Origin of the sequence: Flavobacterium psychrotrophum (assembly GCF_003403075.1) — a bacterium.
Taxonomy (GTDB): Bacteria; Bacteroidota; Bacteroidia; order Flavobacteriales; family Flavobacteriaceae; genus Flavobacterium; species Flavobacterium psychrotrophum.
On sequence record NZ_CP031557.1, the window covers coordinates 4,670,453 to 4,785,795 of the forward strand.

Consider the following 115,343-nt stretch of genomic DNA (forward strand, 5'->3'; position numbering starts at 1 on the left):
GCATACCCAGCGCAGGCGACTGGATAATGCGCCCGGAGTTAAGCACCGCCCACCTGGGTATTGCAGACCGCGACCTTGCTTATGAGCAGCGTGTGCAGTTACAGCCACATGTGGTGTACCTGGCGGCAAGCAGCGACCTGAAAGTAGGGGTAACCCGAAAAACGCAGGTGCCTACCCGATGGATAGACCAGGGTGCGAGTTATGCCACCCCTCTTATTGAGGTGCCTAACCGCTATCTTGCAGGTATTACTGAGGTAGCGCTTAAAAATTATTTTTCTGATAAGATTAACTGGAAAAAAATGTTGGTTAATGATGTAGCGCCTATTGACCTGCTAGCGCGCCGTAACGAAACCAAGGCACTGCTGCCCGATGAAGTGCGTGATTATTTTGATGCCACTGCAGAAAAACTTTACACGTTAGATTACCCTGTTTTAGAATATCCTAAAAAAATAAATAGCCTCAACCTGGGTACTACGCCTAATTATAGTGGTAAGCTGGCCGGTATAAAAGGGCAGTACCTTATTTTTGAAGATGGCACGGTACTCAATGTACGGTCTTATGAGGGTTTTGTAGTAGAAATAAATATATAAAAAAACGGAGGCCTTTTTAGAGCCTCCGTTTTTTTATGATGATTAAGCCAGATTATTGCTTAACAAATTTAAGTGTCTTAGACTGGTTTCCTTTGCTAACTTTTACAAAGTAGATGCCTGTGCTGTAGCCCGAAGTATTTACAGTAAGATTTGCAGTGCCTTTTACAGCAATAGTGCTTACCTGCTGGCCAAGGCTGTTGTAAACGGTAAAGCTATCCGGCAGGTCGCCGTTAGCTATTGCTATGTTAACAACACTTGTAGCCGGGTTAGGGTACAGGTTAATGCCGTTTAAATAATCAAAATCTTGTATACCTGCCGGTGTTTGGCATACTGTAGATGTTTTTAATTCTTTTCTGCGCACGGCATTATTCATAACCGCTATCATCCTGTTTTTTTGATTTTGGGTAAATATGCTCATACATTGGTCATCTGTATATTCCATGTAATTTTCTATCATATCGTTACCCGGGCTGTTAGGGCAGGAATTTGTAGTCGTACAGCCATAGTTATAACGCTTAGTGGCTGGTGTATCTGGGCAATAGTCTTTATTAGAGTCTGTGGCGTTTACAATACATGACTGGAAATCATCACCACATACGTGCAATAATCCAAGGCAGTGGCCAATTTCGTGTGTGGCAGTACGTCCAAACTGATAAGGATTTTGACTTACGCTGCCGCCATAATTTCCTTGCGGATAAATGGCAGACGAACCAAAGTACTTATATCCTATAACTACACCATCGGTAGTAGAGCCACCATTAGGGCTTACGCCTGCTACACCAGATCCTGTTGGAAATTGTGCATAGCCTAACAAATCTGAGTTATTGCCAAAATCAACAGTCCAGATATTAAAATATTTCGTAGGGCTCCATATCGTAGCGGGTTTTACATCTCTATCAATATCGTCTGTAGACGGATAATTTGCAGTAGAAAGATTTACGCGGTCTATACCATTTGTAGCGCTGCCGGTAGGTGTTACCTTTGCCATGCAAAATTCTATTTCAACGTCGGCACCTACTGCGCTGGTATTGTACCCGGGGGTATCAAGCATTCTCCTGTAGTCCTGGTTAAGTACCGTAATTTGCGATAGTATTTGTGCATCAGAAATATTTTCATTGCGGCCTATAGCATCGCCATTGTGTATAACGTGCACCACAACAGGTATAGTAATTATAGCATTTACAGATTTCCCTGCCAGCCTCTTAGCCTGTACCTCGGCAACTTTAGGAGCCAGCCATGCTTCAAACTGTGCGCGGGTTTCGCGTTTAGGGTCTTGTTCCTGCAGGTATTCTTCATATTCTGTAGTAGCACAGCGTACCAGCCCATTTTCAGGATTTACGCTTTTTACAGTCCTTCCAAATGCCTTGGGTAACTGCTGCGCCTGTAATGCCATGCTAAAAGAGAAAATTGTTATAAAAACAGCTCTCATTGTAATTTTGTTCATCTTGTTATCAAGTTCAGGTAAAAATGTTAAAAAAGTGACGCAAGGTATTTAAATTCAGTCCAACAGGAAATATTTTTATGTTAAATTTTTAACATAAAAATATTTATTGAGTTGAATTTCAGTAAGATTGTTTTTGTGGCGTAACTTTTTTTAAAAGTACCTGGCTACACTATCTTTATAGGTATCTCCTACAGGAATTACAAAATCTTCTATCTGTATGGTTTTATTGTAAAGGCTTTTTACCTTTTGAAGCGGTATGATATAAGAGCGGTGCACCCTTAAAAAATCTGGTTGAGGCAGCTTTTCTAAAATTGCTTTCATAGACATACGTGCAGTAATGGCCGTTTTACCCTTAATGTGTATGCGTATATAATCATCCAGCCCTTCAATAAGCAGGATATCGTCAAAACTAAGGCGGTGCAGTTTATAATCTGCCCGTATAAGGAGGTAATTATCTGTGCCTTTGCCTTCACTGCGCACGCGTTGTTCTTTTACAGCCTTATCTGTAGCGGCTAAAAAACGTTCAAAAGAGAAAGGCTTTAGCAAATAATCTATAGCATTTACATTAAAGCCCTCTACGGCATATTCGCTATAGGCAGTAGTAAAAATAACCATGGTTTCTGGGCTGAGCATTTTGTAAAAATCCAGGCCGTTTTTTCCGGGCATTTGTATGTCCAGAAACAGCAGGTCTACTGGGTTTTTTTCGATATATGCAAGTGCCTCATCTGTTTTTGTAAAGCTTTTTGTAAGCTCCAGATAATCTACCTGCCCGCAAAAATGCGACACTACTTTTAGTGCCAGTGGCTCATCGTCTATTGCTATTGCTTTAATCATACAAGTGTTATGGTAAGTTGTACTTCAAACGTTTCGGGAGTATCAAAGATAGATAAATTGTGCTTGTCAGGATACAGGTATTGCAGCCTCATTCGTGTATTTTCTAAGCCGTGGCCGCTTTTTTCATCATAAGGAAGCGTAATGTTTACCTTGTTGTTTTTTACCCGTAGTGACAGGTGCTTTTCAGAAATTGCCAGATGCACTTCAATAGCCGATTTTTCTTCGGGGTTTAGCCCATACTTAAAGGCATTCTCTATAAAGGGTATCAATAATAAAGGCGATATGTATTTACCCCCTGTATCACCTTTAGTTGTAAAGTTTAGGCAGGTATTATCATCCATGCGAAGCTTTTGCAGGCTAATGTAATTCTGGATGTATTTTATTTCGTTTTCCAGTGCTACGTGTTCCCTGTCGCTCTCGGTTACCACATAGCGCATCATGCCACTAAGTTTGAGTATGGCCTCGGGTGCAGCTTCACTTTTTTCCAGGGCAAGCGCATAGAGGCTGTTTAGGGTATTAAACAAAAAATGCGGGTTTATTTGTGCCCTGAGATAACTTACCTGTGTTTTTAATTTTTCGCTCTCTATATCGCTTAGCCGCTGGTTTACGCGTAATAAAAATGATAAAGAAAATACAAGTAATACCTGTAACAACGACCCGCCAAATGCAAAGTGCATGAACGGAAACGGGCCACCGTTCCTGGGGTTAAAACCAGAGCCGGGCGGTGGCATGGGCATATCATCTTCCAGAGGGGTGCGGCCATGATAGCCTTTAAAGGGAATAAGGTAATGTGGCAGGTAAGCAATGATGCAAAAGCAAATTACAATGCTTATAACAAAGTAGAAATATTTTTTTGAAAAGTAAAACCTTGGAATGATGTACAGGTAGTTTACATAAAAAAAGCAAAGCAGCAGTACAAATTTAAAAAACGTTTGCCTAAAGGGGGCAAGCTTCATAAGTTCGGTATTGGTGTTAAAGTCAGGCGACGATAACACCGGGATGCTTATAAAGAGCAGGCAGCCCAAAATATGTAGTATGTAGTTTTGCGATTTTTTTGACATAAAAACTAGATAATATACAAAACTACTTAATATTAATAGAGTATTTGGGGTAATTGCGGTAAAGTATGCTTTTAAGGCGGTTAAATTTGTAAGCTTGTTTTAGTACTATGTGCTTAATTATCTTAAATTTGAAAACATTTTTTTTGTCAGAAATTGAAAAACACATATTACATCCTCTTTTTGCTCTTTTATATTTCGGGTTTTGCCCAAAAGGAAGCCAGTAACTGGTACTTTGGTATTAACGCGGGTTTGCATTTTAATGATGACGGCAGCGTAAGTGCGCTTGCAGGAGGAGAAATGCAAACCAATGAAGGTTGCAGTTCTATAAGTGATGCAGCTGGCAACCTGCTTTTTTATACCGATGGGCGTACCGTATGGGACAGAAACCACACAATAATGCCTAATGCTGATTATTTTGGCGGCACTGGCCTGCTGGGCGACCCCTCAAGTACACAATCGGCCATTATCGTACCTAAAAAGGGTGATCCTAATATTTATTATATTTTTACGGTAGACGAGCCTCATCATGTTAACGCATCGGTGTATCCTAACCGTTATTCAGGTCCTTATCAGGAAGGAACATCTGAAAATGGTGAAACGCAAAGCACACCCACAGCTGATGATGGGCTTAATAACGGGCTTAATTATAGTATTGTAGATTTATCTGTTACAAGCCCTGCCGGTAATATAGGCGATGTTACAACCCGAAATGTGCATTTATATACTTATGACCCTCTTATAACAGATGAGGCTAAGTACAAATGTTCTGAAAAAATTACTGCTGTAAAAAACAATAATGGTACAGGTTTTTGGGTAATAACCCAGTTTATAGATAAGTTTTATGCCTTTGAGGTTACTGCGGCCGGGGTAAATACTACGCCTGTTGTTAGCAGATTAAACCCGGTAGTGCCTGTTAGTGGCTACAGGCGTAATGCTGTAGGTTGCATAAAGGCATCGCCAAATGGTAATTATATTGCCATTGCCCATCAGCAGATAGGTAACCTGACCGGTCAATTTTCGGATGGTGGTAATGTGTACCTGTATGATTTTGATAAGGCCACGGGTATTTTATCTAATCCTCTAGCCATTATACAAGATGTAGCGGCATATGGAGTGGAGTTTTCTCCGAAAGAGAAAAAGTTATACGTTTCTTACCAGCAAATGGCAGGCGGCGGAGGACGTGAAGGCACCGTAATGCAGTACGATCTTTTAAATCCGGACATCCCTAATTCTGGTGTAGCAGTAGCAACAGGAAGATCTTCTACAACCTTGCAGCTTGGCCCTAACGGAAAAATATATAAAGCAATTAATGGCGGTACATCTCTGGATGTTATTAATAACCCCGAAGAAGATGGTGTAGCCTGCGGATATGCGCTTGCTACTGTACGGCTGCCTATAGATTCTAATAGTGTTTTTGGGCTGCCGCCCTTTATTACGTCATTATTTTCTGCCAGTATTGTTGCAGACCAGGTTTGCCTGGGGCAGCCTACAACATTTAAACTTCATGTAAATGGCGGATTTGACAGTATATCGTGGAACCTGGGCGACGGAAGCCCGGCTGTGTCGGTTAACGAACCAGTGCATACTTATGGCACTGCCGGTAATTATACCGTAACTGCTACGATTATTCATAATGCCGAAACAGAAGTTGTAACGCAGCAGGTAACCGTTACACCGGTGCCGGTGGCAAACGCCATTACCGATATAGTAATGTGCGATACTGACGCTAACCCGGCCGACGGCTTTGCAAGCTTTATACTAAGCAATGCCAAGCCTTCAATTTTAGGAACCCAGGGGCTAACCGGTTTTACAGTATCATACTACCTGACACAGGCCGATGCCGATGTTAACCGTGCGCCGCTTAATCCTAATGCTTATACAAATGTTAGTAACCCGCAAGCCATATTTGCACGGGTAATTAATAATGCTAATCCGCAATGTTTTGCTACCACCTCTTTTCAGTTAAAGGTTGTTGACGGGCCTTCGATTACAAATAAAGAATTTTTTGTTTGTGATGATGCTCAGGATGGCGACGATACAAACGGCAGGGCAACATTTAATCTTTCGGATATCGCTGCGCAAATGGTTTCTCAAAGTGGCTTTACAGTGGCGTGGTATGGCACACTTGCTAATGCTCAGGCAGGAATCAGTCCTTTGCCTCAAAATTTTTATAGCGGTACTGCTACGGTTTTTGCCAGCGTAAAGAGCGCTGCGGCGGCAGCCTGTAATTTTATTGAAGAAGTAAAGCTGAATGTTAGGTTACTGCCGCCAAATGTACAGAATACAGTACTTGCACAATGCGATGCGGGTATCAGTCCGGATGGCCTTACGGTATTTAACCTAACGCAGGCTAACCTACAGTTTACGGGTGGCGATGCACGTTACAGCGTGGTATATTATAGCGATATGACAGGTGCTCAGTCGGGCACGGGGGCGCTGGGTACGGTATATAGAAACACTACGCCTTTTAACCAAACCATTGTCGCAAAACTACAAGATGTAGCTACCGGCTGTTTCCGTTTACTACCGCTGGATTTGCAGGTTACTGTAAATGCGCTTACTCCTGTAAACCTTGGGCAGTGCGATGATAGTATCGAAGATGGCTATACACAATTTAATCTTGCTGATGCAGGATTTGGCCGTGGAGTAGACCCTGCAACCTATTATGCTACCGAAAATGATGCGCTTTTAGAGCAAAATGCAATAAGTTCAAACTTTACGAATACCACAGCTGGTGCACAAACAGTTTTTGCACGTGTAGAGAGTAATAACAGTTGCCTGGGTATAGGGCAGATAAACCTTAATGTATGGCCGCTTCCTAAAATTGTGGCCCAGGATACAGCTACGGTATGCCTTAATACCCGTGTTGATGTTACCTTATCTGCCGGTATAAGCGGTAGTCAATATTCTTATGTATGGTCTACCGGTGCTACAACCCGAGCCATCTTAGTTAACCAGCCGGGTAATTATACCGTTACCGTTACAGATAATTCGCATCCGCAATTGTGCAGTAAAGAACGTGTAATAACCGTTACTGCGGGTAACGTGGCAAAAATAACCGATGTAGTGGTAGCTGATTTAAGCGATAATAATACGGTAACCGTAGTGGCAGTGCCTGTTGGTGGTGCGCCGTCGGCCTATCTATACAGCCTTGATGCTCCAAATGGACCCTGGCAGGACAGCCCGTACTTTGAACACGTGCGCGAGGGCCTGCATACAGTATATGTTTACGAAACTAATGGTTGTGGTATTGTAAGCGAACGGGTAGGGGTACTGTCTATACCGGGCTATTTTACGCCAAATGCCGATGGTAAAAATGACTACTGGCGCATACCGGGGCTAAGTGGAGAAAACTATGTGGGCAGTAAAATTTTTATATACGACCGCTATGGTAAATTGCTAACATCAATTTTGCCGGATGGCGCTGGGTGGGATGGTACATTTAACGGTAACCCGCTACCTGCAACAGATTACTGGTATGTAATATCGTTAACCGATGGGCGCACCATAAAAGGGCATTTTAGCTTGTTGAGGTAAAGAGATACGATTTTGCATATATGGCTTCTTTTATAGAAGCCTTTTTTATTTATATAGGCAAAGGTTTTGTGATGCTATATTTTTACGATATATCGTAAAAATAAAAAAGCTCCTGATTTCTCAAAAGCTTTTTTTGTGCGGGTGAAAGGACTCGAACCTTCACACCGTGAGGCACCAGATCCTAAGTCTGGCGTGTCTACCAATTTCACCACACCCGCAGGCTGACTTAAAAACAAGTAGTTGTTTCAGTAAGTGGGTGCAAATATACAACTGTTTTTAATATTTGCAAGAAAAAAATAAGCTGCTTGCGTTTATTTGTTCAGATATATATAGGGTCGTATTTAACGGGTTGTATCTTAAGTTTTTATATTTAAGATGTTTGGAAATTGTAATATCATAGTGAAAAATCGTAATGTTTCAATTAAGTGGTTATATTTGAGTGTGTTACCGTATTGTTTTTTGTTTTTAAAAACCTAAATTAGTCCTGCATCAACGAATGTGATATGAAGTACCAGGTAATAATTTAACATCATCCCACTATGAAAAAAGTAATTGTTTTGGCATCTGTGTCCTTTGCAAGTGGTATTCTCTTTGTGAATATTTATAATTCTTTGGTTAATGCAGTTGCGGTTGAAAGTAATATTCCGGCATCGGTAATAGCTACAAGAGAATACTTCAAGACTGTAAATCCCGGCGATTTTTTTAAAATATTCTCTCCGCTTACACAGGTGTTGGCTCTGTTGGCGCTAATTGTGTTTTGGAGAAGGTCATCACAGGTGCGGTTATTTTTAGGACTGGCATTATTCTGCTATTTCTCGGCAGATGTATTTACGTTTATTTACTTTCACCCAAGAAACGATATAATGTTTGTTTCCCAAAAGATACCCGATACCGAAACGCTTAAGAGGTTAGCGGCAGAATGGAGTTCGATGAACTGGGTTAGGTCGCTTATCGTGTTTTTAGGTATTGTATTTTCATTTCTGGGTATTGATAAAATTTACAAGGCCAATCAAAGTGTTTGATTATGAAATTTACGATATATCGTAAAAATAAAAAAGCTCCTGATTTCTCAAGAGCTTTTGTTGTGCGGGTGAAAGGACTCGAACCTTCACACCGTGAGGCACCAGATCCTAAGTCTGGCGTGTCTACCAATTTCACCACACCCGCAGGTTTGATAATGACTGACAGTTTGTTTCAGTATTACGGGTGCAAATATACGTTGCTTTTTCAAACTTGCAAGTAAATTGAACAAAAAATAATTATTATTTTTTCAGTAAATTTGGCTTCCAATCGTATATATCTAATAATAAATGGATAACATAAAAAATTATGTCGGTCAAAATAAAGACCGGTTTATAAACGAACTTATAGAATTGCTTAAAATACCATCGGTTAGTGCTGATAGCGCCTACAGCCAGGATGTGGTTAACACTGCTGATGCTGTGTTGGCCAGCCTTAAAGCTGCCGGCTGCGACCATGTAGAACTTTGCGAAACGCCGGGCTACCCTATAGTATATGGCGAAAAAAACATCAACCCGGCACTGCCTACCATATTAGTATATGGCCATTATGATGTGCAGCCTGCCGATCCTATAAACCTGTGGACATCGCCACCGTTTGAACCTGTTATTAAAAAAACAGAACTGCACCCTGATGGAGCCATCTTTGCCCGTGGCGCATGCGATGATAAAGGCCAGATGTACATGCATGTAAAAGCCCTTGAATATATGGTGCAGAATGGCAACCTGCCCTGCAACGTTAAGTTTATGATTGAAGGTGAAGAAGAGGTGGGTTCGCCAAGCCTTGCATGGTTTGTAGAACGCAACCAGGCAAAGCTTAAAAACGACGTGATCCTGATATCTGACACCGGTATGATAAGTAACACCCAGCCTTCTATAACTACCGGCCTGCGCGGCCTTAGCTATGTAGAGGTTGAGGTTACCGGCCCTAACCGCGACCTGCATTCAGGCTTATACGGTGGTGCTGTGGCTAACCCTATAAACATACTGGCAAAGATGATTGCCGGCCTGCACGACGAAAACAACCACATTACCATACCGGGTTTCTACGATAAAGTTGAAGAACTGAGCCGTGAGGAGCGCGACGAAATGGCAAAAGCACCTTTCTCTCTTGATGCTTACAAAAAGGCACTGGATATTGAAGATGTTTATGGTGAGGCAACTTATACTACTAACGAGCGGAACTCCATTCGCCCTACGCTTGACGTAAACGGTATTTGGGGTGGCTACACCGGAGAAGGTGCCAAGACGGTTATTGCCAGTAAGGCGTTTGCCAAAATATCTATGCGCCTGGTGCCTGCACAAGACTGGAGCGAAATAACCGAATTGTTTACCAAACATTTTACCGCTATAGCACCTAAGGGGGTAACGGTAAAAGTTACTCCGCATCACGGTGGGCAGGCTTATGTAACGCCTATAGACAGTATAGGCTACCAGGCTGCTGCTAAAGCGTATGAAGAGAGCTTTGGCATTAAGCCAATACCGGTGCGCAGTGGTGGCAGTATACCAATAGTGGCGTTGTTTGAAAAAGAGCTGAAAAGTAAAACCATCATGATGGGCTTTGGGCTGGACAGCGATGCAATACACTCGCCTAACGAGCACTTTGGTATTTTTAATTACCTGAAAGGAATTGAAACAATACCATTGTTCTATAAATATTTTACTGAGCTTTCTAAATAGTTATTGATTGCTGGTTTCTCGACAAGATAGCCATAAGATACCGCAGAGATTCCCTGAGACACCCCAGAGTCTCGCAGAAAAAAAGAGGTAACACCCTCGGTGTAAGAACACAGAGCGTTTGTATGCTGTCTCCGCACAACTCTGTGATCTCGCTCTGTAAGCGCAATCTCAATTTGCTCTGAGAATCTCCGGGCTTACTCTGGGTATCTCTGCGGTATGGCTTTTAAGTGAAGCTCCTGACAACTGGCAGCCATCAACTGCTAACCAATAAAAAAATCTGCTCTATGAAGGCAGATTTTTTTATACCCGTTCCAACCCTTTTTTAACCACCTGCATCTTTATAAGAAATGAACCTTAAAACCATTATCATGAAAAAGATGCTCAGCCTTTTGCTTTTAGTTGTATCATTGTATACACAGGCACAAACTATAAACGCAACCAACGATGTTACACAGCCGAAGTGGATAAAAACCGTTTCGCATGAAGGTATGGGGTATTTAAATGCCAACGGCGATGTGTTGCTGAACCCGGTGTATGAGGAGCTACGCCCTTTTGGCGAATTAAAGCCTGAAGTAGCTATAATTGTACAGGATGGCAAAAGCGGACTGATAAACCGCAACGGAGAAATTATTGCCGAGCCTGACTACGACAGTATAACCACAGCCGATGCATTTAATAAAGACTGGCTGATGGTAAGCATTGATGAAGAATTTGGGATGATAAACCTTCATGGTAAAATAGTGGTGCCTATAGTATACGATGAACTTATTCCGGCAGAGCAGGTGCTAATGCCCGAAGTTATAGAATATAACATAAATGATAAAGTGATACGCTCTAAGTAAATGACCGAAGCCCAGCTTATTTCCGGCTGCCAGCAGCAGGATCGCAAAACCCAGCACCAGGTGTACAGCACATTTGGCGCTAAGGTATTGGGTATATGTAAACGGTATATGAAAGACAGGGAAAGGGCAGAAGAAATGGCAATGAACACTTTTCTTACGGTGTTTCAAAAAATAGGGCAGTATAAAAGTGAGGGAAGTTTTGAGGGCTGGATATTGCGCATTGCCGTAAACTGTTGCCTGATGGAATTGCGTAAAAAGACAAATTTCACGAATGAGGTTACACCCGAAAATATAGCATTGCCGGATAATTCTGCTACAGATACTATAGTACTGGAAGGCGACATTGAGCAAATGCTGAAAATACTGCCTGAAGGTGCACGTATTGTATTTAACCTGTATGCAATAGAGGGTTACAAACACACAGAAATAGCCCAAGAGTTGGGTATAAGCGAAGGTACCAGCAAGAGCCAGCTAAATTATGCCCGTGAAAAGTTAAAGAAAGCCTTTTTTAGTACCCACTCCCCTAAAACACAAAGCCATGGATAATAACCAGGTCGACAAATATTTTAAAGAAAACAGCCACCGGTTTGACGAACAGCCGGGTGCCGACCTATGGGCTAAAATTGAAGCTGGTCTGGATGTTGCTCCTGTGGCAACTAAGACTACGGGCAAAGGCAGATTGTTTACAGGCAAGGGATTACTGTTGTTAGTGTCAGGGATAGTACTGATAGGAGTGTTGGTTGTGTTTTTTATGCCGACCAAACTCGATATAGAGATTAATAAAAACCTGCCGGAGGTGCAGCCGCAGGAAACCGTAGTGGCAGTTCAGGATACGGTAAGTACAGTAAAAGATACCCTTAAAGAGCATTGTGTAATAACAGGTCCTGAAAAAGCAATGAAGAGCGAGGTAGACGTTTTAGAGGCAGCTCCTGTTACCGAAACAGATTCTATTATTATGACCAATGTTACTGTTGCGAACCAAAAGCCTGTGCAAACAGTAGCGCCTCTGCAGCGCAAAATAAGGGTAAGCGTACAGGAAAGTGCAAAGCGCACGGTTATTACTATTCGCGAAAAAATATCGCAGCAAAAATTTGATAGTATAACAGCTGCAAGCCTTGAACAGTATAAACATAAAGCAGGTATGCAGCTTATTATAAAGAGCGTGCAGGGGTATGTATACCGTTATACGTTTCCGGCAGCCGAAAAACTTTTAGTTAGGGGTAGCGTAGCAGACACGATAAAACCACGTATAAATAATCCCAAAATGCAACTTGAGGCAGTGTTAATACGTAAGCCTGTTGGCGAAAGCCTGGCAACAGATAGTGTATCCTTCACGCCAAAATATGATTCTGTTACTGATACATATTATGTGCAGTATGGCAGGCAGGACGTCGTACGTCAGGAGCCGGTACATATTACACAACTCACGGTACAGCCAGAATTTCCCGGTGGTGTTACTGAGCTTCTTAGCTTTATAAACAAAACATTCAGATATCCGCAGATAGGCAAAGAGTTAAATGCCAAAGTGCATGTTTCCTTTATTATAGAAACAGACGGTAGTATTTCAAACATCAAAGTTTTAAAAGATCCCGGCTATGGCCTGGGGGCCGAGGCGGTACGCGTACTTAAACAGCTTACTACAAAATGGAAGCCGGGAGAGGTAAAAGGTAAAGCAGTGCGTACAGCATACTTTATGCCGATAACCGTAAAAATAAAATAAGCATCAAGTTTCATTATAACAAATGGCTGTCTTATAAGTACTTTGATAAACATTTTTGTCATCCTGACGAAGGAAGGATCTCATGTAAATCAGCCAATTGAGATTCTTCATTCTGCTGCGCTACATTCAGAATGACACTTTTTATACAGCCTTATTTTTTAGTTGTATTGGTCTATTACTTATAAGTAACCGTGGTATATCCAAATCCGATATTAAAATCAGGATATTTTTTTACCTGGTGCAGTGCCGGTTCGTTTATAGTTTGCCAACCACCCTCTTTGTAGTTTGGGTCTTTATAAAATGTAGTAGTACCTTTAGGTGCCGGTGTAAGCGGGAAGTTAGGCTGGCACCATTCCATCCATTTCTTTTCTTTCCCATTGTCGTCTTTATCTTTATAAACAATAAAGTCTCTGTCGTGGTTCAGGTTACCCGCTGCATCACATCTGCCAAGTATTGTAAGCTGTACAAAAACACCTTCTTGTGGTAGGGCAGCTTCATTGTTTAGCTTTATATCAAAACGCTTATTGTTTTCTTCATTATTTACAATTGCAGTCTGCTCAAGGCCTTCAATTTTATCTCCGGGTTTACCATTATCATTGGCCAGTAACTCAATTTTTACAAGTGTGTGGTATTCAATTCGTTCAAAAGTACCCGGTCTTCCTTCTGCTTCAAAAGCAATTTTTATAAGTGGCAGCGTTATTGCATACAGTGCCGAATTTTCTTTTTCAGGTGTTACAAGAAATGCGTATTCCATGCCAATGCTTGACATAAACATGGCACTGTTTTTTTGGTGTGTTACTGGTTTTACAACATTTTCCTTGCGCTTTCCGGTACGGTTTATTTGCACTTCGCTTAAGGTTACAGGCTTTAAGGTGGTCTCAGTAACTGTATTCTGGGCAATGTCATGGTGCTGCTGAGCAAAGCCGGCTGTGCCTAAAAGTAGTAGTATAGCAAGTTGTTTCATAAGTATTGGATTGATTTATAATGATAAAGATAAAAATTTTGTTAAATGTTTCAAAAAAAATATCTGTACATATTGCTGTGTGAATTTTTATTCTACATTTGTAGAAACAATTCTAATTTTGTAGAACAAATGCAACTTACCAAAACAGAAGAACAGTTAATGCAAATTTTATGGAAGCAGGAAAAAGCTTTTATGAAAGATCTTATAGATGCCTTTCCAGACCCCAAACCAGCTGCAACCACCGTGGCTACATTATTAAAGCGCATGACCGAAAAAGGCTTTGTAGGGTATAAGGAGTATGGCAAGAGCCGTGAGTATTTTCCTAAGGTAGATAAGTCAGCTTATTTTTCTAAACAGGTAAATGTAATGATAAAAAGTTTCTTTAATAATTCGGCTTCTCAATTTGCTTCTTTCTTTACCAAAGAGGCTGATATGAGCAAAACCGAGCTCGAAGAACTCCGTAAAATTATTGACACAGAAATTCAAAAGAAAAAGCAATGACAGCCTTTTTATTAAAATCTGCACTTACCATGGCTATTTTGCTGGCGGTATATCATGTTTTTTTATCGAAAGAAAAAATGCACCGTTTTAAACGTTTTTACCTTCTTGGTGCATTAATGTTGTCTTTATGTGTGCCGTTTATAACTATTCCGGTTTATGTTGAGGTAGTGCAGCAACTTCCTGTAGAAACACCAATGGTTATAAATATGCCCAATGGTACACCGGGAGCCGAGGCTTTTGTTACTGCAGTTCCTCAGGAACCTGCGGTAGATTACTGGCCCTATTTGTTTATTTCTGTTTATTTATTAATAACATTAATTCTGGGCGCCAGGTTTATCTCAAACATAGCAAGGTTATACAGTCTTAAAAAATATAATTCGGTACAACCTTATAAAGATGCTACGCTAGTATTACTAGATATACCTGTGCAGCCCCATTCATTTTTGAGTACCATTTATCTTAACCGCCTTGAATATGAATCCGGTCAAATAACCCCAGAGGTTTTTACCCATGAGCTTACCCATGTAAGGCAAAAACATACGCTTGATATTCTGTTTGTTGAAGTGCTTAAAACGCTGTTTTGGTTTAATCCGCTTTTGTATATGTACAAGCATGCCATACAGCTAAACCATGAGTTTCTGGCCGATGAACGAACCATAAACCAATTTTGTAATATACCAACCTACCAAAAAATGCTGCTGGACAAGGCGATGCCTTATACGCCTTATGCCCTGGCCAGCAGCATTAATTTTAATGTAACTAAAAAACGTTTTATTATGATGACCAAAACCACCACCAAGACCAAAGGCCTTATTTTAAAACTGGCCGTATTGCCTATTATTGGCGGTACAATTTATGCACTAAGTACTAAAACTGTGGCGCAGCAGGTGCCTGCAAAAGGTAAAACGGCTGTAGAAGCATTAGCATCGGCTAGCCTTAAAGATTCTGCCGACTATAAAAAGAAACGCGATGCTTATTACAGCGGTGTAAAAGTACTCATAGACGACCAGGCTGATAATGTGTATATTGATAAGCCGTTTGAGGAATTAACCGAAAAAGAGAAAACACGCTTTTATTTTAATGTTCCAGACGGATACCCGATGAATTATCTTTCCGGAGCTGATTATAAAAAGCTGCAGGACAAAAAAGGATATTATGTTGAGGTAGACGGAAACCCGATTGATAATGCTGATTTAAAGAAGCATACGGCAGAAGAGTTTGTATATCATACTGTTATTATAAAAGCAAAAGAATCGCTAACAAAAGAGCGTCCGCAGATATTTGAATATTACCTGTATACATTGCCCTACTATAACAAGCATTTTAAAAATAGGGAGCTTACACATTATCCTGATACCATTTATAAAATAAGTATTCTTAAGGTATATAAAGATGATAAGGTTGTGGCTGCGGCAAAGCCTAAAAAATTTAGCAGTGTAAATGCTGCCATGAAATATCTTAATGAAAAAGAAGCATATAATTATACCGATGTTGATAAAATGCCACAATACCCGGGAGGTATACAGAAATTTAAAGGGCTTATAGCTGATAATTTTAAAATGCCTGCATCGGCTAACAAAGAGATATCGGTGTATTACCTTAATGTAGTTATCAGCAAGGATGGTACGCTAAGCCACGCTAAGGTGCTTAATGCCGATGATGCTGGTACTAACGACGAAATACTAAGGATACTTAAAATGTCGGCCAAATGGAAGCCCGGAATTTTAAAGGGCAAACCGGTAACTACAAGTTATACGTTACCTGTACAAATTAACTAAAAGCTTACTGCCATGGTAACATTTCTTTTAAAATCAACAATTGCAATGGCTGTGCTGTTTGGTATTTACCACTTGTTCCTGGAAAAAGAAAAAATGCACCGCTTTAACCGCTTTTATCTTTTAGGGGCGTTAGTGTTTTCGCTCATATTACCCTTTGTAAGCATACAAGATATGCCTGGTTTATATAGTGCAGAGCTGCCGGAATTGATTCTGACAGATAAAGCAGATGCGGAAACAGGCCATACAGCTGGTTGGTACATTGCTGTTGTTGCGGTCTATGCTTTGGTCGCGTTACTGTTTTTGGTGCGTTTTATATCAGGGATACGGGCGTTTTACAAAACATCATACATTAATAAGGTAGTAAAAAAGTATAGGTACATATTTGTGCTTGTTGATGGTTTACCACTGCCTTATACATTTGCTAATATGGTGTTTGTAAACCGTAGTGAGTATGAACATAATGCCATACCAGAGCAACTATTTATACACGAGTTGGCTCATGCCAGGCAGTGGCATACGCTTGATGTTGTATTTATTGAAATATTAAAAATGGTATTTTGGTTTAACCCGTTGCTCTACTTTTATAAAAGAGCGATGCAGCTAAATCATGAGTTTCTTGCAGACCAGGCCGTTGTGCAGCAAGGTAACGATACCCTACAATACTTGGAGTTATTGCTCGAAAAAGCATCTTATAAAACCAATGTGAAATTAGCCCACAATCTGAATTTTTTAATAACCAAAAAAAGACTCGACATGATTACAAAAACTTCAAATCCGATTAAAAAAATCATTAAACAGATGGCTGTACTGCCGCTTGCTATAGCAATGATATTTGTTTCCTGCGCTGATGACAATACTGATACAAAGAGTACTGAGGTGCAAAAAATAGCCAAAGATAATACTGAGCAAAATGGTGAAGTTTACAATTTAGATGCGTTGCAAAAGCAACCTGAGTTTCCCGGCGGGATATCATCATTCATGGGTACGATACAAAAATCTTTTGCAATGCCGGAGATTGACAAAGATCTTACTGCAAAAATATATTTATCATTTGTAATAGAAACAAATGGTGAAATTACCAATATAAAAGTGATTAAAGATCCGGGTTACGGCTTGGGTGAAGAGGCTGCACGGGCGCTTAGTTCAATAGAAAAGAAATGGCAGCCTGGAGAGTTAAATGGTGTACCCGTACGTACTTCTTTTACTCTGCCCATTACTATAAACATAAAAAATTAATTTGAGCGTAGTTTATTTAATATTAGAATCCGTCTTAGTTAAGGCGGATTTTCCTGTTAAAAAGCTGTTATCTAATATGTTAACTGGATGATTGTTTTTTGTTAAATTTTGTTAAAAATATATAATTATAGTAATATTGTTTTTGTTATTAAATTATATATTTGCGTTTTAACAATAATAAACCAATCAATGAAGAACTTTACTAAGAAGCTGGTGCTAATGTTAACCATCTCGGTTTTATTTACCAGCTGTGCATCAATTTTAAATGGTAAGTATCAAAAGGTTAAGGTACATACACCATCTGCCGATTCAAAAGTATATGTTAATGACGAATTACAGGGTACTGGTAAAACGGTTATTACAAAAATGAAGCGTGATGTAAGCGTTAAGCAGATAAAGATAGAAAGAGAAGGCTATAAGCCAGCCTACGTTATTCATTACCAGAATAGGAAATCTGCACTTCACATCTTGTCGTGGGTACCTTTTGGGATACTTTTTTATCCTCCGTTTCTTGATTATGGACCTAAATCATTTAACTACCCTAAAGAAGTAAGCGGTGGTAAGGATATGATGGAAATTCATAAAAGAGCAGAGAACGAAAAATATGTATACCTTAAAAATACAGCATTTGATGTAAAAAAAGAGGATATTAAATTTACGGCTATTAAGCACAAAAACCAAAAGAAGAAAAACGATAAATATAAGAAAAAGACAAATTCTGAAGAAGATATTAAGTTTGACAACTCTATATTTAGCGAAGCAGTTTCTGAGGTTCTTAAAAAAAATAATTACAGCGATACAACTAACACTATTTTTAAGAGTAATACAAACTCGCTTAATATAAGCGCGAAAGTTAAAAAACTTCAGATTGATAATGTTTACTCGGTTTCTGCTAAGAATCTTATGCAGTTTCTAATCTCAAAACTTGAAATTGAATGGGAAATGTATGATGTTTATGGCCAGTCTAAATACAAGCATACATTTAAATCAGAGTCTGGAGAGTTTGCTATTGATTTTAAAGGACGTGACTTTGCAATGAAATCGAGTATGGAAGATGCCATATCTTCTTCATTCTATGCGTTTATGGACTCTAACGAGGTACAGAAATTTATTAAGCAGCAGGAAGCAAAAGAGGTAAAATTTGAGTCACTTAAGCTTGTTAAACCGGCTCTGGTAACCTCTATAGAAGATGCTATGGATGCAACAGTTACAATTAAGGTTAAAGAGGGGCATGGTAGTGGTTGTTTTGTATCTACAGACGGTTACATAGTTACTAATTTCCATGTGGTGGCTGCTTCAGATAAAATTACTGTAATTACTAAAGATGGTAAAGAGTATCCGGCTAAAATAATACGCCAAAACGAGTATTCAGACCTGGCTCTTATAAAAATAGAGGCTACCAGTAAATATGCGTTTACGCTTCCGGCAGATAAAAATTATAAAATAGGTGAAGACATATTTGCTATCGGAACTCCAAAATCTGTAGAACTTGGCCAGTCATTGACTAAAGGTATAATATCAGGTTTCCGTACTTTTGAAAAAAATAACATGATACAAACAGATGCAAGTGTAAACGGTGGTAACAGCGGCGGTGCGCTTGTTAATAAAAGTGGTACTTTCCTGGGGGTTGTAAATGCTAAGGTTTATGGCTTAGGTGTAGAAGGCCTTGGTTTTTCTATTCCGGCAGAAACTATTGCTAAAGATCTTAATATCGGATATTAGTTAATTGTCAGATTATCCTGAGTAACAAAAAGAAATAAAAAAGATCCGCTCCTGTTAAGGGGCGGATTTTTTTTTAAGCCAAAACATATCAGCCGGTTACAACAATCGTACTAAAAAACACGTTATCTTTGCAGTAATCAATCGTGCCCTCATCAGGCATTAATAATTATCATCATCAAAAACGAAGTGAATCATGTTGAAACAATTTTTTATCACCTGCTCCGGGGCCGATAAGCAGCTTATCTACTCCTGTTCTAACGGAGAACAAAACAAGTATGCCGGTATAGGCGCCACCGTTTTCTTTACTGCATTGCTCGCCTGGATAGCATCTTCCTATGCGCTGTATACCGTGTTTGACAATGTATATACAGCCACCTTTTTCGGGTTGGTTTGGGGCTTGCTTATTTTTAACCTCGACCGTTTTATAGTATCAACCATCCGCAAGCGCGATAGGTTTAGTTCAGAGCTTTTGCAGGCTACACCGCGCATTATACTGGCAGTTATTATTGCCATTGTAATTTCTAAGCCGCTTGAAATAAAGATATTCGAGAAAGAAATTAATGCCCAACTGCTTAAGGAAAAGAATGAAATGGCCATTGCCAATAAAAAGCAGGTAGCTACTTTCTTTAAAACAGATCTTGACAAAAATAAAGCCCAAACCGATAGCCTGCGTAGTGAGATAAACAAAAAGGATAAAGAGGTTAAGTCGCTTTATAACTCCTATATTACCGAAGCCGAAGGTTCTGCCGGTACTAAGAAAATGGGTAAAGGCCCTATTTATAAAGAAAAGCGCGATAAGCACGATGCTGCCCTTAAAGAGCTCGATAGCCTTAAGAAACGTAACGAAGCCAAAATAGCTGAAAATGAAAAAGCAGGTAAAACCCTGCAAACTGACCTTGATAAAAAGGTAGCCGATACACAACCGGTTATTGAAGGTTTTGACGGACTTATGGCCCGCATAAATGCGCTGAACAAGCTGCCGTTTTTACCATCGCTGTTTATTATGCTGCTTTTCTTAGCCATAGAAACATCGCCTATTATTGCCAAGCTGCTTTCGCCAAAAGGGGAGTATGATTTTAAGCTTGAGGATAATGAGGCTGCGGTACGCACTAACCTGGCACAAAATACCCACCAGCGAGAACTGCTGCAAAGCACCGATGCCGGTATTTATGATGATGTATATGCCGAGATACGCAACGATCGCGGACTTTATGACTACAAGAAAAAGAAAGCCATCGAAATGCTGGAGTTGCAAGCCGACCGTTTTAGCGAAAAGCAAAAAGGGGTAATGTAATGCAAATCGAAGATTTGCGACTAAAAAATGTTTAGGGTTTAGAGTTTGTTGTTCAGGTTGTTTACAGAACTACAAACTCTAAACCATGAACAACAAACTATTGAGCAGATTCATTCTTATTTGCCAGCTGCCCGCAGGCGGCATCAATATCCTTACCACGGCTGCGGCGCACTTTTGCCACAATATCATTACGCTCTAAGGCGCGAATGTAGGCATCTATTGTTTCGGCGTCAGCCTGCTGAAACTCGCCGTCATCAATAGGGTTATATTCGATAAGGTTTACTTTGCAGGGCACATATTTGCAAAATTTTACAAAAGCATCAATATCTACCTTACGGTCGTTAATGCCTTTCCATACCACGTACTCATAAGTAACGCGGCTTTTAGTTTTGCTATACCAGTACTCTAAAGATTCGCGCAGGTCTTTCAGCGGAAAGTTTTCGCTAAACGGCATGATCTTGCTGCGCACTTCATCAATAGCAGAGTGCAGTGATACTGCAAGCTTAAATTTCACCTCGTCATCGGCCAGTTTCTTTATCATCTTTGGTAACCCTGATGTAGAAACCGTAATACGCTTGGCGCTCATGCCAAGCCCTTCCGGAGAGGTAATTTTTTCTATCGCCTTTAATACATTATTATAGTTCATAAGCGGTTCGCCCATGCCCATAAATACAATATTACTCAGCGGGCGGTTATGGTACAGGCGGCTTTCTGCATCTATGGCAGCTACCTGGTCATAAATTTCGTCGGGGTTAAGGTTGCGCATGCGCTTAAGGCGTGCAGTGGCACAAAAGTTACAGTCAAGGCTGCAACCCACCTGGCTCGATACACAGGCTGTTGTGCGGGTTTCGGTAGGTATAAGCACGCTTTCTACCACCAGGCCATCGTGCAGGCGTACCGCATTTTTTACAGTACCATCGGTACTTTGCTGCATCTCATCTACATGAATGTGGTTAATTACAAAATTATCCTCCAGCATCTGGCGGGTAGTTTTGCCGATACTAGTCATGTCTTCAAATTTATGCGCACGCTTTTGCCACAACCACTCATATACCTGGTTGCCACGGAAAGCCTTGTCTCCATTTGCTACAAAAAAATCGCGTAACTGGTCTTTTGTAAGCGCCCTAATATCTCTTTTCTCCGTTTGCATGGCGCAAAGGTAGTAAGTATTTAGCAAACATTATAATACCGTGTTGCTTTCGCCCATGCAAACGGATTATAAAAAAATAAGCCACGAATTACGCTAATTTCACAGACTTGTGTAATTGGAGAAATTCGTGGCGAAAATTCTAATAAATGTTATGTACTTCCTATGGTCGATAACACGGAAATTCTCTGTGTAACAGCTATAAGGCTACTTACTGCTTAAGCAATTTAAATACAGCAGTTTTACCGTTGGTGTCTGCAATCTTTAAAAGATAAATGCCTGTAGCATTACCGCTAAGGTTAATAGAGGCGTTTGTGCCGTTTATGCTTCCGTGGCCTACTTCCTGCCCAAGCGCATTGTAAATGCTGTAAGCGGGTGCCATGCCAGATGTATTGTTTATCTTAAAAATACCTGCTGATGGGTTAGGGTAAACGCTTATTGCGTTTTGCAATTCGTGTCCTGCTGTAGCTAAAGCATTCTTTAGCGTAAAGGTAACCGCATCTGAAGACCCAAAGCTGCCTCCGCGGGCTATTTCAGTGCCATTTGCGGTAGTAAGCCTGTAACTTCCGTTACCGTATGAACAGCATATACCATCATTTTCTTCATCATATATGGTAAAAGTGTAGCAGCCTTCGTTAGTAAGGTTAAAGGTTTCTGTAACGGTTTCAAAACCGGTATAACCTTCTCCATTGTATAATACTGTGCCTGTACCATCGGTAAGTTCCCAACTTGTTTCATTGCCATAACCATCTGTAGTAAGGGTAAAGTTAACATTGGTTACTTCATATTCTAATGCAACAAATGCTTGCGAGGCTGTGTTGTCTGCGGTATGTTCATCTGCAACCCCGTTAGGGTTAACAATTGTTACTGTAAAGTCGTTGTTGCCTACTTCTGTACCTACGCTGGTAAGGTTCACAATTTCGCTTTGCCCTGTGGCAAGGTTACCATTCCAGTAAATCACATTTCCCGGGGTATTGCCATTTACTGTGTAATGAATTTCTGCAATGGTAAGATTGTTTGTGCCCTTATTGGTAAGTCGTATTTGAGGCGCAAAATAACCTTCACATACTTCAAGGCGCAAATCTGTAATAGTAACTTTTGCATCAACGGCATATAACTGTGCCGGTGGGTAGTAATCTAACGTAAGCGCGCCTGTATTGGCAGGATCCAGCCAGTCGCTTAATCTTGTTGCTGCGGTAGTGCCGTTATCCCACGATTTGTCGAAACGCCCGTAAGCATCAAATTCGCCATTGTCACTGGTACCATCACAAGCAGAGTTTCCTCCGTACAGCTGGCCGCGCAGGCGGCCGTTATTGTCGTATAGGGGCGAGCCCGATGACCCACCTTCGGTAACGCCAAGGTCCCAGTCTTCGATTCTCCAAAAGTAATCTTCTGTAGCAAGCGGGCCAAAATCGCGACACGCTTTCATAATATCGCCCGCAGGGTGGTGTATACCAAAAACTGACTCCGGTGCTTCCGGTGTCCTGTCCCAGCCTGCATATATAAGATCCCAGGCAGATGGTATGTTTGCAGTTATTTGCAGTAAACAAAAATCGCTGTCAGCCTTACGTGCCTTTAATGTTGCACCACTTGTAGTCTGGTAAAAGTTTGGGGTATTGCTGGTGCTGTTTTCTGTACCGGCACATACCGGGTTAGGGCTAATCCAGTTAAAACGGAATGCCCATTGCGATGGGTTGCTGTAGCAGTGGTTAGCCGTTAAAAAGTATGGTGTGCCGTCATTAGCCGTGTTGTTTACAAGGCTTCCGGTACAAAAACCTGAATTATCTGTTATAATAAGCGCAACGGCTTTTTTATTAATGTCTTTAAGGCCATCGATATCGTCCATATAACAATCTACATCATAGTTACAGGCGCCTGATGTATTAAGGCCGTCATCCGGAGATTTTGTAAAGCCTTCATCCTGGGTGCGGTATCCGTGTACTACTTTGAATATTTCAAGTTTCCCTTGTCCGGCAACGGCTTTAGGCTCATAATATTCTATCCAGATGTCCTGGCCTTTTACCAGCCATGTACCCAGTACATGTTCAGGGTTGTTTTGTTTATCATCATAAGCACCCAGCAAGTCAGTATGCGCATTGTTATACAGGTACACATTAGCGCCCTGCGGCATATAGAAATCGCTGAATAAGAAGTTCATGGTTTTGGCTCCCGCCGATGTAAAGCGTATACGCCATATTCTGTCGCCATTAGGTAAATCTGTCCAGCTACCGGCATTGGCAAGGTTGTAGTCTACTAAAAATTCTTTACCAAAACGCCACGGCTTGTTTTTTCCTATGTCGTTTATGGCATCTTCAGCCTGAAGGGTTTTCAGGTCAAAAGCCGGCATTTCAATGGCAGCCGGTTTTTCTGCACCATTTAATTTCCAGCTTAATGGTTTGCCCTCATTGCTTACCTGCGCAAGCAGGCTAAAGGCAGAAAATAAAGTTATAAGCGTAATTTTATACTTCATGGGTTACTTTTTATGGCGGTAAAAGTAGTTTTTTTTGTTATAAATAAGTAAAGCTTATTGTGATATTGTTAAATAAAGGATTGTGTTGGATAAGATTGATAACCCCGTTCTTTATTACCTTTGCAAAAATATTTTTACGATGCACACCCTTTTTGAAGAATTTGAAGACTACGCAGCACGCCATAGTGCCGATGAACCTGAATTACTACAGGAACTTGACCGCGAAACCTACCAAAAAACATTGCAGCCGCGCATGATAAGCGGGCATTTTCAGGGGCGTGTGCTGAGCATGATAAGCAAGCTTGCCAACCCAAAGCATATTTTAGAGATAGGTACCTTTACCGGTTATGCTACGCTATGCCTTGCCGAAGGATTACAGGCAGGAGGGAGCATTGATACGCTTGATAATAATGAGGAACTGTTTAGCCTGCAAAAAAAATATTTTGATAAAAGCCAGTGGGCAGGGCAGATAACGCAGCATTTAGGAAATGCGCTGGATATTATCCCTACGCTGGATAAGAAGTTTGACCTTGTGTTTATAGATGCCGATAAGCCTAATTATCCTAATTACTGGAATGTGGTAGTACCCATGATGAACAAAGGCGGTATTATACTTTCTGACAACGTATTGTGGAGCGGAAAAGTGCTCGAGCCCTTAAAGCCAAACGATAAAAGCACCCGTATTTTATTAGAATACAATAAAATGGTAAAGGAAGACGTACGTACAGAAACCGTTTTACTACCTATTAGAGACGGGCTCACTGTTAGTAGGGTTGTCTAAATTTTCATGCTGAGGGAAGTAACGATCCCTTAAGTACACATAAAGCTTTAGGATAAGCCAGCCGGTAAACAGCCCGTAAAGGTAACCGCACAATATGTCGCCGGGGTAGTGCAGCCCAAGGTAAATGCGGCTGTATGCAAATATCAGCGGCCATAAAAAGAAAAAGCCAATATGCTTAAGGTAAGGATGCAATACTCGATACGTAAAAAATGCCACTGCCATAGAGTTGCTGGCATGACCTGATATAAAACTGAACGAATGCCTTTTTTGAACCGCCCTTATAATGCCTGCAATTTCAGGGTTATTACCGGGGCGTAAGCGTTGCACTGTATTTTTAATAAGGTTTGTAGTTTGGTCTGTAAATAATACAAGCAAAGCTATTAACCCTACTACCATTAGGGCATGTTTATAGCCAAGGCGTTTAAAAGCAAGGTAAAGCACCAATGCAAAAACAGGTATCCAGCTTATTTGTTTTGTAATTATGCCCCATACAGGATCCCAGGTTTCAGATCCAAAGCCGTTAAGCCATACAAAAAGTTCGCGGTCTAGTGCGCTTAGTTTTTCAAGCATATTATTTAATACGTTTTATAGGGCCGGACATATCTTCGATATCTTCTTTTACCTTGTCGATCTCATTCTTTATTTCATTGGTGGTGTCAGAATTGCCTATCTCGGTAAACGATTTTTTAATACCGTCTATATCGGCACTTTTATGAATCTCGCTTTTAATATCGTTAGTGGCATTTTTAAGCTGCTGCATACCTTTGCCCAGTGTGCGTGCAATTTCAGGAATTTTATCGCTCCCAAAAAGCATTAGCGCCACAAGGACAATTAAAAACATTTCGCCGCCTCCTATTCCAAACATAATCAAAAAATTTAATACACAAAGTTAATTATAAATACGTGTTAATGGCAGATTAGGATGTTGTTTTAATGTTTTTTTAAGCGTGTTGGAGTTTAAAATAAGAAGCCCATCCGTATTAAAGGATGGGCTTAAATTATTTTCGGGTAAAAAAGATTACTGTTTTACCACCTTTTGGGTTAGCGTTCCTGAAGCTGTTTGCGCCGAAACAAAGTACACACCGCAGTTTAAGTGGGCTATGTTAATATCGTTTCCTTTAGCACTAAGCACATTTCTGCCGGCGGCATCAGTAATGATAACATCAGTAATATCTGTATTGCCGGTAAAGTGTAGTACATTATTAACAGGGTTTGGCGCTATGCTGATTTTTAAGGCAGTAAAGTTTTCTGACGACAATGTCAAGTCATAATAGCTTTCTATAGACTGCTGCGTTTCATTTACGCCCAATGTTGCGCTGTTTACTGTTGCTGTAAGTGTCCTGAATACAGGGCCGGTAGTAAGACCTTCGTTATAGTAGCTATACATTACCTGATGTAGCGTAGCCAATGGTATAGGTATACCCGCTAAGTACAGGTTAAGGTCCTGCTCTATTTTAAGGCGTGTTACTGATATTACAATTGGCATACCTGCCGAAAAGTAGGTTATAATGCCATAAGCATCTACAGATGTTGTAGCATCGCCGGAAAAAGTACCTGTTATGGCTGTATCGTTTAGGTTACCGGAAAAAGTACCCGCAACGGTATCATCTGTTGCAGTTGCTCCAAAAGATTTAGGGAACGTACCCAGGTTAAGGTTATTGGTGCTGTAATTTAACAGCATTCCTGATGCGGTAGCTGCCGTAACACCTACCTGCCCGTTTACAGCATTGGCAAGGAAAAACTGTGTGGTGGCAAAATCGCCTGTGGTTTCTACCACAGATGTTGTTCCCGGGTATGCTGTTGACTGTTCTGTTGTTGCAGCAAGAACAGATGTATGGGAGTTACCATAATTGCTAAGGCCGGGAAAAGTCCATGAGGCATCTGCGCCTGTAGGCGTTTCATTTATTGCAGGGTCAGATTCTGCAAGGTAATAGTCTGTAACGCCGGTGCTAACCGTGTAAAATGAGTTTACCGTTTGTGCAGATGCGCCTACGGCTGCCAGTAATAAGGCCGAAAGTAATGTTTTTTTCATATTAGGTTTTTTTCAAAAGTAGCGATAAATCGCTTAGTATCATATGAAAAACAAAACCCTGTTGCCTGATTTAATAAAATGGCAACAGGGTTTTGTGTATTTTGGTAAAAACGTAGTTATTTCTTTTGTTCGAGCTGGTCAAATTTATTGCTGACAGCAGCACGCGGCCATACATTGTTAGTTACATCAATATCGGCAGTTTTTAATTTAGGGTCAATCGTTATTTTTTTAACCACTTTATCTGTAGCAAATACACGGCTAACCGACTGGTGGTTTTTGCGCCATATTTGCACAGGGAAGGTGTGCAGCTCTGTACTGCCATCTTCAAAGGTAAGCTCTGCAAGTATTGGCATTAGCATACCTCCCGGTTTATCAAAAGTTACTTCATAAAAGTATTTTGGCTGCTTTAACTTTGCTTTTTCTTCCGGGGTAAATTTCTCATCAAGGTATTCCTGAAGCAATTTTACATCGGTAGATTTTAATGGCTTTTTAAGGTCTTTGTTAAAGTCAGGGCCATCTGCTACCATGTAAAGAAACGGGCCTTTCTCCTGCCCGAAGCGGCCTTTTTGTATGCTCACATCCTTCACGTCTTTAGGCTGCTGCTCTGTAACGTAATATTGTTTTACATCGGCTATGGCAATGTCTACATAATCGGTGCTGTAAAACCATCCCCTCCAAAACCAGTCGAGGTCTACTGCTGAGGCATCTTCCATGGTACGGAAAAAATCTTCGGGTGTAGGGTGCTTAAATTTCCAACGGTTGGCGTATGTTTTAAAAGCATGGTCAAAAAGGTCGTGACCCATAATTACCTCGCGCAGTATATTAAGCCCCGCAGCAGGCTTGGCGTAGGCATTATTACCAAACTGGTGAATGCTTTCGCTGTTGGTCATTATAGGTTCCAGAAATTTCTGGTCACCACTCATATACGGAACAATCTTATCGGCAGGGCCACGGCGCGAGGGGTAATTTACCTCATATTCCTGTTCGGCTAAATACTCCATAAAGGTGTTAAGCCCCTCATCCATCCAGCTCCACTGGCGCTCATCAGAGTTAACGATCATAGGAAAAAAGTTGTGCCCCACCTCATGGATGATAACACTGGCATTGCCGTACTTTATCTGGTCGCTTACATAGCCGTTCTCATCCGGGCGGCCGTAGTTCCAGCATATCATAGGGTACTCCATGCCCTGATCTGCCGCAGAAACCGATATAGCCTTAGGGTAAGGATAATCAAAGGTGTACTTGCTGTAACTTTTTAAGGTATGTGCTACTATACGGGTACTGTTGTCGCCCCACATAGGGTTAGCCTCTTTAGGGTATAGCGAAAGCGCCATAACGGTTTTGCCGCCAAGCTGTACCGCCATACCATCATATATAAACTTGCGTGACGACGAAAAGCCAAAGTCGCGCACGTTAACGGCCTTAAACTTCCAGGTCTTCTTTTTGTCGCTAAAGCCTTTTTCGGTAGCTGTAGCTTCCTCTTGGGTAACAATAACTACGGGCTTATCAAAAGTTTTGGTAGCAAGCTCGTAGCGTTTTATCTGATCTGCAGTAAACAGGTCTTTGCGGTTTTGCAGTTCGCCGGTACCGTCTAAAACGTGGTCTGCCGGGGTGGTAATGTTTACGTCAAAATTGCCAAAAGGCAAGGCAAATTCTCCCGAACCCCAAAACTGCATATTCTGCCAGCCCTCTACATCATTATACACCGCCATACGCGGGTAAAACTGTGCTATAACATACAGGTTGTTACCGTCTTTATCAAAGTGCTCGTAACCGCTGCGGCCACCTACCACCTGGTAGTTGTTAATGTTATACCACCACTTAATGCTGAATGAAAGTTTTTCGCCATGCTTAAGCGGGGTTGGCAGGTCAATGCGCATCATGGTTTGGTTCACGGTGTACTGCATCGGCTTACCATTGGCATCTTTAACATAGTCGAGTTTAAAGCCACCGTCAAACTCCTGCTCCATAAACTCGCGGGCAAACCCATTTGCCTTGTAAGCAGGGTTTACCTTTTGGCGGTCAATGAGCTTAGAGGGGCTATCTGCCGCGTGCTGGTTCTGGTCCAGCTGTACCCAAAGGTATTCCAACGGGTCGGGCGAATTATTGGTATAAGTGATGGTCTCGGTACCATAAAGCTTGGTGTTTTTATCATCCAGCTCTATGTCCATTTTATAATCTGCCTGCTGTTGGTAATAGGCAGGCCCCGGTGCTCCCGATGCGGTACGGAACATATTGGGTGTAGCCAAAAGGTCGTACATCTGGCTGAACTTATTGTTATCGGTATGGCCCGGCTCACGTGGGGTAGCGGGTTTGTCTTGCGCAGTGGCAGCAAGGGCAGTAAGCAGCGATAGGCTGTAAATAACGTTTTTCATAATCAAAAAGTTATGGTGCCCGAAGGCGTATCGTAAGTAAGCAACAGGCTTTTTCGGTCTGTGCCTACTTTGGCATTTATCATGTTTTGTTGTGTACGGAACATTTCAAACAGCAGGGTGTTGCGTACTTCTATTGTTTCGATCTTTTTAGGGGCGGGTACGGTAAGGTAGCACACCAGCTGGTCGTCTTCTATTTCTTTAGCAAGAAAGGTAATAACAGCAGCTTTGCCGTTTATCTTCAGGCTCATTTTATCGGCCAAGTATTGTTTGATGGTCGCTGTAGTTTCGGGCAGTTCTTTGGGTGTGCCCAGGTAAAACTGTTTGCCGTATTTGGTGTCCAGCGTTTTTTCGAAGTCGTCTATAAAAATGCGGCCTGTTATCTGCAACTCCTTTTTCTTTGCAGCATATTCGATCTGGAATACGGACACGTAGTATTTGTGCACGCCTGCTGAGGTAAGCGTGGCTGCAATTAGTAGTAGTGTAAAGGTGCTGAATAGCTTTTTCATAGATGGCTAAAGTACAAACTTCATTGAAATTAAAGCGTATAGAGGTGTTGAATGTATCTAATAGCTATAGATATTTAGTTGCTCCGGGACTTTTACTTACTCCAAATGCAAGACGCATGCAATGCGTCTCTACCCATGCACCGCCCCACTCTTTCCGTAACTCTGGATCAATTCACCTTCAAACTCCAGCCATTCTGCCCAGCGTTTGTCTACGTTTACACCTTCGCCATATTTACGGGCAAAACCTAAAAACGTAGTATAGTGTGTAGCCTCAGATATCATAAGCTCGTGGTAAAACTTGGCCAGTTCTTTATCTTTTATATTTTGAGACAATACCCTGAAACGTTCGCAACTGCGGGCTTCGATCATGGCGGCAAACAGCATACGGTCTATAAAGGCCTCCATGCGGCTACAATTCTTTTTAGCAAACTTAGACAGTTGGCCTACATAGTCGTCCCTGCGTTCACGCCCTAACGTGTAACCACGCTTTTTGATAATTTCGACCACCATATTAAAATGTTCCATCTCCTCAACGGCAATCTCTGCCATTTTCTGAATCAGGTCTATATGCTCGGGATTATTCGTAATAATATATAGTGCGTTGGCTGCTGCTTTTTGTTCGCACCAGGCATGGTCAGTAAGAATTTCTTCGAGGTTCGATTCGGCAATATTGGCCCAGCGCGGGTCGGTCAAGAGTTTTAGTCCAAGCATAACAAATAAATTATTGTGGGTAAAAATAGGGAATTTATAGCCATTTTTACATCGGTTTTGTCATTCCGACGGTAGGAGAAATCTCAGATTAAGTGTAAGATTCTTCATTCCGCTGCGCTACATTCAGAATGACATACAGTGCGTTCTTACTCAGGTTGGGTGAATCCAATCTGTTTTACACCCTAGTTCCCAGTTCCTCCATCACCCTGACAAAATCAGTTACAATAGCATCCCTGTTTTGCAACACACCCTGTTTACTAATCCATTTACCCGAAACAATAGTGCCCAGTATATCGCTAACATCAGCCGCATATACAAAGGTGTTGCACAGGTTTTTTTCAGAAGCCGTTGCAATAAGTGGCGATGCAGCATTTATAACCACCGCATCAAACGGCTGGCCTTCGCTAAAGAATGTGCCATCAGTTGCACCCATAGCCCTGCGGCCTGCCTGCCACGCCATTTTTATGGCATTAAAGCCACTGTCTCCGCTATCAGGAGTAACAAAACTGGTACGCTTGTGCGAAATCAGTCGTTGGCCGTAATCAAGTATGCGCAGTTCTTCCAACGGGTTTAGTCCCACATGGCTGTCGGTACCAATGCTCCAGTTGCCACCGGCATTTTTATAGTCCTCAAAACGGAACAGCCCGTCGCCCAGGTTGCCCTCTGTACTGGGGCATAATACCACATGGGCACCGCTTTTCGCAATGCCGTTTACTTCGCTATCATCAAGGTGAGTGGCATGTACCAGATGATAGTTCGCATCAACCGGGCAGTTGTCTAACAACCATTGCACGGGGCGCTTGCCATGAAAAGCTACACAGTCTTCAATTTCTTTTAACTGTTCTGACACGTGTATGTGGAACGGCCTGCTGCCATCGAGCGCGTTGCAGACTGCAACTACATCTTCCGGCTTTACTGCCCGTAGCGAGTGTATACCGATGCCTACGTTAGCGTTATCAAAGGCCTTTGCTGCTTCTATGCTACTGTCAAGCAGTGTGTAATAATCTTTTATGGTGTGCGAAATAAAACGCTTTTGCCGCTCTACGGGTTCCTGCCCAAAACCGCCCTGCTGGTAAAACATCGGCACAAGCGTAATGCGGATTCCTGCCTTTTGTGCAGCGGCCATAAGGCGGGTACCCATTTCGGCAAGGTTAGGGTAGGGGCTGCCATCTTTATCGTGGTGCAGGTAATGAAATTCTGCCACCGCAGTATAACCGTGGCGTGCCATTTCGCTGTAGAGCATGGTAGCAACCGCTTCCATCTGATTTGGTGAAAGTGTAAGTGCCAGGCCATACATGGCATTTCGCCAGCTCCAGAAATCGTCCTGTGCTCCGGTGTTGGTATGCAGTTCTGCAAGCCCCGCCATAGCATACTGAAAGGCGTGCGAATGTGCATTTTGGAAACCCGGCAGTGCATAGCCGTTTATATATTCGCCTTCTGGCGTTTCAGTTTGTTTTATTGAGGTAATGTTACCCAAATCATCCAGAGATACAACAGCATTCGTTATCCAGCCGTTCTCGGTTAGCAGGCCTTTAAAAGTATAGGTAGCGCCCATTATGGTTGCAGGGTTTTAATCAGTTGGGTAAATACGGCTTTTAACACCTCGCGCATCTGCGCAGCATTTTGCTCGTTATATTCGGTTTCGCCGGCATCCATATAGTTGGTTTTTGCCATTTCAAGCTGTAAGGCGTGCACATCACTTTCGGGTTTGCCAAAGTAGCGTGTTATCTGCCCGCCCTTAAACGGCGTGTTGTGCTTAGCTTCATAACCGCTATCTTTAAGGATGTTCCACGCAGCATCAATAACGGCTGTAGAAGCCGATTTGCCATCGTTATCACCCAGGATTAGTTGCGGGAAAGCTTCCTCTTGTATGCCCGGTACCACACGGCGAATGGAATGCGCATCAAACAACAGCACTGTTCCAAATTCCTGTTTTGTGTTTTCTATGAGTTCTTCCAGTTTTTCATGGTACGGAATGTAATATTTCTGTACGCGTTCTGCTATTTCTACCTCATCGGGTGCCGCCTGTTTATAAAGTGGCTCGCCGTTAAAGTTAGTAGATGGTACAAGCCCTGTAATTACACGACCGTCGTTATACAGCGGCTTACTTTCGGGGTCGCGGTTAAGGTCTACCACCCAGCGGCAATAGTTGGCCTTGATCAGGGTAATACCCATTGCAGGTGCAAAGTCGTACAGGCGGTCAATAAACCAGTCGGCATCATCGGGGCGTTCTGCTATTTCGGGTTTTAGGCGTGATGCTATTTCCGGCGGAAAGTAGGTGCCGGAATGTGGGGAGCTTATGATAATGGGCACTTTTGGCACCGTAGGCAATGTTATATCGTAAATTTCCATAAAGGGATCTGGTTTTTTGCTTTATAACAAAGATAAGGTTTTCGGGATATAAAACCGGTATCAGTCATTGCGGAGAGAAACGACGAATCAATCTTATTGTTGCAACTTAGTACAATTATTAGTCTGATTTTGAGATTCCTCCTATCGTCGGAATGACAGTATGCTTCGGTATTCGCTCACGATAATTACTGCTTCTCCTTTAGATAAGCTTCCGCCTGCGTTACAAGATAATCGGTTAGTTCAAATTCTTTTTTAGGTTCCAGCAGGGGGCGGGTTTCAATGCCTTTATCGCAATACACCAGGAACTTTCCTATCTCATCATGCGGAATGTGCAGTGTCTCTGTAAAAAAGTAATAGGTGAAACGGCCACTTACCACATCATTAAATGTTTTGGTGTTTTTACTGTCGTATATTTCGCCTTTACTGTTTGCCTTCTTCTTTTTCTTAAAGATCATTTTGCCAATGGCTATAAAATCTACACCCTGTAGCTGGCTCTCCGTTACGGGGAGTGCACCGTTAACGGGCTGTTTACTTATTGGGTAGGTGTATTTCAGGTCGCGCTCGCTGGCGTGAGGGTTTAGTGCTACCACCTTTTTCTTTTTAGCATCATAACCAAGGTCACCAGTAAGGGGAGTGATAATTACCTCTTCAAGGTTGATGACGTTAGTATCCATCTTAAGGTTAAGTGGGTTTTCTTTTAACTGGTTTTCTTTCAGCACAAGATATTGCGACCTAAAGGTAATGCTGTTAAAAAACAGCGTATCGCCCTGTCGGGCATAAATGGTAAAATATCCGTTTACATCGGTCACGGCATTAATGTGCGATGAAAGGTTTTGCACCGACACATCATTTACCTGTAGCGAATCGGCAATAATATGCCCGCGCAGTATTTCGCGTGGTTTTTTTTGCTGGGCCAGCCCAATAAAGGGAACCAATAGTAGTATGAGGTAAAATATTTTAGTTTTCATGGGTTGCAGGTTGTATGTCAGCAGGTGGTTCGGGGTTTTCTTTTTGAAGGGCCAGGTATTTCTCGGCCAATAGCATTAAACGCAGGCGTACCATGTCGTTATTTTTTGCGCGTAATGCCTCGGCACATTCAGGGTCTTCTACAGCATAAAATATAAAGCCGTTTACCAAGTCTTCCGGAATGTGCAGTTTTGCGGTTATCTGCTCGGGTGTATAAATGTTGTTCAGCTTATCAATGTTAAACTCCTTGCGTTCTGTAGCCAGGTTTTTCTTAAGCATTTTAGTCCGCCCGCTAATGGCATTAATTATGGGGTCCAACGGAAAAGAAATACCTCCCATAAGCAGGAACATGAATGATGGCTTAAACTCGCTTGCAGTCTTAAGGCGGCGTTCTGCCACAGTAAGCTGTTTTTGGCCTTTAGGTACGAGCCCAAGCGATTCCGGACTTATTTTATTAATAACTACCTCTTTTAGGTCGGTGCCTTTAGGCTCTACTTCCAGCAGGTAAGGCTTTTGGTTGAATGATGACTCGCTTAGTTCAAACTCCCGCACCTCTATTATCTTACCGTAAATAACAATGCGGTCGCCTGCGCGGGCGGGCAGGGTAAAATCGCCATAAGCGCTGGTTTTTGTTTCTGCACCCGTGTATTTGTTTATGACAAAAACATTAGGCACTACGGCATCACCTGCAATAACACGGCCCTGCAACGGCTTGCGCTGTTGCGCGAAAGCTGCTGTAACGGTAAGTAAAAACAAAAGTACATAGTGTTTCATCGTTCCTGTTGCAGTTTCATGTATTCATCTGCCAGTTCTATAAGCAGCAGTTTTATTTCATATTTGTTAGTATGTACCACATTAGCTACGCGTTTATCTTCTACAACATAAAACAGAAACCCTCTTGCCATTTCCTCCGGAATACCAAATGCTTTAAGTTCGCTGTCATTTACTATAGCCTCAATTTCATTAACAAGGTCTTCTTTGTGCATAGCATCTGTAGCCATGCGAAATACCCAAAGTCTGCCCATAAGTGCATTCATTAAATACTCCAGCCCTTCTCCGCCGCTGTTGCGCATATAGGCGCGTTCTCTTTCGGTCACTATTTTTTGCCCTTTTGGAACAAGCCCAAGCGACTCAGGGTTTATATGGTTGATAACAACTTCGTGCAAGTTGGTGGTTTTGGGTTCAGCTTCTAAAACATACGGATGCTGTGTAAATGATGCTTCGCCCAGTACAAACTCGCGTGTTTCTACATTACTGCCATATATTACAATGCGGTCACCCGCTTTAGATTCAAGCTGAAACCTGCCGCTGCCATCTGTTTTTATTTCGGCGCCGGTACGTTTATTAATAACAAAAATGCCTGTAACTATAGCTTCACCGGCAATTACTTTACCGTCTAATGTTTTCTTTTCCTGCGCTTCGGCTACCGAGGCAATAATAAGCAATAGCAGCCAGAAGTTACATTTCATCTTCTATAAGCTTTATATAGTCTGATGCAAGGTTTGTTAATAATGATTTCAACCGCTTTTTGTTGTTACATTTTATAAACGTGCGGCAGTCAGTATCTTCGCATGCATAGGTTATAAAACCGTCTACATAATCTATAGGTATCCCAAAGTTTGCATTGATTTCTTTTGGTGTGTATATTGCTTTAAGATTATCTGCGGCCTGTATTTTTTCAGATGTCCTTGTATTTTCTTTTATGGTTCTGCTTTTGCCGTTAAGCCGGTTAATTAAACCGTCGCCGGATAGTTCAAGTCCCTGATTTTTTCTTACAACACGGTTAGCTCTTTCTCTTCTTTCGGCAACCGAATATTCTTTTTGGCCTGCCTCTATCAACCCAAGTTTTTCTGCATCCAGTTTTTTGCGTTCAACTATTACTTCGTCAAGTTCACCGGCTTTTGGTTCTACTTCAAGCACATAGGGTTGCGTTGCGAAGGATTTGTCAGAAAGTACAAAATCGTGTACTTCGGTTCGGTCGCTATACACGGTAAGGCGCTCACCTGGTTTTGCTTCAATGGTAAAAAGCCCGTTTTCAGACGTTTTTGTTTCGGTACCGGTATGCTTGTTAATAACAAAAATACCAGATGCCGGTACATTGCCCACGATTACCTTACCATTTAATGTTTTTTTATTCTGTGCTAAAGTTATTGTTGTAAAGAGCAACAGAAATATTATTAGCCTACTTTTCATCTTCAATAGCCTTTAAGTATTGCGGAGCGAGGCTTTGTAGTTGCGGTTTTACCAGCTTACGGCTGTTAGATTGTATTGCGTCAAAACAATCAGCATCTTCAATTACATAGTAGAGAAACCCCTCTACATAATCTGCAGGAATGGCAAATAAATCTGTAATTTCTTCGGGTGTGTACAAAATGCGCAGCTTATCAAGTGCACCCATTTTTTCTTCGGTCTTTATATTTTGCTTTATTATCCTGCTGCGCCCGTTAAGCTTATTGCTAAACGCGTCTATAGACAGGTTTAGTCCTTGGTTAGCAGTTACAGTACGGTTGGCGCGTTTTCTGCGTTGCGCTACGGTATATTGTTTTTGCCCCTGTTCTACAAGCCCCATGGCCTCAGGGTCTAACCTGCCGCCTTCTACCACAACTTCTTTCAGTTCGTTGGCCTTAAGTTCTACTTCTAATATATATGGCTGTTCTTCAAAAGATTTATCAGACAGCGAAAATTCCCGCACCTCAACGCGGTCGCTGTATACTGTCAGCCGGTCTCCGGCACGGGCATCAATGGTAAACAAGCCGTTTTCGCCCGATTTGGTTTCTTTACCCGTATCTTTATTAATTACAAAAATACCCGGCAGTGGAGCATCCGGGGTTATAACTTTTCCCTGAAAAGCATGCCTTCTTTGGGCAAATACAGAGAGGGAACAAAATAACAGGAGGTATAAAAGCTTATTCATTGCTGGTTTGTAGTTTTTTATATTTATCGGCATTCTCCATAAGCAGGAGCTTTACCAAAGCATCATTTTTAGATTTTATAGCATCGGCTACCCGTGGGTCTTCTATGGCGTAGAATAAAAATCCGCGTGCCAGTTCCGGCTCTACGCCCAGGCCCGCCAGTTCATCATTGGTAAACAACCCGTCGATGCTTTCCATCAGGGCTTCCTTACGTTCTGTTTCTACCGCTTTTTTTAGCATGGCCATGCGCCCGCTTAGCAGGTTTATAAGCTGGTCCAGCCCCATGCCGCTGCGTGCAGTTTTCAGCCTGCGCTCTGCCGGGGTATATACTTTCTGGCCTTTGGGTACCAGCCCTCGTTTGGCGGCACTAATGTCGGTTATTACAACTTCATCCAGTTCGGTGGCTTTTGGGTCGACTTCCAGGGTATAAGGTGTTTGGCTAAAAGCATTTTCATTAACAGCAAACTCACGGGTTTCTACACCTGTGCTATATATGGCCAGCTTATCGCCAATGCGTGCCGGGATGCTAAAACTTCCGTCGGTGCCAGATTTTACTTCGGCACCTGTAGCCTTGTTAATTACAAATACACCCATTGCGGGGTTGCCGCCTGCTACAACGCGGCCTGCAAGAGCGCGACGTTCCTGGCTAAAACCCAGCAGGCTGATAAATAATGACAGTATGGTAAGGAGTGGTTTCATTCGGCCTGCAATTTAGTGTATTTATCTGCGAGTTCTACCAGCAATAACCTTACCATTTCGGTATTTCCGGCCTTCACGGAATCAGCAAGGCGGATATCTTCTACGATATAAAAAATAAAACCGCGCGCAGTTTGTGCCGGGAGGCCAAAGCTTACCAGCTCATCATCGGTAAAGAGGTTGTTTATCTGTTCAGCCATTAGCTGTTGGCGCTCAATCTGTAGTTCTTTGCGCACACGTTGGGTACGTCCGTTTATGGCATTAATAAGCGGATCGAGCGGCATAGAACCTCCCAGTAGGCCAAGCAGCATTGTGGGTTTAAATTCGCCGGTAGTGTAGAGCTTGCGCTCCATTTGTGTGTTTTTCTTTTGGTTTTTAGGCACCAGCCCCAGCGATTCAGACGTTATGCCTGTTACGACCACCTCATCAAGATCGGTTCCTATGAGGTCTATTTCTATGGTATAGGGGTTTTGGCTGAATGAATCTGCAGTAATGGCAAATTCGCGTACCTGGGTGGTATTGCTGTAAGCAGTAATACGGTCGCCAATTTTTGCCGGGATTGTAAAGGCACCGTCTGAGGCCGATTTTACTTCAGTCCCCGTATTTTTGTTGATGATAAATATGTTTTGTGCCGGGTTGCCTGCGGCAATAACACGGCCTTGCAGGTTTTTACGCTCCTGCGTGTAGCCCCTTACGGTAACGGTTAAAAATAATAGTATGGCGAGCCATTTATTTATCATTGATTAATTGCGTCCGGTATTTATCAGCCATCCCTGCCATCAGGAACCTTGCCATCTCCGTGTTCTTTTCAGCAACGGCTTTTGCAAAGTATTTATTTTCTACAACATAAAAAATAAAGCCCTGAACGTAGTCTAATGGTATTTTTAGCTTAGAAATAATGTCTTCCTCACTATAAAGATAGGCAATTTTTTGCATCAGGGTTTCCTTTTTCTCGGTTTCTGCAGCCTGTTTTAGTATAGCAGTACGTCCGCTAAAGGCATTAATCAGCGGGTCCAGCCCCAGCGGATTCATCCTGAATGTACTTGCTGTAGCCAGTTTACGTTCTGCCGGGGTGTATTTCTTTTGTCCGACAGGTACCAGGCCTAAAGATTCAGAATTTATGTGGCTATAGTCTACAATTATAAGTTCGCTAAGCTCGTGCTGTAATGGCGCCAGTGGCACCAGCAGCAGGCCGTTAAGGTCTTCTGCTTTTAGCACAACGTTTTTTGCGGTAAACTGTACCGCCGAAAATATAAGTGTATCGTTAGCGCCTGCATAGATTGTAAAGTAGCCGCCACGCCCGGTGGTAACAGATTTTTCTGTTGTTTTATTGATGACGTAAATACCGTCAAGGCTGTCAAAGTCAGATACCACTTTACCATTTAGCGTACAGCGGTCTTGTGCCACAGCTACAGCGGTAAAACTTAAAAAAAAGGCTATAAAACTTTTAAACAGCATATTCATATCAGTCATTGTATTGCGGTAATTAAGGCAGGCATTAAAAACTTTGTAACTTTACCTTTTATTACATTAGTTAAACGGATGAAAAAATTAATTATTGCCAGCACCTCTACACTACACGGAGGCAGTTATTTAGAGTACTTATTGCCAGCGCTGCAACAGCACTTTTCCGGTTGCGGATCGCTTATATTTATACCTTATGCACGGCCGGGTGGTATGAGCCACGACGATTATACCGCACGCGCAGCAGCATTTTTTACAAAATTAAATATTACAGTTAAAGGAATACACGAATTTGAAGATCCTGCGGCGGCGTTAACCGACGCTCAAGCCGTGTTTACCGGAGGCGGCAATACCTTCCTGCTGGTTTCTCAGCTTTATAAGAACGGTGTAATGACGGCTTTGCAGGATGCTATAAGCAGAGGTGTGCCGTATCTGGGCAGTAGCGCGGGCAGTAACATTTGCGGGCTTACCATGCAAACTACTAACGATATGCCCATCATTTATCCGCCGAGTTTCCGTACGCTGGGGGCGGTACCGTTTAACCTGAACCCGCACTACCTCGACCCGCAGGAGGGAAGCACCCATATGGGCGAAACCCGCGAAACCCGTATTAAAGAGTTTCACCAGTTTAATACCCAGCCGGTATTAGGGCTTAGGGAAGGTAGCTGGCTGGACGTTAGTGGCAACACAGTACTGCTTAAAGGCGATTTACCGGCGCGGTTATTCCGCCACGGCAAAGAACCGGAAGAGCTTGAAGCCGGTACAGATATCAGTTGGCTAAAATAATTTAAATTTTATTTATTTGTAATTCAGTTAATTGTAAAATAATTTCATTTTTTTTAAATCTTCATGCAACCCTTTTTTAAGTGTGAGCGTCTTACCCTATATACAACCAATTTAATAAACGAGTTTTGAAAGTAATTGCCTTACATCGCGACGAAAAAGAGCTGATAAGCCAGGCCGCCGAAAACAACCGGCACGCCCAGCAGCAGATCTACACTAAGCATTCGCCAAAGATGCTGGGTATTTGCAGGCAGTATATTAAAGACCTGCACCTGGCAGAAGATGTAATGATAACAGCTTTTATGAAGGTGTTTGGAAGCCTGAAAAATTTTGAGCACAAAGGCAGTTTTGAAGGATGGATTCGCCGGATAATGGTAAACGAGTGCATAAGCTATCTTAGGGTTCAGAAAAAAACAGGGTATTTAGAAGATGAGTTTTATGTGGAAGATACCCACAATAATATAGAAAGCGGGCTGAGTGTAGATGACATTCAGAGTCTTATAGACAGCCTGCCGGATGGCTACAAAATGGTGTTTAACCTGTACTGTATAGAAGGGTACAAGCACCAGGAAATAGCACAAATGCTTGGGATAAGCGAAGGTACAAGCAAAAGCCAGCTGAGCCACGCCAGGAAGATGTTGCAGGAGCAGATTAACAAACAAAAGAATTACGTAAATGGAACCGAATAAAATAGAACAGGAATTTAAGCAGCAGCTGGAGCAGCGCAGCATAGCACCATCGCCTATGGCGTGGGACAGGCTGGATGCCATGCTTACTGTAGCCGAACAAAAGGCGGCGCCTAAAAAAAAGGCAAATCTTGGTTGGATGTATATGGCTGCCTGTTTCCTGGTGTTGCTAAGCGGTGGAATGTTCTTCTTTAATAAGGAAACCAAACCACAGGGCACTGTAAACGGTAACAGTGTTGTAGAAAAAAGCACTCAGGCTACGCAAACTGAAACGCAGCCTACTCAAATAATACCGGTTGCATCACAACAAAGCCAGATTGCAGAAACGGTTAAGAGTGTAAAACCTGCCAAAAAAGTAAAAAATACAGTAAACGAGCAAAAATTCTTCCCGTTACCTGATCAAAAAATGCAGGAAGCAGTAGCACAAACTACTGTAAAAGAAGAAAGCCCTGTTGTAGAGCCGGTATCGTCTAAAATAAAAGTAGATGCCAATGCCCTGCTGGCAAGTGTAGAACATAATGCTTCAAAAAATAATGTTGCTCAAAACATTCCTGCCGTAACCAGGCCAAACATAAAGCGTTCTAAAATAGAAGTTAATGCAAACACCCTGCTTACATCGGTAGAAGGCGAACTTGACCAGAGTTTTAGGGGTAAGGTTATTAATTCTCTTCAAAAAAACTACAATACCGTAAAAACGGCTGTTGCCACGCGCAACCTTCAATAGAAACATCATCAATTACATAAATTTAAATCAAAGAACATGAAAACTATTACTTTTTATGTAGTGGCACTGCTATGCCTTGTTGCTACCAAAATGAATGCACAATCTTTCTCTGACAGGGCCGGAGATATATCTAATAACATTGAGAGGATAACAAAGCGTCAAAAAGATTCGCTTAAGATAGAAGTAGATGCTGTAAACCTGCAACTTGAAAAAAATGAAATAACTGCCGCTGAGGCAGATGCCCGTAAAAAAGAATATGCAGAAAAAAGAGCTAAAAATATTGAAGACCAGGTAAGTGTGGAGGAGCAAAAACTGGCCGATCTTGTAAAAGATAAAGTTGACGGTAATATTAAAGACAGTACCCAAAAAATAACCATAAGATGGGGTGGCAACAGAAAGAACATTAAAAAAGATGTTTTAAAATACCGCCGTACCACATCACAGTTTGTATACGCCATAGGGGTTAACCGCGCGCTGACCGATGGTAAGGCTGACGACAGCTACAAATGGCGTTCAGATTTTTATGAAGTAGGCGTTAGCTGGAATACCCGCCTGGCAAAAAACAACAACCTGCTGCATGCTAAATACGGACTTTCTTTACAATATAATAACCTGCGTGCCGCCGATGATAAAATATTTGCAGTAGACGGTAACAAAACCATACTGGTTGATGCCGGAAGGAATATAGATGTTGCCCGCCTGCGCTATGTAAACCTGGTAGTGCCTGCACACCTAGAGTTTGACTTTACCAAAAAGAAAACAGAAGGCGATAAAACATACTTTCCTACGCACAAAAGTTTCAGGGTAGGGCTTGGTGGTTATGCCGGTGTAAACGTAAAAGAAAAACAAATTGTAAAATATACCAATGCCGATGGCAATGATGTAAAAGACAAGACCAAAGGCGATTACAACGTGAGCGACTTTGTATATGGTGTAAGTGCTTATGTGAGCTATGGAGAAATAGGCCTTTATGCAAAATATGATTTGCAGCCTATTTTTGCAAATAACGATATTGACCAGAATAATTTAAGTCTTGGCATAAGATTTGATTTCAATTAATAGTTAAGGGTTAGTTTTGTACTTTGAAAAGGTGTCCTCAGGTGAGTGGGGGACACCTTTTTTCGTTTTAATATATCGTTAAGCCGCAGCAACGAATTTTGAATTTTCGTAATTTTGGGCGAAAATTATAATAATGTCCCATAGCCATTCGCACAGCCACGGCCACGACCATTCGCATCATGTATCTGCCAAAAATATAAAGGCTGCTTTTTTCCTGAACCTTGGGTTTACGGTTCTCGAAATTATAGGTGGTTTTTATGTAAATAGCGTCTCTATACTTTCGGATGCGCTGCACGATATGGGCGACAGTCTTTCGCTTGGACTATCCTGGTACCTTCACAACAAATCAAAACAGGGGGCAGATGCAAAGTTTACCTTTGGCTACAGCCGTTTCAGTTTGTTAGGCGCACTTATAAATAGTGTCATACTAATGGTAGGTTCGTGCTTTGTAATATACGAGGCTGTAAATCGCTTTATCCACCCCGAACCTGCCGATGCGCAGGGTATGCTGTATTTTGCCATATTGGGCATTGCAGTAAACGGCTATGCTGCTTACAGGCTAATGGGAGGCACGTCTATGAACGAGCGCGTGGTAAGCTGGCACCTTATAGAAGATGTTTTGGGTTGGGTTGCCGTGTTTATCGTGTCTATAGTTATGATGTTTACCGATGCCCCGTGGCTCGATCCGGTATTGTCGCTGGGTATAACGCTCTTTATACTGTATAATGTTATAGGCCGCTTAAAGGAGACCTTAATTATTCTACTGCAGGGTTCTCCCGCTGATATTGATGCCGAAGAAATTAAGAATGAAATACTGCAAATACCGAATGTTACAGGCATGCACCATGTAAACATCTGGTCGCTGGAAGGTGAGCACCATGTTTATACAGCACATATAAAAACCAGAGGCATAGATACCTTTGCTGAGGTTATAGCCATAAAGCGAAGCGTAAAGGACATCCTGAAAAAACATCCGTTTACGTACTACACCATAGAGATAGAAATGGAAGACGAGGCTTGCGAATTCCAACCACATCTGCACGATAATGATTAAGACTTGATAGGACATTTAGTGTAGGTCTATTTTTTTCCGATACTTATGGCCTGAAAATTGCCTGCTATGTATCAGGAAAAACTTTTTTCTATCTTTACGTTATGGAAACCAACAAAAAAGGTGCTGTTTATGCGCTTGCCCTCGGCCTGCCCGCAGGGCTCATTTGCTGTTCGTTATTTCTTTCCCTTGCTAATTATTTTCCGTTTAGCCTGTTGCTTAAGGTAAGCAGTTTCCGGGTGTTTTGGCATCCGGCATCATGGGTAGCGGTAGTTGCCGTACTTGGCGCATCATTATGGTACTGTGGGCTACACATACCAAAATGGCTACAAAAGCATGATGTACTGCGCACCAGCTTTATATTTACCCTGCGTGTTAATATCCGTTTACTTGTAGGAATGGTGGTCATTTATTTTGGCGGAATAGGCTTCAGGATGTTTACCGGGCATAAGCCTTTGCTTGCAGCCATACCTTATGGCATCATGGCAATTGCGGGATTACTGGCTTTGGGTACGCTGATTGCTACCATAACAATAAGCCTTGCCATAGTGCAGCTTACTAAAAACAAGCTTAAAATTACGCCGGGAGTGTAACTACTCTGTATCCCTTCCGTGAAACGCTGTGTGGTGTGCGACATATATCAATATTTAAAGTAGCACTTTTAGCTCGAGAGCCCAAAGCTGTGGCGGAGCAGTTTCCATAATGCTCTGTGTTCTTACACCCAAGGTGTCAAACTCTTTTCTCAGGGAAACTCCGGGTGTCTTTGGGAAACTCTGCGGTACAAGTACAAAATCCAAAAAATATATAAGGCTCAAAATATCCTTCCAACTTTGTAACTTTGCACCACTATAACTAACAACATACAACAACACAATGCAAAAAAAGATAGTACTACTGGGTTCTGGCGAGCTGGGCAAAGAATTTGTAATTGCCGCGCAGCGCCTGGGCCAAACCGTTATTGCCGTAGATAGCTATGAAAATGCACCTGCCATGCAGGTAGCCCATGGTTTTGAGGTAATAAACATGCTAGACGGCGCTGCCCTTGATGCCGTTATAGCCAAACATAATCCTGATTTTATTGTACCTGAAATAGAGGCAATACGTACCGAGCGTTTTTATGATTACGAAAAACAAGGTATTAATGTAGTGCCAAGCGCTAAGGCGGCAAACTTTACAATGAACCGTAAGGCCATACGCGATCTTGCTGCGAAAGACCTTGGCCTGCGCACCGCAAACTACCGTTACGCAACATCGGCAACTGAGTTAGAGCTGGCGGTTGCAGCTGTAGGTATGCCCTGCGTGGTAAAACCTTTGATGTCATCTTCAGGCAAGGGGCAGAGTACTATAAAAACAGGCAGCGATATAGAAAAAGCATGGAACTATGCTGTAGAAGGCAGCCGTGGCGATGTGGTTGAGGTAATTGTAGAAGCTTTTGTAAACTTTAACAGCGAAATTACCCTGCTAACCGTAACCCAAAATAATAACCCTACGCTTTTTTGCGCGCCTATAGGCCACAGGCAGGAGCGTGGCGACTATCAGGAAAGCTGGCAGCCTGCCCATGTAAGCGATAAAGACATTGCCGAAGCACAGGATATGGCGCGTAAGGTTACCGAAGCCCTGGGTGGTGCAGGCCTTTTTGGGGTAGAGTTTTTCCTTACGGATGAGGGTGTGTATTTTAGTGAGCTTTCTCCGCGTCCGCACGATACGGGTATGGTAACCCTTGCCGGTACGCAAAACTTTAGTGAGTTTGAGCTGCACCTGCGTGCAATATTAAGCCTTCCTATAGCTGAAATTACGTTAGAAAAAGCCGGGGCAAGTGCCGTTATTCTGGCATCGGGCACGGGTACACCTGTATTTACCGGCGTTGAAGATATAGCTGCTTTACCTAAAACAGATTTCAGGTTATTTGGTAAGCCTACCACAAGGCCGTATCGCCGTATGGGTGTGGCGCTGGTAAGTGATACGCTTAATACTCCAATAGAAGACATTATTGAAAATGCCAAGGCCGCAGCGGCACTGGTTACGGTTTCAGAAAAATAAAAGTTATTAAATCCCTAATGATGGGGATGCAAAATAATCGCCTAAAAAATTGTTATCTAACAACAAAAAACTATTTTTACAGAGAATTTAACAACCTTAAAGTATATGAAAAAGATTATTGCAGTTTTTGCATTCCTTGCACTTGCTATGGTAGTATCATGCAGCGGCGGTAATGGCCCTGAAGATGTTGCTAAGAAATTTCTTGATGCCACTAATACCGGCGAATTTGGCGAGGCTAAAAAATATGCCGACGAAAAAACAGGCCAGATGCTGGGTATGGTAGAAGGAATGATGCCACCGGACAAAAAAGCGGAAATGAAAAAGAAAGCCCCAACGGTTGAAATTATTTCATCTGAAGAGCAGGATTCAATTGCTACGGTAAAATATAAACTTAAAGGTGAAGGCCAGGGAGACGAAGAAAAAACGTTGTCTCTTAAGAAAGAAAAAGGTGACTGGAAAGTAACCATCAATAAAGAAGATAAAAACAAAGAAGGTGCACCGGGCGCTGTACCGCCACCACCGGCTCCTACAGAAGCTACTGACACTATTACTGCTCCGGTAGCAGATACTGCTGTAGCTCCGGCTCAGTAAGCATACACTTTTTTCTAAAATATATAAAACCACTGCCTATGAAAAAGACATTCTTGATCCTGGCAGTGGTTTTTTGTTTGGGTTTCAGTTCTTATAAAACCTTTTTTTATTTTGACCGGCAGGCTGAGATAGAAGCAGTTGAGACAAATAAAGCAGTAACACGCCTTACGCTGCATGATCTTAAAAGCATTCGCGAAGGCGATTTTATACTACGCCGTGGCTTTGGCTTTTTTAGCGATTATGTAGCAAATTCACTCAATCCTTCTAAACAAATTGATGTAACCCATGCGGGTGTTATTGTAAAACGGAATGGCAACTGGTGTGTAATACACTCGCTATCATCTGATGTTACTGATATTGATGGTGTGCAGCTACAAACACTGGATGCGTTTTTAAGCTATTCTGTCCCGGGAAAAATTATAGTCGTGCGAACGAAAGACAGCGATATAGCCTTTGGCCAAAAGGTTGCTGCGCAGGCAGAAGTGTATCTTAAAATGCAGGTCCCGTTTGACCATAGTGGGGTAATAGATAACGATGAGAAGTTATTTTGTACCGAGATGATATGGAAGATACTCGAAAAAGATTTGCATCGGGTAAAATTACCTACAGGCTATGAAGCGCGTAAAAAGTTTTTCTACAGTATGGGGTCTATGTACAATACTGATTATTTTGATATTATTATCAACCAGTATAGCGGTGCTGATTTAAAATAGTACAGCCATAAAAAAATAAACACCCGGTAAGCGATGCGCCTGCCGGGTGTTTTTTTATCAAATAACTTGAGTTCGATTTAAGCGAATCATAAGATATTTAACCTCTAAATTTATACCTACAAGGTCTTGAAGACCTTGCAGGAATCCTAAATAATTCAATCTGTGCTAACCTGCAAGGTTTTTTTTAACCTTGTAGGTTTTGAAAAGAAAAATAACACCTTAACTCGAACTCGCGTTAAGTAGATTGAATGAGGTTTATTTACCTCCCAGTTTCAGGTTATCAAATTTAGAAACGTCTATCAGCTCTTCGGTTTCGGCATCATAAGATATATATATACTATCGCCCGCCATGGTTACCGGCAACTCATTACTTATTTGCGATGAACCCGTAAATATTTTTGGCGAACCTGCAACGGTAAAATAGTAGAAGCTGTTACCGTTCTTAATGTCGCTCTGTATGCGGGTTACCACCGTTTTTAATTCGGTGCTTTTAGTAACAGAATTTGAACTTAGCCTGTTGCCAGCCATGTTAAATACGGTTTTATAAGCCATCAGTGTTTCGCGCATGGTGTTGCCTACACCTACAATGGTATAATCGCCTATAGCAACCATAGCATACATTTTTACCAGTCCGCCACCGTCTTTAAGTGTCATTACATAAGTAGGTATGTTGTTAATGCTATACGGTATGGGCAAAGATGCATTGTAGTCTTTCTCCTGTACCTTGCCCTCAGCACTGCGCTGTGCGGCATATTCGGTAGCGCCGCTTTGCTTATAAAAAGTAGCTTCTTTGGTACGGGTGTCAACTAGCATAAAGCCCACGGCAGACTCTTCCTTACCTACAGATGATACACCGGTGTACCAGTATGAACGGTTATCCTGTCCGTAAACAAGTGTAAGGGTTTCTGTAATCATTAGTTTGTCTTCGTTACTAAAGTTAAAGTAACCGTGTACATATTCACCCCAGTCGGATAATTGATCTTCAATAAATTCTATTGGCTGCATACGGTCTATCCATGCCGGCACTTCATTACTGGTATATTCTTTAATATCGCCGGTTTGGGCATCTACGGTCACTATCCCTACGGCATCGTTACCTGAAAAGCCTATTTTTTTACGGTATTTTGTAACAACCCAGTATGGTTTACCTTCTTCGTCTATTTCAAAGTTATAATCGGCAAGGCCGGTCGAGGCGTAGCCGTTAAAGTACAAGTGGCGTTCTACCTGGCTGCCAAAAAATGCACCCGGCTGAAATTTTATCTTCAGGTCTTTACCGTTAAGGGTTTGTACCAGCCTTACATCGCGCTCGTTAGTGGCAGATACCATTACGTAACCTTCTGTTCCCGCGGTATTGTTAAGCCATTTAAAAAAGCCCGAGTGCTGTAGTGGTGCTACCCAGTAAAGTTCGTTATTAACCTTTTGGATAAAAAATTCCCCAAGCTCAGATTTACTTCCCAGCGCAGGGTCGCTACCCAGTATTTTTTCGCCAAGCAGGGTTGCCAGTGGCTCATCTACCACACGTATCTTATCCAGCGAAATAGGAGCGATGTGCTTAGAAATTTCTGTGCCATTGTGCACTTTGCCTATCATGTTGCGGTACGCTTCATTACGGAATAGTGGCAGGCTGGTAAAAACAGGTCCAAGTATTGCATAAGCTATTACTAAAATAATTGCAGGAATAAGAATTCGATGCGCTTTTATAAAAGTAAACTTAAACTTTGGTGCTGCTGCCGTGCCTTTATTCTCTGCCCGTATGGTAAGTATCAGGGCAAGGATTAAAAGAACAATAAGCATAATAGGGAACTCTATAAACCCGAAGTTGATAACGGGCCTGCCCACATAGAAAAACAAAAAGGCTACTATAGCCAGAACAATCACAACAAGTGTCTTTTTCATCGAATACATTGATTAGTTATCTATGATACGCTGAAAAATGCAGAATGTTACAATTGCCGGATTAAGATTGCAATAATTTGTAATGAAACAGGGATATTGTGACTTATGCTGCTGTGAGGTAGCATAAGGATAATTTAAAATTAAGAATTTAAAATATTAGCGATTAAGGTACCATATACTTGCGTTGAGTGCCAGCGCATATGTAACCCAAAGGATATACGGAATAAAAAGCCATCCGGCTATTTTATTCACTTTACGAAACAGAAACCACGTTTCATAAATCATCAGCCAGAGCAATACAATTTCTATCAGTGCCAGCATCGGGTTCTTTAACCCGAAGAACAGATAGCTCCACAGCATATTTAGCGCAAGCTGTATAGCAAAAAAGGTAAGCCCCTTACGGGCTTCTTCGCGCTGCATTTCTATACAGCTCCAAACAAGGCCTGCCGCAATACCCATCATGATGTACAACGCACCCCATGCTATAGGGAAAGCCTCATTAGGCGGCGTGAACGATGGCTTGTTAAGGGTAGGGTACCAGGTGTCTACACTGGTTTGTGTTACCTGCCCTGATATATAGCCCAGTGTCATGGTGGTAACTACCATTACCATTATTTTTGTAATACGGTTCATAAGGTGCATTGTTTGGAACAGCAAATTTAAGTAATGTTTTAGCCATCAATTACACCAATTAACACCAATTTTTAGAGAAGTATAAGATTTAGCGATTTTGTGGATTTCTGCCGAATTTATTGCAAGGCTACACGGTTGGTCACTGCCGAACTTTCAACTTTACAACTTTATAAATTTTCTAACTTAAATCCTATCTTTGCACAAAACAAAAACACATGGCATCCGTACAGGATTTTATACCACAACCCTATACCGAAACTACAGATAAAGGCAGCTTTACATGGAGCGCCCCCAGCAATATAGCCTTAGTGAAATACTGGGGTAAAAAGGCGAACCAGATACCGGCCAACCCAAGCATCAGCTTTACGCTAAGCGATTGTAAAACCATAACTACACTTTCTTTTGAAAAAAAGAAAAGCACCGGTGGCTTTTCATTCGACCTGCTTTTTGAAGGCCAGCCAAAAGAGAGCTTTCGCCCTAAGATCGAAAAATTCTTTGAGCGTGTGGTGCAGTACCTGCCGTTTTTAGAGGAATATCATTTTATTATCGATACCCAGAACACTTTTCCGCACAGTAGTGGTATTGCATCTTCGGCATCGGGTATGGCGGCACTTGCTATTAACCTTATGAGCCTTGAACGTTTGTTAAAACCTGACATGACGGATGACTATTTTTACCAAAAAGCGTCGTTTCTGGCAAGGCTAGGGTCGGGTAGTGCGTGCCGTAGCGTAAAAGGCAGTGTGGTAATATGGGGCAACCATGAAACAACTGATAATAGTACAGATCTTTATGGTATACCATATGCTGAAGTGCACGATGTATTTAAAACCTATCAGGATACTATTTTACTGGTAGACAAAGGCGAAAAGCAGGTGAGTAGTACTGTAGGCCACGACTTGATGCACGGACACCCATTTGCACAGCAGCGTTTTGCCCAGGCACACGAAAATCTTACAGCTATAAAGCGGGCATTAGCAACGGGTGATGTAGATACTTTCATCAAGATAACAGAGAGCGAAGCCCTTACGCTGCACGCTATGATGATGACCAGTCTTCCATATTTTATACTGATGAAGCCCAATACGTTAGAGATTATTAATAAGATATGGCAATACCGTGCAGAAACCGGTGTGCCGGTGTGTTTTACGCTCGATGCCGGTGCTAACGTACACGTGCTGTATCCCGAAAACGTTGCGAGTAAAGTTTTGGCATTTATTAAGGCAGAATTGCTTGGCTATTGCCAAAACAACCAGTACATTTGCGACAAAATTGGCACTGGGGTTGTTTTTGTTGGCTAAACATTTGTTAATAAGAACTAAGCAGCTAATTTTTACGTACCTTTACTCATAATACAGATCAACAGGCAACCATGAAAGGACCGTTATTTTACTCGAAAATATTGCTTTTTGGAGAACATGGCATAAACAAAGGCTCTAAAGGTCTGGCTATACCATATAATTTTTATAACGGCGGCCTTAAGGTAGATGATACCGAGACCGAAGTGGCTAAGAAAAGTAATGCCGGCCTTCGCGGTTTTTTGGGGCATCTTGAACAGCTGCAGGCAGAAGAGCCGGAGCTTGTAACTTTTGATCTTGCCACGCTAAAACTTAATGTAGAGGCGGGTATGTATTTTGACAGCAGCATACCGCAAGGTTACGGCATAGGAAGCAGCGGCGCGTTAGTTGCAGCTATTTATGACCAGTATGCTAATGATAAAATTACGGTGCTTGAAAACCTTACGCAGGAAAAACTCCTGAAGCTTAAAAAGATCTTTAGCCGTATGGAAAGTTACTTCCACGGTACGAGTTCAGGGTTAGACCCGCTTAACAGCTACCTGAGCCTTCCTATACTTATTAATTCTCACGACAGCATAGAGGCAACGGGCATCCCGATGCAAAACCTTGAAGGTAAAGGAGCTATTTTCCTTTTAGATTCAGGTATTGTAAAAGAAACAGCCCCTATGGTGCAAATATTCATGGAAAGCCTTAAAGATAAAGGCTTCCGTGCAATGATAAAAAACCAGTTCCTTAAATATACCGATGCTTCTATCGAAAGCTTTTTGCACGGCGATGTTAAGGCGCTTTTTTCTAATACCAAAAAACTTTCTAAGGTTGTGTATAACAACTTTAAGCCCATGATACCGGAGCAGTTTCACGAGCTTTGGCAAAAAGGCATAGAAAGTAATGATTATTACCTTAAACTTTGCGGATCTGGTGGTGGTGGCTATATCCTGGGCTTTGCTCCGGATATTGACAGGGCTAAAGAAGCACTGAGCGGACACAAAGTTGAGGTAGTCTACCAGTTTTAAACTATGGAAAACGGAATTACCGGCGTACTAAAGATGTTCTTTGAGGCGCTGTTCATTGGCCTGGCTATACTTATGCCTGTTGCCGCATTTATCAAAACTTCAAACCTGAAATTTTTACAGGCAAAAGATTTATTTATTCTGCAAGGTGTACAGGCACTTCGTATTATGGGTGTTTTTTATGCCATGCTACATATTCCTGATGTGTATAGTGTGTACTTTGCGAGTTCAGAGTTATCTAATGGCAGTAGTGTAGGTATCAGCTTTCCGGTATCCTACCAGTTGTTTCTGTTCTATCCGCCGTTAGCTTATCTTATCCTTACACAATTGTTATGGATAAAGAAGCTGTATATTAAGAAAACAGCCTTAATTACATTTTGCTTTCTATTGTTGGTTTTTCCTACCAAGAATTTTGTTGCGATAGTTTCTGCATTACAAGGGCAAGACCCAACATCTGCTTTATCCATTTACAATGCTAACTTTTTTGCCCGTGTTGGCTTGAGTATTGTAATATCATTCTTTACCGCGTTTGCCCTTATGGTACTTAGTGGTAAACTAAAGAATGTGGTGGAGAAGTAAGTTAGTGTGGACTCAAGATTCAGATACTTTACTTTTTAGATACAAGCTTCCGTGAGGAAGCTTTTTTTATGCAGAATAAAATTTTAAGCCCATTTCCTTTTATCTTTACAGGCTGTGGCAATAAACCTGTTGCATTTTAGTTAAAAATAAGAAACAATCTATGGCATCAAGAAAGGCAAAACTGGTTCTGATGAAAATCTTCAGCCTGTTTTCGGTAGTACGTGGCTATAACATTCCTGTTATAGTGCTGGCGCAGTACCTTTCTGCCATCTTTATATTAGATAAAGAACGCCGTTCCCTGGATGTTATACTTGACCTTAACCTGTTTTTTATTGTGCTGGCTTCATCACTTACCATAGCATCGGGTTACATTATCAATAATTTTTACGATGCCCAGAAAGACCTTATTAACCGGCCTAAAAAATCGATGTTAGACAGGCTTGTGAGCCAGGGTACAAAGTTGCAGGTGTATTTTGGGCTTAATTTTATTGTAGTGTTACTGGCATGGCTGGTTTCATGGCGGGCAGTATTGTTTTTTGCAGCCTACATTTTTCTTATTTGGTTTTACAGTCATAAGCTAAAACGCTATCCGCTTATTGGTAACCTAACGGCAGCACTACTGGCAGTATTACCTTTCTTTGGCATATTAATGTATGTAAGTAAGTTTAATAATAACCTTTATTATGATGCGCAGCAGTTAGGGACAATATTTGCACATGCTACCTTTCTTTACCTCCTTATATTAGTGCGCGAACTTATAAAAGACCTTGAAAACCTTGCCGGCGACCTGGTTGCTAACTATCGTACTATACCAGTAATGCTTGGCGAACGTAGGGCCAAAATAATTATTGCTGCACTTATAGCGCTTACTGTAATTCCGGTTTACCTGCTTATAGAAGTATATGATGTAGGGTATATGGATATTTACTTCTACGCCGGTATGCTGGTTATAATCTACTTTTTGTATCGCTTGTGGGATGCCAATGGTAAAACCGATTATTCACTGCTGCACAATTTGCTTAAAGGCCTTATTGTGGCGGGTATCTTTAGTATTGTGCTTATAGACCCCGAAGTACTGGTGCACGGCAGGGAACTACTTGTTGAGGTATAGTTTTTTTAGATTGCCGGATGATATAACTCTTGATTATGGGGGTGCACCCGCAACAGCTGAAAACCTGTCGCTTTGTTACTTTGAAACTCTGTTACTTTGCGACTTAAAAAAACCTATCTTTGCAAAAAATAGTTGACAGCAATGAACAGTAACAGGCGTGGCGGCACACCCGGCAGGGGCGGAAGCGACAGAAAAAAAAGCAGTGGGCCATCTAAGCCTCTAAATAAATCGTCTAAACCTTTTGAACGCAAAAAAGAAGACAGCCGTGAGGGTGAAAAGCCTGAGCGCAAAGCTGCCTTTATAAAGGGTAAAGGGCCTAAGCCTTTTGAGCCGAAACCTGCACCAAAAGTGCCTTTAGAAAAAGACGAGCTTCGCCTTAATAAATATATATCTAACTCAGGTATGTGCAGCCGAAGGGATGCAGATATTTACATACAAAGTGGTAATGTAAAAGTAAACGGCCAGGTAATTACAGAAATGGGTTACAAGGTAAAACTTACCGATCTGGTAGATTTTGACGGTGTACGCATTACCCCTGAGAAGAAAGAATATGTGTTGCTTAACAAGCCTAAAAGCTTTACTACATACAGCGAAGGCGACAAAGTTCAGCGCAATGTGTCTGAGCTTATAAAAGGTGCCAGTAAAGCAGTATTACAGCCGGTAGGGCGTATGGATATGAACACCACAGGGCTGTTGATATTTACTAACGATGCTGAGTTTATACGTAAGTTTGCACAGCCAAACCAGAAATCGTTTAAAATATACCAGGTAACATTAGATAAAAATCTTAAGTTTGAAGACCTTGAGAGCCTTAGCCAGGGGGTAACACTTGATGGTCACCGCTTGTTTATAGATGAAATAAGCTATATAGACGGCCAGCCAAAAACGGAGATAGGCATTAAACTGCGTACGCCAAATACAAAGGTGGTTCGTGCTATTTTTGAAAGCTATAAGTATGATGTGCTTAAAATAGACCGTGTGTCTTTTGCCGGCCTTACTAAAAAGAACCTGCCGCGCGGTAATTACCGCCACCTTACAGAGCAGGAAGTTATTAACCTTAAGAACCAGTAATGGATCCTATAGCTTTACAGCATATTGCCTTTAGGTGGATAGAAGCATTTAACGCGCGCGAACTTGAGCGCCTGTTAGATCTATATGCAGACGATGCCCAGCATTACAGCCCTAAGCTTAAAGTGCACCAGCCGGAAACAAACGGACTTGTAAAAGGCCGTGATGCCCTGAGACAGTGGTGGAGGGGTGCTTATGAAAGGTTACCTTCATTATATTATAAACCGGGTACTTTTACTGCAAATGGCGACCGTGTATTTATAGAATACACACGCCAGGTAGACGGCGAACCCGATATGCTTATTGCAGAAGTGTTTGATGTAAAAGACGGAAAGATCGTTTTTTCAAGAGTATACCACGGGTAGTAACAAGAGTGAAAGCTTTTAAAGTCGTCAGATTAAAAGATGATAGGCTAAATATAAAAAAAACCGTTGTGTTAGCAACGGTTTTTTTTATGGTGTAAAGTTATTGTGAAATTTTTCTATATCGCATTTTGTATTTTTTTTTATTGTAATATTGCGATATACAAATATAAAGATATGGGAATTACAAAAACGGCAGGATTTACAAAGACACAAAACAGTATAGCAACCATGGCTAAGGCGCTTGGGCATCCTGCGCGGGTGGCTATAATTGAGTTTTTGCTAAATACACCTGGCTGTATATGTGGCGATATTGTAAATGAATTGCCTCTTGCGCAGCCTACTGTATCACAACATCTTAAGGAGCTCAAAAATGCAGGGCTTATAAAAGGTACTATAGAAGGCACTGCTATTTGCTACTGTATTGATGAAAATGCCATAACAGTGCTACAGCAGTATTTTGGAGTTATGGCTGGTACATTAGAACAAAAAAATAACAACTGTTGCTAAACACATACACATGAAATTATCAGAATTAAAAGAACTATTGCCGGGGCTTACATCTTTAAAATTTAGTCTTAAAAATGGTGCTGACATACCAGCTCATTTTCATATTACAGAAGTTGGTAAAATAAGTAGGGAATTCATAGATTGCGGCGGAACTATTCGTAACGAATATACTGTAAATCTGCAATTATGGAATGCAGATGATACAGATCATAGGCTGGAAGCTGGAAAGTTGCTAAATATTATAAAACTATCCGAAGAAAAGCTGGGTATTATTGATGGTGTTATAGAAATAGAGTACCAAGGAGCTACAATTGGCAAATATGGGCTTGATTTTAATGATGGAGCATTTTTGCTAGTGCCTACATATACCGCCTGCCTGGCGGAGGATGTCTGTGGTATTCCTGAATCAAAACCCAAAGTAAAGATGAGCGAACTCCAAAAAGAATCTTCATGCTGTGCGCCAAATTCAAGTTGCTGCTAAGTGGATGCAGGGGCAAGAAAATCGCGTTACCGTAAAATTGTTGTCATTACAGTTTCAGTAATTGTGCTTCAACTTATATTCGGGTTTGACCCAAAGTTTTGTATCATTAATATTATATGGCTTTTTGTTTGATTATGGATAAGAAAAATATTTTAGTGCTTTGTACAGGTAACAGCTGCCGAAGCCAAATTGCGGAAGGGTATCTTAAATTTTTTATCGGTACTAAGGCTAATGTGTATAGTGCAGGAATAGAAACACACGGTGTTAACCCTAAAGCTATAAGTATTATGGCAGAAGACGGTATTGATTTGCAATCTCACACCAGTAATAATTTTGATGAGTACCTGGGCATTTCTTTTGATTATGTAATTACAGTTTGTGATAATGCTAATGAACGCTGCCCATTTTTTCCTACTAAGGCAATTAAGATGCATTATAATTTTCCTGACCCAGCAAAGGCAACGGGTACAGAGGAAGAGGTATCAGAAGAATTCAGGAAGGTACGCACTATGATTAAAAGCTATGTAGAGAGCTTTGTTCATGAAAATTTTACCGCATAGAATATAAAAAATGCCCGAAGCAATTCGGGCATTTTTGTTGTATGACTATTTCTTAATCGTTGCTTTTCCTTTTTTAACAGAGTCGGTTGGTTTGGTAATGGCATCAAGCCCGCGTTTTTTAAGCAGTGCTTTTGTAGACGGATCTGCCCTGCGAAATGATTTATACATCGTAGCCGGATCTCCGGTGCCACCACGCTCCAGTATCTTTGTCCTAAAACCCGCTGCAAGCTGCCTGTTGAACAAAGATGTTTCTTTAAAAGCTTCAAAAGCATCAGTATCCAATACACCACTCCATATATAACTGTAATAGCCTGCGCTATAGCCGCCGCTAAAAATATGGTTGTAATAGGTACTGCGATAGCGTGGTATAATGCTGCTTATAAGCCCTATTTTCTTCATAGAGGCTTCTTCAAATGGTACAATGTTTTGTGTAATGGCTTCTGTACGGTTATGGTAATCCATGTCCAGGTAGGCAGCGGCAAGATATTCTACGGTAGCAAACCCCTGGTCAAAAGTGCCTGCCTGCTGCATTTTCTCAATCAGTTCAGCAGGAATAACAGCCCCTGTTTTATAATGTTTTGCGTATAGGGTAAGTACTTCCGGGTCAGACGCCCAGTTTTCCATAATTTGCGATGGCAGTTCTACAAAATCGGTAGGAACGCTGGTTCCTGCAAGGCTTTCATAGGTTACATTACTTAATAAGCCATGTAACGCGTGGCCAAATTCATGAAAAAATGTACTGGCTTCATCAAATGTAAGCAACGATGGTATGGTGGCTGTAGGCTTTGTAAAATTACATACGATAGAGATAATAGGGGTAATGCGTTTACCATCAACAGTGCGCTGCTTGCGGAAGCTTGTCATCCATGCGCCGCCTTTTTTGCCCGCACGCGGAAAGAAGTCCATATATAATAATCCGAGTAATTTGCCGTCATTATCGGCAACCTCCCATGTCGTAACATCTTTATGATATACAGGTGCATCTTTAACCTGTTTAAACTTTAATCCGTAAAGCCTGTCGCATACTAAAAATATTCCATCACGCACGCCGTCAAGGCTAAAATAAGGTTTTAGTTCCTGCTCGTCAAGGCTGTAGCGTTGCTGACGTATTTTTTCGGTATAGTAACGCCAGTCGTAGGGTTGTACCTCTTCCTTAATCGTGTCGGCAAGCATCAGGGCCTCAATGTCGGCAGCCTCTTCTTTGGCTTTGGCCAATGCCGGAGACCATACTTCATCCATCAGTTTGTACACATTTTCGGGCGTTTTAGCCATACGCTCGTCCAGCACATAGTGTGCATGGGTTTTGTAGCCCAATATCTGTGCGCGTTCCATGCGCAGGTTTGCTAACTGAACAATATTAATGCGGTTGTCTTTTGCATTACCGTTGTTGCCGCGGTTTTGGTAGGCTTCCCATATCTTTTTCCTGAGCTTGCGGTTATCTGCATATTGCAGAAACGGCATTACGCTGGCATTTTGCAGTGTAAAAATCCACTGACCTTCTTTTTCCCTGGCTTTAGCTTCCTCTGCAGCGGCCGCAACAATACTTTCGGGTAATCCGGCAAGGTCGTCTTTGTTATCTATTACAAGTTGAAAATCATTGGTTTCTGCCAGTACGTTATCGCCAAACTTAAGCGATATTACCGCCAGCTCTCCGTTTATCTTGCGCAGGCGCTCCTTTTTATCTTCGGGGAGCCCGGCTCCATTGCGCACAAAGGCTTTGTATTTACGCTCCAGCAATTTTGCATCTTCATTATTCAGCTTCAGGTCAATTTGTTTGTCCCAAACCTGTTTTACGCGTGCAAACAGCTTTTCGTTCATATATATATTGTCGTAGTGCCTTGTTATTTCGGGCGCTATATCCTGGGCTACCAGTTGCAGTTGCTCATTTGTTTCGGCGCTGTTCAGGTTATTGAATACGGTATAAATACGGTTTAGTAACATGCCGCTGTCTTCAAATGCTACTATGGTATTTTTAAAATCGGGCAGGGCATGGCTGTTTGCTATAGCATCTATCTCGCCCTGGTGTATGCGCATGGCCTCTTGTAAGGCCGGCTTAAAGTGGTCGTTTTTAATAACGTTAAACGGTGGAGCTCCATAAGGGGTATCCCAGGTAGCCAGCAACGGGTTTTCGTCGCCTATGGTACCTGCCTTATTTTCCTGGTGGCAAGACATAAGTGTAGTGGTTAATGTTAGTATTAGTAAGTTTCTTACTGTTTTTATCATAGTAGTAAAGTTAACCTTTATAATGCGGGGGCACAAATAAAGTGTTGATATCGTAATCCTTTAGCTGCAAATTACGGTTTATAAACGTCTTAAAGTATTAAGGCGGCGTTAAATAAGGCAGGGCTTTAACAGGAAAAAACTAACTTTATTATACACTTATAATACACACCTTATGAAATTCAACGCAAAAAAAATTGCCATAACCTTCTTTAAGTGGACCGGTATTTTTATCGCGTTCATTTTACTGATGCTCTTTCTTATACCGCTGCTTTTTCCGGGGAAGATTGAGTCTGAAGTAAAAAAACTGGCTAACGAGCGCCTCTCCGGAGAACTTAATTTTAAGAATACCAAGCTGTCGTTCTTTACGCACTTTCCGTCGCTTACGGTTTCGCTAGACGATATCTCGCTTACGGGGTCAGCACCTTTTGCAAACGATACATTATTAAAAGCAGACCAGGTGGCATTTGGCATTAACCTGAAGCACCTTATTTTTGATAAAGAGGTAAAGGTAGATGAGCTGTATTTAAGCGAGGGGCTTATAAATGTAAAGGTAAACCAAAAAGGACAGGCTAATTATAACGTATATATAAACCCCAATAAAGATAAAGACGAGCCTAAAAAGCCCGATGAGCCTGAAGAGGGTACGGCTATACAGCTGGACCGTATAGACCTGCGTAACTGCCATATGATCTATAACGACCATTCGGCAAAAATACTTATTGATGCCTATGGATTTAATTACCTGGGCAAAGGCGGGTTGAGTAAAGATGTATTTGACCTTGAAACTAATGCCGATATTGATTCGCTCGATTTTTATTACGACCGTTTCCCATACCTAAAGCGTAAAGAGGTGCATGCCGATCTTGTAACCCGTGTTAATACCAATGCATTATCTTTTATCCTTGAAAAAAATGAGCTTCGTGTAAACGAGCTTCCGGTAGAGTTTACAGGGTTTTTTACCATATTTAAAGATGGTTATAACATAGGCATTGATGCCGCCAGTAAAAAGACTACGCTTAAGGATATTTTTAGCATACTGCCGCCATCTTACCTTTCGTGGATGGAAGATACCAGGATAAAAGGCCGTGCCGATTTGCTTTTTACCTTTAAGGGCAGGTACAACGCCTCTAAAGGCCAAAAGCCTACTATGGGTATTAACCTTAAGGTGCGCGATGGTTTTGTGCAAAACAATAAAGCTCCGGCAGCACTGGAAGATTTTCAGATGTATCTGGATGCTAAGTTGCCTGCATTAGATATGAACCGCCTGGCTGTAAACCTTAAGACGCTCGATTTTAAGGTAGGCGACAAGGGGTTTTTTAAAGCCAGCCTCAATACAAACGGTTTTGATATTATGAAAGTAAAAGCCGATATAAAAGGTGCGCTTGATCTTGCCGATGTAGATGCCGCATTAGGCTTACCTAATATAGACCTTAAGGGTATGCTGAAAACCGATATTGTAGCAAACGGTGTTTATGATGCTAAGAAGAAACTGTTTCCTAAAACAAAAGGCGATATCATATTGCGCAACGGTTGGCTTAAAACCAGTTTTTATCCAAATCCTATTAAGGATATTACTTTTGTAGCCAGCGTTACTAATGCCACCGGTACTTATGATGATCTTAAAGTGTCGGTTACACCTGCATCGTTTGTGTTTGAGGGTAATCCGGTTTATGTAAACGCTACTGTGAGTGATTTTAACGATATGTATTATAAAGCCCGTATTAAAGGCGAGCTCAATGTAGGGCGCATATACAAAGTGTTTGCACAAAAAGGACTGGATGTTACCGGATATGCCAAGGCCGACCTTCGCCTTAATGGCCGACAGAGCTATGCCACAACAGGGCAATACAGCAAGCTGGACAATACCGGAACCATATTGCTTAAAAATATAAAGACGACCAGTGAGCTGTTCCCTAAAGCGTTCTTTATTAACGAAGGCCACTTTAGGTTTGAAAACGAAAAAATGTGGTTTGATAAGTTTAAGGCGCACTATGGCAAATCAGATTTTGCGCTCAACGGGCACCTGCTAAACACCATTAATTATTTTTTAGAAAGTAACGGTACGCTACACGGCGAGTTTAACCTTAAGTCGGCACTGATAGATGTAGACGAGTTTATGGCGCTGAAAGAAGGCGAAAACAAGGACAGAAAAACAGCTGTTGCGTATGCTAAAGAAGAAAATCCTAAAATGAGTGGGGTAGTGGTGTTGCCTACAAACCTTGATGTGTTTTTAATAGCCAATGCTAATAAAGTATCTTATAACGGGCTTGTACTGGATAACCTTATAGGCAAAGCCGGAATAAGCAAAGGGCAATTGTTCCTGGAAAATACGACTTTTAATATAATAGGCTGCACGGTAGGTATTGATGCCAGGTATGATGATGAATCGCCGCTTACTGCAAATTTTGATGCACATTTTCGTGCGAAAGATTTTAGTGTGCAACGTGCTTATAAAGAAATACCTATGTTTCATGACATGGTAACTGCCGCAGAAAAAGCACAGGGCATCATTTCTATCGACTATAAAATTAAGGGCGACCTTAATGGCAATATGGGGCCTATTTATGAATCGCTTGAAGGCGGAGGTACTGTATCGCTTCGTGATGTAAAGGTAAGCGGACTCAAAATGTTTGGCAGTATTAGCAGCAAAACAGGGCAGGACGGCCTGGATAACCCGCATATGAAAGATATAGTGGTTAAAACTACCATTGATAACAACCTTGTGCGCATTGATGATTTTACGTTTAAAGTCGCCGGTTTCCGCCCTAGTATAAAAGGAACTACAAGTTTTGATGGGCTTTTAGATTTAAGAATACGCCTTGGGTTGCCTCCAGGGGGAATAATAGGTATACCTATAGTAGTAGTGGGAACCCACAGCGACCCCAAGATAAAAGTATTTAGTAAAACAGGACAAAGAATTAATGGTTCTGTTTATAATGAAAAGACCAATACTGTTATAAAAGAAGAGAAAAAGGAAACACCTTTAGAAAAGAAAAAACGGGAACAGAAGGAGAAGAAAAATTAGTGTTCAGTATTCAGTTAGCAGTTGATGCTGTGTACTGAACACTGAACACTGAACACTGAACACAATGTACTTACTACTCTAACTTACACACCCGGTACAGGCATTTCTGTGCTTATGGCAATGCGGTTCCATGCGTTTATGGTTACAGCTGCCATAATAATGTTGGCTATGTATTCTTCAGTAAAATACTCTAATGCCTTTTTGTAGGTCGTTTCGGTAAGCCCCTGGTTGTGTATCAGTGCAATCTCTTCGGCTATTGCTAAAACTACTTTTTCTTCTTCAGTAAAAAGCCCTGATTCTTTCCATGCGTTTAGTAAAAAGATACGCTGTGCAGTCTCTCCATATTTAAGGGCGTCTTTAGTGTGCATGTCTAAACAAAAGGCACAGCCGTTTATTTGAGATGTTCTTATTTTAAGGAGTTCTTTGTGTGTTTTAGACAATCCGCTCTCTACAGTTACAGATAATGCGTACATGGCTTTCCATGCGTTTGGTGTGGTTTCTGCGATTTTAACTCTTGTGCTCATGATGTTGATTTTTAAATAAATTATCTATTGAAAAGAAATTGTTGTTTACTGTTGAAAGAAGAAACCCTGCTGCACTTCCTACCCATACCGAATAATCAAGTGTGGCTTTAATACCTACAGAAAGTGCCATTGAGATTGCAAAACCCAGCAGGAGAAATCCGGTACCGGTGGCTGTAAAACGTGTTTTATAGCCAGCTATTAATAAAGTGCCAAAAGCAATTTCTAACAGCGTTGCAGTAACTGCCGCAGTTTGGGTTAAAGCATCAGGAAGGTAAAAAGTAAGGGTATGTGTGTAAGCAACAAAGTTTTGCCAGTTACCCCAGTTGGCATTGCTACCCCAAAAACCAAAGCGGTCTGCTACGGCAGATAGCAGGGAGGTGCCCAGCGCGATGCGTAAAAATAGTGGGATATATTGATGTAGTGTTGTCATCTTATTGCCTGTTTTTTAATTACATGACAAAGTTCGGCAACAAGAAAGCTAAAAAACTTAAACTGGTTTAAGAAAGCATTTTTCGGCGCAATTCACTTAAATATTCCGGCGTAAAGCCAAGGAAAGAAGCAATAAGGTATTGGGGGATACGCTGGATGAAGTACGGATGCTTTTTACAAAAATGCAGGTACAATTCTTCTCTTGTGTAATCGTACAGGTATTTTATACGCATTTGCGATGCAGCGTAGGCACGCTGGTACACAAACCTAAAGTAACGTTCCATTTTTGGGTGCATAGTCAGTAATTCTTCCTGTGCAGCATGGCTTATCATCAAAATCTCAGAGCGTTCTACCGCCTGTATGCTAAACTCGCTTTGCAGCAGGTGTTCATAAGCTATATTATCGGTAATCCACCAGGTTTCAATAGCAAACTCAGTTGTGTGTTCCACACCTTTATCATTTATAAAAAACTTACGCAGGCAGCCTTCAAGCACAAAGTAATGATAATTGCATATCTGTCCTTTCTCCATTATGGTCTCTTTCTTTTTAAGATGGGCCTGAGTAAAGTAGGGCAGTACCTCCTGGAATTCTTCATCGCTAATTTCTATAAATTTCTCGAGGTGCTTTTTAAAAATGTGAGACATGGTTGGGTATTGGATAGTTGTGAGAATTAAAAATGCCACAAATTTTACTAATTTACACAAATTAAATTGTGCGGTAAGTAAAATTTGTGGCAAAGTAAAGTGGGTAGTGTTTAAGCGTTTATAGCTTCTACCTTAATATCATTGTCATTAAGCATATCTTTAAGCATATTCTCTATACCGCTCTTTAAGGTAAATGTACTGCTTGGGCAGCCACTGCACGCGCCCTGTAGTATAACCTTAACGCGCTTATCAGCCTCGTCATAACTTTCAAAGGCAATATTACCGCCATCGCCCTGTACGGCAGGCTTAACATACTCCTCTAAGATGTTAATGATGCGTTGCGATGTAGTATCCAGGCTATCAAAATAAGCTTCATCCTGCTTTTCGGCTTGTGGAGTTGCTTTTATAAGGCTCTCGTCTACTACCGTATTTCCTTCCTCAATAAACTTACGGATAAACTCACGCAGTTCCATAGTAATGTCCTGCCACTCTGCCATTGCATATTTAGTAACAGAGATATAGTTCTCGTCAATAAAAATCTCCTTAATAAAAGGCGATTTAAAAAGCTCGCGCGCTAGCGGAGAAGCCTCTGTCTCGTCAATGTTCTTAAACTCGGCCATGCTTTTTGTAAGGTTCTTGTTGCTTACAAACTTCATTACCGATGGGTTTGGGGTACTTTCTGCATAAATGGTAACGGGCACCTTCTTTTTAACATCGGTAGTTTCATTTAGAATGATGCCACCTTTGTTTACAAAGTCTTCAATTTGCTCTGCTACCTGCTCTTGTACATCTTCCCACTCTGCTATAGAGTATTTTTCAACAGCTACAAAATTGCCTGATATATATACGGTTTTTACAAACGGCAGGTAAAACAGTTGCTTGGCAAGCGGGCTTGTCGCAGTGTCATCTATATTTTTATATTCATAATTGCCTGTCTTGGCAATAAACTCGCTAAATTCAAATTTTATAATAGCGGCGTTTTGTGTCGGCCTGATGGTTACTTTTTCCATGTGTATTAAAATTTAGGCAAAATTACGACAAAAAATGATACTCTGCGGGTTACTTACCTATAGTATTGCGGGCTGTAATTTTAAGAAAACATTTGCAAAAAATGTTAAAATGGTTTTGTATGAGATTGTGCTGTAAAATATTAACAATAAAATGACATAAAATAAGTTATTGATAATACACTTTGATGATTGTTTATTGAGGTATTTCGCTAATTTTGCTGTCAATTTTGTGAGGATTAGTTAAAATAGATGCGTTATTGTAAAAACGGTGGTGCATATGCCATCATTTTTTCTAATAATATTTGGATATGGTAACCAACCTAACACAAAAATTTATATATTTGACCGCTATGGAAAATTACTGTAAAGTAAGCATGAAACGGAGGATAGCACCTGTAGTTATAATGTACTTATTTAACATTAATCGCCACACGGTCTAACTAATTAAAGAGCTCAATATCATTAAACGATCAATGGTCAACATGAATTTTAAAAAGGTTTATCTTATTTTTGGATTATTTTTAGCCCAAATGTCTTTCGCTCAGGAAGGTGTTGCGGTATATTCAGATTACCTGTCTGATAACTATTACCTAATACACCCGTCTATGGCAGGTGCCGCAAATTGTGCTAAGATTAGGGCTACCGCACGCCAGCAATGGTTTGGTCAGGATGATGCTCCACAACTTCAGACCATTAGCTTTAACACGGCTGTAGGAGAAAATTCTGGTGTGGGTGCTATAGTATTTAATGATAAGAACGGTTACCATTCTCAAACAGGAGCCAAACTTACCTATGCCCACCATATTAAATTTTCAAGAAGCGATTACGATTTAAATATGCTATCATTTGGTATGAGCGCAGGTCTTGTACAAAGCCGTCTTGATGAAACAGAATTCGATCCTGGATTTGACCCTATTATTGATGGTGGCATGAAACAAAAAGATTCTTATTTTAACGTAGATATAGGTGCATCATACCACTACCTTGATTTTTATGCACACTTTACTGCTAAGAACGTTATTAAAAGTAAAAGAAACCTTTATACAGATATAGAAAGTTCAAACCTTACTTCTTACCTGTTGACGGCAGGCTATGTATTTGGTCTTAATGATGATGTTTGGTCTCTTGAGCCGTCATTAATGTTCCAAAGCGTTAGTGAAACTAAAGAAAAAACAATCGATGTTAACCTTAAAGCATACCGTGAGTTAGATTTTGGTCGTGTTTGGGGTGGTCTTTCTTACAGAAGAAGCCTGGATGGTGCACAGTACCAGCTTACACCGGGATCTAGCGTTCAGGAACAATATATGCAATATATTACGCCAATTATTGGTGTAAACTATAAGAGCTTTATGTTCTCTTATACCTATTCTTATCTTACAGGAGATGTTAAGTTTGATAATAGTGGTTTCCACCAAATTACTATTGGTCTTAACCTTAACTGTAAACGCGATCGTTATGATTGCCACTGTCCTGCAGTTAATTAATTATAAAGTAATATTTTTAATTCCGTCCCGATATATGTATTTATTTCGGGACGTTTTTTTTTACAACTATGGCACTAATTAAAGAAGTTAGGGGTAAATATCCCCGAATACCCGATGATTGTTATATAGCAGAAAATGCTACCATTATAGGAGATGTAACGTTAGGGGCAGAGAATAGTATATGGTTTAATGCAGTTGTGCGCGGTGATGTGCATTATATTAAGACCGGTAACAAAGTAAATATACAAGATGGCGCAGTAATACACTGTACGTATCAAAAACATCCTACCCAGATAGGTAATAACGTTTCTATAGGGCACAATGCCATAGTGCATGGCTGTACCATTCATGATAATGTGCTTGTGGGTATGGGGGCAATTATTATGGATAACTGCGTAATAGAGAGTAACTGTATTATTGCTGCGGGTGCTGTAGTTACCCAAAACACACGTGTAGAAAGCGGTACCATATATGCCGGTGTACCTGCAAAAAAAGTAAAGGATATTAATGCCTCAGATTTTGCCGGAGAAATAGAGCGTATATCAAACAATTATGTAATGTATTCTTCCTGGCTAAAGGAGTAGGGCCATATTTTAAAAATCACGCTCTGCCACAGGATAATTACTTACTATAGACTGAAGTACTTCAGGATTAAAGTTTGTGTAAAAAGCCTGTGTGCTTTCATGGGGCAAAGTATTAAGAAGGTTGTGCTGTTTAAGTACAGCCTTTGTTCGTTTTGCAACGGCAGCGCCAGAGTCGACAATAGCGACTGTTTCAGGTAATATCTTTTTAATCTGCGGTACAAGGTAGGGGTAGTGGCTACAGCCCAATACAAGGTAGTCTATGTTAGCATCAATCATAGGTTGCAGGTATTCTTTAAGCAACTCCATAACTTCCGGAGAGTTTAGTTTACCATTTTCAATGAGCGATACAAGGTTGTAGCCCACTTGTTCTATCACATTTACATCTGTAAATCCGGCTACGGTTTTATTAAATAGCTCGCTGCTAAGCGTGCCTTTAGTAGCTAGTATGCCAATGGCGTTTGTTTTAGTATGTATGGCTGCAGGCTTAATAGCCGGTTCTATGCCTATAAATGGTATGTTGTATGCTTTGCGAAGTTCTGTTATGGCATTTGTTGTGGCGGTATTACAGGCTACTACAACCATTTTTGCCCCTTGTTCCAGGAGGTAATCTGTATTTTTAAAGCTAAGTTCTACAATCTCTTCTTTAGAGCGTTGACCATAAGGGGCATTCCTGCTGTCTGCAAGGTATATGGTATCTTCATTAGGCAGTAGGCTATGAATTTCTTTCCAGATTGATGTGCCACCTATGCCGGAATCGAACAAACCAATGGGTTGAAGGCTTTTTTCCATAACACAAATATAAAAAAAAACGGCCCATAAAAATGAGCCGTTTTGTATGATGTGTTACTAAGGTAATTCTTAGAAACCAAGTTCTTTTTTAACATCAGCAAGAAGGTCTGGTCCATCAGCAACAAGAAGGCCACTGCCTGTTGTAGCATCAAGTACATACTGGAAACCTTTAGCTTTAGCTACTTTTTGTATTGCTGCTTTAGCTTTTTCAAGAATTGGTTTGTAGATGGCTTCTTGTTTATCCTGAAGCTCTTTAGAAGCATTTTTTTGATATTCCTGGATTCTACCTTGCATATCCTGAACTTCTTTGCTACGCGTTTCGTTTACTGCATCTGTAACAGTTGAAGCTTCTTTTTCATACTGGCCTACTTTTTTCCTGAATTCCTCAACCATGGTATTGTATTGAGTATCGTAAGTTTTAGTAAGTTTTTCAAGCTGTGCATTTGCGGCTTTCATTTCAGGAGAAGCAGTCATTAGTTCACTTACATTAATGTGCGCTACTTTTGCCTGTGCAGAAGCAGCCTGGCTAAATCCTACGAAAAGTATTGCAGCGATTAACAAAGATTTCAATTGTTTCATCATTTAAGGTATTTATTATTAATTTTTGTTTTTAGTTTCTCTTTTAGTCATTTCCGTTTGCAGGTGTTCCCGGTGCGGGGTCATCGCCTGCAGGTGCGGCAGGAGCACTTGTATTCTTTTTTTCGTCCCTGGCTCTTTGAGCTGCATCACGCTTGTCCTGTGCTTCTTTTTTGCGCTGTTCTAATGCTGCGCTACGTGCAGCTTGTTTTTCTTCACGCTGCTCTTTTGCGGCCTGGGCTGCTGCATCACGTGCGGCCTTGGCTTCTTCTGCGGTTCTCTTGGCAGGTGTCTTTTTCTCAGCAGCATCTGTATCTTCGTTATCAGCCTTTGTTGCGGGTGCCGTTTTTTTATTGCTTTCAGCTGGAGCGTCATCATCACCTCCCGGGGTTGATGTATCTGCGTCTTTAGTATTGTCTTTTTTCTTTGCCGGTGGGGTAGTGCCATTTTTTTTGGCTTCAGCCGCAGCCTTACGGTCTTCGATCAGTTGGTTTCGCCTTTCCTGTGCTTCTGCCCTTTTAGCATCTCCGGCCGCTTTACGGTCGTCTATAGCTTTTTGCCTTGCCGCTTTTTTATCTTCAAGAGCCTTTTGCTTATCAACATAATCAGGGTCAGTTTTCATTTCCTCATCCTTTTCCTGCTCTTCAAGTTTTTTCGCTTCTTTGCTGGAAAGCTTTTGCTGCTTGGCGCTACGGGTAAGCCTCCTCACAATAAGGTCGCTAATATCGTGCTTATTAGCTGCAAATAGCATGGTAAGGTCACTTGACTTGTCAAAAACAAAATCTAATTTACGAGTAGCAGCAATATCCTGAACTATAGTAAATACCTGATCTTGTATTGGTTTTACCAGTACCGTTTTTTGGGTAATAAGGTCGCCCTTCGCACCAAATTTCTTATCCTGATAGTCTATTAGCTCTTTTTCAAGAACTGCAATCTCTTCTTCACGATCTTCTATAAGCTCTTTAGTAAGCAATGCCTTTTCGGCCTGAAGGCTTTCTTTAAGCTTGGTTATGTCGTTTCGCTTAACGTCCATTTCCTGTTTCCACTTGGCGGCGCGTTGCTCGAGCTGGTTTTTAGCCTCGGCAAAATCCGGCACTTTATCCAATATGTACTCCATGTCTATATAGGCTATCTTAAGCGCCTTGCTGCCCTGTGCAGTTGCTGTAAGCCCTGCAAAAACAGTAAACAGTAAAATAAAATATCTTTTCATAAGCTCTCGCATTTACATATTAGAAAATATCGTGCCAATTTTTTAGAACTGTTGTCCTATGATAAAGTGTGGTTCCCAGCCATTTGGTTTGCCACCAGGGCTAAGTGGGTCAAATCCGTACCCAAAGTCAATACCCAGTAGGCCAAACGCCGGCATAAATACCCTTAAGCCAAAACCTGCCGAACGTTTAATATCAAACGGCTGGTATTCTTTAAATGTTGCCCATGAGTTACCTGCTTCTGCAAAAGTAAGCAGGAATATTGATGCCTGTGGCTTTAGTGTTATAGGGTAACGTAACTCTAATGAAAATTTGTTATAAACGGTAGCACCTACCTGTACACCTGTTGTAGGGTCTACCGGAGAAAGCGACTGGTTAGGGTAACCCCTTTGCGCTATTACCTCGCGTCCATCAAGTGCATAGTTAGCCATACCATCTCCACCAAGGTAGAACCTTTCAAAAGGTACAAGCCCACGGTCTTTGTTGTAAGAACCCATATAACCAAATTCGGCCAATGAACGTAGTACAAGAGCATGTTCTGGAGAGCCATAAAGCTTGGTGTACCAGTCTCCTTTAAACTTAAATTTATAGTACTCCAGCCAGTTAAATTTCTTTTGGTCTATCTTAGACTTATCTGGTGCAGCTTCCTGCCATGATAAAGGAGGGTTTCCTACATTTCCATTTTCGTCAAGATAATTTCCTTGTGCATCCTGAGCTTTGTACTCCTGCAGGTTCTTAAGGTTTGCATAATCAACACCGTTTATCAAAGAATACGGGAACGTAGTCCTGAAACTTGCGGTAAATAACGAGCCATATATAGGGTAAACCGGGTTACGGCCCCTGTTGTCACGCGTTAATTCTATAGTATAAGCAAGGTTGCGTGATGAACCGTTACCAAAGGTAAATAATCCTGTGTTATAATTACTTAGGTTATAGTACTGGAATGTAAGCGAGTGCGAAAGCCTCATATAGAAATCGGGTTCGCTTAGACGCTTAGATACACCCATGGTTATAGATGATATCGTAAAACTCCTGCTGCGGTCTACATCCCTGCTGCTGTAATTATACAGGAACTGTTTACTGTGAGATAGTGATGAGAAGAACTGTATTGGTTTTTTACCTCCCAGCCATGGCTCTGTAAACGATAAGCTATATGTTTGGAAATAGGTACTACCCTGTAGCCTTAGCGACAGTTTTTGCCCGTCTCCCATAGGCAGTGGCGTGTAGGCACTCTTTTTAAAGATATTGCGTGCAGAGAAGTTATTGAATGATAAGCCTAGTGTACCAATAAAGCCACCACCGCCATAACCACCCTGTAGTTCTATCTGGCTCGATCCTTTTTCGGTAACATTCCATTCTACGTCTACCGTACCTGAAGAAGGGTCAGCGTTTTTAACGTCTGGACGAATGGTTTCTGCATCAAAAAAGCCCAGTGCACCAAGTTCGCGAATGGTACCTATTACATCTTCTTTGTTCCATTTTTGTCCCGGCCTTGTGCGAAGTTCCCTGTAAATAACTTTATCGTTTGTCTTGTCATTACCTACAACAGAAATTTTGTTGAAGTAAGCAATAGGGCCCTCTACAATACGTATTTCAAAGTCAATGGTGTCGTTTGCAGTTTTTACTTCTACTGCGTTTACGTTAGAGAACAGGTAACCGTTATTCTGATAAAGGTTCGTAATGTCGTCTGCATCAGGTTTAGGGTCTGCTATACGTTCTTGTAATAGTACACCATTATAAACATCGCCTTTTTTAATGCCAAGCTGATGGTTTAGCTGCTGATTGTTATATATAGTATTACCCAAAAACTTAATATCGCCAAAGTAGTATTTATGGCCTTCTTCAACCTGAAGGTCTATTGCTACACGGTTAGTTTTTGCATTGTATGTTACAGAGTCTTTTACGATACGGGCATCACGATAACCCTTTTCTTTATACTTTTTTATAACATTGTCTTTGTCTTCCTTGTATTTATCAGCAATGAATTTTGATGGTTTAAAAAGACGTAGCGGATTAGGGAATGCCTTTTCCTTAGTATTTTTCATCGCTTTTTTAAGCTTAGAATCGGTAAGTTTTTCATTACCTTCAAAGTTAATCTTGCTAATGCGTACTTTCTTGCCTTTATCAATATTAACTACCATTTTAACCGTACTTGTACTGTCCGGTATTACATTGATGGCCACTTTAGTATTGTAGTAGCCCTCTTTGCGGTATTTGTTTTCAATGTAGTTTTTAGTGTTTGTAAGAAGGTTTTCGTTTACATACTTACCTTTTTTAAGGTCGGTATCTTTAAGTAAGCCTTCTACTTTACCCTTTTTAACGCCCTGTATGCGTACATCGCTAAGCTTAGGTAGCTCATCAATAGCAAGTTCAAGGTAAATGCTGTCATTGCGCACTTCGCTAACATAAAAGTTAACGTCGCTAAAAAGCCCCAGTTTCCATAGCTTTTTAATAGCCGCACTTATTTCTTCGCCGGGTACATTAATGTACTGGCCTCTTTCAAGGCCTGTAAAAGTAACAACGGTTTGTTCGTTGTAGCTCATCTTTCCGGTTACAGAAATATCTGCCAGAATGTATTTGCCGGTTTGCAGCCTGTCAGTTTCCTGCGCCTGTGCTGTAGTGGCAAATAATGCAATTCCAAAAAATAAAGCAATGCCTTTTAAAAGCATCTTTGTGTTATTTAAGCTGTTCACTGGTTTTTCCAAATCTTCGTTCTCTTTTTTGATAGCTGAAAATAGCCTGATGCAGGTCTTTCTCCCTGAAATCAGGCCACAAAATATCGGTGAAGTAAAGTTCTGCATAAGCAGCCTGCCAAAGCAAAAAGTTGCTTATGCGCTGCTCCCCACTCGTGCGGATAACCAAGTCGGCATCCGGCATATTATGGGTGTACAGGTGGTTGTTAATTACCTCTTCGTTAATATCGGCTATATTTAATGTGTTTGTGTTTACTTGTTCGCAAATTTGTTTTACTGCCGCTACCAGCTCTTCACGAGATCCGTAGCTTAGCGCCAGGGTAAGTACCATGCCGGTATTCTCCTTAGTCTGCGCTATAACTTCAAAAAGCTGTTTACGTGCCCTGTCAGGCAGCATATTGGCATTGCCAATGGTGTTTAGCTTAATATTGTTTTTTTGCATGGTTGGCAACTCTTTTTTAAGAGAGTTCATCAGGATGCTCATCAGGGCATCTACCTCCAGCTTTGGCCTGTTCCAGTTCTCTGTGCTAAAAGCATAGAGTGTAAGAAAACCTATTTTTAATTTAGCGCATGCCTCTACCGTTTCCCGTACCGATTTTACACCACTCTCGTGGCCAAAAGCCCTTAGCAGGCCTTTTTGTTTTGCCCAGCGTCCGTTACCATCCATAATTATGGCTATGTGGCGGGGCATTTTAGCGGTATCAAGGGTAAAGGTGTTATCCATTTATATCTCTTTAATTTGAGCAATAGCAAGGCTTGTCGCCAAATGTATATGTTAATGTGAAACCGGTAAATACATACCAGTCATTACTCTCCAGGTTGCCAAAACGCAATCCCGGATATTTGCTTCCGTCAGGGTTACTTCCGTCCAGGTTATCGCTAAAGCTATAGCGTGCACCGGCTTCAAAACCCAGTATCAGGTCGCGTGCTATTTGTGCCTTAATACCCACTGTCATAGGTATGGCGAGTGCACTTCCGTTATCATACTCCTTGCCTTCGTTCTTGTCTCTGTACAACTCGTTATACCATGCGTAGCTAAGGCCACTATATATATAAGGTGTCCATTTAAAATCATCCTCATGCAAATTGAAGTCAAAGAAATTGAATTCAAGGCCTAAAGATAGTTCTTTTACGGTATTTTCGAAGGAATATCCCCTTTGTTTGCGCCCCGGTACATTGCTGTCTGCATCATCAGATGCTATTTTGCCATACATAAATGATGCCCTCCAGGAGTGGCGCGGTGAACGGTTCCATTTATAAAGGATGCCCAATGCCAGGTCTTTAGGGGCAATGTAATTTGTAGGGCCTACTTCGCCAATGTAGTTGGCACCGCCGACAAAAAGCCCTAGTTCATTGATCTGGGCTTTAGCCGAAAAGGATATAGTAAGTAATGCAAATATATACAGCAGGCGCTTCATCAAACAAAAATTGGGTGCAAATATAGCAATATAGATTTTGGTTTCACCTTAACAATTAGACAATTTACCGCTTTCTTTATCGCTACATTCAAATTATACTGAGTTGAAAACGAAAGAAGTTTCACTGTAGTATATGAGCAGATGAAATTTTGGCTAAATTAATTCCGCTTGTCTTCGCCCCAAAGCAGTTTTTTGCGTAGCGTATTAATGAATTTCTCCTGAGTAAACTCAACAAGATTAATCTTAAAATCGGCTTTTTTAATAGTCAGTACTGTATCTACATCAATAGATATAATTCGGGAGTCCAGCGATACAAGGTGTTGTTCTTCCCTGCTGCTTACGCGAAGTTCTATTGTAGTGTCGTCCGGTATTACAAGAGGGCGGGCGTTAAGGTTGTGTGGTGCAATAGGTGTAATTACAAGACCCGCAGCTTCCGGAATAAAAATGGGGCCACCACAGCTAAGTGAATATCCGGTAGATCCGGTAGGGGTAGAGATGATAAGGCCATCTGCCCAGTAAGAGTTAAGATGGTCGCCATTTAAAGATACATCAACGGTAATCATCGATGTAGTGTCTTTACGGCTAACGGTTATTTCGTTAAGTGCGTAGTTAAGTTCGGCTACCTCCGGTGATATTCCTTTATAATCAATGGTAAGTAGTGTGCGCGGCGAAATTTTAAACTGGTTTTCAAAAATAAGCGGCAGCAGGGTTTCAATGCTTTCCTGTTGTACTGTAGCTAAAAAGCCAAGCCTTCCGGCATTAATGCCCACAATCGGGATGTTTTTGTTGCGTACCAACGTGGCAGCGCGCAGCATGGTGCCATCGCCTCCTATGCTTATAAAAATATCAAAGCCGCTATCAAGGTCTTCGTGTCCGGAAAATATGGGGTATGCTGTTTGCAGTATATTTCTGCCTGTAAGCACACTATAAAATTTTTCCTCAAATACCACCTCCGGATTGTACTGGCTAAAAATGCGTAGCATTTTTTCGATAATATCGTCGGTGTTGTCTTTGTAATACTGGCCGTAAACAGCTATTTTCATAACCTATATATTAAGGTACTTATCAAGGTAATCAGAGCGGTCTTTCAGGGTGTTAAGGTAAGCATCTTCCTGGTGCTCTGTAATAATTTCATAATTGTACCTGCGAAACGTTTGTATAATTTCGCTCAGTCCGCCAAGGCTTATCTTTACGGTTATCTGCACGCGCTGCGATGTAGCTTCAGATATAAAAGCGCCCAACAGCCTGCCATTGTTGCTTTCTACTATTTGAGCCACTTCGCTCATGCTGTATTCTGTAATACCTTTTTCTACTACAAGTATGCCACCTTCTTCTTTAAGAAAAGGTGTCTGGTCAAAAAACTTAATAATATCGGTTATTTCATAATAACCTACATATGTATTGTTTTCATTTAGGACCGGTACCAGGTTGGTTTCGTTTTTTGCAAAAACCTCAAGCACGTCCAGCCACAGTGTGGTATCGCGCACAAAAAAACGCTCAAAGCTGTAGCGCATATCGCCCATGGTTTTTTCTATATCCATAAGCTCGGTATCTTCACTGCCCGCGCATCCTATGTATACGCCGTTTTCAAGTACCGGGAAATGAGAAAAAGGATATTCCGCAAAAAGATCCTGTGCGTCAGCTACCGAATCTGTAGTGCGCAGGGCCTTAATGTTGGAGTTTAAAAAGTCGGTAATTTCGTTCATGGAGTGCGTGGTAAATAATATGCAAAATAACCAAAAATAAGCTTAGGATGCCTATATACTTTGTATTTTTGTGGTTCTGTTAACTTTTTACAATAAAAAATGGCTAAACTAAGCGTAAACATAAATAAAATTGCCACCCTTCGCAATTCGCGCGGTGGCGATGTGCCTAACCTGCTTAAAGTTGCTACCGATGTGCAGCGATTTGGAGCCGAAGGCGTAACCATTCATCCAAGGCCTGATGAGCGACACATCCGCTATCAGGATGCGTATGATTTAGTGCCTGTTGTATATACTGAGTACAATATTGAGGGTAACCCGATACGTAAATTTATTGACCTTGTTTTAGCAACTAAGCCTACACAGGTTACTTTGGTGCCCGATGCCGATGATGCTATAACAAGCAATGCCGGATGGGACACCATTAAACACAAAAGCTTTTTACAAGAGGTAACACAGGAGTTCAAGCGCAACGGCATACGTACCTCGATATTTGTAGACCCGGACCTGAAAATGGTAGAAGGTGCTCTTGAGACAGGTGCCGAACGTATAGAGCTGTACACCGAAAGCTTTGCGCATGAATATGGGCTTGGTAACCACGATGGTATAAAACCGTATGTAGCTGCTGCTGAACTGGCACAGCAACTTGGCCTGGGTCTTAATGCCGGGCACGACCTGAGCCTTGATAATATTAAATTCTTTAAAGAAAATATTCCGGGTTTGCTTGAGGTGTCTATAGGGCATGCGCTTATTGCGGAGTCGCTGTACCTTGGGCTGGAAAATGTGGTGAATATGTACCTTCAAAAACTTAAATAAGATGTTACACAGCAGAGTAGAAGGAGAAAGTGGAAAGCCGCTGCTTATCATTCATGGTTTTATGGGTATGGGCGATAACTGGAAGTCGTTAGGGTTGCATTATGTAGCTAAGGGTTTTCAGGTGCATGCGGTAGATATGCGTAACCACGGCAAAAGTTTTCATAGCGATGTGTTTACTTATGATGCCATGGTGCAGGACTTAGTTGATTATATAGATGAAAATAACTTAGGCGTTGTAGATATTATTGGCCACAGCATGGGCGGCAAGGCAGCAATGTTTTTTGCTATGCAACATCCTGAATTACTTGATAAGCTTGTAGTGGCAGACATCGGGCCACAATACTACCCGCCGCACCATCAGGATATTTTGGCCGGACTTAATGCGGTTGACTTTAGTGTAAAGCCATCGCGTAATGAGGTTGAAGAAGTTTTAGGTAAATATATTGATTATGCCGGTACACGCCAGTTTCTTATGAAGAATCTTTATTGGGTGGAACCAGGGCAACTGGGCTTTAGGTTTAACCTGCCGGTATTTAATGAGCAGGTAGATAATATAGGTGAAGCATTGCCCGAAGGTAGTGTCTATGATAAGCCAACCTTGTTTTTAAGGGGCGATAAGTCGAAGTACATTCGTGAGCAGGATCTTGCGCTGATAAAGCAGCATTTCCCAAATTATGAAATTAAGGCCATAACAAACTCAGGGCACTGGGTACATGCCGAGAACCCGCAGGAGTTTTTAGAATATACGTTAGAGTTTTTAATGAGGTAGTTATGGTAATGCCTTCAGATAAGGAATATAAAGAAACTAAGCAGATAATGCTGGGACAAGCCACTATGAATAGTGATTTTGAACAGTTGGCTTTATATTGAAAAGATGTATGGTGTAAAACCACTCAATATTTTATACGATACAATTTACGGCAAAAGACCTCGCCTCATGATTTGTTTTGAATTAGCGAAAGACGCGGGTAATTTTAGGAATGGTGATGAGGGATTTGACGGTAGCAGGCAAAATGCCATAGCAGATAAATTTAGAGAGTTATACGCAAAAAACCATGTTTTTAAAAGAAGGTGGTTTGCGTTTAGTGAACTAGCTTCGCCAAAATATAATGCCGAAAATATATTCATTTATTTTACCGCATTCGAGCCCATAGCAAAAATTGAAGCGAATGAAAAGGTTACAAAATCAGATATAAACAATGTTAAGCAAAAGCTTAATAATGCAGATATATGGTTGATATCTCCAACTTTTTCAGCAGCTATATTTTTTGTTTATACTGATGAGCAGCTGAAACGCTATGAAGACAGCCCTGAAAAACAACAATGGGCAGACGCTTACTTTGATGTACTAAAGCAGTACGATGAGTTTGGCTATTTCAAAAGGGAGATGTTTGGCATATCAGTTGATAGTAAACAAAACTTTGATGAAAATTATAGTAGTAACTGGTATTACTATTATAAGTAATAAGACCGCCAACTGGCGGTCTTTTGTGTATATAAGTTTTATGAGATTGCTTCGTTCCTCGCAATGACAGGTCGTGAAGAAAGGATTGTTGTGTTAGATGTAAAACGAAGAAAATCCGTGTAAATCCGCACAATCCGCGTCATCCGCGTTCCTTCCGAATAACCGTATCACCGAATTAACAAATCCACAAATTAAGAAGCTGCTTTTAGTCTCTTAAGTAGGTTTTTGCCTAAATGGTGCTCTACATATTCTTTATCAATGTGCAGTTCCTTATCATCGCTGCCCGGTAGTTCGTACATGGCTTCGGTAAGTATGGCTTCGCAAAGCGAACGAAGTCCGCGTGCGCCAAGCTTGTATTCCAACGCTTTTTCCACAATATAATCAAGAGCATCGTTTTCTACGGTAAGCGCTACATCATCCATTGCAAAAAGTTTCATGTATTGCTTAACCAGTGCATTTTTAGGTTCTGTAAGGATAGCGCGAAGTGTTTCGCGATCCAGCGGATCCATGTGTGTAAGCACCGGAAGACGGCCGATGATTTCCGGTATCAACCCGAAATCTTTCACATCTTTAGGGATAATATACTGCAATAGGTTATCCTTGTCGATGTTATCGGCATTTTTAGATGTGCTGTAACCCACCGCCTGACGGTTTAGCCTTTTAGATATGATGCGTTCGATACCATCAAAAGCACCACCGGCAATAAACAGGATGTCCTGAGTATTAACCTCAATAAACTTTTGGTCCGGGTGCTTGCGCCCACCTTTTGGCGGAACGTTTACCACAGTACCTTCAAGAAGCTTAAGCAATGCCTGCTGTACACCTTCGCCGCTAACATCGCGTGTTATGGACGGGTTGTCGCTTTTACGGGCAATTTTGTCTATCTCGTCGATAAACACAATGCCGCGCTCTGCTTTTTTAACATCATAATCTGCGGCCTGCAAAAGGCGTGTAAGGATGCTTTCTACATCTTCACCCACATAGCCGGCCTCAGTAAGTACGGTAGCATCTACAATGGTAAGCGGCACATTAAGCATACGTGCTATGGTTTTTGCCACAAGCGTTTTGCCGGTACCGGTTTGCCCCACCATAAGGATGTTACTTTTTTCAATCTCTACATCGTCATCCGCTTTTTGCTGCATCAGCCTTTTGTAGTGGTTGTATACCGCTACAGAGAGTACTTTTTTAGTCTGGTCCTGCCCAATAACATACTGGTCCAGGAATGCACGAATCTCTTTCGGCTTTTTAAGCTCCAGTTCGCCCGCAAGCGACGTGTTGCCACTTTGTTTTAGTTCTTCAAGCACAATGCCGTGCGCCTGCTCTATGCAACGGTCGCAGATATGTGCACTTATACCCGCAATAAGCAGGTTAGTTTCCGGCTTTTTCCTGCCGCAAAAAGAACATTCTAATACTTCTTTCGCCATCTTTTCTTAATTAAACATAACAGGGACGCTCTAAAGGCCTCCCTGTTACGTATAACTCATTAATAATGAATTTATTCTCTTGTTAATACCTCGTCGATCATGCCATATTCTTTGGCTTCCGGAGCTTTCATCCAGTAATCGCGCTCACTGTCTTTGTGTACTTTGTCAAACGTTTGTCCGCTGTGCTTAGAGATGATCTCATAAAGTTCTTCTTTAAGTTTCAGCATTTCGCGCAGGTTAATTTCCATATCTGTAGCAACACCCTGAGCACCGCCGGATGGCTGGTGAATCATTACGCGGCTGTGTGGTAACGCGCTGCGTTTACCCGCTGCACCTGCACAAAGCAATACTGCACCCATAGATGCTGCCATACCTGTACAAATAGTAGCTACATCTGGTTTTATGTACTGCATGGTGTCGTACATACCAAGGCCTGCATATACGCTACCTCCCGGAGAGTTAATGTAAATCTGGATGTCTTTGCTGGCATCGGCACTTTCCAGGAACAAAAGCTGTGCCTGTACAATGTTTGCCACCTGGTCATCTATACCTGTACCCAAAAAGATGATCCTGTCCATCATAAGGCGTGAAAACACGTCTATCTGGGCAACGTTCATCTGGCGCTCCTCCATAATGTATGGGGTAAGGCCGGTAGGGGTAACGCGGTTTACCAGTTTGTCATAATATAAGTTATTTACGCCGTGGTGTTTTGTAGCGTACTTTTTAAATTCTTTACCAAAATCCATAGTCTGATTCTTTCTTTTATGGTTATTTAAATAAAATATAAAAACGCCGGCCTTAAAAAGCCGACGTTCAAATATACTCATTTTTTACGAGAAATTATTCTCCGTACATTTCCTTAATAAAGTCTTGGTACGTAACTTCTTTGGTAGTGTATTTTACATTTTCTTTGTAAAGGTTAAGCATTTTTTCGCTCATAACCTGCTCGCTAAGCTTCTTAACTTCCTCTTGGTTTGTAAGTACGCGGGCTACAATGCCGTCTACTTCTTCTGTAGTAGGGTTAAGCTGGCCAAACTGTGCCATTTGCTTTTTGATAAGGTCTGCAGTAAAGGCTTTAAGGTCTTCAAAAGTAACCTGAAGGTTGTTTTGAACAAGTACTTTGCCTTCTATAAGCTGGTAGCGCAGGCCACTTTCAGATTTTTTGTATTCCTCTTCTGCCTGTTCAGCAGTAAGTGGGTTTTCGCCTGCAGTCTGAAGCCATTTTACAAGGAATTCATTCGGAAGGTCAAATTTAGTGTTTGCAATAAGCGACTCAGTAACATCGTTAAGGAATTTCTGGTCAGCTTGTTGTGCAAACTGCTGCTCTGCATCTTCTTTTATCTTAGCCTTAAGTTCTTCTGTAGAAGATATAACGCCTTCGCCAAACAGCTTGTCAAATAGCTCCTGGTTAAGTTCTGCAAGGTCGTGTGTGTTTATTTCAGCAATGGTAAAGTTTACCTCAATGTCAAGTCCGTGAACATCATCATGGCCTACTTTAAGGTAATCCATAAGTTTGTGGTCGTCATCAAAAAGGCCTTTAGTACCTATTGTAACAACATCGCCTACTTTTTTGCCAATGAATTTTTTAGCTGCTTTTTTGTCTTTAAAGATCTCAGTAGTAATAGTAGCTTCTGCGTTGATACCTTTTTCCTCATTGGTAAAAGTACCCACGATATCATCTCCTGCTTCTACAGTATCTTTGCTTACAAGTTTGCCATATTGTTTCTGGATGCGCTCTACCTGCTCGTTTAGCATAGTATCGTCAGCAGTAATGTTGTATTTTACAACATTAGTACCTGCGGTAAGATCTACAGAGAAAACAGGGGCAAGGCCAAGTTCAAACTCAAAAGTAAAATCTTCAGCATCCCAGTCGATTTCTTCTTTAACCCTTGGAAGCGGATTGCCCAGGATATCCAGTTTTTCTTTTGAAAGGTAGCTGTTTAGCGATGTTTGAAGCTGTTTGTTTACTTCTTCAAGCAATACGGTTTTGCCATACTGCTTTTGTATAAGGCTTACAGGTACTGCACCTTTCCTAAATCCCGGAAGTGCTGCGTTTTTTCTATAGTTGTATAGTGCTTTGTCAACATTTGCTTTGTAATCGTCTTTTGTAATTACTACTGTAACTACAGCGTTTAGTGCGTCAACCTGCTCTCTTGTAATGTTCATCAGTTCAATTGTTTTATTTGAAATCGTGGGCGCAAAATTACGCTATTTTTACATTTTGCACAATGTTTTTGAAAATTGTATTTCAATAGCTTGAAATATGCTTATGAGCTCCGGCTAATACACGTTTTATTCTTCTGTTATCAGAGAAAGGTCGATGCCCAGCTTTGTGAATTCTGCTGTGCCGAGATCGGTCACATAATAATGCTTGTCGCTTACGTCATCTTTTGCAATCCATTTCTTTTCAATGAAATTTTCCAGCAGGAGCGTGCCGAGTTTTCCTCCAAGGTGAGAATAGCAGGTTTTAGCGGGCTTTTTCATGTTGTTAAGGTTTAGTGGTTGAGTTACTTTCTGTTGTCAGAAAGTGTTGATATCAACGCTTGTCCAAAAGAGAGCACAAGGCTGAACAAAAGCGCCTGCCAAAAGGTGGCTACCCTGAACCCTTCAAGAAGGTAATCGCAAATCATTACAATGATGCCGTTGATTACAAGCAGGAACAGGCCGAATGTAAAAATGGTTGCGGGTAATGTAAAAATGACCAGCAGGGGCTTGATGAATATATTAAGCAAACCCAGCACCACTGCCACTAAAAGTGCAGATTGAAAGCTTTCTACATATACGCCCGGCATAAAATGTGCCAGCACTAAAACGAATATTGTAGTAAAGAATATTTTTATTAACGTTTTCATAGGGTTGAATTTTTTGATAAAAATAAAAAAAGCACCGGAAATATCCGATGCTTTTAAGAAATGTATTACAAAATTTAGTTTGTTTTGACTATTGTTGGGCCTGGGTAATAGCCTGGAACAATAAGTGGCAGTTTAGCTTTGTAGTGCTCGTTGATAACCTTAAGTATCTCGTTTGCAACAAGTGCATAGCCGCGCGCATTAGGGTGTACGCCATCCAGCGAGAACACTACGGTGTTTACAGTAGCAACGCTAAAGTATTTGGCAAAATACACCTGCCCGTCATCACTGGTAAAGCCTGTTTTAAGCTTATTCATAATGGCGTTCATATCGGCTACAGCCAGGTTTTTAGACGCTGCTATAGTTTTTATAGCTGTGTTATAACTTGCTGTAGCGGTATTTACGGCCGTAATTTCAGACGGTATAAGAATGTGCTGATCCTGTAGCGGATAGGTAACACCATATGCATCAAACGGTGCCGGTGCGCCAGTTGGCTCTTTTCCAATAACAGCGCGGGTTGTGAGCAGTACAAGGTCGTCAGCAGTTGCCTGTCTTGCCTGTCCTAAGATAGATCCTGCGTATGCTGCGCCTGCTGCGCCGAGTGCAGGGGTAAAGGCGGCTGTTATCTGTGCGCCATAATTGGTAAGCGTTTCATCTTTTATAAGCAGTGGGTTGGGTGTTGTTTTAGATAAAAGGTTTATCCTGTTGGGCTGTCCTAAAGCAGTAAATATTTGTTTAAGAGGTCCATAAAGCTGCGCGTTAAGCTGGTCTATAGTTGCTAAACCTACAGCTTCATCTTCTTTTCCTATAGCCGATGCTGTAAGTGGTGCATAAGGCACTGTGGTAAAAAATGGTATTGATGTAATGTCCGGTATAGTAGACACTACACCTTTAGCGCCTTCAGAGGTAAGAGTATTGATGATTGCAGTGTAAACACCCGCAAAATAAGTTGGGTCTGTAATATCGTTAGATCCGTAAGTTGCAGGGTTCGGATTACCTGTCTGGTCTACACCTGTACCTCCTGATGTTGCATAAGAAAGTACATCGTTAGAGCCTATCCAGTTAGTGAAAAACGTAGGGCGTTTAGACATCGCATCGCCTAATACGGTAGCTGAAGCTGATGTAGCCATACGCACATAATATGGGTTTGCAGCGCCTAATGACAGCCTTGCAGCATCGCCATAGCCCGGTAGCAACAGGTGGAACGACTTAGCGCCCGGAACCCCCATATTGTTAAAAGCTTGTTGCTGCGGTGCAAGTGTTATGGTAGAAGTACCGGCAATAGACTCAGGGCCAGCAGGTATCTTTGGGTTGTCTGCATGCATGTTAATAACAAGGCGTGTAGGAAAACCCGGTATGCCCGATATTCCGCCAAGATTATTTGCGTCTTCGGCGTAGGAAGGCTGTGTGAAAGCACCGCCACCTACTACGGCAAACTGTTGTGCCAGGAGGTTAGGGTAAGAGTATGACTGACCCACGCGAGATACAGTGCCATCCATATATCCGGCGGTAAGCGAGTTACCTACGGCTACATAAGTGGTAAAGTCTGCCTCGCCTGCGTTGTAGTCTACATTGCTTACTTCGTGTTCAAATTCTGGCTCACAGGCTGTAAAGCCCGCGGCTAATAATGCTATAAAGAGTATTTTTTTGTTTTTCATGGCGAGTTAATTAGAAGCTATAAGTTACACCAACACCTGGAGAGAATACCACGTTCTTATAGGTTCCGCCAAACGAGTAAGGCGTACCGTCTTCGTCGGCGTAGTTGTAAGAATTGTTTGTTTCTTTAAAGTGCAGGTACAGGAAGCTGGCATCAATACCAAACTTAGGTGTAAGCTGGTAGGTTAAACCACCTGTAAAGCCCATAGAATCGTTACGCGGAGTTTCCGGTGCAAAATAGCCATCCTGTACAGGGCTTTCGTCAAAATACCATCCGGTACGGAAAGCAAACTTGTTGTTTGGCTTAAATTGTGCACCCACCCTGTAGGTACTCGCATCTTTATAATTACGAGGGTTTACAGATGTTATGCCATTTGCAAAACTCACGTCTAATGATTTGTACACGTTCCAGTAAGCGCGGTTATAGTCAAATGCTACTAACCATTTGTCGCTAAATTCAACCGATAAACCTGCGGTAAGCTCAGCAGGTAGCGGAAGATCTGCATTAAATTGTGTATCGTGGTAAGTGCCTTGTGCAAATTCAGGCACATCATGAAATTTTGCATCGCCATCACGGGCTTCCATTGTTATTCTGGAGCGGTAGTTTAAGCCCAGGCGCACATGCTTGTCCGGGTTAAACATCAGGCCTGCGGTATAGCCCCATGCAGTTACATTTTTTGCTTCAATGTTTACATCACTTGGGTTGCCGTTTTCGTCCGTAAGGCTGCGCGAAAGGTTTTTATTAAGCGATACGCCACCGGTTACATAAATAGGGCCACCACCAATGCTCAGGTAATCGTTAACTTTAATTGATAGTGTAGGCTGAATGTAAACGGCCTCAAGATCAATGTTATTTACAAGGTTAGCACCCTGCCAGTCTTTATCCCACTTTACAGCGCTGCCGTAAGGGCTGTAAACAGCAAGGCCTACGGTTAGCCAGTCTGTAGCGCGGTACGATGCATATATTTCAAACGGGGTCCCAAAGTTATCGGTAGAATTTTTCCAGTTGTAGGTTTCGTTCTGGAATTTAGTACGTGCAAAAAGCCCGTTAGCACCAGCCGAAAAGTTAAAGCGGTCTTTAAGAAAAGATGCGCCTGCCGGGTTAAAGAACAAAGTCTCGGCACTGTTTACCACAGCTACCCCGGTATGGCCCATGGCAAGTTGTTTTTGTCCCTGAAGGCTCACACGATAACCCCCTGCAAATGCAGACGTTGCCGTTAAAGCCGCCATGGTTAAAGATAATAGTTTTTTCATGGGTTGAATAATGAGTTAGGTTGTCAATATTGTTGTTTTCATATCAAATTTATAATAAATTATCGATTTAGCAATATTTTGCGGTAAATTATTATGCATTCATAATAATTATTTTTTCATATATTACTGGGTGTTCATAAATAAAAAGTAGTAAAAATGCTTAATCATTGCGAAAAACATATGCATGCATACTAAATTGAAATACTGTATTGAGATTACTGCTTTAAAATCAAAGTATTAATAAAAATATAAATAGTATTACGGGTGGGTGATTATGTAGTAAATTTCATCATATTTTAAAATCATGCGCATCCTGAAAAAAATACTCATCGCTTTCGCAATACTTTTTATAGTAGCTATTGCCATTAATTTTGGCCTGGCCTGGTACGTTAAAAAGAAACTTCCGTCCATCTTAAAGGCAGAGACAAATTTCCCTTATAATGTTAATTATAAAGATCTTGATGTAAACCTGTGGGGTGGGAGTTTTTCTATTAAGGATGCCGCCCTGGCTCCTAAAGAGAATATGGAAGCCGCTACAAAAAACGGGGTGTTTGTAAAGGTAAATACTATAGCAGTTAATGGTGTAAACTTATGGCAGCTGTACCGCTACAGCCGCATATTGGCTGATGAAGTGGTTATAGAAAAGCCGGATGTTATAATGTATCATACCAAAAAGAAATATACTATTGAAGATGATGTGCAGCGCCCATTTCATCAGGTAATACGTACCGGTAAGTTAAAGATAACCGGTGGTAGCTTCAGGATGCTCGATTCGCTCCACAACCCGCAACTGCGTGCCAGCAACATTGCGTTTACGCTAACCAATATAAGGGTAGATAGTATTATTGTGAAGGAAAACATCCCGATACGTTACCGCGATTACAGCTTTAGCTGCGACAGCCTTTACTATAATGCCGGGCTGTTTTATAATATTGAAGCGGGAAGCCTTAAGGCGACCGATACATCTTTAGTGGCAGGAAAATTCAGGCTGGTGCCTAAGCAAACGCGCAAACAGTTTAGCGGTATGGTGGCTAAAGAGGTAGATCAGTTTAATATAAAAGCCGACAGCATCTCGGTTAACAATGCCGACTGGGGTTTTGTACACGATACGCTTTATGTACACACGCCGCGCATGGTGCTAAATAAAGTGTATGCTAATATTTACCGCAGTAAGGAGCCAAAGGATGACCCCGTGCGTAAAAAGTTGTATAGCGAAATGCTGCGTAACCTTGGCTTTGATCTTAAGGCAGATAAGATATTGTTTAAAAATGCCACCATAGAATATGAGGAGCAACTTAACTTTAGTAAGCCGGCGGCAAAGGTTTCTTTCTCTAAATTTTATGCAACAGTAAACAATGTGTACAGCCCGGTAGGGAAGGGTAAGCTGCCCGATACTACTATCGATGTGCAGTGCCTGTTTATGAAATCGGCACCGCTAAAGGTAAGCTGGTCATTCAATACGCTTGATGCGTCAGATTCTTTTACCATAATAGGCCATTTACAAAACATAAGGAGCGAGGAGGTAAACCCGGTTTCAAAACCCCTAATGAACGCCACCACAAGCGGTATACTTAAAGATGTGCGCTTTACCTTTAACGGTAACAGAGATCGTGCCAGCGGTACCTTTGCTGTAGAATATGACGACCTTAAAGTTGATATTTATAAGAAAGACGGCAAAAAGAAAAACAAGCTGATAAGTGCTGTGGGTAATCTGCTGGTAAAGAATGATAGTGACGACCGCCTTAAAAAAACCGATGTAAAGATTGATCGTAAAAAAGATAAATCGGTGTTTAACTTTTTGTGGCGCTTTGTGCAGCAGGGATTAAAGCAAACCGTTTTGCCTAAGATTGTGGGTGGGGATTAGGGAGTTATTTCGCAAAGTTTCGCAAAGAAGGCACAAAGTCCCGCTAAGGATAGATTCAAGAAAAAACTTTGAGTGCCTTTGTGCCTTCTTTGCGAAACTTTGTGGAACTATTCAAAATTTCCTTCTCAAAACCAATAAGTTTTCAACACGCAAAGGTTGTAGTAGTGGGTAAATTATGAATTGGTAAATTTGTATCTTTAAATTGGATAAATTTAATCCCTTAATGATTAAACCCATATTCATGAAAAAAATCATATTGGCCTGTATGCTGTTTATTGGCCTGGCGGTATCTGCCCAACAGATCGTTTCGCCGGATGGCAACCAGCAGCTAACTTTTTCGCTTTCTGCCAAAGGCGAACCCACTTATGCGCTGACCTATAAGAAAAAAGCGGTTATTAAAACCAGTAAGCTGGGCATTGACACTAAAGATGTTGCCCCACTACTTGACGGCTTTACTGTAGATAAAACCGAAACCTCAAAATTTGACGAAACCTGGACGCCGGTATGGGGTGAGGAAAAAACGATTCGTAATAACTACAATGAGTTACTGGTTACGCTTTCGCAAAAAGCACAAAAAGGGCGCTATATCCGTATCCGTTTTCGCCTGTTTAACGACGGCCTTGGCTTTAGGTACGAGTTTCCTGAACAGCCCGAACTTAACTATTTTATCATAAAAGAAGAGCGTACGCAGTTTGCCCTTGCGGGAGACCACAAAGCATTCTGGCTACCGGGTGACTATGATACACAGGAATACAGTACCGTAACAAGCAAGCTAAGCGAGGTGCGCGGAAAAATGAAGGCTGCGGTAACGCCAAATGCAAGCCAGGAAACGTTCTCGCCTACAGGGCTCCAGACACCATTGATGATGAAAAGCCAGGATGGCCTGTACATCAACATACACGAAGCGGCGCTTATCGACTACTCATGCCTGTCGCTTAACCTTGATGATAAGAACATGGTGTTAGAATCTTGGCTTACACCCGATGCTGTAGGTAACAAAGGCTATATGCAGTCGCCATTCCAATCTCCGTGGCGTACGGTTATTGTAAGCGATAAAGCCGGTGATATCCTGATGTCGCGCCTGGTGTATAACCTTAATGAACCTACAAAATATAAAGATGTATCGTGGATAAAGCCCGTAAAATATGTTGGCGTTTGGTGGGAAATGATAACAGGTAAAAGCACCTGGGCCTATAACGACCTTACCAGTGTAAAACTGGGTGAGACAGATTACAGCAAAACCAAGCCTAACGGTAAGCACGCGGCTAACACTGCCCACGTAAAAGAATATATTGACTTTGCTGCAGAGAATGGCCTTGATGCCGTATTGGTTGAAGGCTGGAACGAAGGCTGGGAAGACTGGTTTGGCAAATCAAAAGATTTTGTGTTTGACTTTGTTACGCCATATCCTGACTTTGATGTAAAAGAACTGCACCGCTATGCTGCAAGTAAAGGCGTTAAGATTATTATGCACCATGAAACATCTGGCTCTGTGCGCAATTACGAGCGCTGGATGGATAAAGCCTACCAGTTTATGGCTGATAATGGCTATAATGCTGTGAAAAGTGGTTATGTGGGCGACATTATCCCGAGGGGAGAGTACCATTATGGACAGTGGATGATAAACCACTACCAGTACGCTATTGAAAAAGCAGCAGAATACAAGATAATGGTAAATGCCCACGAGGCAGTGCGCCCTACAGGGCTTGCGCGTACATATCCTAACCTTATAGGTAATGAGGCTGCCCGTGGTACAGAGTATGAATCGTTTGGAGGTAATAACCCAGACCATACTACTATATTGCCGTTTACACGCCTTACCGGTGGTCCAATGGATTATACTCCGGGTATCTTCCAGACACAGATAAACGCCTACAACCCCGATAACAATTCGTTTGTACATACTACGCTGGTTAAGCAGCTTGCACTGTATGTAACTATGTACAGCCCACTTCAAATGGCGGCCGACTTACCTGAAACCTACAACAAGCATAAAGATGCTTTCCAGTTTATAAAGGATGTGGCGGTTGACTGGGATCAAAGCTGGGTGCTTGATGCCGAGCCGGGCGATTATATTACCATAGCACGTAAAGCAAAAGGTAAAGAAGAATGGTATGTAGGTGCAATTACCGATGAAAACGCACGCGAAGCTACGCTTACATTTGAGTTCCTCCCTAAAGGCAAAACGTATACCGCTACTATTTACGCAGATGGTGCTGATGCAAGTTATGATAAGAACCCGCAAAGCTATACCGTGAAGAAAGTAAAAGTTACCAGTAAAACAAAACTGAAGCAGAAACTTGCTACCAGTGGAGGCTGTGCGATAAGCATCAAATAAGATTTTTAGATTGTTAGACTATCAGTATTTTAGATAGCTTCACTCAATATTATGAAAACCGGGGTAGTCGATTTGGCTGTCCCGGTTTTTTATTTGTAGTCTGAACTTATATTTAAACGCTAACCTAAGCTTTTAATACAGAGAGATGTAAGGCTTTACTAAGTGAATTTTACCACGGAGAGCACCAGGATTTCACAAAGTGCACTAAGAACACTAAGTTGGTTGTCAGAAGCTACACTAAAAGGACACAAAGCTTTGTGTTCTTCCGCGAAAGGCGGTTTTCATGGTGTACTTTGTGGTGAGATATTTTCTACATGTATATAACAGAGTGTTTTATGATGCAGTTGAGCTCCGGCAGGAGCAGCATGTCTATATCATGCAAAGCCATTAACGCAAAATCCCGGTAACATTGCGTTGCCGGGATTTTCGTTTTATAGTATCTCATTTTCATGGAGAGATTCTTCACTACGCTGTCGCTCCGTTCAGAATGACAAAGCCTTGTTGTCAGAGTGAAGCTACTGCTTACTGCTATTGAGCATTGCTCACTAAATTATTCTTTCTTGTCTTTCTTTTTAAACAGGCCGTTAACCGCATTTTTTACCGTGTTTTTAGCGGCATCTTCTGCTTTTTGTTTTACCTCTTCGCTTGTTTTTGGCGTAGTGGTTTTTGCAGTGTCTTTAGCTGTGGTAGTTGTGCTGCTGTTTTTATTGCCACCAAGCAGGTTGCCTAATAGCTCTTTGCCTTTTTCGGTAGCCTTATCTTTTGCCTGATTAATATATTTGTCTTTTTCCTGGTTTACAAGTTGTGTAACCACATTAGTAATGGCCTTAGCAATGTTTGTGCTCACTTTAGGGCTTTGGAAGTTACCCGTAATGTTAGCTGTAACCGGTACGCTTATTTTACTGATGTCCACTTTTAGCGCAGCAGCCTTAGCAGTAACCTGTTCGCCCAGGTATTTAGCAGGTACATCAAAGTTTACATTATAGCTCATGGTCTGGTCAAAACCGTGCGTACCGTCTATCTTAATGTCGATGTCCTGGTACTTAACAATAAACGGCTGAATGTTTACCTTGCCGTTATCAAAAGTAAGGTTTAGCTTTTGGTTCAGGTTGATTTTGCTTGGGTCAAGAAATTTTACGTTGCTTGTAAGCGCGGTAAGTACTTTAGACTGCTCTGTGTGTATTACGGCATTCGCCAATGAACCGCCCAGGCTACCTGATAGCGACTGCATATCGGGAGTCATTTCTTTAGCATCAAGATTACCTGCTACTTTAATATTTGTGTTTAGCTTACCGGTAATTACCTCTGCAATAGGGGCAATTTTTTTAAGCATTTCCAACTGTGTAAACGACTGTGTAATGTCGATGTTGCTCAGTGCAAGATCCATGTCAAAAGTAGGCTTGGCCTCTTTTGTAGATACTTTTCCGTTAAAGCCAATACCACCACCAAAAATTGAGGTTTTTACATTTTGTAATGTTACGGCCTCATCCTTCAGGATCATCTTGCCCGAAACATCCTTAAGGTTCAGGTTGTCATATACCACAGTCTTGGCTGTGGCTGTAATGGTGCAATCAAGAAATGCCGGAATTTTTACCGCATCGCTTGCAGTGGTAGTTTTTGTTGTCTTATCTGCCTTTCCGGCTTCGCTTTCAGTAGTGGTTGTTTTTGTAGTAGTAACTGCTGTCGTCATAAAATCATTTACTACAAGCTTGTTGCTCTTCATGTTGAAGTTACCCTGAAGTGTTTGGTTCCTGAAGGCAAAACCATAAAAGTTATCAAGCGTACCGGTAATGCCAATGTCGCTGCTGCCTGTTTTTGCGTCAAATCGGCTCAGGCTTATGCGGCTTGGGTTAAACTGCACATCGGCCTGGCTGATAACAAAAGGCTTGTCAAAACCATCCGGCGTGTAGTTAAACCCGCTCAGGCTTATGCTGCCCCTGTTGTCTATTTTTTCGTAAGCACCTTTTTCTACCGATGCCATGTCAAACTTCGTTTCTACATCGGCTTTAAGTATGCCCGATAATGGCACATCCAGCTTTACGGGGTATGCCTTGGTAAAGTTACCAAGGTTAATGGTGCCCTTAAGCTTTGCATCTACAAGGATGTTCTCTGTAAGGTTGCGTATTTTGGCGCTTGAATCAAACACGTCCTGGTCAATACGGAATGACAGTTTATCAAGGTTAACGTAAGTGTCGTTCATGATGCCCGTTTCGTTAACAATCTTGGTGTCAATAACAATATTGCTGATACCTTTTGGCAGGTCAGGATATTTAAATGAAGCATTGTTACTGTTAAAGGCAATGTTGAATTTAGGGATGTGGTTATCATCCATCACACCGTTTACCTTACCGTTAATGGTAAAATTACCTTCGGTTTTTACATTGGCAAGACTGCCGCTGTAGCTTTCCGGCACAAGGGCTAAGAAGTTCTTAAATGATGATTCCGGGGTTTTAAAACTGATGTTTATGTCCTGTCCGGCTTCAAGCAAGGCTACGCTACCGTCAAATTCAAGCCCCATCTGGTTAATAAGCAGCTTGTTTTCTTTAAAGGTATAAATGCTCTTGTCAAGATCCATACCCAGTACAGCATCAAGCTTTAGCTTAGTAGCACGCATAAAGTTGGTCTTGTCCATATCTACCGTAAGAGTGGCGGTGGTGTGGGTGTCAAGATCCAGTTTATTAGCGGCAAAGTTACCGGTTCCGCTGTGGTTAAGGCTGTCTATAACCACGCTCATTTTAGAACGGGCGTCAAAGTAGCGAAACTTCATGTTCTCTACTTCATATTTTTGTATGCTAAGAGCAAAAGGTTTTGAAGGCTCTTCAGATGGTTTTTCTTCTTCCGCCTTTTTAAGGGCAATGTCAAAGTTACCTACACCGTCTTTATTGAACAGGATGTTTACCACACTGTTTTTTAAAGCAAAAGACTCAAGGTTCATGGCTTCGCCTTCACTTTTAAAAAGCTCTTTAACACTCATGTTAAGGTTAACTTCGCCTACATACACAAGAGTATCTCCTGCAAAAGGTGCTTTGTTGATAACGCTTAGTTTATCAACGGTAACACTTGCCTTTGGGAAGTTGCTGAACAGGCTAAGGCTCACGTCTTCAAACGCCACGGTAGCATCTACCTGGTCGTTAATGGCCTTAACCACCATGCTTTTAATCTTGTCTTTAAAAAGGAACGGGGCAGCTGCAAGCAGCGCAATAATAACCACGAGGACAATACCTGTCCATTTTAAGATTTTCTTAACCATATTGCTCTTATAATTTTGGTTTAAATATACGTGTATTTAACTAAAATTACCTGATATTTATTTCAAAAGGCATCATGGCCTGAGTGCCCCTTGTTTTCATAACACGGCGTATGCGTTCTATAAGCTGGTAGTTTTCTGTACCCACCTGTTCTTCGATAAGGCTTTCACGCGTTTGCGCAAACGGAAGCCCGCTCATTCCTGCAAGGTAGCTGTTTAAAGTAGCCTCATATTCAGGGTAGTTCTGTGTAGAGTATTTGGTAACTTTTGCAAGCTTGGCAGCATATTTTACAGCAGCATCCAGGCCACCTATTTCATCTACAAGTCCTATCCTTTTAGCATCGGTGCCGCTCCATACACGGCCCTGGCCTATGGCATCTACAGCTTCGGGAGTCATCTTGCGGCCTTGCGCTACACGGTCTACAAAGGTTTTGTACACACGCTCTACACCTTCCAGTATTACGGCACGTTCAGGGTCGCCCATGGGCTGAAACAGGCTGTAATCTGAAGCATTTTTATGTGTGCTTACCGTTTGTGCATGTATGCCCATGTTAGTGCTTAGTTTAGAAAGGTTTGGTAATACGCCAAATACACCTATCGATCCGGTTATGGTAGTAGCTTCGGCAAAAATGCGGTTAGCACCGGCAGCAATGTAATATCCTCCGGATGCAGCATAGTTACCCATACTAACAACCACAGGTTTTTTCTTTTTGGCAAGTTCTACTTCCCTCCATATCAGCTCAGATGTTAGTGCGTTACCACCCGGAGAGTCTACACGAAGTACAATAGCTTTTACGGCATCATCTTCTACGGCAGCCTTAAAAGCATCGCGCATAGAACCCTCAGCAACGGTACTAATATTACCTTCGCCGGCAGTAATTTCGCCCTGTGCATAAATTACCGCAACACGATCATTTGCCATGTTGATGATGTCATTTATTTTATTGGCTTTTACATAATCAAGTATGCTCACCTCATTATATTCGTCACCTTTTTTAACTTTCAAAGCCTTACGGATGCCGTTGCGGTACTCATCTTCGTAGGCTATTTTATCTACCAGACCACGGCTCTTAGCCAGTTCCGGCGAACGTGCACTCAGGTTGGTTGCAATGCTGTTAATACTATCGGTAGTAAGTTTCCTGCTCTTTGCGATATCGGCACTAACCGATTTCCATACGGCATTAAGAAGTCCGCTTACCTGCTCGCGATTTTCAGGACTCATTTCGTTGGCAATAAAAGGCTCTACGGCACTCTTATATTTTCCGTGGCGGATAACTTCCATGGTAATGCCTGTTTTCTCCTGAAAATCTTTAAAGAACATCAGTTCGCTGCTAAGGCCCTTAAGTTCCATATCGCCCGCAGGGTTAAGGTACAGGGTATCGGCAACCGAGTTCAGGTAGTAATCTGCCTGGGTGTACATATCGCCATATGCTACTACAAACTTGCCCGATTTTTTAAAATCTTCAAGCTTGTCGCGCAGGGTCTTCATCTGTGCCATGCCCAGTACAGTTGTACTGTTAGTAAGGGTAATACCCTTTATGCGGTTATCTGTCTTGGCAGCATCCAATGCATTTAGTACATCAATAAGGCCGTCGTTTGGCTCAGAGTTAAGAAATGCCATTTTAGTGCTGGTAAATTTACCACCGTAATCGTTCTTAACGTCTTTAATATCGAGTTCGATAACCGAATTATCCTGAACATCAACGATCTCGTCGCTGCTGCTGCCCCCGGCTACTGCCGCAATGGCGAATATTATAATAAAAAACACCAGGAAGAAACAAAAGATACCCACGATGGTAGAAAGTACATTTTTTAAAAACTGCATAGTTATAATATTGAATTAACAGTGTATAAGTAGCCCAAACAGCAGATATGTTACAGCCTGCGCGGAAATTATTAACAATGGCGGCTCATGCGGTAAATGTTTAGTTACTTTGCAGCCTATGAAATTTCAAAACAGCGCCATACTATCCCTGGGCAGCAATATGGGCGACCGCCTGCAAAACCTGCAACAAGGCATAGACTACATACATAACCATGTTGCCACGGTAGTAAACGTATCGGGTATTTATGAAACGCCTGCTCTTGGCTTTGAGGGCGATGCGTTTTATAACTGTGCCCTGCTTGTACACACTACAAAAGACCCTGATGCACTTTTGCATGGACTCTTTGCTGCTGAGGCAGAAGGGGGGAGGCTTCGTAGTGCAACGGGTGAATATATTTCGCGCACCATAGATATTGATATTATTGCTTTTAATGATGAGGTTATAAATAGCGAACACCTGCACATACCGCATCCGCGGATGCAGGGGCGCAATTTTGTGTTGTATCCTGTAAGGGACGTAGTGCCAAACTGGATACACCCGGTGTTGAATAAAAACATCAACCAGCTGATAGCGGTAAGCGAAGATACTTCTGATTGTAAATGGGTAATGAAGCTGAATGCGCCGCTGTCAGGTTACAGCCCGGAACGTTTTAATTATATTGCCATAGAGGGTAATATAGGCGCGGGTAAAACCTCGCTTGCCAGTAAAATATCAGAAGATTTTAACGGGAAACTGGTGCCGGAGCGTTTTGCGGATAACCCATTCCTGCCACTGTTTTATGAAGACCAGTCGCGCTATGCGTTTTCTTTGGAAATGTCGTTCCTGGCAGACCGTTACCAGCAAATAACTGACGACCTTGCACAGTTTAACCTTTTCAGCGATTTTGTGGTGGCCGACTACCATATTTTTAAATCGCTTATATTTTCTAAAGTCACGCTTAGTGAAGACGAGTACCGTCTGTACCGCCGCCTGTTTGATATTATGTATAAAGAGCTGCCCAAGCCCGGCCTGTATGTTTACCTGTACCAAAGCACGCCGCGCCTGCTGGAGCATATAAAAAAACGTGGCCGCAGCTACGAGCAGGACATTAGTGCCGACTACCTTGAAAGTATTAACCGCGGTTACCTCGATTACATAAAATCGCTACAGGGGCTTAACGTAAAAGTAATTGATGTTACTGATCGTGATTTTGTAAATAAACAGGAAGATTATTTGTGGCTGCTTGGGGAAATTAGTTCCTCACCCCAGCCCTCTCCGAAGGAGAGGGAGTAGCTTCATGCTTGTGTAAAGAAATCATCATAATTCGGTTTTGTCATTCTGAACGAAGCGTAGCGGAGTGAAGAATCTTGACAGAGAGATGCTTCCTGTCGTCAGCATGACAAAATGAATCGCAATTGCTTGATATTTGTGTATAAGTGAGGTTTTCCATGTTAACGATAGGAGACATCTCGATACTCATTTCTTTAATAGTTATTCTTGTTATCAGAAGATTTTACGATAAGATTGCTTCGTCGTTCCTCCTCGCAAAGACGGTGCGTGAAGAAAGCATTTTCATCCGGTTGTCTAAAATATAGAATGCAATAACATTCTCCACCACACGCAAAACCACCCCTTTTACCCAACTAAGTAAAATTCCCTATCTTGCATCCCGTTAAAACAAAACCATTAAAATGAAACTACTACGTTTACTGGTACTGTTCCTTACAGTGCCTGCCGTAGCCCAGCAGGGAGGTATGTGGATACCCTCGCTACTGAGCGGCCTTAACGAAAAAGAAATGAAAAGCCTGGGCATGAAAATGAAAGCCGAGGATATCTACTCTGTAAACCATTCCAGCCTTAAAGATGCCGTGCCGCAGTTTGACGGTGGCTGTACCGCTGAGGTTATTTCGCCGCAGGGCTTGTTGCTTACTAACCACCACTGTGGGTACGATAACATACAAAGCCACAGCACGCTGGAGCACGACTACCTTACTAACGGTTTCTGGGCCATGAGCCAGGCCGAAGAACTGCCTAACCCCGGTGTAGTGGTAACCTTTATTGTAAGCATAGACGACGTAACTACAAAAGTACTTGAGGGTACTCAAAGCCTTAGCGAAGAAGCACGCCAGAAAAAAATACAGGAAAACATTACAAGCCTGACAAAATCATTGCCTAAGGAAAGCTGGCAGGAAAACAGCATCCGTACATTTTATGAGGGTAACCAATACATAAGGTTTATAACCGAGACGTTTAAAGATATCCGACTGGTGGGTGCACCGCCATCAAGCATTGGTAAATTTGGTAGTGATACTGACAACTGGGTGTGGCCGCGCCATACAGGCGATTTTAGTATGTTCCGCATCTATGCGGGTAAAGACAACCGCCCGGCAGAATACAGTAAAGACAATGTGCCGTACAAGCCTAAACACTTTTTGCCGGTAAACATTGGCGGTGTTAAAGAAAATGATTTTACAATGGTATTTGGCTATCCAGGCCGTACTACAGAATATTTGCCTGCCGTTGCCGTAGAGCAAATCGTAAACGTGCTTGACCCTGCCAAGATCGAAATTCGCGATGCTGCCCTTAAGGTAGAAGATGGCTTTATGCGAAAAGACCCGCAGATAAAAATTCAGTACGCTTCTAAATATGCGGGTATTGCCAACTATTGGAAAAAATGGATAGGCGAGGTGCAGGGGCTTAAAAAGAGTAATGCCGTTGCCATAAAAAGAAATTATGAAGCCCAGTTTACGCAATGGGTTAGCAAAGCGGGTAAGCAAGCCGAATACGGTAACCTGCTTCCTGATTTTGAGGTGCAGTACAAAGCCATAGAGCCATATGCCCTGGGTCGCGACTATTTTGTAGAGGTTGCACTGCGCAATACTGAGTTGCTTACCATTGGCTACCGCCTGTACCAACTAGAGCAGGTGTATAATGCTAAAGGCGCACAGAGTTTTACCGACCGTAAGAATAACACCATAGCTTCGCTTGAAGCTACGTATAAAGATTATAGTAAAGCAGTAGATGAAAAAGTGTTTGAGCAGCTGATAGCGTTATACATTAATAAGGTGCCTAAACAATTTTTACCCGATGCGTTACTTAATGCAAATGCTGCACAGCTTACCGCTGACGTGTATGGTAAGAGTGGCCTGGTAAGCTACGAAGGCGTAAAACAACTGCTTGCGGGCGAACCTGCGGCTGTGATACAAAAGTTGAATGCTGATAAGGGCTACCAACTTATAAAAGCCATGACTGCTGCGTATATGGAAAAAGTAGCGCCTAAGTATGAAGAGATTAATCTTAAGATAACGGCCCTGCAACGCACTTATATGAAAGCCATTTTAGAGCTTAGCCCTAAAGATGCCCGTATATTCCCGGATGCTAACAGCACGCTGAGGATTACTTATGGTAAGGTTAAGGGCTATGAGCCGCGCGATGCGGTGTACTATGAGCCGGTAACGTACCTTGATGGCGTTATCGAAAAGTATGTGCCTAACGACTACGAATTTGATGTGCCGCAAAAGCTTATCGAGCTTTATAATAAAAAGGATTACGGACAGTATGGCGAGAACGGCAAAATGCCGGTATGCTTTATAGGTACAAATCATACTACCGGCGGTAACAGCGGCAGCCCGGCTATAGATGCTAAGGGCAACCTGATAGGGCTTAATTTTGACCGCGTGTGGGAAGGTACCATGAGCGATATACATTATGACCCTAATATTTGCCGTAACATAATGGTAGATATGCGCTATGTGTTGTTTATTGTTGATAAATTTGCCGGCGCCGGACATCTTGTAAAAGAGATGAAACTTGTAAAGTAAATTTGCAGGCAGGGTACTTCGCAGAAGCCTGTTTTACAAAACTTTATATGTTCATGAGCAAATAATCTTGTAACGATAATGTTAAAATCGAAATCGTTATTGGTAATGCGCTGGCTTTCAGTGTGAAATGATTTGAAAAAAATTGTTACTGAAATATTTTGCGGTGTCAAAAAATTTATATCTTTGCTCCGAATTAATAATTAACCTTTATAATTTAGTAAGATGAAAAAAGTTGTTTTAAGCCTAGCTCTTGTTGCGGTACTTGGTCTTTCATTCACATCATGTAAGAAAGCTGAAACTGAAGCTACTGAAGGTGCTGACACTACAGTTGTTGTTGAAGAAACTACAGCTCCAGTAGCTGATACTGTTGCTGTTGATACTACAGCTGCTGCTGCAGATACTACAGCTGCTGCTCCAGTTGCTCCTGCTCACTAGTAGACGGACACAAAAAGCATTAGAAAGCCACGCTCAGCGTGGCTTTTCTTGTTTTATTGAGATTGACTTAACTAAGCAATTCTGTGTAATGTCCTGAGGCAGGTAAACACATTCGCAAGGTTTAGTAATTTACCTGCTTAATCTGGCCAGCTAATACTTTTCAGGAGGTAGATTATACATATTTGTGGCATTGGCAGAGTATTAAATGCACAAATCTTAAATTGCAATATTCAATATTGCCAGATATTTAAAAATGAGGGTCTAATTCTTGTTGTGTAAGGTTATTCGTAAAAATCAGTATTTTTATGGCTTAGTAAAAGTGCCTTGAAAACAGTTTCTTTACCCCACCCTAATACGTTATTAGCTATAGAGCCACTGGATTATGATAATCCTTATGATTTTCATACGGCGCACCGGCATGATTATTTTGAGATTATTTTAATTACACACCAGGGTGGCTACCAGTTTATTGACTTTTCTAAATATGAACTAAAAGCCGCTGAAGTATATGTGGTTTATCCGGGGCAAATTCATTTACTGGAGCGCAGCGGTGCGCAGGGTATGGTTATCCAGTTTAAAAAAGAGGTGTTCGATTTTATATTTCCTATAAAGCATTATCAACTGTACATTGAAAATCCGGCAATACTTTTATCGGCTGGTCAGTTTTCACATATTTATAGCCTGGCAGATAATATTCGTGGTTTAATGCAGATAGAAAACCTTTCGCACTTGTCTATCTACAAAGCCTATAGTTATCTTCAGATATTGCTCATTTCTTTAATCGAGCAGGATTTAGGAAAAAATATAGCCGTCGAAAATAATTTTGCAAGCCACTTTATCTCGCTGTTAGGCCAGAATATTTACACTAAAAGAAAGGTTATTGAGTATGCGGAGCTGTTGGGTTGCAGTACAGACAGGCTTACGGTGTTTTGCAAAAACAGTTTTGGCAAAACGCCTCTAAAGCTTATACACGAAGAGTTGTTGCTCGAGATAAGGAGACTAATGCTACTAAACCAACTCTCGCTTAAAGAAATTGCCTTTCGGCTTAATTTTGACAGTCCGGCAAATTTTAGTGCGTTTATAAAATCTGCTACAAATAAAACACCTGCTGAACTACAGGCAGAACTCATTAAGAATTACAAATAACTGAATTTAAGTATTAAAGCTTCAAATTCATAATTGTTTGCGTTTTTTTCATAACTAAAATTCTATTCGTTAAGAATACTTTTGATGTATTACTAATGGAATAAAAAAAATGTAAAATGAAAAGAAAATTACTCACTCTCCTGCTGATGACCGTTGCATGGGCAGGAAACGCACAATTACAAAACCTTGATTTTGAATTATGGGATACACCTATTTCTGAAGATCAAATGCTAAACCTACCTTCTGGCTGGTGGTGGAGCAGTGGCCTGGCATCGCAGGTTGGAGGGTACTTTATGTACCCACCTGTTACCGATGCTCAAAATAATTCTTATGCGCTTAAGCTTAGTGTATGGTATACTTATGTTAAAGATGTTGCGATACAATCTGCGCCAATACATTCACGCCCGGCTTCACTGTCCGGCTATTATAAATATACAGATAATGTGCTTACAAACGGTATGGATTTTATAGATGATGTGGCGCAGGTAAGTATATATCTTACAAAATGGAATGACGTTGTGAGCAAGAATGATACTATAGGGCAGGGTGTGGTGGATTTGGATGCCAGCCAAAGCTACAAGCGCTTTTATGTGCCAATACAGTACTATAGTGATGAAACTCCGGATACAGTCAAGGTGATACTAGATCCTTCTAAGGTAAAAAGAACAGTCGATTTTGAATATTTTGCGCCGGGACTTGGTATCTCATCTTACTTTACTGTAGATAATTTGGAGCTAAGAGAATCCTCTTTAAGTAATCCTGTAAATAAAGGTGATGATATAAGTATTTATCCTAATCCGGTTCAGGATATGCTCAATATCGCTGGCTTTACAGGTACGGTTTCTGTTTTTGACACTATGGGTAAAAAAGCAATTTCTGATCAAAATGTACTATCGGGTAAAACATTGCCTGTGGCGCATCTGTCTAAAGGTATCTATTATGTACAACTTCAGGATGAAACTAAAACAAGTTGGCAAAAAATTGTTAAGCAGTAGATTTATATGGTTTTAACTACTGTTTTAATAAAGAAAGCCCGCGTGCAGGCGGGCTTTCTGTTTTGTATCGGCTTGATTTATTCTTCGCCTGCTACTATTTTAGCAGCACTGCGGTATAAAAATGTACCGTGTATGTTTCTGCGGGCAAAACGCGCCGGAGATTCTGCATTTACCATTTTAATGTAAGTAGCTTTTGGTACGCCAAAATATTCATAATTGTGTCCGTCAGCAAAGTTGATATACAATACCTGGTTGTCAAAATAAAATTCGCGAATTTGCTGCGTAGTTGTAGTAGCAATATATTCAGCTTTTGTTTTTTCAAGAGTTTCAGGTGCTATGCTTACTAAAAAGTGGTATGCTTCTATAACAGATGTACTTCTTTCTTCGGCAGCAAGCCTTTCAGCCTCGTCAGCAATAGTGTCAGGGTGGTGGTCCTTCATACTGTTCCTGTAAATAGTTTTAAGCTCTTTTAGAGTTGCTGTCTTGGTAACGTCGAGTAGTTTTCTGTACTCAACAATCTTTTTCATATTCATAATACTGTATTTTCTTTCGATAAAGCCACTGTTTAGGCGGTGCTAAAATTTGCGCAAAGGTAATACTATATGTTTAAAATCAAATGATTTAAGTAAAGCTTTGTAAAATATTTCGTTTTTATTAACGCTGTGGTAATGTGAGAAGTAAAAATTGAAGGCAAATAAAAAGCCTTTGAAGACTCAAAGGCTTTTGTCAATTTTTGTGGTACCTCCAGGAATCGAACCAGGGACACATGGATTTTCAGTCCATTGCTCTACCAACTGAGCTAAGGTACCTTGTAATAAATGTACTTTTTAAAAAGAAAACCCACTCAGTGTAAGTGGGTTTTGTGGTACCTCCAGGAATCGAACCAGGGACACATGGATTTTCAGTCCATTGCTCTACCAACTGAGCTAAGGTACCAGTACTTATTACATCACAAACCCTTATTTTATTAAGGCGTTCACTGAACTTGTTTGCGGGTGCAAATATAGAACCATTTTTATATTATCCAAAACAATCTTAAAAAAAAATCAATTACTATCTTTGCCGCATCAATAAATACGAAATGCTTTTAGCCGTAGACATAGGCAATACAAAAATCAAATTAGCTGTTTTTGAGGGTGCTGCCCTGTTACAGCGTTTTTCTTTTGGCAAGGAAGAGGCTGTTGCCGGGGTTGAAAATATTTTTTTAACCTGCCCTCAAATTACTCACAGCATCCTTTCTGTAGTAGGAAAAGAAGACGATGAGCTGTTTTTGCTGTTAAAAAAACAGACTGCAGTTATTGCTGTTAGCCATGCTTTGACATTTCCGTTTATTAATAAGTACGCCACACCTGCTACATTGGGCATCGACAGGATGGTACTTGCTGCCGGGGCAGTACTGCAATATCCTGCACAAAACAGGCTGGTAATAGATGCAGGTACGTGCATAACTTACGATTTTACAGATGCAGCAGATAACTATTTAGGTGGGGCTATTTCTCCCGGCCTGCAATTAAGATATAATGCCATGCACACTTTTACGGCAAAACTTCCGTTGTTATATCCGGAAATGCCACAAAATTACATAGGTAATTCCACGGCACAGAGTATGCACGTGGGTGCCACTTATGGGTTGCTGCATGAAATTGAGGGCTTTATAAATACTTATGTTCAAGATTATCAGCAGCTAACAGTTATATTGACAGGAGGAGATGCCGAATTTTTGGCTAAACGATTAAAAAACACCATATTTGCCAATTCAAATTTCCTGCTGGAAAGCCTGAACCATTTATTTTTATATACAATAAACCACAAATGATAAAACAGATTATTGCCGGCCTTTGCCTTTTGCTTTCAAGCGTAGCGTTTTCACAGGAAAACAATGCTTCACCATACTCGTTTTACGGTATTGGAGACCAGAAGTTTAAAGGAACGGCAGAGAACAGGAGTATGGGCGGCCTGGGTGTATTGCCGGATAGCATACACATTAACCTGCAAAACCCCGCTTCTTATGGTGCGCTTAAGCTTACTACATTTAGCGTAGGTGCAACTACCTCCAAAACAAGTTTAGCTACCAGTGCAGAAAGTACAAATGCCGGCCGTACCACGGTAGATTATATAGCGGTGGCGCTACCATTTAAAAAAATTGGTGTTGCCTTTGGTATTATGCCATACACCTCTGTGGGGTACCGCATTAAAGATTCGGTTCCTAATACAGAAGATAACCTGTACCGCGAACGCAAGTTTGATGGTAGTGGTGGCCTTAACCGTGTATTTGCAGGGGCATCTTACAAGGTTACTAAAAACCTGGCGGTTGGAGCAGATTTTAATTACTACTTTGGTAGTATTGAGACAAAATCTATTGTGCGGATATTAAATCAAAGTATTCAATATCCTACCAGGGAAGTAAATAGTGGCGATTATAATGCAGTTGCTGTTAATTTTGGTGCATTTTATCAGGCTAATATCAATAAAAAGTATACCTGGACTACAAGTGCTACATATACGCCCGAAGCAAAGATAAATGGTACTACAAAAAGGGTTACTGCAACCATATCAGAAGCAAACGATTCTGAAACTGTTATTGAAGACCGTGAGCAGACTCTTCCCGGTACTGATATGAAAATGGCTTCTAAGATTACTGTTGGCTCAGGTTTTGGTGAAGACAGAAAATGGTTTGTGGGTGCAGAATTTAGCAGTATAGGAAATGATAAACTAAGTAACCGTTATCCGGGGCTTAATAATGTATCTTTCGAAAAAGGATCGCGTTTTTCATTAGGCGGCTACTATATACCAAAGTATTACTCGTTTACCAGTTACCTGAGCAGGGTTACTTACAGGGCGGGTTTACGTTATGAAAAATCAGGGCTTGTTATAAACAACCAGGATATTAATGATTATGCTGTTAGCCTTGGTTTTGGGTTACCTTTAAGCGGAACAATAGGCAGCTCTAACCTGAATATAGGGTTAGAATACGGGCAGCGTGGTACTAAAACTGCCGGTTTAATACAGGAAAAATATTTTAACCTCTTTATAGGCCTTTCATTAAATGACAGGTGGTTTGTGAAGCGTAAATATGAATAAACGTTTTAAAAGTAAGTGATTATGAAAATACATCAAAAGGCATTATTAGTAGCGGCCGGTTTTTTAGCGCTTACGGCCTCTGCACAGGATAAGTGTAAAAAGGCTTATGAGTTGCTAAAAGAAAAAACAACGGCACAAGCTTATGATGAGGCACTTGTTTTTTTGGCTACACTACGAAAAGATTGCCCTAAATATGATGTAGGCCTGTATGATGCAGGAGACAAGTTACTTACATATAAATTTGAAACTACACGTGCAGATGCAGATAAGGCTAAGATTGCAGATGATCTTGTAAAGCTTTATAACGAGCAGCAAAATAATTTTCCGGGTAGCGGCGCTGCTATTAAAAAGGCACTTTTTCTTCATAGAAATGCTAAAGCGACCGATGCCGAAGTATATAAGGTACTTGATGCTGCATTTGTGTCTAACAGTACGCTGTTTACAGATTATAATGCACTCGAACTTTATTTTAACCTGAGTCTTAAGCAATATGAGGCGGGTACACTGTCTCCGGATGCCTTTATTAAAAGATATGGTGATATTGTGGCGCAGGTTGCTGCCGCAAAACAGGGCATTGCCGATAAGAGATCTCAATTACAAAAAAAACAGGAAGACGGCGCAGTACTCGAAGTTCCTGAAAACGCATACCTTGCAGAAACAAAATCCAGCGAAGATGCGCTTGACGCTGTGGCTGATAATATGGCAAAACAGGGTTCGGCTATTTTTAGCTGTTCAAAACTGGAAGCTTATTACAACGAAAGTTTTGAGAAGAAGCATGATGATGTTGCCTGGATAAGAGGAATGGTAAATTCGCTTAAAGCGGCAAAGTGTGCTAAAAGTGCCTTGCTGTTTAATGGTATAGAGATATTGTACAAAGCGAATCCTACTTATGCTGCAACCTATGATATGGGATATTATTCTCAAAAGAAAGGAGATGCTAAAGGGGCCATAAAATATTATGAGGAGGCAGCTGCAAAGCAGCCCGATGTTAAAAAAAAGGCAGAGTTGTATATGGAAATAGCAGCCTTGTATCGATCTGCTGATAAAGTAAAGGCTAAAGAATTTGCGCTTATGGCTGCTTCTGCAAATGTCAAATTTGGTAGGCCATACCTTTTTATTGCAGAAATGTACAGAAGTGTTTCTTCTAAAGAATGCGGATTGGGCGATTTTGAAAAGAAAGCGCTTGTTTGGGCTGCTATTGATATGCTTAAAAAAGCTGAAGAAGCTGATGCAAAACTGGTTGCTACCGTAACTAAATTGAAAGAAGAATATTCTAAAAATATACCAACCAAAAAAGAAGCAAAAGTAGCTAAGAAAAGTAAAGGAGATGTAATTACCTATGGCTGCTGGATAAATGAAACTGTAACATTACCTAAGCTTAAATAATGCGCATACTGGCTAAAATATTTTTTTTTATGGTAGTGGCGTTGCCGGTACTTTTTTCATGCGAAAGTAATTTTCATGATGTGAAGCGTATAAACAGTGTTGCGTTTAACCCTGTAGGCGAGTCTGAAGATATAAATCTTAAATATACAGATTCCGGTAAGGTAAAGGCGGGCATGACCAGTCCGCTGATGCTTGATTTTACGCAGCTTGATTATGGCTTTAATGAATTTCCTAAAGGTGTAAAGATCACGCTTTATGATACTAACGGAAATAAAACCTATATTGAGGCTAATTACGGTATACGTTATGAAGGCACTGATGTAATGGACCTGAAAGGTAATGTAAGGATTTCTACCGATGATGGTAAATTGCTTACTACAGAGCAGTTGTATTACGACCAAAAGAACGAATGGTTTTATACAGAGCAGTATTTTAACTACCGCGATAGCCAGGGCAATAACCTGGAAGGGCCGGGGCTGGACTGTAGTAAAGATTTTAAAGTGTTTAATGTGCAGCGTAGTAAAGGTGCTGCTAATCAATTAAAAACATAGCAATGGCTTATTTTAAATATATACCTTACCTGTTTCTGCTTATAACTTTACTGTTTATTATAGAGGCTGTTAGTAAGTATAACGAAGGCTCAGATCCGTTACCATACATACTTCTTGCGGTATGTGGTGTGGCTATGTTTTTCGTAAGGAGAAATTCATACAAACGTTACCAGGAGCCTAAAAAATAAACACTATGGAGGCATTAGTTATTATAAGTTGCCTCTTGCTTTCTGCCTTTTTCTCGGGCATGGAAATAGCTTATGTTTCTGCAAATAAAGTATATCTTAGTGTAGAGCAGAAACAGGATACGCTACTTTCTAAAATACTTTCCCGCCTTACACAAAATCCTACGCAGTTTATTACGGCAATGCTTGTGGGTAACAGTATAGCGCTAGTGCTTTATGGCTATAATATGGCTCATGCGGTCATCCGTTGGGTTGGTGCTGATATATTTGCGATGAATATTTTTTGGCAAATGCTCATCCAGGTTACCGTGGCAACATTTATTATTCTTGTTACTGCTGAGTTTGTGCCTAAAGTTTTTTTTCAGGCCTACGCTAACCGTCTTATCAAGGTGCTGGCAATTCCTGCCTATGTTTTTTTTAGGCTATTTTATCCTGTGAGCCGTGGGCTGCTTGCCATCGCAAATTTTATACTGGTAACTGTTTTCAGGACACAGGCTGATAAGGGTAAAGGTTATTTTACACGTGCTGAGTTGGGCTCGTATGTAAACGAACAGTTCTCTGTTGCAAGCGCACAGGAGGAAGTAGATGCCGAGATAGCGATATTTAAAAATGCACTAGAGTTTACCGGGAGGCAGGCTAAAGACATCATGACTCCCCGGGCAGAACTTATAGCCCTTGATATGCATAGTAGTGTAGAAAATCTCAGGCAGCTTTTTATACAAACCGGTTACAGTAAGGTAATTGCATATCATCAAAATATAGATGCCATAAAAGGCTATGTGCATTCTTTTGCATTGTTTAAAAGCCCTGAAAGTATTACTGATGTAATGGTACGGCCTGTATTTGCCCGCGAAGGTGTTTTTATAAAAGAGCTGCTTAACCAGCTTACCCGTGCACGCAAAAGCATGGCAGTAATACAGGATGCGGAGGGCAAAACCTTAGGGGTTATTACTGTAGAAGATATTATTGAAGAGCTTTTTGGTGAGATAGAAGACGAGCACGATACTGAGGAGGATGTTTAATTGCGAAAACGATTGTAGCTTATTGACGGTGCTTTGAGCGCGTAGTTTAGAAAAAATTAACTTGTGCCTAAAAAAAACACCTTGTATATTTTATTATTAAGCATATAATTGTATTTTCGCCCACTGAATTAAAAAATAACATTATAACAAATGGCGGTTTTATCTAAAATTAGAGAACGTTCGATATTACTGATAGGTATTATAGGTTTCTGCCTACTTGCTTTTATCATAGGCGACGTAGTACGTAGTGGCGGTTTTGGCGTTGACAAAAACGTAGGAAGCGTTAACGGTACTGATATACCTTATGTAGAATTTAACCAGAAAGTTGCAAGCATGCAGCAGCGCCAACAAGGTGCTACAGCAGGCCAGGCAGCAGGTTATGTATGGAGCCAGGAAGTAGACAGGGTTCTGTTTGAAGAAAGGTATGAAAAAGCAGGCCTTGTGGTAGGTAAAGACCATGTACTTGACGTTTATGCGCAAATGCTGGGCAATAACCCTCAGTTTATGAATGCCGCCGGTAAATTTGATAAAGCTAAGTTTAACGAGTTTCTTGTTAACCTAAAAACTACAAATCCGCAACAATGGCAGGCTATCGAAAGCGAAAGGCCACAAATAGAAGCTTCTGCTAAAAGGCAGCTGTATGGTACTATGCTTAAGGCAGCATACTTTACAACTGATTTTGAAGCAAAACAAAAATATGCTGAAGAAAGCAACAAAGTAAACTTTGATTATGTTCTTGTACCATATGCTACGGTAAATGATGAAGATCCTAAAGTAAAAGTTACTGATGAAGAGCTTGTAGAGTACATGAAGAAAAATGCTAAAAAATACAAATCAGAAGCATCACGCGATCTTGAGTATGTGTTTTTAGACAACAAGCCTTCTGCTGCTGACGAAGCTGAAGTTAAAAAGACATTTGAAGCTTACCTTGCGCCTCAGGTAAAACTGAACGCTAACGGTGGTACAGATACAATACCAAGTTTTGCAAGCCTTTCTCCTGATAAAGTAGAAGAATTTGTAAACCTTAACTCAGAAATGAAGTATGATACTACATTTGTAACTAAGGCACAACTTCCGGTAGAGCATGCACAGCAAATCCAGAATCTTGGTGTAGGCCAGGTATATGGTCCTTACCTACAAAATGGTGCTTACATGCTTACAAGGATGATGGCTAAAAGGCCGGGTGCAAGTACTAAAGTTGTACACGTTCTTGTAGCTTATAAAGGTGCTATGAGAGCTACAGCTACCAGGACTGAAGAAGAAGCTAAAGCACTTGCTGACCAGTTCCTTGGTCAGGTTAATGCTAACCCTGATGCTATAAACATGCTGGCGCGTACAAATAACGACGACCCGGGTGCTATGCAAAACGGTGGTGTTTATGATGTAACTCCAGATGGTGGATGGGCAAAAGAATTTAAGGATTTTGCTCTTGCAAGCCCTAAAGGTAAAACAGGCGTTGTAAAAACAGAGTTTGGTTTCCACGTAATGAGGATACTTGATAAAGAAGATGGTGTACGTATTGCTACTATCGCTCAAAAAATAAACGCAAGCGACGCTACTGCTGATGCTAACTTCCAGAAAGCTACTAAGCTTGAAATGGATGCAAGAGATACTAAAAAGCCTTTTGCTGACCTTGCTAAAGCTGCAGGCCTTACTGTAACTCCTGCTAACAGCCTTGGCGCTGCAGATGAAAACCTTCCGGGTGTAGGTGCAGAAAGAGAAATTGTACGTTGGGCATTTAACGGCGATACTAACGTGGGCGATGTTAAGAAATTTGATACTCCACAAGGTAGCGTAGTTGCTTCGCTTAAAAACATAAACGAAAAAGGTGTATTGCCTTTAGAGCAGGCAAAAATTAGTGTATTGCCTATACTTCGCAATGAGAAGAAAGCTAAAATAATCAGAGAGAAAATGCAGGGTAGCACGCTTGAAGCGGTAGCTCAAAAAGCAGGTGCTTCTATAACTCCTGCACTTAGCGTTACTTTTGCAAGCCCGATGATTACAGGTGTAGGCCCTGAGTTTAAAGTAGTAGGTGCTGCTTTTGGCCTTGGTGCTAACAAAACATCTAAGCTTATCGATGGCCAGGCGGGTGTATACATGATCCGTACTAAAAACATCGAAGTAGCTCCGGCACTTGCAAGTCCGGCTGCTATTACTGCAAGGCTAAACGGCCAGGGCAGGGGTGGTGTAGATAACAGGATATCTATAGCACTTAAAGACAAAGCAACAATTGAAGATAACAGGGCTACTTTCTATTAGTAGTAATCTGTTCTTAATATACCAACCCGCACAATTGTGCGGGTTTTTTATTTGGTACATATATGGTAGTAACAGATTTTTTATATGCAGACTCTGTGATTGTTGTTTAAACAGCGTAAGGTAATTAACAGTAGTTTGTAGTAACTCATAATATTGATATAAAAGGAGGTTAAGTTTTTTATAATCATGGATTTGTTCAAAGTAGCATAGCGTAATTTTATGTAACAATTTAAAAATACGCATGTTATGAAAAAGATATTTTATACGCTGACAGGCCTTATGTTTTTTGCTTTGGCATCAGCACAGGTAAACACTACAACTCCCGCAACTAATCCTGCTAACAGGCAAATTACAAATCCGGTGCAGCAGCCATCTACCACTATTTCAACACCATCTACCACCACTACACCGGGGATGAATAATAATAGCACATATGGCAATCCGGCAGGTACAACCAGTAACAGTACAACAATTACAAATACCCCTACGGTACAGCCTACAGTTACTACACCCACTATTACAAATCCGTCTACAACAACCACAACTTCGCCTACTACTGTAACACCAGGAGCTGGTACGTCAACAACAAAGCCAGCAGGATCGCAGCCAAACAGCACTACTTCTGCTACAGGTACTACACCGACAGGAACTACTACCCCGGTAACGCCAAACAGGCCATAAAATAATGCTATGAAAAAGTTTATATATACCATTGCAGGATTGCTGGCCTTTGGGCTGGCTTCTGCGCAAACAGATACAGTGAGTACTTCCATAAGCAGACCCATGCCGGGAAATACCATGTCGCCTACAACATCATCGCCTGCTCCTAATCCGGTTAATAGCGCGCCACAGCAAACAGGGCTGCCTAATAATGTAAAGCCTACCCCGCAAGATGTAAAACCGCCTACACAGCCGCCCAATACTAACGGTATACCCGTAACACCGGGTTCGCCTGCTGTAGGACCGGTTACAACGCCCACAACTAAGCCTACGCAGTCTGCAATTAATCCGGGCGTACCGCAACGGCCGTAATTAAGGAGATTGATCATTTAAATAATATTAAGCAGATACAAGCCCCAATGTAATAAGGCTTGGATGTAGTTGAGCAGAGAAGAATCCCGTTGGGCACACGCCTATCGGGATTCATTATTTATAATTGATAACAGATTGTTAAAGTAAGTGGCTGTGATGGTCGCTTTTAGTATTTTTAAGTAACGAAGCGATTTAAAATTTTTAGTTTAAATCACTTTAATTAACAAACCTCAAATAATCGGCGTTATGGCACTTGAAAATACAGGAATGGTAGTACCCGTTGCTAAAGATGTGTATACTATAGAAAACGTAGTTGCTATACTAGGTGGGGCATATCTTTTATACGACGCGCTTAAAAAAGACAAAAAAAGCATTGGCGAACTGGCTGCGGGTGGTATTATGCTGTACCGTGGTGTTAAAGGGCTTCTTAATGCGCTCGATAAAAATAAGCAGGAAAGCAGAGGTGTAGGCAGCCCTGCGAAACACAGGGAGTCTAACGTAAATATACATGCCCGCCTTATTGTAAAGAAGCCGGTTGCAGAAGTGTATAACTTTTGGCGCCATTTAGGCAACCTGCCCCTGTTTATGGAACACCTGGACAGCGTAACGGTGCTGGGGGATTCGCTTAGCGAATGGAAGGTAAAAGTGCCGGGGCTTCCTGCATCATTAAGCTGGACTGCCGAGATTGTTGCTGAGGAGCCAAACCGCTTTATTGGATGGCATTCTATTAATGGTAGCAGTTTGCGCAATGCCGGCAAGGTAGAGTTTAAAGATGCCGGAGAGCTTGGTACACTTATGCATGTGGTGTTTTCTTATCATGCTCCGCTGGGTGCTGCCGGAGAGGAAGTAGCGCGATTGCTGAACCCTGTATTTGAAAAAATTGTGCGCAATGATATATTGGGCTTTAAGCGTTATATGGAAACAGGTACGTCTGAAAAATTGCAGCAGGAACATGTAGCTATTTTTACCTAAATTTTTATACCTACAAGGTACTGAAGACCTTGCAGGAACCATAAATCATCCAATCTGTGCTAACCTGTAAGTTTTTTTTAACCTTGTAGATTTTAAAAGGAAAACTAATACCTTACTCTAACTCACGTTAATCTGAGTTTATGTCTCATATTGCTGCGCGGGTGGAACATTAGTATTTGGTAATGTACCGCCACCGTTGGCACTCCTTTCTGTAATAACATCATCAGTCATGTTGTTCAGTAAGTTTATTAGTAACTCGCCGGTACGTTCTATAGCCTGTGTAATAATATTTTCTGCTTCGCCTTCAAATACTTCCCGGTGTGCGCAATAACGATTTTCGGGCAGTGTTATGTGAATAAACATGGTGCCAACGGGCTTGTCTTCCGTTTCGCTTCCGCCTGGCGAGGTTAGTCCTGTTACAGCAATAGCAATATCACATTTAAAGAATTTTGGCAACCGTTCGGCAAGCAGCCGGGTTACTTCTGCAGATTCAGCAGTGTAACTATCTATTATTTCCTGTGGTATATCAAAAAGCTCTTCCTTCGTACAGGCATCATAGCAAACTATACCTCCTAGTAATACATCGCCCGAAGTAGGGGTTAATGAAAACTCCGAAGCCAGCCATCCGGCAGAGGCGCTTTCTGCAAGTGCCAGTTTTAGTCCTTTTTCTGCCAGGCGCCTGCTTGCGAGGGTAATACTTTCTGAGGCCATGTTTTATTCAATTAATCATTAATACTAAAGTTAATGCAGATTTTATGGCTTTGTCTTAACAAATCTTTAATTGGCAGTACTATAACATCCGGTTAGGTGTATTTTCTTTTTGCAGATGTTGTACGAGATAGAGATTAGATTTATTTAGGAGGTCTGCCCGATAAAAACAGACCTTTTGTTGCTCTCCAAGTGCGAAAATAGCTGAGTACCCCATTGTAAGTGGGGTTGTGTACTATAACGGTTTCAAAAACGGATATAAATGATGAAAAATGATGGCATGCTGTAGCTATAAAGAATGAAACAGGATGTATTTTTAATGGGTTATTTTTTATATTATGTATAGGTAATTAGCGATTATTATGCAGGTTTTTCTTTATATATCAATTGTTATTTCCTAAATTCGCAGGAATATAAATTTCAAATCCATTACAAACTAAATACTGTCATGTCAAAAACTGCTATATTAGAAATTGATGGCAAAAAGTATGAGTTCCCTATAATTGTGGGCACTGAAAACGAGGTAGCCATTGATATTGATAAACTGCGTGGGGAAACCGGCGCCATAACGCTAGACCGCGGATTTAAAAATACAGGTGCCTGCCAGAGTGCCATTACTTTTTTAGATGGTGAAGAAGGTATCCTGCGCTACAGAGGATACGGCATTGAAGAACTTGCTTCTAAATCTAACTTTCTTGAGGTTTCTTACCTGCTTATATTTGGCGAATTGCCTACAGCTGAACAAATTGAAAAATTTGAAAATGATATAAGGAAATATACCCTTGTAAACGAGGAAATGAAAAACATCATTGATGGTTTTCCTAAAAATGCACACCCTATGGGTATTCTTGCATCGCTTACAAGTGCTCTTACAGCATTTAACCCACAGGGTGTAAATGTTTCAGACAACCAGGAGCTTTATGATACGGTATGTAAAACCATGGGTAAATTCCTTGTGGTTGCTACATGGACGTTCCGTAAAAACATGGGCTACCCATTAAACTACTACGATAACACTAAAGGATATGTAGAAAACTTTATGAGGCTTATGTTTGAGCTTCCTACAGGTCCTTACGCGGCTAATCCTAAAGTTATCGCTGCGCTTGATAAACTGTTTATACTGCATGCAGACCACGAGCAAAACTGTTCTACATCAACTGTGCGTATCGTAGGTTCGTCTCAGGCAAGCCTTTTTGCTTCTATATCAGCAGGTGTATCTGCGCTATGGGGTCCACTTCACGGTGGTGCTAACCAGGCAGTGCTTGAAATGCTTGAAGAAATACAAAACAATGGCGGCGACGCCGAAAAATATATTGCTAAGGCTAAAGATAAAGATGATCCGTTCCGCCTTATGGGCTTTGGACACAGGGTTTACAAAAACTTTGACCCAAGAGCTAAGATCATCAAAAAGGCGGCAGATGACGTACTTGGAGAACTTGGTGTAAACGACCCTATTCTTAACATTGCCAAAAAACTTGAAGAGGCAGCACTTCAGGACGAATATTTCAAGGCAAGAAACCTGTACCCTAACGTAGATTTTTACTCAGGTATCATCTACAGGGCACTTGGTATTCCTACTGAAATGTTTACTGTGTTGTTTGCAATAGGCCGTCTTCCGGGATGGATTGCACAATGGAAAGAAATGCGTCTTCAGAAAGAGCCGATAGGCCGTCCGCGCCAGGTATATACAGGAAGCCCGCTTAGGGATTTCGTACCACAATCTGAAAGATAATTTTAGAAATAGTATAAGTTGACTACGGCTCCGCATTTGTGGAGCCGTTTTTGTTATAATTTGGTATTTAGTTTATTTTTCCATCATTTTCCGAACAAAAATCGGTTATTAGCCTGTATTTTTTATATTTGCTCAAATTATCAACCATGTTACACCTTAATGTAAATAACGAAACTTCACGATTACGATCGGTTATACTGGGCACAGCCCAAAGCAACGGGCCAACACCCGCATTGCACGAGGCATACGATCCAAAATCGCTTGAGCATATAAAAGCAGGCACATATCCTACAGAAGAAAGCATGGTGGCTGAAATGGATGCCCTAAATGCCGTTTTTGAAAAATATGATGTTTCGGTTTACAGGCCGCAGATCATTGCAGATTATAACCAGATATTTAGCCGCGACATAGGTTTTGTTATTGACGATGTGTTTATATGGGCTAATATTTTGCCGGACCGTGAGCGCGAACAGGAAGCCATTCAGTATATTGTTGAAAAGGCAAACCCTGCTAAAGTGGTTAAGCCACCGGAAGAAGTGCACATTGAAGGCGGCGACGTTATAGTGTGGAACGACCATATATTTATAGGTACTTACAAAGGCAGCGATTATAAAGAGTATATAACAGCACGTACCAATACACAGGGTGTAGACTTTATAAAGGAATTATTCCCAAGTAAGATAGTTAAGGAATTTGATCTTGTAAAATCGCGTATAGAGCCACGGGATAATGCCCTGCACCTTGATTGTTGTTTTCAGCCGGTAGGTAAAGACAAAGGTGTGATCTATAAAAGTGGTTTTAGGGAAGAAGCAGATTACCTGTACCTTGTAAACCTGTTTGGTTTCGAAAACCTTTTTCATATCGACAGGGAAGAAATGTATCATATGACCTCTAACTTTTTTTCGATAGCAGAAGATGTGGTAGTGATAGAAAAAGGCTTCACCCGCCTTAAAGCGTGGCTGCTGGAAAGAGATTTTATTGTGGAGGAAGTGCCTTACGCCGAAATATCAAAACAGGAAGGCTTGTTGCGTTGCAGTACTTTGCCATTGGCAAGGGATTAATTATATTTGAAGTATGAAACAGATTACAGATACCATATTGATGATACGCCCTGTGGCGTTCAGGATGAATGAGCAGACTGCCGTAAACAACTATTACCAAAAGGTGGTAGATAACCTGTTGCCATCAACCGTTAATGCAAAGGCGCAGCAGGAATTTGATGCTTTTGTAGAAAAGTTGCAGGCTGTAGGGGTTAATGTTATTGTAGTAGATGATACTACAGATACAGATACGCCAGATTCTGTTTTTCCTAATAACTGGGTGTCGTTTCATGAAAATGGCGATGTGGCATTGTATCCTATGTTTGCTGAGAACCGCCGAAGCGAACGCCGCGAAGATATTTTTGACATATTAGAAGACCGTGGTTTTGTAATAGATAATCTGGTAGATTATACCAGTGCCGAAGAAGAAGGCCTTTTTCTTGAAGGTACCGGTAGCCTGGTACTCGATAGGGAAAATCATAAGGCATACTGTGCGCTTTCGCCCCGCGCGGAAGAAGAACTGGTAATTGAGTACTGCGAAGACTTTGACCTGGGTCCGGTTATCTTTGAAGCGTTCCAGACGGTAGATGGCGAGCGTGTGCATATATACCACACCAATGTAATGATGTGCATAGGCAGTACGTTTGCAGTAATTTGTGCAGATTGTATTGATGATAAAACAGAGCGTAAAATGGTGCTGTCTAACCTTAGGGGAGATGGCAAAGAAGTGATATTGCTTACAGAGGAGCAGCTTAATCATTTTGCGGGTAATATGCTACAGGTGCAGGGCAGCGAAAAAAGCTATCTTGTAATGAGCGATGCGGCTTATAGTGTGCTGACAAAAGACCAGATATCAAGAATAGAAAAACATACCGAGATACTTACGGCTAACCTTGATACCATTGAGGCCTGTGGTGGCGGAAGCGCGCGCTGCATGATGGCAGAAATATTTTTATTAAAAAAACAGTAACTTTACCAAAAGTAACAGCTCACTATGCTTAGTAAAAAAACGAAGTACGGACTTAAAGCCCTTATATACATTGCGCGGCAAAATGCTACTGCGCCGGTGCTTATTTCTGATATTTCGGAAAAAGAGCAGATACCCAAGAAATTTCTTGAAGCCATTTTGCTCGACCTTAAAAAGTTTGGCATATTGGGCTCTAAGAAAGGAAAAGGCGGAGGCTATTATCTGATGAAAGATCCTAATACCGTTACAGCTGCAACATTAATACGCGTGCTGGATGGGCCTATAGCCATGCTGCCGTGTGTAAGCCTTAACTTTTATGAACGCTGCGACGACTGCCCTGATGAAGATGCCTGCTCGCTACACCATTTTCTTGAAAATGTACGCGACAGCACGCTTAATATGCTTCAGGATAAAACCCTGGCAATGCTTGCCGGGCTAGGGGAGTATTAGAGACGCAGCTCGCTTATTTTAATGAGTTACTGCAATAGAAGGAATCAGTTTTGTCATTCCGGTGTTAGGAGGAATCTCATGAAATTCAATGACTATAGAGATTGCTACATTCCGCTGCGCTGCATTCGTAATGATGTAATGTGAAGAAAGTATTCTAAAATCCACGTTCCATTATTTAGCTTCTAATTTTTGAGAAAGGAGATTCTTCATTCCGCTTCGCTACAATCAGAATGACAACGACTTTATCAAATCCTTAAAAATCCGTGCTTTCGTAGCATCTGCTAAATCCGCGTTCCAAAAAAAACCGAAGCTCCAAAAAGCCACAATAAAAAATTTTTCAAACTCTCTATAATTTCCATAGAGTAATAGTATATTTGAAAAATATTACAGTTACGCATTTTTTGGAGACGACGATGAAGGAGAAAATAGACTACCTAAACAAGGAATTACAGGGATTGCCACTGGCAGAATCCATTCCGCTTATCATTAAAAACTTCGACGGTAAAAAGGTGTTTTCCACTTCTTTTGGCATCGAAGACCAGGTGCTTACGCATTTTATTGCCCCTTATGCTGAATTTGTAAATACATTTACACTTGATACCGGGCGCCAGTTTGCCGAAACCTATGAGGTTTTTCAGCGTACCCAGAACAAATATCCTAAACTTAATATCAAAACCTTTTTTCCTGATGCAGCAGATATCAATACGTATGTTTCTGAGCAGGGAATAAACGGCTTTTACAACAGCA

At 41.4% G+C, this 115,343-nt stretch carries 107 protein-coding genes and 4 tRNA genes (2 of these 111 running past the window's edge); 59 read left to right on the top strand and 52 right to left on the bottom strand.

Translation table 11 applies throughout. The features are described from left to right. Positions 1 to 590 carry the 3' portion of a DUF2797 domain-containing protein gene (locus DYH63_RS20340; protein WP_116790542.1) on the top strand. Its footprint begins 205 nt before the window's first position, so only the last 590 of its 795 coding nucleotides appear in the window; the start codon falls outside the window, past its left edge; its stop codon occupies positions 588 to 590. Between the two features lie 52 nt (positions 591 to 642). On the opposite strand, the gene DYH63_RS20345 is transcribed toward DYH63_RS20340, so the two are convergent. The 3 genes from DYH63_RS20345 to DYH63_RS20355 form a co-directional block, all read right to left on the bottom strand. Next, on the bottom strand, positions 643 to 2,034 hold the full coding sequence (locus tag DYH63_RS20345; protein ID WP_116790543.1) for a T9SS type A sorting domain-containing protein: 1,392 nt from the start codon (positions 2,032 to 2,034) through the stop codon (positions 643 to 645). A gap of 150 nt (positions 2,035 to 2,184) precedes the next feature. Then, positions 2,185 to 2,868 carry a LytR/AlgR family response regulator transcription factor gene (locus tag DYH63_RS20350; protein WP_116790544.1) on the bottom strand — a complete coding sequence of 228 codons (684 nt, stop codon included), beginning with the start codon at positions 2,866 to 2,868 and terminating at the stop codon, positions 2,185 to 2,187. Beyond that, positions 2,865 to 3,929, bottom strand: a complete 1,065-nt coding sequence (locus tag DYH63_RS20355; RefSeq protein ID WP_116790545.1) for a sensor histidine kinase — start codon at positions 3,927 to 3,929, stop codon at positions 2,865 to 2,867. The genes DYH63_RS20350 and DYH63_RS20355 overlap by 4 nt, the downstream gene beginning before the upstream one ends. Before the next feature lie 153 nt (positions 3,930 to 4,082). Here DYH63_RS20355 and DYH63_RS20360 point away from each other — a divergent pair, with 153 nt between their 5' ends. Continuing rightward, the gene (locus DYH63_RS20360) at positions 4,083 to 7,466 is read left to right on the top strand and encodes an FIDD domain-containing protein (protein ID WP_116790546.1); all 3,384 of its coding nucleotides are present in this window, start codon (positions 4,083 to 4,085) and stop codon (positions 7,464 to 7,466) included. A gap of 136 nt (positions 7,467 to 7,602) precedes the next feature. On the opposite strand, the gene DYH63_RS20365 is transcribed toward DYH63_RS20360, so the two are convergent. Then, positions 7,603 to 7,684, bottom strand: a tRNA-Leu gene (locus DYH63_RS20365). A gap of 321 nt (positions 7,685 to 8,005) precedes the next feature. Here DYH63_RS20365 and DYH63_RS20370 point away from each other — a divergent pair. Then, complete coding sequence (locus DYH63_RS20370) at positions 8,006 to 8,488, top strand: anthrone oxygenase family protein (protein ID WP_116790547.1); 483 nt, start codon at positions 8,006 to 8,008, stop codon at positions 8,486 to 8,488. 63 nt (positions 8,489 to 8,551) lie between these two features. Here the strand turns inward: DYH63_RS20370 and DYH63_RS20375 are convergent. Beyond that, positions 8,552 to 8,633: transfer RNA gene (locus DYH63_RS20375), tRNA-Leu, on the bottom strand. 143 nt (positions 8,634 to 8,776) lie between these two features. On the opposite strand from DYH63_RS20375, the gene DYH63_RS20380 reads away from it, so the two are divergent. The 4 genes from DYH63_RS20380 to DYH63_RS20395 all read left to right on the top strand — a co-directional run bounded on the left by DYH63_RS20380 (position 8,777) and on the right by DYH63_RS20395 (position 12,727). Next, positions 8,777 to 10,165, top strand: coding sequence for a dipeptidase (locus DYH63_RS20380; RefSeq protein ID WP_116790548.1), 1,389 nt, complete (start codon positions 8,777 to 8,779; stop codon positions 10,163 to 10,165). A 368-nt stretch (positions 10,166 to 10,533) separates the two neighbouring features. Then, a complete protein-coding gene (locus DYH63_RS20385; protein ID WP_162927112.1) occupies positions 10,534 to 11,007 on the top strand; it encodes a WG repeat-containing protein in 474 nt (157 codons plus the stop codon). Continuing rightward, a complete protein-coding gene (locus DYH63_RS20390) occupies positions 11,008 to 11,553 on the top strand; it encodes an RNA polymerase sigma factor (RefSeq protein ID WP_116790550.1) in 546 nt (181 codons plus the stop codon). Further along, positions 11,546 to 12,727: an energy transducer TonB gene (locus DYH63_RS20395; RefSeq protein WP_116790551.1), complete on the top strand. Its 1,182-nt coding sequence runs from the start codon at positions 11,546 to 11,548 to the stop codon at positions 12,725 to 12,727. Before DYH63_RS20390 ends, DYH63_RS20395 begins: the two co-directional genes overlap by 8 nt. 175 nt (positions 12,728 to 12,902) lie before the next feature. On the opposite strand, the gene DYH63_RS20400 is transcribed toward DYH63_RS20395, so the two are convergent. Further along, the gene (locus tag DYH63_RS20400) at positions 12,903 to 13,691 is read right to left on the bottom strand and encodes a hypothetical protein (protein WP_116790552.1); all 789 of its coding nucleotides are present in this window, start codon (positions 13,689 to 13,691) and stop codon (positions 12,903 to 12,905) included. A 129-nt stretch (positions 13,692 to 13,820) separates the two neighbouring features. Between DYH63_RS20400 and DYH63_RS20405 the strand changes: the two genes are divergently transcribed. From DYH63_RS20405 to DYH63_RS20425, 5 genes are all read left to right on the top strand, one after another. Next, complete coding sequence (locus tag DYH63_RS20405; RefSeq protein WP_116790553.1) at positions 13,821 to 14,192, top strand: BlaI/MecI/CopY family transcriptional regulator; 372 nt, start codon at positions 13,821 to 13,823, stop codon at positions 14,190 to 14,192. Further along, positions 14,189 to 15,970, top strand: a complete 1,782-nt coding sequence (locus tag DYH63_RS20410; RefSeq protein WP_116790554.1) for a M56 family metallopeptidase — start codon at positions 14,189 to 14,191, stop codon at positions 15,968 to 15,970. The genes DYH63_RS20405 and DYH63_RS20410 overlap by 4 nt, the downstream gene beginning before the upstream one ends. A 12-nt stretch (positions 15,971 to 15,982) precedes the next feature. Further along, entirely contained in the window at positions 15,983 to 17,206 is a 1,224-nt protein-coding gene (locus tag DYH63_RS20415) for a M56 family metallopeptidase (RefSeq protein ID WP_116790555.1), read from the top strand. A 189-nt stretch (positions 17,207 to 17,395) separates the two neighbouring features. Beyond that, a complete protein-coding gene (locus DYH63_RS20420) occupies positions 17,396 to 18,928 on the top strand; it encodes a S1C family serine protease (protein ID WP_116790556.1) in 1,533 nt (510 codons plus the stop codon). Between the two features lie 193 nt (positions 18,929 to 19,121). Continuing rightward, complete coding sequence (locus tag DYH63_RS20425) at positions 19,122 to 20,222, top strand: DUF4407 domain-containing protein (protein ID WP_116790557.1); 1,101 nt, start codon at positions 19,122 to 19,124, stop codon at positions 20,220 to 20,222. 97 nt (positions 20,223 to 20,319) lie between these two features. Here the strand turns inward: DYH63_RS20425 and rlmN are convergent, their stop codons facing one another. Both rlmN and DYH63_RS20435 read right to left on the bottom strand, forming a co-directional pair. Next, positions 20,320 to 21,372, bottom strand: a complete 1,053-nt coding sequence (gene rlmN, locus DYH63_RS20430) for a dual-specificity RNA methyltransferase RlmN (RefSeq protein WP_116790558.1) — start codon at positions 21,370 to 21,372, stop codon at positions 20,320 to 20,322. Positions 21,373 to 21,580: 208 nt separating this feature from the next. Continuing rightward, on the bottom strand, positions 21,581 to 23,839 hold the full coding sequence (locus DYH63_RS20435; RefSeq protein WP_116790559.1) for a T9SS type A sorting domain-containing protein: 2,259 nt from the start codon (positions 23,837 to 23,839) through the stop codon (positions 21,581 to 21,583). Between the two features lie 139 nt (positions 23,840 to 23,978). Between DYH63_RS20435 and DYH63_RS20440 the strand changes: the two genes are divergently transcribed. Continuing rightward, a complete protein-coding gene (locus DYH63_RS20440; RefSeq protein ID WP_116790560.1) occupies positions 23,979 to 24,620 on the top strand; it encodes an O-methyltransferase in 642 nt (213 codons plus the stop codon). Here DYH63_RS20440 and DYH63_RS20445 read toward each other — a convergent pair. From DYH63_RS20445 to DYH63_RS20520, 16 genes are all read right to left on the bottom strand, one after another. Then, positions 24,579 to 25,190: a phosphatase PAP2 family protein gene (locus DYH63_RS20445; RefSeq protein ID WP_116790561.1), complete on the bottom strand. Its 612-nt coding sequence runs from the start codon at positions 25,188 to 25,190 to the stop codon at positions 24,579 to 24,581. The genes DYH63_RS20440 and DYH63_RS20445 overlap by 42 nt on opposite strands. Position 25,191: 1 nt before the next feature. After that, entirely contained in the window at positions 25,192 to 25,485 is a 294-nt protein-coding gene (locus tag DYH63_RS20450) for a Sec-independent protein translocase subunit TatA/TatB (RefSeq protein ID WP_116790562.1), read from the bottom strand. A 153-nt stretch (positions 25,486 to 25,638) separates the two neighbouring features. Then, on the bottom strand, positions 25,639 to 26,652 hold the full coding sequence (locus DYH63_RS20455) for a T9SS type A sorting domain-containing protein (RefSeq protein WP_116790563.1): 1,014 nt from the start codon (positions 26,650 to 26,652) through the stop codon (positions 25,639 to 25,641). Positions 26,653 to 26,768: 116 nt separating this feature from the next. Beyond that, the gene (locus DYH63_RS20460) at positions 26,769 to 29,027 is read right to left on the bottom strand and encodes a M1 family metallopeptidase (protein WP_116790564.1); all 2,259 of its coding nucleotides are present in this window, start codon (positions 29,025 to 29,027) and stop codon (positions 26,769 to 26,771) included. A gap of 2 nt (positions 29,028 to 29,029) precedes the next feature. Then, positions 29,030 to 29,533, bottom strand: coding sequence for a DUF6702 family protein (locus DYH63_RS20465; RefSeq protein WP_116790565.1), 504 nt, complete (start codon positions 29,531 to 29,533; stop codon positions 29,030 to 29,032). 129 nt (positions 29,534 to 29,662) lie between these two features. Next, the gene (locus DYH63_RS20470) at positions 29,663 to 30,244 is read right to left on the bottom strand and encodes a MiaE family protein (protein WP_116790566.1); all 582 of its coding nucleotides are present in this window, start codon (positions 30,242 to 30,244) and stop codon (positions 29,663 to 29,665) included. A 175-nt stretch (positions 30,245 to 30,419) separates the two neighbouring features. Further along, on the bottom strand, positions 30,420 to 31,799 hold the full coding sequence (hutF, locus tag DYH63_RS20475) for a formimidoylglutamate deiminase (protein WP_240409039.1): 1,380 nt from the start codon (positions 31,797 to 31,799) through the stop codon (positions 30,420 to 30,422). After that, entirely contained in the window at positions 31,799 to 32,596 is a 798-nt protein-coding gene (locus DYH63_RS20480; RefSeq protein ID WP_116790568.1) for an N-formylglutamate amidohydrolase, read from the bottom strand. The genes hutF and DYH63_RS20480 overlap by 1 nt, the downstream gene beginning before the upstream one ends. Positions 32,597 to 32,781: 185 nt before the next feature. Then, entirely contained in the window at positions 32,782 to 33,564 is a 783-nt protein-coding gene (locus DYH63_RS20485; RefSeq protein WP_116790569.1) for a BamP family beta-assembly machinery protein, read from the bottom strand. Next, positions 33,554 to 34,336, bottom strand: a complete 783-nt coding sequence (locus DYH63_RS20490; RefSeq protein ID WP_205528269.1) for a hypothetical protein — start codon at positions 34,334 to 34,336, stop codon at positions 33,554 to 33,556. Before DYH63_RS20490 ends, DYH63_RS20485 begins: the two co-directional genes overlap by 11 nt. After that, positions 34,333 to 35,031, bottom strand: coding sequence for a hypothetical protein (locus tag DYH63_RS20495; RefSeq protein ID WP_116790570.1), 699 nt, complete (start codon positions 35,029 to 35,031; stop codon positions 34,333 to 34,335). Before DYH63_RS20495 ends, DYH63_RS20490 begins: the two co-directional genes overlap by 4 nt. Continuing rightward, positions 35,021 to 35,755, bottom strand: coding sequence for a hypothetical protein (locus DYH63_RS20500; protein WP_116790571.1), 735 nt, complete (start codon positions 35,753 to 35,755; stop codon positions 35,021 to 35,023). Before DYH63_RS20500 ends, DYH63_RS20495 begins: the two co-directional genes overlap by 11 nt. Then, a complete protein-coding gene (locus DYH63_RS20505; RefSeq protein ID WP_162927113.1) occupies positions 35,745 to 36,476 on the bottom strand; it encodes a peptidase associated/transthyretin-like domain-containing protein in 732 nt (243 codons plus the stop codon). The genes DYH63_RS20500 and DYH63_RS20505 overlap by 11 nt, the downstream gene beginning before the upstream one ends. Next, complete coding sequence (locus DYH63_RS20510; protein WP_116790573.1) at positions 36,469 to 37,173, bottom strand: peptidase associated/transthyretin-like domain-containing protein; 705 nt, start codon at positions 37,171 to 37,173, stop codon at positions 36,469 to 36,471. The genes DYH63_RS20505 and DYH63_RS20510 overlap by 8 nt, the downstream gene beginning before the upstream one ends. After that, complete coding sequence (locus DYH63_RS20515) at positions 37,170 to 37,910, bottom strand: hypothetical protein (protein ID WP_116790574.1); 741 nt, start codon at positions 37,908 to 37,910, stop codon at positions 37,170 to 37,172. The genes DYH63_RS20510 and DYH63_RS20515 overlap by 4 nt, the downstream gene beginning before the upstream one ends. After that, positions 37,900 to 38,634, bottom strand: a complete 735-nt coding sequence (locus DYH63_RS20520) for a hypothetical protein (protein ID WP_162927114.1) — start codon at positions 38,632 to 38,634, stop codon at positions 37,900 to 37,902. The genes DYH63_RS20515 and DYH63_RS20520 overlap by 11 nt, the downstream gene beginning before the upstream one ends. A gap of 78 nt (positions 38,635 to 38,712) precedes the next feature. Here DYH63_RS20520 and pepE point away from each other — a divergent pair, with 78 nt between their 5' ends. From pepE to DYH63_RS20570, 9 genes are all read left to right on the top strand, one after another. Beyond that, positions 38,713 to 39,420, top strand: a complete 708-nt coding sequence (pepE, locus tag DYH63_RS20525) for a dipeptidase PepE (RefSeq protein ID WP_116790576.1) — start codon at positions 38,713 to 38,715, stop codon at positions 39,418 to 39,420. A gap of 125 nt (positions 39,421 to 39,545) precedes the next feature. After that, on the top strand, positions 39,546 to 40,106 hold the full coding sequence (locus DYH63_RS20530; RefSeq protein WP_116790577.1) for an RNA polymerase sigma factor: 561 nt from the start codon (positions 39,546 to 39,548) through the stop codon (positions 40,104 to 40,106). Further along, entirely contained in the window at positions 40,093 to 40,827 is a 735-nt protein-coding gene (locus DYH63_RS20535) for a hypothetical protein (RefSeq protein ID WP_116790578.1), read from the top strand. The genes DYH63_RS20530 and DYH63_RS20535 overlap by 14 nt, the downstream gene beginning before the upstream one ends. 36 nt (positions 40,828 to 40,863) lie before the next feature. Next, complete coding sequence (locus DYH63_RS20540) at positions 40,864 to 41,886, top strand: hypothetical protein (RefSeq protein WP_116790579.1); 1,023 nt, start codon at positions 40,864 to 40,866, stop codon at positions 41,884 to 41,886. Between the two features lie 133 nt (positions 41,887 to 42,019). Continuing rightward, positions 42,020 to 42,940, top strand: a complete 921-nt coding sequence (locus tag DYH63_RS20545; protein WP_162927115.1) for a cation diffusion facilitator family transporter — start codon at positions 42,020 to 42,022, stop codon at positions 42,938 to 42,940. A 101-nt stretch (positions 42,941 to 43,041) separates the two neighbouring features. After that, entirely contained in the window at positions 43,042 to 43,530 is a 489-nt protein-coding gene (locus DYH63_RS20550) for a hypothetical protein (RefSeq protein ID WP_116790581.1), read from the top strand. 280 nt (positions 43,531 to 43,810) lie between these two features. Beyond that, the gene (gene purT, locus DYH63_RS20560; RefSeq protein WP_116790583.1) at positions 43,811 to 44,977 is read left to right on the top strand and encodes a formate-dependent phosphoribosylglycinamide formyltransferase; all 1,167 of its coding nucleotides are present in this window, start codon (positions 43,811 to 43,813) and stop codon (positions 44,975 to 44,977) included. Between the two features lie 105 nt (positions 44,978 to 45,082). After that, complete coding sequence (locus tag DYH63_RS20565; RefSeq protein ID WP_116790584.1) at positions 45,083 to 45,568, top strand: DUF4878 domain-containing protein; 486 nt, start codon at positions 45,083 to 45,085, stop codon at positions 45,566 to 45,568. A 38-nt stretch (positions 45,569 to 45,606) separates the two neighbouring features. Further along, entirely contained in the window at positions 45,607 to 46,281 is a 675-nt protein-coding gene (locus DYH63_RS20570) for a YiiX/YebB-like N1pC/P60 family cysteine hydrolase (protein WP_116790585.1), read from the top strand. A 255-nt stretch (positions 46,282 to 46,536) separates the two neighbouring features. On the opposite strand, the gene DYH63_RS20575 is transcribed toward DYH63_RS20570, so the two are convergent. Both DYH63_RS20575 and DYH63_RS20580 read right to left on the bottom strand, forming a co-directional pair. Continuing rightward, positions 46,537 to 48,177 carry a hypothetical protein gene (locus DYH63_RS20575; protein WP_116790586.1) on the bottom strand — a complete coding sequence of 547 codons (1,641 nt, stop codon included), beginning with the start codon at positions 48,175 to 48,177 and terminating at the stop codon, positions 46,537 to 46,539. 156 nt (positions 48,178 to 48,333) lie between these two features. Then, positions 48,334 to 48,810, bottom strand: coding sequence for a TspO/MBR family protein (locus DYH63_RS20580; protein ID WP_116790587.1), 477 nt, complete (start codon positions 48,808 to 48,810; stop codon positions 48,334 to 48,336). A 215-nt stretch (positions 48,811 to 49,025) separates the two neighbouring features. Here DYH63_RS20580 and DYH63_RS20585 point away from each other — a divergent pair, with 215 nt between their 5' ends. The 9 genes from DYH63_RS20585 (at position 49,026) to DYH63_RS20625 (ending at position 55,786) form a co-directional block, all read left to right on the top strand. Then, a complete protein-coding gene (locus DYH63_RS20585) occupies positions 49,026 to 50,108 on the top strand; it encodes a diphosphomevalonate decarboxylase (protein WP_116790588.1) in 1,083 nt (360 codons plus the stop codon). A 71-nt stretch (positions 50,109 to 50,179) separates the two neighbouring features. Then, the gene (locus DYH63_RS20590; RefSeq protein ID WP_116790589.1) at positions 50,180 to 51,118 is read left to right on the top strand and encodes a mevalonate kinase family protein; all 939 of its coding nucleotides are present in this window, start codon (positions 50,180 to 50,182) and stop codon (positions 51,116 to 51,118) included. A gap of 3 nt (positions 51,119 to 51,121) precedes the next feature. After that, positions 51,122 to 51,694, top strand: a complete 573-nt coding sequence (locus DYH63_RS20595; protein ID WP_116790590.1) for a hypothetical protein — start codon at positions 51,122 to 51,124, stop codon at positions 51,692 to 51,694. A 160-nt stretch (positions 51,695 to 51,854) separates the two neighbouring features. Then, the gene (locus DYH63_RS20600; protein ID WP_116790591.1) at positions 51,855 to 52,805 is read left to right on the top strand and encodes a geranylgeranylglycerol-phosphate geranylgeranyltransferase; all 951 of its coding nucleotides are present in this window, start codon (positions 51,855 to 51,857) and stop codon (positions 52,803 to 52,805) included. 141 nt (positions 52,806 to 52,946) lie between these two features. Then, entirely contained in the window at positions 52,947 to 53,876 is a 930-nt protein-coding gene (locus tag DYH63_RS20605; RefSeq protein WP_116790592.1) for a pseudouridine synthase, read from the top strand. After that, on the top strand, positions 53,876 to 54,238 hold the full coding sequence (locus DYH63_RS20610; RefSeq protein WP_116790593.1) for a nuclear transport factor 2 family protein: 363 nt from the start codon (positions 53,876 to 53,878) through the stop codon (positions 54,236 to 54,238). Before DYH63_RS20605 ends, DYH63_RS20610 begins: the two co-directional genes overlap by 1 nt. Positions 54,239 to 54,412: 174 nt before the next feature. After that, positions 54,413 to 54,745, top strand: a complete 333-nt coding sequence (locus DYH63_RS20615; protein WP_116790594.1) for an ArsR/SmtB family transcription factor — start codon at positions 54,413 to 54,415, stop codon at positions 54,743 to 54,745. A gap of 10 nt (positions 54,746 to 54,755) precedes the next feature. After that, positions 54,756 to 55,226, top strand: coding sequence for a DUF6428 family protein (locus tag DYH63_RS20620; RefSeq protein WP_116790595.1), 471 nt, complete (start codon positions 54,756 to 54,758; stop codon positions 55,224 to 55,226). Between the two features lie 134 nt (positions 55,227 to 55,360). Continuing rightward, positions 55,361 to 55,786, top strand: a complete 426-nt coding sequence (locus tag DYH63_RS20625; protein ID WP_116790596.1) for an arsenate reductase ArsC — start codon at positions 55,361 to 55,363, stop codon at positions 55,784 to 55,786. Between the two features lie 45 nt (positions 55,787 to 55,831). On the opposite strand, the gene DYH63_RS20630 is transcribed toward DYH63_RS20625, so the two are convergent. Further along, complete coding sequence (locus tag DYH63_RS20630) at positions 55,832 to 58,009, bottom strand: M3 family metallopeptidase (protein WP_116790597.1); 2,178 nt, start codon at positions 58,007 to 58,009, stop codon at positions 55,832 to 55,834. 172 nt (positions 58,010 to 58,181) lie between these two features. Here DYH63_RS20630 and DYH63_RS20635 point away from each other — a divergent pair, with 172 nt between their 5' ends. After that, positions 58,182 to 61,034 (top strand): AsmA family protein, encoded by a 2,853-nt coding sequence (locus DYH63_RS20635; protein WP_116790598.1) that lies wholly within the window; start codon positions 58,182 to 58,184, stop codon positions 61,032 to 61,034. Between the two features lie 83 nt (positions 61,035 to 61,117). Here the strand turns inward: DYH63_RS20635 and DYH63_RS20640 are convergent, their stop codons facing one another. The 4 genes from DYH63_RS20640 to DYH63_RS20655 all read right to left on the bottom strand — a co-directional run bounded on the left by DYH63_RS20640 (position 61,118) and on the right by DYH63_RS20655 (position 63,641). After that, entirely contained in the window at positions 61,118 to 61,558 is a 441-nt protein-coding gene (locus DYH63_RS20640; RefSeq protein WP_116790599.1) for a carboxymuconolactone decarboxylase family protein, read from the bottom strand. Then, positions 61,542 to 61,988 (bottom strand): DoxX family protein, encoded by a 447-nt coding sequence (locus tag DYH63_RS20645; RefSeq protein ID WP_116790600.1) that lies wholly within the window; start codon positions 61,986 to 61,988, stop codon positions 61,542 to 61,544. Before DYH63_RS20645 ends, DYH63_RS20640 begins: the two co-directional genes overlap by 17 nt. 67 nt (positions 61,989 to 62,055) lie before the next feature. After that, positions 62,056 to 62,631 carry a Crp/Fnr family transcriptional regulator gene (locus DYH63_RS20650; protein WP_116790601.1) on the bottom strand — a complete coding sequence of 192 codons (576 nt, stop codon included), beginning with the start codon at positions 62,629 to 62,631 and terminating at the stop codon, positions 62,056 to 62,058. A gap of 110 nt (positions 62,632 to 62,741) precedes the next feature. Beyond that, positions 62,742 to 63,641, bottom strand: coding sequence for a NifU family protein (locus DYH63_RS20655; protein WP_116790602.1), 900 nt, complete (start codon positions 63,639 to 63,641; stop codon positions 62,742 to 62,744). 482 nt (positions 63,642 to 64,123) lie between these two features. Here DYH63_RS20655 and DYH63_RS20660 point away from each other — a divergent pair, with 482 nt between their 5' ends. Together DYH63_RS20660 and DYH63_RS20665 are read left to right on the top strand one after the other, a co-directional pair. Further along, entirely contained in the window at positions 64,124 to 65,125 is a 1,002-nt protein-coding gene (locus tag DYH63_RS20660) for a PorP/SprF family type IX secretion system membrane protein (protein WP_116790603.1), read from the top strand. Positions 65,126 to 65,193: 68 nt separating this feature from the next. Next, complete coding sequence (locus DYH63_RS20665) at positions 65,194 to 65,709, top strand: gamma carbonic anhydrase family protein (protein WP_116790604.1); 516 nt, start codon at positions 65,194 to 65,196, stop codon at positions 65,707 to 65,709. Positions 65,710 to 65,718: 9 nt separating this feature from the next. Here the strand turns inward: DYH63_RS20665 and murI are convergent, their stop codons facing one another. The 8 genes from murI to DYH63_RS20705 all read right to left on the bottom strand — a co-directional run bounded on the left by murI (position 65,719) and on the right by DYH63_RS20705 (position 74,099). Next, a complete protein-coding gene (gene murI / locus DYH63_RS20670; protein WP_116790605.1) occupies positions 65,719 to 66,498 on the bottom strand; it encodes a glutamate racemase in 780 nt (259 codons plus the stop codon). A gap of 69 nt (positions 66,499 to 66,567) precedes the next feature. Further along, complete coding sequence (locus DYH63_RS20675) at positions 66,568 to 67,077, bottom strand: OmpH/Skp family outer membrane protein (protein WP_116790606.1); 510 nt, start codon at positions 67,075 to 67,077, stop codon at positions 66,568 to 66,570. Between the two features lie 43 nt (positions 67,078 to 67,120). Then, entirely contained in the window at positions 67,121 to 68,284 is a 1,164-nt protein-coding gene (locus tag DYH63_RS20680; RefSeq protein ID WP_116790607.1) for an OmpH/Skp family outer membrane protein, read from the bottom strand. Positions 68,285 to 68,326: 42 nt separating this feature from the next. Continuing rightward, a complete protein-coding gene (locus DYH63_RS20685) occupies positions 68,327 to 70,951 on the bottom strand; it encodes a BamA/OMP85 family outer membrane protein (protein ID WP_116790608.1) in 2,625 nt (874 codons plus the stop codon). A gap of 7 nt (positions 70,952 to 70,958) precedes the next feature. Next, positions 70,959 to 71,699, bottom strand: a complete 741-nt coding sequence (gene uppS, locus DYH63_RS20690; RefSeq protein WP_116790609.1) for an undecaprenyl pyrophosphate synthase — start codon at positions 71,697 to 71,699, stop codon at positions 70,959 to 70,961. 10 nt (positions 71,700 to 71,709) lie between these two features. Continuing rightward, positions 71,710 to 72,393 (bottom strand): type IX secretion system protein PorG, encoded by a 684-nt coding sequence (gene porG, locus DYH63_RS20695; RefSeq protein ID WP_116790610.1) that lies wholly within the window; start codon positions 72,391 to 72,393, stop codon positions 71,710 to 71,712. Positions 72,394 to 72,551: 158 nt separating this feature from the next. Then, on the bottom strand, positions 72,552 to 73,436 hold the full coding sequence (locus tag DYH63_RS20700) for an NAD kinase (RefSeq protein WP_116790611.1): 885 nt from the start codon (positions 73,434 to 73,436) through the stop codon (positions 72,552 to 72,554). A 3-nt stretch (positions 73,437 to 73,439) separates the two neighbouring features. Then, positions 73,440 to 74,099: a CBS domain-containing protein gene (locus DYH63_RS20705; RefSeq protein WP_116790612.1), complete on the bottom strand. Its 660-nt coding sequence runs from the start codon at positions 74,097 to 74,099 to the stop codon at positions 73,440 to 73,442. Positions 74,100 to 74,198: 99 nt separating this feature from the next. Here DYH63_RS20705 and DYH63_RS20710 point away from each other — a divergent pair, with 99 nt between their 5' ends. From DYH63_RS20710 to DYH63_RS20720, 3 genes are all read left to right on the top strand, one after another. Further along, complete coding sequence (locus DYH63_RS20710) at positions 74,199 to 74,912, top strand: pyridoxine 5'-phosphate synthase (protein WP_116790613.1); 714 nt, start codon at positions 74,199 to 74,201, stop codon at positions 74,910 to 74,912. 1 nt (position 74,913) lies between these two features. Continuing rightward, positions 74,914 to 75,681 carry an alpha/beta fold hydrolase gene (locus tag DYH63_RS20715; RefSeq protein ID WP_116790614.1) on the top strand — a complete coding sequence of 256 codons (768 nt, stop codon included), beginning with the start codon at positions 74,914 to 74,916 and terminating at the stop codon, positions 75,679 to 75,681. Positions 75,682 to 75,786: 105 nt separating this feature from the next. Next, positions 75,787 to 76,377: a hypothetical protein gene (locus DYH63_RS20720; protein ID WP_116790615.1), complete on the top strand. Its 591-nt coding sequence runs from the start codon at positions 75,787 to 75,789 to the stop codon at positions 76,375 to 76,377. A gap of 191 nt (positions 76,378 to 76,568) precedes the next feature. Here the strand turns inward: DYH63_RS20720 and clpX are convergent, their stop codons facing one another. The 7 genes from clpX to DYH63_RS20755 form a co-directional block, all read right to left on the bottom strand. Then, entirely contained in the window at positions 76,569 to 77,801 is a 1,233-nt protein-coding gene (gene clpX, locus DYH63_RS20725; protein ID WP_116790616.1) for an ATP-dependent Clp protease ATP-binding subunit ClpX, read from the bottom strand. 71 nt (positions 77,802 to 77,872) lie between these two features. Beyond that, positions 77,873 to 78,547, bottom strand: coding sequence for an ATP-dependent Clp endopeptidase proteolytic subunit ClpP (clpP, locus tag DYH63_RS20730; RefSeq protein WP_116790915.1), 675 nt, complete (start codon positions 78,545 to 78,547; stop codon positions 77,873 to 77,875). 94 nt (positions 78,548 to 78,641) lie between these two features. Further along, a complete protein-coding gene (tig, locus tag DYH63_RS20735) occupies positions 78,642 to 79,967 on the bottom strand; it encodes a trigger factor (RefSeq protein ID WP_116790617.1) in 1,326 nt (441 codons plus the stop codon). A gap of 126 nt (positions 79,968 to 80,093) precedes the next feature. Then, on the bottom strand, positions 80,094 to 80,285 hold the full coding sequence (locus DYH63_RS20740; protein ID WP_116790618.1) for an ArsR family transcriptional regulator: 192 nt from the start codon (positions 80,283 to 80,285) through the stop codon (positions 80,094 to 80,096). A 23-nt stretch (positions 80,286 to 80,308) separates the two neighbouring features. Then, the gene (locus tag DYH63_RS20745) at positions 80,309 to 80,653 is read right to left on the bottom strand and encodes a phage holin family protein (RefSeq protein ID WP_116790619.1); all 345 of its coding nucleotides are present in this window, start codon (positions 80,651 to 80,653) and stop codon (positions 80,309 to 80,311) included. A 74-nt stretch (positions 80,654 to 80,727) separates the two neighbouring features. Next, positions 80,728 to 82,308 carry an SGNH/GDSL hydrolase family protein gene (locus DYH63_RS20750; RefSeq protein WP_116790620.1) on the bottom strand — a complete coding sequence of 527 codons (1,581 nt, stop codon included), beginning with the start codon at positions 82,306 to 82,308 and terminating at the stop codon, positions 80,728 to 80,730. A 10-nt stretch (positions 82,309 to 82,318) separates the two neighbouring features. Next, the gene (locus tag DYH63_RS20755) at positions 82,319 to 83,560 is read right to left on the bottom strand and encodes an OmpP1/FadL family transporter (protein WP_116790621.1); all 1,242 of its coding nucleotides are present in this window, start codon (positions 83,558 to 83,560) and stop codon (positions 82,319 to 82,321) included. A 304-nt stretch (positions 83,561 to 83,864) separates the two neighbouring features. Between DYH63_RS20755 and DYH63_RS20760 the strand changes: the two genes are divergently transcribed. Further along, the gene (locus DYH63_RS20760; protein WP_116790622.1) at positions 83,865 to 85,424 is read left to right on the top strand and encodes an AsmA family protein; all 1,560 of its coding nucleotides are present in this window, start codon (positions 83,865 to 83,867) and stop codon (positions 85,422 to 85,424) included. Between the two features lie 241 nt (positions 85,425 to 85,665). Continuing rightward, entirely contained in the window at positions 85,666 to 87,762 is a 2,097-nt protein-coding gene (locus tag DYH63_RS20765; RefSeq protein WP_116790916.1) for a glycoside hydrolase family 97 protein, read from the top strand. Positions 87,763 to 88,312: 550 nt separating this feature from the next. Here the strand turns inward: DYH63_RS20765 and DYH63_RS20770 are convergent. After that, complete coding sequence (locus DYH63_RS20770; RefSeq protein ID WP_116790623.1) at positions 88,313 to 91,012, bottom strand: AsmA-like C-terminal region-containing protein; 2,700 nt, start codon at positions 91,010 to 91,012, stop codon at positions 88,313 to 88,315. A gap of 46 nt (positions 91,013 to 91,058) precedes the next feature. Then, complete coding sequence (gene sppA / locus DYH63_RS20775) at positions 91,059 to 92,834, bottom strand: signal peptide peptidase SppA (RefSeq protein WP_116790624.1); 1,776 nt, start codon at positions 92,832 to 92,834, stop codon at positions 91,059 to 91,061. Between the two features lie 118 nt (positions 92,835 to 92,952). On the opposite strand from sppA, the gene folK reads away from it, so the two are divergent. The 5 genes from folK (at position 92,953) to DYH63_RS20800 (ending at position 99,211) form a co-directional block, all read left to right on the top strand. Next, the gene (gene folK / locus DYH63_RS20780) at positions 92,953 to 94,107 is read left to right on the top strand and encodes a 2-amino-4-hydroxy-6-hydroxymethyldihydropteridine diphosphokinase (protein ID WP_116790625.1); all 1,155 of its coding nucleotides are present in this window, start codon (positions 92,953 to 92,955) and stop codon (positions 94,105 to 94,107) included. A gap of 398 nt (positions 94,108 to 94,505) precedes the next feature. Further along, positions 94,506 to 96,635, top strand: coding sequence for a S46 family peptidase (locus DYH63_RS20785; protein ID WP_116790626.1), 2,130 nt, complete (start codon positions 94,506 to 94,508; stop codon positions 96,633 to 96,635). 222 nt (positions 96,636 to 96,857) lie between these two features. Next, on the top strand, positions 96,858 to 97,070 hold the full coding sequence (locus DYH63_RS20790) for a hypothetical protein (RefSeq protein WP_116790627.1): 213 nt from the start codon (positions 96,858 to 96,860) through the stop codon (positions 97,068 to 97,070). Positions 97,071 to 97,394: 324 nt separating this feature from the next. Further along, entirely contained in the window at positions 97,395 to 98,216 is an 822-nt protein-coding gene (locus DYH63_RS20795; protein WP_116790628.1) for a helix-turn-helix domain-containing protein, read from the top strand. Between the two features lie 116 nt (positions 98,217 to 98,332). Beyond that, the gene (locus DYH63_RS20800) at positions 98,333 to 99,211 is read left to right on the top strand and encodes a T9SS type A sorting domain-containing protein (protein ID WP_116790629.1); all 879 of its coding nucleotides are present in this window, start codon (positions 98,333 to 98,335) and stop codon (positions 99,209 to 99,211) included. A 77-nt stretch (positions 99,212 to 99,288) separates the two neighbouring features. Here the strand turns inward: DYH63_RS20800 and DYH63_RS20805 are convergent, their stop codons facing one another. The 3 genes from DYH63_RS20805 to DYH63_RS20815 all read right to left on the bottom strand — a co-directional run bounded on the left by DYH63_RS20805 (position 99,289) and on the right by DYH63_RS20815 (position 100,147). Next, positions 99,289 to 99,738, bottom strand: a complete 450-nt coding sequence (locus DYH63_RS20805; RefSeq protein ID WP_116790630.1) for a KTSC domain-containing protein — start codon at positions 99,736 to 99,738, stop codon at positions 99,289 to 99,291. Between the two features lie 209 nt (positions 99,739 to 99,947). Continuing rightward, positions 99,948 to 100,020, bottom strand: a tRNA-Phe gene (locus DYH63_RS20810). Between the two features lie 54 nt (positions 100,021 to 100,074). After that, a tRNA-Phe gene (locus tag DYH63_RS20815) sits at positions 100,075 to 100,147 on the bottom strand. A 145-nt stretch (positions 100,148 to 100,292) separates the two neighbouring features. Here DYH63_RS20815 and DYH63_RS20820 point away from each other — a divergent pair. The 10 genes from DYH63_RS20820 (at position 100,293) to DYH63_RS20860 (ending at position 109,699) form a co-directional block, all read left to right on the top strand. After that, positions 100,293 to 101,027, top strand: a complete 735-nt coding sequence (locus tag DYH63_RS20820) for a type III pantothenate kinase (protein WP_116790631.1) — start codon at positions 100,293 to 100,295, stop codon at positions 101,025 to 101,027. Further along, positions 101,024 to 102,292 carry a BamG family beta-barrel-assembly machinery protein gene (gene bamG / locus DYH63_RS20825; RefSeq protein ID WP_116790632.1) on the top strand — a complete coding sequence of 423 codons (1,269 nt, stop codon included), beginning with the start codon at positions 101,024 to 101,026 and terminating at the stop codon, positions 102,290 to 102,292. The genes DYH63_RS20820 and bamG overlap by 4 nt, the downstream gene beginning before the upstream one ends. A 21-nt stretch (positions 102,293 to 102,313) precedes the next feature. Continuing rightward, positions 102,314 to 103,678, top strand: coding sequence for a hypothetical protein (locus DYH63_RS20830; protein ID WP_116790633.1), 1,365 nt, complete (start codon positions 102,314 to 102,316; stop codon positions 103,676 to 103,678). Further along, the gene (gene lptC, locus DYH63_RS20835; protein ID WP_116790634.1) at positions 103,678 to 104,229 is read left to right on the top strand and encodes an LPS export ABC transporter periplasmic protein LptC; all 552 of its coding nucleotides are present in this window, start codon (positions 103,678 to 103,680) and stop codon (positions 104,227 to 104,229) included. The genes DYH63_RS20830 and lptC overlap by 1 nt, the downstream gene beginning before the upstream one ends. Positions 104,230 to 104,231: 2 nt before the next feature. After that, on the top strand, positions 104,232 to 104,417 hold the full coding sequence (locus DYH63_RS20840; protein ID WP_116790635.1) for a hypothetical protein: 186 nt from the start codon (positions 104,232 to 104,234) through the stop codon (positions 104,415 to 104,417). Between the two features lie 5 nt (positions 104,418 to 104,422). Beyond that, positions 104,423 to 105,436: a hemolysin family protein gene (locus DYH63_RS20845; RefSeq protein WP_116790636.1), complete on the top strand. Its 1,014-nt coding sequence runs from the start codon at positions 104,423 to 104,425 to the stop codon at positions 105,434 to 105,436. A 150-nt stretch (positions 105,437 to 105,586) separates the two neighbouring features. Further along, positions 105,587 to 107,695 (top strand): SurA N-terminal domain-containing protein, encoded by a 2,109-nt coding sequence (locus DYH63_RS20850; protein WP_116790637.1) that lies wholly within the window; start codon positions 105,587 to 105,589, stop codon positions 107,693 to 107,695. 246 nt (positions 107,696 to 107,941) lie between these two features. Further along, entirely contained in the window at positions 107,942 to 108,376 is a 435-nt protein-coding gene (locus tag DYH63_RS21410; RefSeq protein WP_162927116.1) for a hypothetical protein, read from the top strand. 9 nt (positions 108,377 to 108,385) lie between these two features. Next, on the top strand, positions 108,386 to 108,727 hold the full coding sequence (locus tag DYH63_RS21415) for a hypothetical protein (protein WP_162927117.1): 342 nt from the start codon (positions 108,386 to 108,388) through the stop codon (positions 108,725 to 108,727). Positions 108,728 to 108,973: 246 nt separating this feature from the next. Further along, a complete protein-coding gene (locus tag DYH63_RS20860) occupies positions 108,974 to 109,699 on the top strand; it encodes an SRPBCC family protein (RefSeq protein WP_116790639.1) in 726 nt (241 codons plus the stop codon). Positions 109,700 to 109,837: 138 nt separating this feature from the next. Here the strand turns inward: DYH63_RS20860 and DYH63_RS20865 are convergent, their stop codons facing one another. Continuing rightward, positions 109,838 to 110,410, bottom strand: a complete 573-nt coding sequence (locus DYH63_RS20865; protein WP_116790640.1) for a CinA family protein — start codon at positions 110,408 to 110,410, stop codon at positions 109,838 to 109,840. A 445-nt stretch (positions 110,411 to 110,855) separates the two neighbouring features. Here DYH63_RS20865 and DYH63_RS20870 point away from each other — a divergent pair, with 445 nt between their 5' ends. From DYH63_RS20870 to DYH63_RS20890, 5 genes are all read left to right on the top strand, one after another. Continuing rightward, the gene (locus DYH63_RS20870) at positions 110,856 to 112,139 is read left to right on the top strand and encodes a citrate synthase (RefSeq protein ID WP_116790641.1); all 1,284 of its coding nucleotides are present in this window, start codon (positions 110,856 to 110,858) and stop codon (positions 112,137 to 112,139) included. A gap of 146 nt (positions 112,140 to 112,285) precedes the next feature. Further along, entirely contained in the window at positions 112,286 to 113,200 is a 915-nt protein-coding gene (locus DYH63_RS20875) for a dimethylarginine dimethylaminohydrolase family protein (protein WP_116790642.1), read from the top strand. A gap of 13 nt (positions 113,201 to 113,213) precedes the next feature. Beyond that, complete coding sequence (ctlX, locus tag DYH63_RS20880) at positions 113,214 to 114,149, top strand: citrulline utilization hydrolase CtlX (RefSeq protein WP_116790643.1); 936 nt, start codon at positions 113,214 to 113,216, stop codon at positions 114,147 to 114,149. Positions 114,150 to 114,173: 24 nt separating this feature from the next. Then, on the top strand, positions 114,174 to 114,596 hold the full coding sequence (locus DYH63_RS20885) for an RrF2 family transcriptional regulator (protein ID WP_116790644.1): 423 nt from the start codon (positions 114,174 to 114,176) through the stop codon (positions 114,594 to 114,596). Positions 114,597 to 115,009: 413 nt separating this feature from the next. After that, a protein-coding gene (locus DYH63_RS20890) for a phosphoadenylyl-sulfate reductase (protein WP_116790645.1) crosses the window boundary here: on the top strand, positions 115,010 to 115,343 show its 5' end (the start). Its footprint extends 383 nt past the window's final position; only the first 334 of its 717 coding nucleotides appear in the window; it begins with the start codon at positions 115,010 to 115,012; its stop codon lies off the right edge, out of view.

Bases quoted from the DNA above. Each gene is read 5' to 3' on its own strand.
- DYH63_RS20345 (WP_116790543.1), bottom strand. From the start codon at position 2,034: ATGAACAAAATTACAATGAGAGCTGTTTTTATAACAATTTTCTCTTTT.
- DYH63_RS20350 (WP_116790544.1), bottom strand. From the start codon at position 2,868: ATGATTAAAGCAATAGCAATAGACGATGAGCCACTGGCACTAAAAGTA.
- DYH63_RS20355 (WP_116790545.1), bottom strand. From the start codon at position 3,929: ATGTCAAAAAAATCGCAAAACTACATACTACATATTTTGGGCTGCCTG.
- DYH63_RS20370 (WP_116790547.1), top strand. From the start codon at position 8,006: ATGAAAAAAGTAATTGTTTTGGCATCTGTGTCCTTTGCAAGTGGTATT.
- DYH63_RS20380 (WP_116790548.1), top strand. From the start codon at position 8,777: ATGGATAACATAAAAAATTATGTCGGTCAAAATAAAGACCGGTTTATA.
- DYH63_RS20385 (WP_162927112.1), top strand. From the start codon at position 10,534: ATGAAAAAGATGCTCAGCCTTTTGCTTTTAGTTGTATCATTGTATACA.
- DYH63_RS20390 (WP_116790550.1), top strand. From the start codon at position 11,008: ATGACCGAAGCCCAGCTTATTTCCGGCTGCCAGCAGCAGGATCGCAAA.
- DYH63_RS20395 (WP_116790551.1), top strand. From the start codon at position 11,546: ATGGATAATAACCAGGTCGACAAATATTTTAAAGAAAACAGCCACCGG.
- DYH63_RS20400 (WP_116790552.1), bottom strand. From the start codon at position 13,691: ATGAAACAACTTGCTATACTACTACTTTTAGGCACAGCCGGCTTTGCT.
- DYH63_RS20405 (WP_116790553.1), top strand. From the start codon at position 13,821: ATGCAACTTACCAAAACAGAAGAACAGTTAATGCAAATTTTATGGAAG.
- DYH63_RS20410 (WP_116790554.1), top strand. From the start codon at position 14,189: ATGACAGCCTTTTTATTAAAATCTGCACTTACCATGGCTATTTTGCTG.
- DYH63_RS20415 (WP_116790555.1), top strand. From the start codon at position 15,983: ATGGTAACATTTCTTTTAAAATCAACAATTGCAATGGCTGTGCTGTTT.
- DYH63_RS20420 (WP_116790556.1), top strand. From the start codon at position 17,396: ATGAAGAACTTTACTAAGAAGCTGGTGCTAATGTTAACCATCTCGGTT.
- DYH63_RS20425 (WP_116790557.1), top strand. From the start codon at position 19,122: ATGTTGAAACAATTTTTTATCACCTGCTCCGGGGCCGATAAGCAGCTT.
- rlmN (WP_116790558.1), bottom strand. From the start codon at position 21,372: ATGCAAACGGAGAAAAGAGATATTAGGGCGCTTACAAAAGACCAGTTA.
- DYH63_RS20435 (WP_116790559.1), bottom strand. From the start codon at position 23,839: ATGAAGTATAAAATTACGCTTATAACTTTATTTTCTGCCTTTAGCCTG.
- DYH63_RS20440 (WP_116790560.1), top strand. From the start codon at position 23,979: ATGCACACCCTTTTTGAAGAATTTGAAGACTACGCAGCACGCCATAGT.
- DYH63_RS20445 (WP_116790561.1), bottom strand. From the start codon at position 25,190: ATGCTTGAAAAACTAAGCGCACTAGACCGCGAACTTTTTGTATGGCTT.
- DYH63_RS20450 (WP_116790562.1), bottom strand. From the start codon at position 25,485: ATGTTTGGAATAGGAGGCGGCGAAATGTTTTTAATTGTCCTTGTGGCG.
- DYH63_RS20455 (WP_116790563.1), bottom strand. From the start codon at position 26,652: ATGAAAAAAACATTACTTTCGGCCTTATTACTGGCAGCCGTAGGCGCA.
- DYH63_RS20460 (WP_116790564.1), bottom strand. From the start codon at position 29,027: ATGAAAAACGTTATTTACAGCCTATCGCTGCTTACTGCCCTTGCTGCC.
- DYH63_RS20465 (WP_116790565.1), bottom strand. From the start codon at position 29,533: ATGAAAAAGCTATTCAGCACCTTTACACTACTACTAATTGCAGCCACG.
- DYH63_RS20470 (WP_116790566.1), bottom strand. From the start codon at position 30,244: ATGCTTGGACTAAAACTCTTGACCGACCCGCGCTGGGCCAATATTGCC.
- hutF (WP_240409039.1), bottom strand. From the start codon at position 31,799: ATGGGCGCTACCTATACTTTTAAAGGCCTGCTAACCGAGAACGGCTGG.
- DYH63_RS20480 (WP_116790568.1), bottom strand. From the start codon at position 32,596: ATGGAAATTTACGATATAACATTGCCTACGGTGCCAAAAGTGCCCATT.
- DYH63_RS20485 (WP_116790569.1), bottom strand. From the start codon at position 33,564: ATGAAAACTAAAATATTTTACCTCATACTACTATTGGTTCCCTTTATT.
- DYH63_RS20490 (WP_205528269.1), bottom strand. From the start codon at position 34,336: ATGAAACACTATGTACTTTTGTTTTTACTTACCGTTACAGCAGCTTTC.
- DYH63_RS20495 (WP_116790570.1), bottom strand. From the start codon at position 35,031: ATGAAATGTAACTTCTGGCTGCTATTGCTTATTATTGCCTCGGTAGCC.
- DYH63_RS20500 (WP_116790571.1), bottom strand. From the start codon at position 35,755: ATGAAAAGTAGGCTAATAATATTTCTGTTGCTCTTTACAACAATAACT.
- DYH63_RS20505 (WP_162927113.1), bottom strand. From the start codon at position 36,476: ATGAATAAGCTTTTATACCTCCTGTTATTTTGTTCCCTCTCTGTATTT.
- DYH63_RS20510 (WP_116790573.1), bottom strand. From the start codon at position 37,173: ATGAAACCACTCCTTACCATACTGTCATTATTTATCAGCCTGCTGGGT.
- DYH63_RS20515 (WP_116790574.1), bottom strand. From the start codon at position 37,910: ATGATAAATAAATGGCTCGCCATACTATTATTTTTAACCGTTACCGTA.
- DYH63_RS20520 (WP_162927114.1), bottom strand. From the start codon at position 38,634: ATGAATATGCTGTTTAAAAGTTTTATAGCCTTTTTTTTAAGTTTTACC.
- pepE (WP_116790576.1), top strand. From the start codon at position 38,713: ATGAAAAAATTAATTATTGCCAGCACCTCTACACTACACGGAGGCAGT.
- DYH63_RS20535 (WP_116790578.1), top strand. From the start codon at position 40,093: ATGGAACCGAATAAAATAGAACAGGAATTTAAGCAGCAGCTGGAGCAG.
- DYH63_RS20540 (WP_116790579.1), top strand. From the start codon at position 40,864: ATGAAAACTATTACTTTTTATGTAGTGGCACTGCTATGCCTTGTTGCT.
- DYH63_RS20545 (WP_162927115.1), top strand. From the start codon at position 42,020: ATGTCCCATAGCCATTCGCACAGCCACGGCCACGACCATTCGCATCAT.
- DYH63_RS20550 (WP_116790581.1), top strand. From the start codon at position 43,042: ATGGAAACCAACAAAAAAGGTGCTGTTTATGCGCTTGCCCTCGGCCTG.
- purT (WP_116790583.1), top strand. From the start codon at position 43,811: ATGCAAAAAAAGATAGTACTACTGGGTTCTGGCGAGCTGGGCAAAGAA.
- DYH63_RS20565 (WP_116790584.1), top strand. From the start codon at position 45,083: ATGAAAAAGATTATTGCAGTTTTTGCATTCCTTGCACTTGCTATGGTA.
- DYH63_RS20570 (WP_116790585.1), top strand. From the start codon at position 45,607: ATGAAAAAGACATTCTTGATCCTGGCAGTGGTTTTTTGTTTGGGTTTC.
- DYH63_RS20575 (WP_116790586.1), bottom strand. From the start codon at position 48,177: ATGAAAAAGACACTTGTTGTGATTGTTCTGGCTATAGTAGCCTTTTTG.
- DYH63_RS20580 (WP_116790587.1), bottom strand. From the start codon at position 48,810: ATGAACCGTATTACAAAAATAATGGTAATGGTAGTTACCACCATGACA.
- DYH63_RS20585 (WP_116790588.1), top strand. From the start codon at position 49,026: ATGGCATCCGTACAGGATTTTATACCACAACCCTATACCGAAACTACA.
- DYH63_RS20590 (WP_116790589.1), top strand. From the start codon at position 50,180: ATGAAAGGACCGTTATTTTACTCGAAAATATTGCTTTTTGGAGAACAT.
- DYH63_RS20595 (WP_116790590.1), top strand. From the start codon at position 51,122: ATGGAAAACGGAATTACCGGCGTACTAAAGATGTTCTTTGAGGCGCTG.
- DYH63_RS20600 (WP_116790591.1), top strand. From the start codon at position 51,855: ATGGCATCAAGAAAGGCAAAACTGGTTCTGATGAAAATCTTCAGCCTG.
- DYH63_RS20605 (WP_116790592.1), top strand. From the start codon at position 52,947: ATGAACAGTAACAGGCGTGGCGGCACACCCGGCAGGGGCGGAAGCGAC.
- DYH63_RS20610 (WP_116790593.1), top strand. From the start codon at position 53,876: ATGGATCCTATAGCTTTACAGCATATTGCCTTTAGGTGGATAGAAGCA.
- DYH63_RS20615 (WP_116790594.1), top strand. From the start codon at position 54,413: ATGGGAATTACAAAAACGGCAGGATTTACAAAGACACAAAACAGTATA.
- DYH63_RS20620 (WP_116790595.1), top strand. From the start codon at position 54,756: ATGAAATTATCAGAATTAAAAGAACTATTGCCGGGGCTTACATCTTTA.
- DYH63_RS20625 (WP_116790596.1), top strand. From the start codon at position 55,361: ATGGATAAGAAAAATATTTTAGTGCTTTGTACAGGTAACAGCTGCCGA.
- DYH63_RS20630 (WP_116790597.1), bottom strand. From the start codon at position 58,009: ATGATAAAAACAGTAAGAAACTTACTAATACTAACATTAACCACTACA.
- DYH63_RS20635 (WP_116790598.1), top strand. From the start codon at position 58,182: ATGAAATTCAACGCAAAAAAAATTGCCATAACCTTCTTTAAGTGGACC.
- DYH63_RS20640 (WP_116790599.1), bottom strand. From the start codon at position 61,558: ATGAGCACAAGAGTTAAAATCGCAGAAACCACACCAAACGCATGGAAA.
- DYH63_RS20645 (WP_116790600.1), bottom strand. From the start codon at position 61,988: ATGACAACACTACATCAATATATCCCACTATTTTTACGCATCGCGCTG.
- DYH63_RS20650 (WP_116790601.1), bottom strand. From the start codon at position 62,631: ATGTCTCACATTTTTAAAAAGCACCTCGAGAAATTTATAGAAATTAGC.
- DYH63_RS20655 (WP_116790602.1), bottom strand. From the start codon at position 63,641: ATGGAAAAAGTAACCATCAGGCCGACACAAAACGCCGCTATTATAAAA.
- DYH63_RS20660 (WP_116790603.1), top strand. From the start codon at position 64,124: ATGAATTTTAAAAAGGTTTATCTTATTTTTGGATTATTTTTAGCCCAA.
- DYH63_RS20665 (WP_116790604.1), top strand. From the start codon at position 65,194: ATGGCACTAATTAAAGAAGTTAGGGGTAAATATCCCCGAATACCCGAT.
- murI (WP_116790605.1), bottom strand. From the start codon at position 66,498: ATGGAAAAAAGCCTTCAACCCATTGGTTTGTTCGATTCCGGCATAGGT.
- DYH63_RS20675 (WP_116790606.1), bottom strand. From the start codon at position 67,077: ATGAAACAATTGAAATCTTTGTTAATCGCTGCAATACTTTTCGTAGGA.
- DYH63_RS20680 (WP_116790607.1), bottom strand. From the start codon at position 68,284: ATGAAAAGATATTTTATTTTACTGTTTACTGTTTTTGCAGGGCTTACA.
- DYH63_RS20685 (WP_116790608.1), bottom strand. From the start codon at position 70,951: ATGCTTTTAAAAGGCATTGCTTTATTTTTTGGAATTGCATTATTTGCC.
- uppS (WP_116790609.1), bottom strand. From the start codon at position 71,699: ATGGATAACACCTTTACCCTTGATACCGCTAAAATGCCCCGCCACATA.
- porG (WP_116790610.1), bottom strand. From the start codon at position 72,393: ATGAAGCGCCTGCTGTATATATTTGCATTACTTACTATATCCTTTTCG.
- DYH63_RS20700 (WP_116790611.1), bottom strand. From the start codon at position 73,436: ATGAAAATAGCTGTTTACGGCCAGTATTACAAAGACAACACCGACGAT.
- DYH63_RS20705 (WP_116790612.1), bottom strand. From the start codon at position 74,099: ATGAACGAAATTACCGACTTTTTAAACTCCAACATTAAGGCCCTGCGC.
- DYH63_RS20710 (WP_116790613.1), top strand. From the start codon at position 74,199: ATGGCTAAACTAAGCGTAAACATAAATAAAATTGCCACCCTTCGCAAT.
- DYH63_RS20715 (WP_116790614.1), top strand. From the start codon at position 74,914: ATGTTACACAGCAGAGTAGAAGGAGAAAGTGGAAAGCCGCTGCTTATC.
- DYH63_RS20720 (WP_116790615.1), top strand. From the start codon at position 75,787: ATGTATGGTGTAAAACCACTCAATATTTTATACGATACAATTTACGGC.
- clpX (WP_116790616.1), bottom strand. From the start codon at position 77,801: ATGGCGAAAGAAGTATTAGAATGTTCTTTTTGCGGCAGGAAAAAGCCG.
- clpP (WP_116790915.1), bottom strand. From the start codon at position 78,547: ATGGATTTTGGTAAAGAATTTAAAAAGTACGCTACAAAACACCACGGC.
- tig (WP_116790617.1), bottom strand. From the start codon at position 79,967: ATGAACATTACAAGAGAGCAGGTTGACGCACTAAACGCTGTAGTTACA.
- DYH63_RS20740 (WP_116790618.1), bottom strand. From the start codon at position 80,285: ATGAAAAAGCCCGCTAAAACCTGCTATTCTCACCTTGGAGGAAAACTC.
- DYH63_RS20745 (WP_116790619.1), bottom strand. From the start codon at position 80,653: ATGAAAACGTTAATAAAAATATTCTTTACTACAATATTCGTTTTAGTG.
- DYH63_RS20750 (WP_116790620.1), bottom strand. From the start codon at position 82,308: ATGAAAAACAAAAAAATACTCTTTATAGCATTATTAGCCGCGGGCTTT.
- DYH63_RS20755 (WP_116790621.1), bottom strand. From the start codon at position 83,560: ATGAAAAAACTATTATCTTTAACCATGGCGGCTTTAACGGCAACGTCT.
- DYH63_RS20760 (WP_116790622.1), top strand. From the start codon at position 83,865: ATGCGCATCCTGAAAAAAATACTCATCGCTTTCGCAATACTTTTTATA.
- DYH63_RS20765 (WP_116790916.1), top strand. From the start codon at position 85,666: ATGAAAAAAATCATATTGGCCTGTATGCTGTTTATTGGCCTGGCGGTA.
- DYH63_RS20770 (WP_116790623.1), bottom strand. From the start codon at position 91,012: ATGGTTAAGAAAATCTTAAAATGGACAGGTATTGTCCTCGTGGTTATT.
- sppA (WP_116790624.1), bottom strand. From the start codon at position 92,834: ATGCAGTTTTTAAAAAATGTACTTTCTACCATCGTGGGTATCTTTTGT.
- folK (WP_116790625.1), top strand. From the start codon at position 92,953: ATGAAATTTCAAAACAGCGCCATACTATCCCTGGGCAGCAATATGGGC.
- DYH63_RS20785 (WP_116790626.1), top strand. From the start codon at position 94,506: ATGAAACTACTACGTTTACTGGTACTGTTCCTTACAGTGCCTGCCGTA.
- DYH63_RS20790 (WP_116790627.1), top strand. From the start codon at position 96,858: ATGAAAAAAGTTGTTTTAAGCCTAGCTCTTGTTGCGGTACTTGGTCTT.
- DYH63_RS20800 (WP_116790629.1), top strand. From the start codon at position 98,333: ATGAAAAGAAAATTACTCACTCTCCTGCTGATGACCGTTGCATGGGCA.
- DYH63_RS20805 (WP_116790630.1), bottom strand. From the start codon at position 99,738: ATGAAAAAGATTGTTGAGTACAGAAAACTACTCGACGTTACCAAGACA.
- DYH63_RS20820 (WP_116790631.1), top strand. From the start codon at position 100,293: ATGCTTTTAGCCGTAGACATAGGCAATACAAAAATCAAATTAGCTGTT.
- bamG (WP_116790632.1), top strand. From the start codon at position 101,024: ATGATAAAACAGATTATTGCCGGCCTTTGCCTTTTGCTTTCAAGCGTA.
- DYH63_RS20830 (WP_116790633.1), top strand. From the start codon at position 102,314: ATGAAAATACATCAAAAGGCATTATTAGTAGCGGCCGGTTTTTTAGCG.
- lptC (WP_116790634.1), top strand. From the start codon at position 103,678: ATGCGCATACTGGCTAAAATATTTTTTTTTATGGTAGTGGCGTTGCCG.
- DYH63_RS20840 (WP_116790635.1), top strand. From the start codon at position 104,232: ATGGCTTATTTTAAATATATACCTTACCTGTTTCTGCTTATAACTTTA.
- DYH63_RS20845 (WP_116790636.1), top strand. From the start codon at position 104,423: ATGGAGGCATTAGTTATTATAAGTTGCCTCTTGCTTTCTGCCTTTTTC.
- DYH63_RS20850 (WP_116790637.1), top strand. From the start codon at position 105,587: ATGGCGGTTTTATCTAAAATTAGAGAACGTTCGATATTACTGATAGGT.
- DYH63_RS21410 (WP_162927116.1), top strand. From the start codon at position 107,942: ATGAAAAAGATATTTTATACGCTGACAGGCCTTATGTTTTTTGCTTTG.
- DYH63_RS21415 (WP_162927117.1), top strand. From the start codon at position 108,386: ATGAAAAAGTTTATATATACCATTGCAGGATTGCTGGCCTTTGGGCTG.
- DYH63_RS20860 (WP_116790639.1), top strand. From the start codon at position 108,974: ATGGCACTTGAAAATACAGGAATGGTAGTACCCGTTGCTAAAGATGTG.
- DYH63_RS20865 (WP_116790640.1), bottom strand. From the start codon at position 110,410: ATGGCCTCAGAAAGTATTACCCTCGCAAGCAGGCGCCTGGCAGAAAAA.
- DYH63_RS20870 (WP_116790641.1), top strand. From the start codon at position 110,856: ATGTCAAAAACTGCTATATTAGAAATTGATGGCAAAAAGTATGAGTTC.
- DYH63_RS20875 (WP_116790642.1), top strand. From the start codon at position 112,286: ATGTTACACCTTAATGTAAATAACGAAACTTCACGATTACGATCGGTT.
- ctlX (WP_116790643.1), top strand. From the start codon at position 113,214: ATGAAACAGATTACAGATACCATATTGATGATACGCCCTGTGGCGTTC.
- DYH63_RS20885 (WP_116790644.1), top strand. From the start codon at position 114,174: ATGCTTAGTAAAAAAACGAAGTACGGACTTAAAGCCCTTATATACATT.